Here is a 113,263-nt window from a genome sequence, read left to right as displayed (position 1 = left end):
GCCGCCCAGGGCGTCACCGTAACACCTGATAATCTGCGCATTGCCGACAATGCGACGCTGATCCTGTCGCTTCACCGCGAACTGGATGGCATGCGCGAAGACGCAGCGTCCAATAGTGGCACCAAGATCGGCACCACGCGGCGCGGTATCGGCCCGGCCTACGAAGACAAGGTCGGCCGTCGTGCCATCCGGGTGATGGATCTGGCCGATCCTGAAGGTCTGGCCGAGAAAGTTGCCCGCATCCTGCCCCATCACAATGCGCTTCGCCGTGGTTTTGGTGCGCCCGAGGTCGAACATTCGACGATCATGGAAGAGCTGCTGTCGGTGGCCGACAAAGTTCTCCCCTTCCGCGAAACCGTCTGGTTGATGCTGGACAAGGAGCGCCGTCGTGGCGCCCGTATCCTGTTTGAAGGCGCGCAAGGCTCGCTGCTCGATATCGATCACGGCACTTATCCCTTCGTCACCTCGTCCAACACGGTCGCCGGCCAGGCAGCGGCAGGTTCCGGCATGGGGCCAGGCTCGCTTGGCTATATCCTTGGCATCACCAAGGCCTATACGACCCGCGTCGGCGAAGGCCCGTTCCCGACCGAGCTGACGGACGAGGTCGGCCAGTTTCTTGGGGAAAAAGGTCATGAATTCGGCACGGTCACCGGCCGTAAACGCCGTTGTGGCTGGTTCGATGCGGCGTTGGTGCGCCAGTCGGTGGCCACCAACGGCATTACCGGCATCGCCCTGACCAAGCTCGACGTTCTCGACGGATTGGACGAGCTGAAGATCTGCGTCGGCTACAAGCTGGATGGTGTGGAAATCGACCATCTACCGGCGGCACAGGCAGCCCAGGCGCGGGTCGAGCCGATTTACGTGACGCTGGAAGGCTGGAAGGAATCCACCGTCGGCGCGCGCAAATGGGCCGATCTTCCCGCCCAGGCGATCAAATATGTCCGCCAGGTGGAAGAGCTGATCGGTGCGCCGGTCGCGCTGTTGTCCACCAGCCCGGAACGCGACGACACCATACTTGTGACCGATCCATTTGAGGATTAAGGTTAGAGTTGAATTAATTTGTCTTGTCGGCCTGGGCCGGTGATCACGAGAAAGTACGGATGGCAGATTTCGTAGCAGTTATTCGGCGCGCCGTTGATGGCCTGTCGAACAATACCCCGGAAATGCGCGTAAAGGTGTATGAGAAGGCTCGTGGCGCAGTGATGCGGCAGCTGGACAATATGACACCCAAGCCGTCGGAAGACATGCTGCGCCGCCAGCTGGACAAGCTTGACGCCGCGATTGCCGAGGTCGAGGCAGATTATGCCGAGGCTCTTCCTGCCGTGGAAGAGGAGGCCTATGAACCGGCCCCGGTTTATGAACCGGCCCCAGCGCCAGCCTATGAACCTGAGCCGGAACACGTTTACCATGAACCGGAGCCTGTTGGCGAACCGGCGCATGAGCCCGAATATGTGCACCAGCCTGAACCTGTTCATGAGCCGGCTTATGTTCCTGAGCCTGCCCCAGCACCTGTCTATGAGCCGGAACCAGCGCCAGAGCCAGTGTATGAACCGGAGCCGGAGCCTTATAAGCCAGAACCGGCGCGTATTCCGGCTGCTGCCATTCCACCTGCTATTTGGGAGAGTGAAGAGCCTGTCCAGCCCGCAGCTTCTTTTTCGCCCGCTGTTCCCGCCGCAACCGTAAAGCCTTCGGCGCCACAGAAGCATTCGATGGATGAATGGCTGGAAAGCCATCTGGAGCCGACGCCAGCTCCGCTTGCACCTGTCCATTCCTTTGAAGCACAGTCTCAGTCGCGTCAGGAAGAAGCAGAAAAGCCCCCAGTCTACCCCGCTATTCCACCGGCACGCCAGCCGGTGTTCGATGAAGCCGAGGCGCTGGGCGCGTTCGACGCTTTCGTGCGCGACAACAAGCAGCCTGCGGGGCAGGGTGGCTCCTTCTCGCAAGCTGGTCATGAAGATCCGAAGGATCTTCTGGACTGGAGCGACAAGCATCAGAATACCAGCTTCGGCACGCCTGCCGGTCAGGCATCCGGAAACGATGAAAAGGCCGTTCGCAACGGAGCTTCCGCGAGCAAGGCAGGCGAAGATCCTGCCTGGTTCGATGATTTTGTCGCGGCACAGCCTGTGCCACCGGCGGCAGCTAAAAAGCAACAGCGCGCCGCCGCGCCTGACCGAAGCAATTCCTCTGAAGAGATGGCAGCCGTGCTGGCAAAGGCCAACAGGAAGGCTGGACTGCGCACCAAGAAATCCCGCCGGACTGCGCCTTACATCATCACAGGCGTGCTGATCCTGTTGATCTGCGGCGGTGGCTACTACGCCTATGCCCATCGTGACAATCTGCCGGGCGCCATTGCCGGTTTGAAGCAGACCGTGACAGGATTGTTTGCTTCAAAGGGTTCTTCGCCAGCGTCCGCACCGTCTTCGCAGACGGGCAGCGCGGATGCCGGAAAACCGGCGACCGTTCCAGCGTCAACCGGCGATGCCGGGGCCGCGGGGCAGAAATTTACCCAGAAGCTGATGCCTGACGGTACGGAAGTGGATGAGGGGGCCTCGAACGCTGCCGCCAATAGCGGCGAGGGCCGTTCGGTGGCCCAGCAGAATGGTGGGGCCAATCCGGCAGCGCCAGTGTCCGGCGGTGCGGCCAGTGCGCCAGCCACCACCACGCCTGTGCAGGGTGCGCCCTTTACCGTGCCGGAAAATGGCCAGAAGGCCTATCTCTACGAAGAACGTCTCGGTCAGACGACGCCGACCACCGTGCAGGGCTATATTGTCTGGGAAGCCCGGCATGAGACTGGCGACAGCGGCAAGCCGGAACCGGAAATCCAGGGCAAGCTGACGATCCCTGAGCGGGGGCTGACAGCGCTGATTACCTTCAAGCGCAATACCGACAGCTCGCTTCCCGCCAGCCACCTGATGGAAATCGTCTTTTCGGTGCCGCAGAACTTTGAGGGCGGCGGCATAGACAGCGTTCAGCGCGTTGCCATGAAGACAAGCGAGCAGGATCGCGGCGATCCGATCGTGGCGGTGCCTGCCAAGATCACCGACGATACGTTCATGATTGCCTTCAACGATTTTGCCGAAGTGGTGGCCCGCAATGTCGATCTGTTGCGCAGCCGTGACTGGATCGACATTCCCGTTACCTATCGCAACGGTCGCCGTGCGCTGATTACCCTCGACAAGGGCGCCGCTGGCAAGCCGATCTTCGACAGCGTCATCAAGGAATGGGCAGCACTCGGAAACAATCGCAGCGGCGGGTGATCCCTGTCGCAACACCCTGCACTCGACCTTGCGCCGAGCCGCTTCTGATCTGAGATTTAACCAGGGCATGTCAGCGTTTCGTGCAAACACTGACATGCCCTATTTTGTTTTATGAACTTCAAGTGGTCCAGACGCCCTACAGCGCCGTGCGCCATATATGGCGCACAAAGGTTCGCTGTAGCTCTTTATATCTGCTGCATAATTTTCTCTTTAAACCGATTCCGGTTTAAAAAATTATGCAGGAGAGCATCGGACCGATGCTCTACGTTTTTGTTTACGCATCGGATTCATCCGAAAACCGGTTCCCATTTTTCGGTCTGATGCTTTACCGCCTATGCTCCGGCAGTTCCGGCGCGACCTGCTTATGGTTGACGATGAACAGCAGCAGCGCCAGGGCAGCAATGCCACCATGGACGAAATAGGCGAGCGAATAGCCGCCTTCCTGCGTGAGCCAGCCAGCGACGACATTGCTGGATGACGCGCCGATGCCCTGGACGGTCATGACGGCGGCAAGGCCAACGTTAAAACGGCCAGAGCCGGACAAAATACGTTCCGCGGCAATCGGTGTGGCTATGCCGATCAGGCCAGCCCCGATGCCATCGAGGATCTGTACCGGGTAGATGGCGGCAAAGCTGGAAAAACTACCGGCGATCATGCCCCGGATCGGCAGAGCCATCAAAGCGATAAAAAACACCGACCGCAGTCCAAACCGGGCAATCATCCATGGGGCGGCGCAGGCGACGACGATCATCGCCAGTTGCGAGACGCCTGTCGTGATGGCGGTAGTCTTGAAAGGACTGTCGAGCTGGATGGAGAAATTCTGAGCGATCAACCGGCTGATCGGCGCATTGCCGAAATGGAAGATCATCAGGATCAGGGCGAGCACGATCAACCCACGACTATGCACCAGCATGGAATAACCCGAGGGCTGGGCTGCAGTGTTGTCCTCAGCCTCAGCCGATCTGTCCTTATGACTCAGCCCGCGGGCGACATCCTGGTCGATTTCCTGGGGCCGGATCGTCAGGACCGCTGCGATGGTGGCAAGGGCCGAAGCGATCATCAGCCAGACAACGCCGTTCTGGCCGAAATAGCTGGTGAGGACGAAAATACAGACCAGTGAAAACACATTGCCGGTGTGGTTCCAGACTTCATTGCGGGAGACCTGGTTGGAGAAGGCTCTCTCGCCGACCAGTCCCAGCGTCATCCCCATCAGGGCAGGGCCGATCACCGCGCCCACCAGGGCCGTTGCCGATTGTCCGCCGAACACCGCCAGATTGTCGGGGTTTGCCAGCGTCCACAGTGCGGCGGCTGTGACGAGTGTGACTGGCAGGATGATCAGGGTCCGCTTATAGGGGCTTGCATCGACAACCGCGCCAAACAGGGGCGTGACCACCATGCCGAGCACGCCGCCCATCGTGGCGATGATACCCAGTGTCATCGGCGACCATCCATGGGTTGCCAGAAAGCCATCGAGGAACGGGCCAAGCCCGTCACGGGCATCAGCAAGGAAGAAGTTGAGGATGGCAAGGGCAATGAGCGAGCGGCGGCTCGCGGAGACAATCTTGGACTGTGCGATCACGGGCGCGCTTTCGGAAAGGTTGAAAAATCAGCGGTTTAGCATCAAATAGGCATGGGCAGGCGCCTCGTTAATTTGCCAAATGCAAAATTGTTCCATGCCGCTTGCTCTTTGCGTATCCTGGACTAAATGGGAGATCTGATCTGACGCCGGTTCTCGGCGTCTGCCTGCCAGTCCTTTCCTTGGCCTTCCTTCCGGCCGCGTCTTTTTCGGATGTTTCATGACCGCAACTTACCTGACCTGGGCTGTTTGCGCCCTCTCCGTTCTGGGCGTTATCAGCCGGCCCTTTGGCTGGCCGGAGGCGATCTGGGCTGTGCTAGGTGCCATCGTGCTCCTGGGCCTGGGAGCAGTCGGCTTGGGGTTGATCGGCATCAACGATGCCTGGGCAGGCATTGCCAAGGGCTATGATGTCTATCTGTTCCTGATCGGCATGATGCTTCTATCGGAACTGGCGCGGCGTGAAGGTCTGTTCGATTGGCTGGCGGCGCTGGCCACGCAAAGGGCCAAGGGCTCGCCGCTCAGGCTGTTCGTGCTGCTGTATGGTGTCGGCGTTCTCGTCACGGCCTTTCTCTCCAACGACGCGACGGCAGTGGTACTGACGCCTGCGGTCTTTGCCGCCACCAAGGCGGCCAAGCTCAAGAATCCGATGCCTTATCTGCTGATCTGCGCCTTCATCGCCAATGCGGCAAGCTTTGTGCTGCCGATCTCCAATCCGGCCAATCTGGTGATTTTCGGCGGTGGGGAAATGCCGCCGCTCTCGACATGGCTTGCCACATTCGCGCTCCCTTCGCTGGTGGCCATCGTCGTCACCTTCGCCATGCTCTATTGGAGCCAGAGACGCGCCATCCGCGCCGAGGTGATGGATCAGCAGGTTGAGACACCGCATCTCTCCCACAGCGCCAAGCTGGCCGGCTGGGGACTGATCCTGACGGCTGTCGTGCTGATGGCGGCGTCGGCGCTGGGTTTGGACCTTGGCCTGCCAACCTTTATTGCCGGTGTACTCACCACTGTGCTGGTGCTGGCCTTGAGCGGGCAGGGACCGGCTGAGACGCTGAAGGGCATGTCCTGGAGCGTGTTGCCGCTGGTGGCGGGCCTGTTCGTGCTGGTCGAGGCGCTGGACAAGACCGGGCTGACGGTGCTGCTTGCCCGTTATTTGTCCGATGCTGCCGCAGCGGATGCCAAGGCAGCGGCCATGGGAGCAGGCCTGCTGGTCGGCTTCCTCTCCAACCTCGTCAACAATCTTCCAGCCGGTCTGGTGGCCGGTGCCACCGTGCAGGGCGCCCATGTCGGCAGCACTGTTTCCGGTGCTATGCTGATCGGGGTCGATCTTGGCCCCAATCTGTCGGTGACCGGTTCGCTTGCCACCATTCTCTGGCTGTCAGCGCTCAGGCGCGAAGGCCTGCATATGGGCGCGCTGGAATTTTTGAAAATCGGCGCTGTCGTGATGATCCCGGCGCTGGTTCTCTCGCTGCTGGCGCTGGTGGTGGTGGCCGGGTAGCTTTCAGCCAAGAAACCGCTTCTCGCCCATTTTGAACCACGCCCTGGCGATCTTTCCGTGCTCAATCTCGTAAAGGCAGAGCACGTCGATCTTGCCCTTGCCCTCTGGGAAATTGCGGGTGACGCATTCAATATCAGTGACCATATTGCCGGTGATGTGGCGGGCAATCAGCTTGCCATGCAGGTCCGGCTCTCGGAAGCGCTCGATGTGGCGGCTGCGGATCTCTGCCGCTCCATCCGCCAATAGAGTATCGGGAAAGGCATAGATCCGGCAGTCCGGTGCCCAATGCTGCATGAAACCGTCGATATCCTTGGCGTTATAGGCATCGAGTTGTTTTGCAACCGGTTCCAGAATGGACTGTTGCTTTGTCACGGCACAATTCTCCCGCGATGTGGAATGGACGAAGCCTCGCAGGGTTATTGCGAGGCCTGTAAAACATTGCGATTGTCGTGGCTGAACGTCAGGACTCGACGACCCGCAACGCCTTGGCCTGTTCCAGTGCGTCCTTCTGGACAGCATCCTGAACCTTTTCAAAGGCGCGCACTTCGATCTGGCGCACACGTTCGCGGCTGATGTCGAACTCCGATGACAGTTCTTCCAGCGTCACCGGCTCTTCGGCCAGGCGGCGGGCGGCGAAGATCCGGCGTTCGCGGTCATTCAGAACGTCCATGGCGCGCGACAGCATGTTGCGCCGGGTTTCCAGCTCGTCCTGCTCGATCAGCGTGTCTTCCTGGCTGTCATGATCGTCCACCAGCCAATCCTGCCACTGGCCGGATTCGCCTTCGCTGGCGCGGATCGGCGCATTCAGCGAGGCATCGCCCGACAGGCGACGGTTCATGGAAATCACTTCCTCCTCGCTGACCTTCAGCTTGGTGGCGATTTCCGTGACCTGGTGCGGCTTCAGGTCGCCTTCTTCGATGGCCTGGATCTTGCCCTTCAGGCGGCGCAGGTTGAAGAACAGCCGCTTTTGATTGGCGGTCGTGCCCATCTTCACCAGCGACCAGGAGCGCAGGATATATTCCTGGATCGAGGCCTTGATCCACCACATCGCATAGGTCGCAAGCCGGAAGCCGCGTTCGGGATCGAATTTCTTCACGGCCTGCATCAGGCCGACATTGCCCTCAGACACGACTTCGCCAATCGGCAGGCCGTAGCCGCGATAGCCCATGGCAATCTTCGCCACGAGGCGCAAATGGCTGGTGACAAGCCGGTGCGCAGCATCGCGGTCGCCATGCTCTGCATAGCGCTTGGCCAGCATATATTCCACCTGGGGTTCCAGCATCGGGAACTTGCGGATCTCATCCAGGTAACGGTTCAGTCCGCCTTCACCGGCAGTAATCGAAGGCAAGCTATTGCGGGCCATAAAGCACCCCCTTTATCCATGAGCTTCCCAATGCCAAACGGGCAAGCTCCAACATGCGGATTTCCTCATCCCGCACGAAATCCTATGTCACATAAGTGTGGCATGGCCGCGATTCAAGCGCACCACGCCGGTCACGATTGATTTACGAGCGGAATCGGAACAAATCCTCATCGGCATCCTTGCGACCGGCAATCCGGGCCGAGACAATCTCCGACGCAATGGTCGAAAACGTGATGCCATTGCCGCCAAATCCCATCACCACATGCACATGGCTGGTGCCGGGGACGCGGTCGATGATCGGCAGCCCATCCCGCGTCGTGCCGAACGGGGCAGACCAGCCATAGGCGATGTGGTCCATCTCAATCCCGGCGAGATCCTTCAGCTTTTGCCGGATCGTCTCGAATTTGCGCCGCGCCTTGACCGGGTCCTGATGGGCGAGCGGATCGTCCTCATCTTCGCCACCGGCGATGATCCGGCCATCAGATGTGGAGCGGAAATAGAGATAGGGTTCGGACGCTTCCCAGACGAGATGGTTGTCCAGCCAGTCCGGCCTTTGGGCGTTCGGCTCGGAGGCAATGGCCCAGGTGGAAATCACCTGATGCAGGGGGCTTTCCATCATCTTCAGATATTCATAGCCCGTGCAGGCGATAAGGTCTGTGGCACAGAGCAATGTACCGTCCGCTGTTGCCACCATCACCCCGTCGCGGGTTTCCCGGATCGCGGTAATCGCCAGCGGTGAGACGACTTCCACGCCGCCTTGCTGGGCAGCCTTTAGCAGGCCCGCCGTCATCTGGGCCGGATTGGCGCTGGCCGAGCAGGGGGAGAGGATGGCTCCCGTGCGCTCGATTCCGAATCTCTCCTTCACTTGCGCGCCGCTCAGATACTCGGCGTCCAATTGCGCTTCACGGCGCAGCTCCGTTTCAGCGGCGAGGGCACGGTGGCCCATCTCATCGCCCGCCAGGAAAAGGCTGCTGCGCTGCTGGAACTGGCAGGAAAGGCCAAGTTTGGCGACGCGCTCCCCCAGGCTATTAACAGAGGCTGCCGAGCGCCTCCAGGCACGCATCGCCTTCTTGGCCCCGATCGCTTTGGACAATTGCGACAGAGGAATATCGATTTCGTGCTGGATCATCGCCGTGCTGGCCAGCGTGCTGCCCCGGACGGGTTCACGCCGGTCCACCACCAAAATATGGCGGCCATCTGCTGCCAGCGCCTGCGCCATCAAAGCGCCGCTGATCCCGGCACCGATGATGATAACATCGTAATCGGTGCGCGCCGGGGTATCGCGGCTCTCAACCACAATATTCGGTGTCGCAGCCCAGAAGGACTTGCCATCGTGCAGATCGCGCGATGTTCCGACTGCTTGCTTGGTATCCATAATCGCCCTTGCCCCGTTTGCCTGTCCGGCGCGCAACGGCTGCGCAGCCATGTCGGACCTGCGCTAACGTTTAACGGGGCAAAGGGTTCATGCGATATCGCGTAGCGCCCGGATAATTGTTTCCATGTCGTCAGGGATGGCCGCTTCGAAGTGCATGACTTCGCCAGTGGTCGGGTGTTCGAACGCCAAGAGGTAGGCATGCAGCGCCTGGCGGTGGAAGTTAGTGACGATGGCCTTGGCCGCGTCTGGTAGCAGGTTGGCCTTGGTTTTGAAGGCGGCGCCATATTCGGGATCGCCAATCAGCGGATGGCCGATATGGGCCATGTGCACCCGGATCTGGTGGGTGCGGCCGGTTTCCAGCCGGCATTCCACCAGCGAGGCGAGGCAGGTGGCATCCGGCTTTTCGCCATAACGCTCCATCACCTGATAATGGGTGATGGCTTCGCGGGCGTCATCGGTATCCTCGCGCTTCACGGTGCGCTTGGTGCGGTCGCCAGCCCGGCCAAGGGCGGCGTCAATCGTGCCGCGCAGCCCACGCGGGCGGCCCCAGACAAGCGCTTGATAGGCCCGCTCCAGCGGGCCGCTGCGGCCATGGTCGGCAAACTGGTCGGCCAGGTGCCGGTGGGCGATGTCATTCTTGGCAACGACCATGACGCCGGAAGTTTCCTTATCCAGCCGGTGGACAATGCCGGGACGTTTCACCCCGCCAATGCCGGAGAGACTGTCGCCGCAATGGTGGATCAGCGCATTGACCAGCGTGCCGGTCCAGTTGCCAGCACCCGGATGCACCACCAGACCGGCGGGCTTTGACAGAACGATCAGGTCCTTGTCCTCGTAGAGCACGGTGAGCGGAATATCCTCGCCCTTGGGTTCGGGGTCTTCCGGCTCCGGCATGGCGATCACCAGCTGGTCGCCGGGCTTGATCTTGCGCTTCGGCTCGGTAACGGCTGTGCCATTGACGAAGACCGCACCCTGTTCGATCAGAGCCTTGACGCGGTTGCGAGACAGGTCACCGCCAAGGCTTGCTGCCAGCCAGGCATCCAGACGGCCTTCGGCGTCCTCACCGGCAATCAGCTCTTTCCTTGGCTCGCCTGCTTGTTTAAAGGGGTCTGTCATAGCGCATCCTGTCTTTCGGCCCTTGTGGCCGAGGCCCAATGGGCGGCAGAGCAGCTCCATCAGGGAAAGGTTTAAGTTTCATGAGCCAAGTCGAGACCGACGAACAGAAAGACAAGCCGCTCGATCCGGTGCTCGAAAAAGTTCGCCGCAAGATGGTGCGTTTGCAACTCGTCTCGGCGGCCATCATGTTTGTCAGCCTTATGGCGGTGTTGGCCGCCGTTGTCTACAAGGTCAAGAACAGCCCAACCCCGGAAAAGACGCAGGCCGGTGGCATTACCATCCCCTCCGATCAGCCCTTGACACTGGCTGCCCGCCTGCCCGCCGGTTTCAAAGTGACCTCCACAGCGCTGTCAGGCACGCAGATCCTGTTTTATGGGACCACAGCCGAAGGCCAGTCCAAGGCCTATGTGTTTGACCTGTCAGTGGGCCGGATGATCGCGGATGTCGCGATCACGCAATAGGCCGAGCATGGTCCAGTTCGTCACCATCACCGATCCGCAGGACCCGCGCATCGCTGCCTTTAGCAATATCCGCGAGCGCGACCTGACCGGGCGTGAGGGCCGGTTCATTGCAGAAGGCACGGTTGTGCTGCGTATGTTGCTGGCATCGCATCAAGCTGGGCGCGGCATTCGCGCCGAGGCCCTGCTGCTGTTGGAAAACCGGGTGGCGGGTCTCCAGCCGCTTCTTGACCAATGGCCGGACGATCTGCCGGTCTACGTGGCAAGCGCTGCCGTGCTGGATGCAATCGCTGGCTTTCACCTGCATCGTGGCGTGCTGGCGCTGGGCAGCCGGCTCACCGCGCCCGATGCCACGCAGCTGATTGCCAGCTTGCCGCAACGCGCCCTGGTTCTGGTCGGCTGCGGCATTTCCAATCATGACAATGTCGGCTCTATGTTTCGCAATGCCACCGGCTTCTGTGCCGATGCGGTGCTGCTGGATGAGACCAGTTGCGACCCGCTGTATCGTAAGGCGCTGCGGGTTTCGGTCGGCTCGGTGCTGACCATGCCCTATGCGCGCGAACACAGCGCCCTTGCGCTGTTGTCGGCGCTGGATACGGCGGGCTTTCTGGTGGCGGCGCTGACGCCCTCGGGGACCACTGAAATCGGCGATATCGCCGCCGGGCTTGGTGGCCGGCAAAGGCTGGCGCTGGTGGTGGGCACCGAAGGCGAGGGCCTGCCCGCTGACGTGCTTGCCCGGTTCATGACCGTGCGGATCGCCCAATCACCGCAACTCGACAGCCTCAACCTCGGCACCGCCAGCGGCATCGCCCTGCACAGCGCGGCGCGGGCGCTGGGAAAATTGGGGTAGGTGGCCCCTCATCTGGCTGCGCCATCCTGTTCTGCGAGGCGATAGGCTCAATCGTTCAGAAGATCCGGCGCTACCGCCTTGATCCGGTCCAGCAGCGGTTGCGGCGCATCGGCGCTGAGGACAGGGTGTGCCAGCAGGGCCGGAATCGGCGATGCTTCGCCTTCCTTGCGGGCGGTGAACACGATCATCCCGGCGGCAATTTCGGCGATTTGCGCGCGCAGGGCCGCGTCTTCCTCGACACCATCGCCAGCAAGCAGCCGGGAATTGAGCGCTTCGCTGCGCTGACGTAAGTCGTCCGCGAGCGTGTCGAGTGCTTCGGGCGAGGGGTGCTGCATGTCCGGGCGGCTTTCGCTCATTTGGCGACCTGTTGCACAGGGGTTTCGGTCTTTTGCTGGCGTTCCAGCCGCTCTTCCAGCCGCAGCACCTTGTCTTCCTCCTGGAGAAGCCGTTGCTCTGCCTTCTGGGCGCGGCTGGCGGCGGCCTTGGCCTCGTCGCGCAACGTCTCGCGTTCGGTGCGCAAATCCTGGAGGCGCAGTTGCAGGTCTTCTGTCTGGTGCTTGTGGCTAGCGGTTTCCCGATTGCGGGCGGCCAGGTCCGCCTCCAGGCGGGTCAGTTTGACGGTTAGCGCCTCGATGTCGAGATCGCGGCTGGCGACCATCGCTTCGTGGCGCTGTAGCGTGGCTTTCAGCTGTTCCAGCTGAGCCTGGTTCTGGCGCAGTTCGACGCGGAGCGTTCCGGCCTCGTTGCTCATGGTGTGGATCTGCTCCTTCAGAGCATCTTCTGCTCCGAGCGCACGGACCGCTTCCGCCTGGGCCTGATCGGCGGCGGCCTTGACGGAGACGAAATACTCCCGCTCGCGCCGGAGGTCATAGGACAGTTTCGCATTTTCGGCGGCATAAACGGCGCGGACCATGTCCTTCTGGGCGCGGACTTCTTCCGGGCCGAGAGGGGCGGTGGCCCGCAGACGCCGTTCTGTATAGGCAACGATGCGGCCATGGATGGCAGGGCTGATCAACGCCGCCAGAAGCGCTGCGGCGGCAAATCCCAATGCAAAGAGCAGGGCGTATTCGATCACGGCGGTGCCATATCCGTTAGAGCGGTTCCCAAAGTGTCAGATGACGGTCCAGATGCACATTCTGTAAACCAAAACCCTGCGCCATTCCATCTTAGCCTGTTGATGTTCGACAACGGCAAGGCAAAGACAGCAGTTGCGGGCGATGGACCGACTTGACATCAACCAAGCCGGTGGAGGTCAGAAGGGGTTCCAGGTGGAGGATTGAGTCAGCTTCAGATAGCCGACATTGACGCCAAGCCTTGCTCCGACGCCGGTGCGGATCGGGACCAGAACCATATTGTTGTTTTTCAGCGCCGTCATGCCGACGCCGGCCACCACATAGGCCGAGCCGCTGACGCCGCCATAGCGGCTGTAGAGGCTGCCAACGGCGGGCAGGTTATAGACCAGCATCATCGTGCGGCTGCCATTGCCACCGTAATCGATGCCGAGCGACGGCCCCTGCCAGAAGACGGGGTGCTGACCAGCATTTTTGGTATAGAGCGTGCCTTCGCCATAGGTGAGGCCGGCAATAAACGCGCCGGAGCCTTCCTGGCCGAGAATGTAGCCATTGGGTAGGCCGTATTGCCCGAACGCCTTCTCGATCACCTTGGCCAGCGCGCCGCTGGTCGAGCCGAAGAAGGAGTGGCCCGCATCGACCACTTCCTGCATGGTATATTGATCGCCCTGCGCCATTGCAGTCGCGGGCTGCGAAACAACACTTGCCGCAACCACGCCAGCCGTTACAATCCAGGTCCTGAACAGGTCCCGAATGATGGAAAAGCGCATCGCTTCCTCCTCGGATATGAATAGAATCGGCTCTGATGAGACCGGACTTCCATCTTGATGACTTCGTATTAACAATGGGTTTACCAAATATGGTGTCATTATGGCGTCGACATCATGCGGCTTGATGGGGCAGCTATGCCTCTCAGCCGATAACAGACTTTGCCGTCGAGGAGAATTCGATGCTCAAGAACGTGAACCTAACGCTGGCCGGACCTGATCTGGCGGCACTGCTGTGCAGCCGTGTCTGCCATGATGTCATTTCGCCGGTTGGTGCCATCAATAACGGGCTGGAACTGCTGGATGAAGGCGGGGCGGATGCCGATGCCATGGACCTGATTCGCACCAGCGCGCTGAATGCTTCGGTTCGGTTGAAATTTGCCCGGCTGGCGTTTGGCGCCTCCGGCTCGGTCGGCGCGTCGATCGATACCGGCGAGGCCGAGAAAGCCGTCAAGGATTTCGCCGCCGCCGAAAAGAAAACTGAAATCACCTGGAATGGCCCGCGCGCCATTATCGCCAAGAACCGGGTCAAACTGCTGATGAACCTGATGCTGGTGGCTTACGGCGCCATTCCACGCGGCGGCTCGCTGGATGTGACGCTGGAAAATCCGGAATATGACGCGAAATTTACCATCGTCGCCAAGGGCCGTATGCTGCGTGTGCCGCCGAAATTCGCCGAAATCTGCAATGGCCAGATGGAAGAAGCCGTCGATGCCCATTCCATCCAGCCCTATTACACCGTGTTGCTGGCCGACGAATCATCGATGGAGCTGAAATACAGCATCGGTGAAGGCGAAATTATCTTCACCGCCGAATCAGTTGCGGCCGGCTGATCACGCATAAAGATGCTCGACGGCGCCCGGTGTCTCAGGCTTCGGGCGCCGCTTTCCGTTTCCACCAGATACGGGTAATGTTTCCTTAGTATTCTGGATTTACCATAAAGATAGTGCAGATATCTCAAATCCATTGGGGGTTTGAAATATGGGCAAAGTCAGACCGCGGGATGCGGCGACAATGGGTAAAGACGCGGTGCACGGGGCGCGCCGCTTGCTCTTTTGGAAAATTGCTTAATCTTTTTGATGTTTAAGCAAGGTCCATGGGCATCGAAAGGGGATCGGCATGAAGAACCTGATCATTGCTGACTCGTCAGATATCGTTCGTAAGGTTGGCCGTAAAATTCTGTCCGAACTGGGTTTTGGAGTGACGGAAGCATCCACGGCGCGCGAGGCGATGCTGGCTTGCGAAACACAATTACCGCATGTGATCATCGTTGACTCGGGTCTGGAAGGCGCGCTTGGACTGATCACCAATATCCGGGCCATGCCGGAGGGCAAAACGGTGCGGATCTTCTATTGCGTCATCGAAGCCGACCTGAAACACATGATGCAAGGCAAACGGGCCGGAGCCAGCGATTTCCTGCTGAAGCCCTTCGACCGTAAAACACTGACCGAAGTGTTCAGTGACCGCGAAGCCGCCTGATCCCGAATCATTCCAGACATGGCGGATTTATCCGAAAATCGGTTGTTAACGTTCGGTCCGATTCTCTCAATGCATGGTCTGTCCCCATTGTCGCGGGTCACAGCAATCCATTTTCTTCAACGCAAAAAAGTCCCGGCAATGCAGGGACTTTTTTGAGATCATACGATCTCGCGCGGGAGTGGCACAGGTGGGGATTTACGGCGAGGCGTTACGAATAACGCCCCGTTGTAACGACAAACCGGTGTCAGGCCGTTTCCATATATTCGGCACTGTCGGGTTCGCGCAGCACATAGCCACGGCCCCAGACGGTTTCGATATAGTTTGCACCACCGGCGGCATTGGCCAGCTTCTTGCGAAGCTTGCAGATGAACACGTCGATGATTTTCAGTTCCGGCTCGTCCATGCCACCATAGAGATGGTTAAGGAACATTTCCTTGGTCAGCGTGGTACCCTTGCGGAGCGAAAGCAGCTCCAGCATCTGGTATTCCTTGCCGGTCAGGTGAACGCGCTGGCCACCAACTTCGACGGTTTTGGCGTCGAGATTGACGATCAGTTCGCCGGTGATGATGATCGACTGGGCATGGCCCTTGGAACGACGAACGATCGCATGGATGCGGGCAACAAGCTCGTCCTTGTGGAACGGCTTTGTCATGTAATCGTCAGCGCCGAAGCCGAGACCGCGAACCTTGTCCTCGATGCCGGCCATGCCGGACAAGATGAGGATCGGTGTCTTGACCTTGGACAGGCGAAGCGTTCTCAAAACCTCGTAACCCGACATGTCGGGAAGATTGAGGTCCAGCAGGATGATGTCGTAGTCGTATAGTTTCCCGAGGTCGACGCCTTCCTCACCGAGATCGGTGGTGTAGACGTTAAAACTTTCGGACTTGAGCATCAGTTCGATGCTCTGCGCTGTGGCGCTGTCGTCTTCGATGAGTAGAACCCGCATAATTATCCCCTTTACCGCCGCCGAAAGGTCTGAATGGCCCACTACGCGATACGGATCCAGTCGTTGCCTGATTTGAAGGCTGCCACCAAATGGTTAACAAATTCTGATTCACTCTGGCAAGGTGTAACGAATTTATTAAGCATAATGCCTAGCCTCCTGATTCATATGTTATTTTCTCATCGCCACAGATGAATCGAAAAGGGAAGAAAACCCCTTAAGCGATTCAATTGACTCATCATTGTCATTGTCCTGCATTTTGGACCCGGGCATTTACCGACCTTTAAAAGATCTCCCTTATCATTAACGATGCCCGTAAACGAAAGGTTACCAAAGGTAGTTTTTTGTTAACGCCGTGAGATTTTTTCGCGGTGATTCGTTTAAATGTCAGCGGGCGATGTCAAAACAGAGTGACGGCGGGATGTCTCGCATCACGGGAGTATTGCGTATGAAGTCGCGTGACAGCCTAGTTCGCCTGAAGGCATTTCAGGTTACCGAGAAGCGTCGGCAGCTGCAACAATTGCAGTTAATGATGTCTGAATTTGAACGTATGGCCAAGGAACTGGAGAATCAGATTTCTCTGGAAGAAAAAAAAGCGGGCATCACGGATGCTTCGCATTTCGCCTATCCGACTTTTGCAAAGGCCGCCCGCCAGCGTGCCGATAACCTGCAGGATTCGATTCGCGAGCTGAAGGTTCAGCAAGATGCCGCGGAACTGTCACTGGAACTGGCCGAGGCTGAACATGCCAAGGCAGCTGCGTTGGAAGAGCGCGACAGCCAGCAGCGGGCTCGCGCTTAACGGCGAAGATCCTGATCGTAGATGACAAAGGCAGGCAGGGAATGGGACCTGCTCGATGATGGTTTCATTGCCTGGCCGTTCACATGGAATGGAACGGCCTTTTCATCCGCGACCATATGATATTTATTTTTTCAGTTATTTGCCCGATTAAGGATGCCCACGGCGGCATCATGCAAAAAACCTTCGCTCGCCCGCTGCGATAATCAGCGTTTTGCATCGGAGTTCCCCACACGGTCCACGGTTCGGTCCAATATCCGGACCGATCCCCTATGAAACCGACATCTGTGATAGGTGAGGGGACAGCAGTTTCCCGTGAAAACCATTCACATCCCAATGTCCTGTGGTGACGGGGAAGGCGTCTGGATTAACCGAAGGCTGAAGAAGCTTAAGGGAGTTGCCTGGGGCAAATTCGGCGGGCGTCGAATTCGAAAAATTAAATCTCTCACGAAAATCGACGGGACGTCGTGTCGGTCAGATGCTTGGCTTTGTCACGGAGGCGTAACACGTCCGATCGCAGAGGCACTTTGCCCAGGATATACGCCGTAGCCCCGCTGGCCTTATTCAATGCGATATTTAAAATCGGTATTGTCGTGCTTTTGCAAATATCTCAAATACCCTGAGGCATCTGAGATATTTGCAATTCCCTCAAGGCGGGATTGGCAAGGCGAGGGTGTGGTCGACCTCTTCGAGCCTTCGTCTTCAGGCCCGGCCCCAATCCCAGGCCCTGTCTGGTGTTAATGACGGTATTGCTGGATACGGGTCGTTCTCAAACCCTGCAAACCATGGTCATTGATGGAGGCCTGCCATGACAGGAATTCCTCCACGGTCAGCGTGTAGCGTTCGCACGCTTCTTCAAGGCTCAACAGGCCACCGCGCACGGCAGCCACAACCTCCGCCTTGCGGCGGATGACCCAGCGACGGGTGTTTGCTGGCGGCAGGTCGGCAATTGTCAACGGACTGCCGTCAGGGCCGATAACATATTTAACTCGCGGGCGTATCGTTTCGGTCATTGGACTCTCTAATACAAACTCAAGACCACAGACCAGAAATCTAACGCCGCACCTTTAAAAATTACCTAAGCACCGGGTAACAATTTGATAAGAATTTTAGGGACTTGGCCAAGACTGCTGATGTCACGTAGAAACGGCGTTTTCGGATGAAGACGACACTCTGACAAGCCGCTATCAAGTTTGAAATCACCAATTTTATGTATATATATCGTTTATCGCAAAATTTATTGCCGTTAAGCTGTCTATCCTAATTGGTTTCTACTCAAGAAAATTTGCGTAAAGTTTGATCCTGGTGAAATCCCAGGGTTTGAATTTAATAATTCGTGATCGTCCGAGCGTTCTGACTTGACAGCTTTTGGCTTTTGGCTCGATGCAGTGCGAATCAATGGCACCAAGAGGGCGCTTTAACGGACTTGGCCGCTGGGCGGCGCGTCGCGACCTTGCGTTTTTTCGAGACAAATTTGTCGAATATGGAAAGAATTTGCAGTTCCTCTCACTGCAGGCGGTGATTTTACCGAATAATTCCGGCCAGATCAGGTGAGGTCCTTCTCTTTAAAAGCCTTTGCCGCAGGTCAGTTCGGAATGGATCGTGCCGAGGATGATCTTGATATCGAGCCAGAACGAAAAATTATCCACATAAAACAGATCGGCGGCGATGCGGGCGCGGGCTTTGGCGGCGGAACCGGTTGGTCCACGCAGGCCGCGCATCTGGGCAAGGCCGGTGAGACCCGGCTTAACCTGATGACGGTGATGATAGTCCGCGACCAGATCCTCATAGGGCATGCCAGCGGCCAACATGCCGATCGCGTGGCAGCGCGGCCCGACCAGCGACATGTCGCCTTTCAACACATTCAGTAATTGCGGGAGTTCGTCGATATTGGTGCGCCGCAGGACCGCACCGACCACTGTAATCCGGGGATCGTTTTCGGTGGTTTGCCGCACGCCGCTATCGTCACATTCCGCAGTATACATGGTGCGGAATTTGTAGATGCGGATTTTTTGCTGGTCGCGGCCCCAGCGCATTTGCCGAAACAGGACCGGGCCAGGGGAGGTGAGCTTGATCAGCGCGGCGACCGACAGCAGAAACGGCAGCAAGATCGTCAATGCGCTGATCGAGATCAGGATGTCGAGGCTTCGTTTTGCAATCAGATGAATCCGATTTCTTGAAAACCGTGTCCGTCGTCGGTTGATGCGACGTGCCTGAAGGCCTTGCTGTGCATGCGGTACACCCATTCCAGCCTCGTCCCTCCTGGAGCAGCCGAGCCGATTATACCGGTGTCAACTAACTCCAGATTCTTGGTTGCGTGCAGATGCGAGCCGAGTGTATTTCCTCCGCTTTCGCACCGCCATTTGTTCCCGACTAAAGTTCTTGTGGCTTATGTAGTCCCAAATAGGGCGCTCGTCATGAACAAACTTAACGAATGGTTAACCTTCTGAAGTAAATGTTTCTTCTTGGGTCTATTTTCTCAAATCGGAACATTGTTGCCATTTTGCTACGCCGGTTTGACGACGATAGTGTCTTTTATATTAGGAATATCGAAAATTTAATGCCCGCACCGGTGGTGGCAAATGTGGCCGTGCCATTATGCAACAGGCTGATTTCGGCTCCGGCTTCCAGCATGATCAGGGCCGTCCTATGGGTTTCGGCAGCGGTTTCCGTCGTGCCGATGGTCATCTTTAAAAGGCTCGTCTGAGCGGTGTCCACCACGGTTGCAGTATAGGTGTCGGTAGCGGCGGTGGCGAGGGTAAGAGAGATCATGTATAGGCCAGCGACCGGCACTTTCAGGCTTTGCCCATTGCCGCTTGCCGTGGCGGTGGCAAGCAGCATATTGCCCTGACTGATGACCAGTCCGTTAAATCCGGTAACCATGCCGCTGGAAACCACAAGGGACGGGCTTGTCAGTTTTGCCCGGGCGACGGGTCTTGCCGGATGGGTGACGGTGCCGTCGCCGCTAATCAGCAGGGCGGTGGTCCAACTGCCACTGTCATTGCAGACTTTGATGCTGAACTGGTCCGAGCCGGCCAGCCCCATTTCGGCGCGGCCTTGCCAGTTGGACTGATAGAGAAGCGTTGCCGTATTGCTCTCGCCAGCCTTGTTGAGTTTAAGCCTGTTGTCGCCACCGGCGTGATTGAGAAGCACGGCATCGCTCGACACGGCCAGCCGGTTGGTGTCATCGGCTGTGGCATTGATCCCAAGCCGGGAAAAGGAGGCCGTGTCGGGCAGGGCGAGATCCTGCCAGGCCGTGCCGTCATAGGTCTGCAATCGGCCCGTTGCGCGGACATAAGCGCGCCAACCGGCGGCGGGTGCCAGGAAAGCCCAGCTGTCATCCTGCCAGGCGGCGATGTGCGCTTCCTTGCCAGCCCAGGCATCCGTCGCGGTGGCCGCAACCCAGTAACAGGTGCCGGCGGCAGGGGAGGTAGGTGGCGTGGTAAAAGTGCCCTCAATCACAAGCTGCGTTACTGCATCGAGAACCAGCAGTGCTTCGTTATGGGTGACATGTTTCTGGGCCTGGGAGGGCAGGATATAAGGCAAATCGAGGCGTGGACTATTGTCTGCCATTGTGTCGTCTCCATCAATGTGGAGCGATATCCGGTTGGCAAGCAAGACCTGGCCGGAGATCGCATCCTGTCAAAATCCGGAGCTGGCCAAGCCGATGGGATCGGCAAGCCAGCTCCAGCGCTCGCGCCATTATCGGCGCGACCGTTTGACGGTGGATAAGACCGGCAGGAGAGATATGATTTTTCAGGCAATTCCCGGTTTCGAGTTCACCGGGGAAGGCTGAAGGCTCAGGCCTTTTTGCCGCCCCAGGCGATGAAGGAGGGATTGGCGAAGTCGCTATCATTGAGCTGATCGCGTTTGCCGTAGAGCAGCGGTGCGCCGTCCGGCCCAACCGTTATGCCGCCAGCTGCCCGCAGCACGGCGTCGCCTGCGGCAGTATCCCATTCCATCGTTCGGCCGAAGCGTGGATAGACATCGGCCGCCCCTTCCGCCACCAGGCAGAATTTTAGCGAGGAACCGACGGAACGGGTATCGGTTATGGCGTGGTTTACCAGGAATTCTTCGGTTTCCGGGCCGCTATGCGCGCGGCTGGCCACTGCAATCAACGTGCCCGAAGGAGTGCGGACCGTGATGGACTGTCGCGAAACCGGTTGGAAATTGGCATCGATCTCGATCTTGAGCGCACCACTACGGTCGCCAATATAGGCTTGGCCGCGCGCCGGAGCATAGACGATGCCCATGACAGGTACACCGGCCTCGATCAGCGCGATATTGACCGTGAAGTCGGAACTCTTGCGAATGAATTCCTTGGTGCCGTCAAGCGGATCGACCAGAATGAAGGGTTGGCCTCTGGTCTGAGGAATATTGCCGGCGGCAACGGCTTCCTCGGCCACCACGGGAATAGCGGGAAACTGCGCAGCCAGGGCGGCAAGAATGATCGCTTCAGCCCGCTCATCGGCCTCGGTCACCGGTGAGGCGTCGCTTTTGGTGCGCACCGTTGGGCCATTGTGGAACACGTCCATAATATCGCGCCCAGCGGCTATTGCCGCCTTTTCAAACAAATCAATCACGTCATGTTCCTCAAAAAACGCAGGCTACACGATACGTGTTCAATTTTTCCACTCTATTTGTCCAGATCTTCTATCAGGCAGGTGCGATTTCCGTGAGATAACCAATCACCTGGTTGGCCATTTCCGTTGGAGTGGCCTGAGCGGTCTTCAAATGAATATCCGGATGTTGTGGCGCCTCGTAACTGGAACTGACCCCGGTAAACTGCTTGATCTCTCCCATCAGCGCGCGGCGATAAAGGCCCTTTGGATCGCGCCGCATGCATTCCTGCAAGGGTGTATCGATGAAAACTTCAATGAATTCGCCGTCTGCCATCAAGGCGCGGGCCATGTCGCGGTCGGCCTGAAAGGGGGAGATGAATGAGACGATCACGATCAGGCCTGCATCCGCCATCAGCTTGGCGACTTCTGCCACCCGGCGGATATTTTCCACCCTGTCGGCATCGGAAAACCCCAGATCCCGGTTCAGTCCGTGACGGACATTGTCGCCGTCGAGAATATAGGTGTGGTATCCCTGGTCGTGCAGTTCACTTTCCAAGGCGTTGGCGACAGTGGATTTTCCCGAGCCAGACAGGCCGGTAAGCCAGATCACCCGGGGGTGCTGGCGTTTGATAACGGCGCGCGCCTCCCGGCGGACCTGCAATTGCTGGACGACGATGTTTTGCTGTGACGTCACGATCGTCCTCGTGTCATGCGCTGCTATCATCTTTCGGCGTTTCCCCTCGAAACGATGGCTATCACGTGTCTGCCGTCTGCCTGCATATGTCTGTTTTATAACGATTGAATCGAGGAATGAAAACGCCTTTTTTTTGCCATTTTATACGAAGGCATGGAAGATGTGGACCGCATCCCCTGCTTTGACCAATGTCAAATATCTCAAATTTATCCGTATCTTGAGGTATTCAAAAGCCAAATACGAAAGGTCATTTTCAATAAACGCCTCGTATTTCTTTCCACAGAACCTGGTGATCCATACCACAAAAAGAGGGGGAAGCGCTATGTATGCGGGCAGCTCTTTAGCTTTCAATAAGATTGAATAAAGAAGAGCTGTCAAGGGCAAGCGCCAATGCTTGCCCTATCGTTTTACTGGATAATTCCTGAAAGCGGAATCGATTCAAATCGAGAATTATGCAGCAGATGTAGCGAGTTACCGCGCCGGTACTCGGGAGAATTCCCGATCTTCGTCAGGCTTTTTCGGGAACTGTTGTCTCTTGGCGGTCCTCGAAAAACACCTGCGTAACAAGTACAGCCAGGATACCGCAACCGGCCATGACGCTGACCAGAGGCAGGGCGGTGCCGTTTTCCAACAGCCCGAGGACAAAGCTGGACAGGGCGCCTGCGCCAAAGGAAAGGCCTCCCGCCAGGGCGGCGGCAGTCCCGGCAATGGTGCCATGGGCTTCCATTGCCAGCACGTTGCAACCCGGCATGATGCCGCCAATCGACATGACGAGAATAAACATCAGGATGCAGGTGACTGTCAGGCTATCGGTGCCGGTCAGCTGGGTGGCGACCAGTACCAGGGCGATGACCGTGTAGAGCAGCACGGAGCCGCGTACCGCGGCCTTTACACCGAACCGTGTGGCAAACCGGTTGCATATCTGTGTGCCGATTCCAAGGCCGATTGCGTTGGTGCTGAAGATAATCGAGTAACTGATGGCCGAAAGCCCGTAGACGGTCATCAGCATGAAAGACGACCCGGCGATATAGGCGAAGAACCCGCCCTGGACGAGCGCCATGGTGCCAGCATAGGGGATGAAATTGCGGCTGATCAGCAATCCGCCATAGGTAATGAGGGCACGGCTGGGTTTACTGGAAGCGCGGTCGGCCGGCAACCGGGTTTCGGGAAGCCAGATCGCGACGACCAGCAAGCACAGCGCCGCATAGCAGCCGAGCAATACGAAAATCATCTGCCAATTGGCTATTTTCAGAATGAGACTGCCGGCAAACGGTGCGAGGATCGGGGCGACGCCGATGACCAGCATCACCATGGACATCAGCTTTGTGGCTGCCGAGCCGGTATGCGTGTCGCGGATGATGGCTGTTCCGATGACCATGCCGATCGAGCCGCCCACGCCCTGTATGAAGCGCCATACCAGCAATTGCTCGCCGGTCGATGCGGTCAGACAGCCGAAGGAGGATAGGCAGAAGATAGCCAATGCCACATAAATTATCGGCTTGCGGCCGGTCCTGTCGGAAATCGGTCCGTAGAACATCTGCCCGATGGTGAAACCGGAAAAAAATGTCATGACGGACAACTGGATCGTTGCGGCTGTGGTCGATAAGCTCGTAGCCATCAGTGGCATGGCGCCCAGATACATATCCGTTGCAAGCGGCCCGATGGCGCAGATCATGCCGATGGAGATGGCTAGAACAAGGGTTTTTCGGTCCATTTTCATATTCCTGAATCTGACCATGCCAGCCATACATCTTTACCGCGCTGCACATGAAGCACTCTGCGTTTCCCTTGACGCATGTGCGCTGCTGCATGATTTCTACCCTGAACCGGATGCGGTTCAGAAAATCATGCAGCAGCTCGCCTTTGGTTCGTTGTGTGCGCAGTCGTCTAGATGTTTGAATGCCGCAGAATTGATCTTTTACCATTTCGGTCGGATAAATTATGCGGTAAGCATGGAAACGTTGTCGTTTCCTCCCGACGATCAGGAAACGCTTTCGTTTCCGTTTGTCAAGTCGAAAGTGTGAGAAGACCGATGTCCGAACAGCAGCGAGTGGTCATGCGTCTGCCAGTCATGCCGGATGAGGAACGGCGTGAGCGTATTCTCAAGGCTGCCGAAGTGGTGTTTGACGCTATGGGCTTTGGCGATGCGACCATGGAGGAGGTGGCGCGTCTGGCCGGTATGGCGAAAAAGACCGTCTACCGGTTTTTTCCTGATAAGCGCTGCTTGTTTACCGCGTTGATCCAGTCTCATGATCAATTGCAGATCGAAATCGGCGGTCAGCGCGGGCAAACGGCTGACCCGCGTGAGAGAGTGCGATTGGCGCTGGAGGCTCTGGCTCGGTTCGTCTTGTCGCCACGCCAGATTCTGGTGACCCGGCTGATCATTGCCGAAGCGGGCAAGCATCCCGGCCTGACCCGGCAATTTTACGAGGATTGTGTCGAGAATTTTCGAGCCTTCCTGGCGCAGGAACTGGATTTTCACGTCGCGGTCAGCCCATCCGAGGGGGTTGATCGCCGTGATATTGCAGACATCTTTGTCGGGGCGGTTCTGGGGCCGTTGCAGACGAAGGTTCTGATGTTCGGCAAGCAGGCAGAGGATCTGGATAGCGAGATCCGCATGCGTGTGGACTTGGCGCTGCGGCTGCTGATGCCTTCGTAAAAAACCACGAAACCATCCAGGTTTTTTTCATTTGGCAAGTTGTTCCAGAGTCACCTGCGCGCTTTTTGGGCGCAATTCCAGGTTTAATGCCGAATTTGTGCAAAAACTGCCGATATGTTGAGCAATTGACAGAAAAATACGCGCTGCAAAGCTTTTAGGCTTCACATTTTTGTCGAAACCGATATCAAATCCCTCCAACACGAAGAACCCGAATGGGACAACATATGGATGCTGCGTTTGATCGGCATCCGGGGGATAATGTATGGATTATTTCATCCAGCAGCTTATCAACGGGCTGACGCTTGGCTCGATTTATGGCTTGGTGGCGATCGGTTATACGATGGTCTACGGGATTGTCGGCATGATCAACTTCGCCCATGGCGATATTTTCATGCTCGGCGGTTTTGCCGCCTTGATTGTCTTTTTGCTTCTCACGACATTTTTTGCAGGCATTCCAGTGGCTTTGGCGCTGCTGATCATGTTGGTTGTATCGATGGTGATGACCGGTTTGTGGAACTGGACCATCGAGCGGGTCGCCTATCGGCCCTTGCGCGGGTCCTTCCGGCTGGCGCCGCTGATTACGGCAATCGGCATGTCGATTGCACTGTCCAACTTCATTCAGGTCGCGCAGGGCCCTCGTAACAAGCCAATTCCGGCGCTGGTCAATGACGTCTATCATTTCGGCGCCATCACGGTGTCGCTGAAGCAGATGATCATCGTTGCGGTAACGGCGGTGCTGCTGGCGGCCTTCTGGTATATCGTCAACAAGACGCCGCTTGGCCGTGCTCAACGCGCCACCGAGCAAGACCGCAAGATGGCGGCCCTTTTGGGTGTCGACGTCGACCGGACCATTTCCGTCACCTTCGTGATGGGGGCGGCGCTGGCTGCGGTGGCTGGTACAATGTATCTGATGTATTATGGGGTTGCCTCCTTTACCGATGGCTTCATTCCTGGCGTCAAGGCCTTTACCGCGGCGGTTCTGGGTGGCATCGGCTCGCTGCCGGGCGCCGTCCTCGGTGGTCTCTTGATCGGTCTGATCGAATCCCTGTGGTCGGCCTATTTCACCATCGCCTACAAGGATGTTGCGACGTTTGGCATCCTGGCTTTCGTGCTGATTTTCAAACCGACCGGCATCCTGGGCCGTCCCGAAGTCGAGAAGGTCTGAGATCATGGCAAATGTGGACGTTTCTGCCGTCAAGGCGCAGCCCGGCCTGATGGCGCGGGCATTGAAAGAAGCCGTGTTCGCAGGCTTGCTGGCGCTCGGCTTGTTCGTGCTGTTCATCGGCATCAAGACCGACCAGGACATCAACAATGCCCTGGTCTGGTATACGCGCTGGGGCCTTCTGTCGATTTTCGTGGCGATTGCCGCCATTGGCCGGTTCGCCGTGGTCGCTGTCTTGCGCCCCTGGTCGGCAGCGCGCAAGGCGCGGGCGGCTGCAAAGCCTGCCGCTGCCACGGATACCCGACCGTCTTTCTTCAAGACGCATTTCCTGAAGATCGCGCTGGTGGCGCTGATCCTCTATCCGCCGGTCATTCTCTTTCTGGTCGGCACGCAGGGATCGCTGAAATATGTCGATAATTTCGGCATCCAGATCCTGATCTACGTCATGCTGGCCTGGGGATTGAACATCGTCGTCGGTCTGGCCGGGCTGCTGGATCTCGGCTATGTCGCCTTCTATGCGGTCGGTGCCTATTCCTACGCGCTGCTGTCGCAGCATTTCGGCCTGTCCTTCTGGCTGCTCCTGCCGATATCAGGTATTCTGGCCGCCTTCTGGGGCATCATGCTCGGCTTTCCGGTGCTGCGCCTGCGGGGAGATTACCTCGCCATCGTCACGCTGGCCTTCGGGGAAATCATCCGGTTGGTGCTGATCAACTGGACGGATGTCACCCAGGGCACGTTCGGCGTATCGGGCATTCCCAAGGCTACGCTGTTCGGCATTCCTTTCGATGCCTCGGCGCATGGTTTCGCCAAGACCTTCGGCCTGCCGATGTCCTCGGCCTATTACAAGATCTTCCTGTTCTATCTGGCGCTGGGGCTGTGCATGCTCACCGCCTATGTGACCATCCGGCTGCGGCGCATGCCGATAGGCCGGGCCTGGGAAGCGCTGCGCGAAGACGAGATCGCCTGCCGCTCGCTTGGCATCGACACGGTGAAGACCAAGCTGACGGCCTTTGCCATCGGCGCGATGTTTGGCGGTTTTGCCGGGTCGTTCTTTGCCGCCCGCCAGGGTTTCGTGTCGCCGGAAAGCTTCGTCTTCCTGGAATCGGCGGTTATTCTCGCCATCGTGGTTCTGGGTGGCATGGGGTCTTTGACCGGTATCGCGGTCGCCGCCATCGTCATGGTCGGTGGCACGGAACTGCTGCGCGAGATGGAATTCCTGAAGCACGTGTTCGGACCTGATTTTACTCCTGAACTGTATCGCATGCTGCTATTCGGTCTTGCCATGATTGTGGTCATGCTGTTCAAGCCGCGCGGCTTTGTCGGCAGCAGAGAGCCGACGGCCTTCCTGAAGGAACGCAAGGCTGTCTCCGGCAGCTTTACCAAGGAGGGTCACGGCTGATGACATCCGGGACGCAAACCATGAGCAATGACCCAATCCTGACGGTCGAGCACCTGTCGATGAAATTCGGCGGCTTGATGGCCATCAACGACTTCTCTTTTGAGGCCCGGCGCGGTGAAATTACCGCGTTGATTGGCCCGAACGGAGCAGGCAAGACCACGGTGTTCAACTGCATTACCGGCTTCTACAAGCCGACAATGGGGATGGTCACCCTGCGCCAGAAAGCCGGCAAGGAATTCCTTTTGGAACGCCTGACGGATTTCGAGATTACCAAGAAAGCCAAGGTGGCCCGAACCTTCCAGAATATCCGGCTGTTCTCCGGCCTGACCGTGCTGGAAAACCTGCTGGTTGCCCAGCACAATGCGCTGATGAAGGCCTCTGGCTATACGGTGCTCGGTCTGCTCGGCCTGCCCGCCTACAAGAAGGCAGCGGCACTGTCGATCGACAAGGCGAGGTTCTGGCTGGAGCGCGCCGACCTGATCGAGCGGGCCGACGATCCGGCTGGCGATCTGCCCTATGGCGCACAGCGGCGTCTCGAAATCGCTCGCGCAATGTGTACGGAGCCGGAATTGCTTTGCCTGGATGAGCCGGCTGCTGGCCTCAACCCACGGGAATCGCTGGCGCTCAACACGTTGCTCAATGGCATCAGGGACGAAACCGGCACATCGATCATGCTGATCGAGCACGATATGTCGGTGGTCATGGAAATTTCCGACCATGTCGTGGTGCTGGAATATGGCCAGAAGATTTCCGATGGCACGCCTGACCACGTGAAGAACGACCCGAGGGTCATCGCGGCCTATCTTGGTGTCGAGGATGAAGAACTGGACGACGCGATTTCCGATGTGGAAGCCGTGGCCGGAGGCAAATTGTGATGACTGCTGAAGCTCTTTTGAAGGTTGAGGCCGTCGAGACCTATTACGGCAATATCCGCGCGCTTGGTGGTGTCAGCGTCGAGGTTAAAAAAGGCGAGATCGTCAGCCTGATCGGTGCCAATGGCGCGGGCAAATCAACGCTGATGATGACGATTTGCGGCAGCCCGCAGGCGCGCGCCGGCCGGGTGATTTTCGATGGTGTGGACATTACCAAAATGCCCACCCATCTGATTGCTCGCCAGCGCATTGCCCAATCACCGGAAGGGCGGCGGATTTTTCCGCGCATGACGGTGATGGAAAACCTGCAAATGGGTGCCGGTCTCGACAATCTTAAATATTTCCAGGAGGACGTCGAGAAGATCTTCACGCTGTTCCCGCGCCTGAAAGAGCGTCACGCCCAACGCGGCGGCACGCTTTCCGGTGGTGAGCAGCAGATGCTGTCCATCGGCCGGGCGCTGATGGCGCGGCCCAAGCTGCTGCTGCTGGACGAACCATCGCTGGGGCTGGCGCCCTTGATCGTCAAGGGGATTTTCGAGGCGATCAAGAAGCTCAATCAGGAAGAAGGGCTGACCGTGTTCCTGGTCGAGCAGAATGCGTTTGCAGCGCTGAAACTGTCCGACCGCGCCTATGTCATGGTCAACGGATTGGTGACGATGAGCGGTTCCGGTCGGGAATTGCTGGCCGACCCTCAGGTTCGTGCCGCCTATCTCGAAGGCGGTCGGCATTAATCGCCGTGCCATGCCGATAAACTGCGGATAAAAAGACCCCGGAGGGGAAAAGACATGCAGGGTTTGTTTTTCGATACGGATGACCAGGTGCGGATGGTGCTGCGTTTCCTCGTGGTGCTGCTCGGTTTCTGGACCGCATGGCGCACCGGCAAGGCCGTTGCCGAAAACTGGGAAGGCTATGGCCGGGTGGTGATCTACACGCTGCTGCTGGCGCTGGTCATGCGGTTTCTCCACCATGCGCTGTTCGCAGGGCCGATGCTGGATCTCGGTCTTTACGCGATGGATTTTGTCGTTCTGCTGGTGTTTTCGATGGTCGGTTTCCGCCAGCGACGCACTCGCCAGATGGCCGGTAACTATTACTGGCTCTATGAAAAAACTTCCCCACTTTCCTGGAAGAAGAAAGATTGACAGCACCGTCTTTCTCGCCTCTGATGGCCGGGGAAATTGCAATAATAAAGAGTGGAAGAGTTTTCCGGCGCAATCTAGGTGGGTGTTGCGCGGGGGATCGAATGAAGCCCGCCCTAAAAACTGGGAGTATCAGAATGAAGAAGTCGCTTCTTTCAGCCGTGGCGCTGACAGCCATGGTTGCCTTCAGCGGCACCGCCTGGGCTGACATCATCGTCGGTGTCGGCGGTCCCCTGACAGGCCCGAACGCTGCTTTCGGCGCACAGCTCCAGAAGGGTGCCGAACAGGCCGCTGCCGATATCAACGCAGCCGGCGGCATCAATGGCGAAAAGATCAAGATCGTGCTCGGCGACGACGTGTCGGATGCCAAGCAGGGCGTTTCCGTTGCCAACAAATTCGTCGCCGATGGCGTCAAATATGTGATCGGCCACTTCAACTCGGGCGTATCGATCCCGGCTTCGGACGTGTATGCCGAAAATGGCATTTTGCAGATCACGCCAGCCTCCACCAATCCGAAATTCACCGAACGCGGCATGTGGAACACGTTCCGCACCTGCGGTCGTGATGACCAGCAGGGCGCTGTTGCCGGCAAATACATTGCCGAAAAGTTCAAGGGCGTGAAGGTTGCTGTCGTGCATGACAAGACCCCTTACGGTCAGGGCCTTGCCGACGAAACCAAGAAGGCCATGAATGGTCTGGGCGTCAAGGAAGTCATCTACGAAGGCATCACCCCTGGTGAAAAGGACTATTCGGCCCTGATCGCCAAGATGAAGGAAGCTGGTGTCGGCATCGTTTATTACGGCGGTCTGCACACGGAAGCTGGCCTGATCCTGCGTCAGATGGCTGACCAGGGCGTCAAGGCGCCGATGATGTCCGGCGACGGCATCACCTCCAACGAACTGGCTTCGATTGCTGGCGACGCCGTCAATGGAACGCTGATGACCTTCCCGCCGGATCCACGTAACAACCCGAACGCCAAGGACGTCGTCAAGAAGTTCCGCGACGCTGGTTTTGAGCCAGAAGCTTACACGCTCTACTCCTATGCCGCCCTGCAGATCATTGCAGACGCTGCCAAGGCTGCCGGTTCCACCGATGCTGAAAAGGTTGCTGAAACCATGAAGGCCAAGGGGCCGTTCACGACCGTTATCGGTTCGATCGGCTTTGACGCCAAGGGCGACATCACCCGTCCCGACTACGTGATGTACACCTGGAAGAAAGGCCCTGACGGCAAGTATTCCTACTTCGAAAACTGATTTCGATCAGCTTTGTTGATAGCTTAGGAAAGCCCGGCCTTGCGCCGGGCTTTTTGCATTGCACGCGTGAGTGACATTTGCGTGCAACCGCAAGATTTATTTTCTAACGATTTGAATATTATAGCCAATTAGCATCATCCATATCGGTTGTCTTAACGGATTAAAGAGCTGCGTTAACCTTTTGTTAACCAAATCAGCCGTAAACCATCTCAACGATTTGTTCATAAAGATGACCGAAGTGCTAACAGAACCCCGCTCAATCCGCATCAAAGGCCGCTCGTTTCTGGCGGTGGTGCTTTCACCGGACCTGCCGGTCGATAACTGGCTGGAAAGGCTGGACGATCTGGCCTCGCGCTCAGCCGGGTTCTTCCTTGGCCGTCCGGTGGTTCTGGATGTGGCGGAACTGGCGATCAGCCGGGATGAGCTGAAGGCACTGATCGCCGAGCTGTCCAGCCGCAATGTCAGCATTATGGGTCTGGAAGGCGCGCGCCCCTCGATGGTGGAACGCGGCATGCCGCCGATCCTCAAGGGTGGCCGTCCGGTGTCCGATGTTGACGTGCCGAAGGCCGAGCCTGAATCATCACCGGCCGAAGACAAGAAAAAGACTGGTAAAGCCACGAAAGCCTCCGGCAAGACCGACGAGAGCAGCGAGACTGAAACACCCCAGGCGGTGATGACCGCGCCGCAGGCCCGTTCCGTGGTGCAATCCTTGCTGCTGCGTGAGCCGGTGCGCTCTGGCCAGTCGGTGATTTTCACCGAAGGCGATGTGACGGTGATCGGCTCGGTTGCCTCAGGCGCTGAAATCATTGCCGGTGGGTCGATCCATATCTACGGCGCCTTGCGGGGCCGGGCGATGGCGGGATCGGTTGGCAATGCATCGGCGCGGATTTTCTGCCGCAAGATGGAGGCCGAGCTGCTGGCCATCGACGGCATCTACAAGATGGCCGAGGACATGCCGCCGGAATTGCTGGGCAAGCCTGTCCAGCTCTGGCTGGAAGACGATGTCATCAAGGCTGAAAAAATGGCCTGATGCTGGTTTGAGCCGTGCGGACGTCAGCTTGACGCCGACTCCGCTGGTTAAAGTTGACGTTTAATACGCTGGAAATTTGGTCCAGCGCGACCCGAAGCTTGTGCCGCATGCGGCGAAAGACAGGAGAATGAAATGGGGAAGGTCATCGTTGTGACATCAGGCAAGGGCGGCGTCGGCAAGACGACCTCCACGGCTGCCCTTGGTGCGGCACTTGCCCAGCGCGGCGACAAGGTTGTCGTCATCGATTTTGATGTCGGTCTGCGCAATCTCGATCTGGTCATGGGTGCCGAGCGCCGGGTGGTCTACGATCTCGTCAATGTCATCCAGGGCGATGCTAAGCTGCCGCAGGCGCTGATCCGCGACAAGCGGGTCGATACGCTGTACCTGCTGCCGGCCTCGCAAACCCGCGACAAGGACAATCTGACGCCCGAAGGCGTGGAATGGGTAATTACCGAGCTGAAAAAGCATTTCGACTGGGTGATCTGCGATAGCCCGGCCGGGATTGAACGCGGTGCGACGCTGGCCATGCGCCACGCCGATGTCGCCGTGGTCGTCACCAATCCCGAAGTGTCTTCGGTGCGCGATTCGGACCGAATCATCGGCCTGCTGGATTCGAAGACCCTGAAGGCCGAGCGCGGCGAGCGGATGGAAAAGCACCTGCTGCTGACCCGTTACGATGCCGTCCGCGCCCAGCGCGGCGATATGCTGAAGGTCGAGGACGTCCTGGAAATCCTCTCCATCCCGCTGCTCGGCATTATCCCGGAAAGCATGGATGTGCTGAAAGCCTCCAATATTGGCGCGCCGGTGACGCTGGCCGATGCTAAAAGCCTTCCTGCCCAGGCCTATTTCGAAGCTGCCCGCCGTCTGGCCGGTGAGGAAATTCCGGTTTCCATGCCCGAGGAAAAGCGTGGCCTGTTCGGCAAGATTTTCGCACGGAGGGCCGCATGAGCATCTTCAACCTATTCCGCAGGCCAACCTCGGCGCCGATGGCGCGCGAACGGCTGCAAGTCCTTCTCGCCCACGAACGCGCCGCCCAAGGCTCCGACCTCGTCGCCATCCTGCGCGAGGAAATCCTGGCCGTGATTTCCAAGCACGTCCAAGTCGATGCCGACAAGGTCCGCATCAAGGTTGACCGTGACGAGCACGTGTCGATCCTGGAGATCGATGTGGAAATTCCACGGGATGCTCAAGCCTTGGCGGCTTGATGGGGTGAGGGCTGGCCGGTGTGGCTGGCCTGAAGCCGATATGAGATTTTTCAGCCGCAAAGTGGAAGCTTTGCGGCTGTTTTCATTCAATAGACATGCGCATCCTATGAATATAGATCGACGACCACCGTTATATCGCGCTGTTTGCTCGCCTTACAGCTGGCGATACAAGATCATGCCGGCATGGTGCAAGACGCCGTCAATAAAGTCGCCATCTGCGGTAAATCCGGTGTCGTCCCGGTAATCTATGTGATTGCCGGTCATGACGTAGCTGCCCTGATAAGCACTTTTGCGATCGCCTCGGGCCTCGTCATAGCGTCCATTTGGCAGAAGTTCGTGGCTGATATGGCCATCTGCGGTGATCCACAGGCCCGAAAATGCATGGTTTTGATGGGGCATGGCGCTCTCTATGCCGCACGGGTGGGGCGCACGACAATTTCATTCACATCAACATCATCAGGCTGTTCGATGGCATAGAGCACGGCGCGGGCAATGGCGTCTGGTTGCAGGGCGATGGCCCGGTAGGCTTTCATCGCGTCTGCGGCGATCGGGTCGGTGATGGTATCGGCCAGTTCGCTTTCCACCACGCCGGGGTGGATGCAGGTCACGCGGATGTTCTGGCACTCTTGCCGCAAACCGTCGGAAATCGCCCGCACTGCAAATTTGGTGGCGCAATAGACCGCGGCTGTTGGCGAAACCGCCAATGCGCCAATCGATGCGATGTTGATGATATGGCCAGAGCCGCGATCTGTCATGCCCGGCAGCACGGCGGCAATGCCGTGCAACACGCCCTTGATGTTCACGTCAATCATCCGGTCCCACTCATCCACTTTCATGGAGGCCATGAGCGATAGCGGCATAATGCCCGCATTGTTAACGATCACGTCAACGCGCCCCCAGGCAAGCCGCGCAGCTTCTGCAAAAGCGGCAACATCGACGCGGTCTGTAACATCCAGGCGGCGGGTGAGAACCTCTCCACCTGCGGCTTCGATCTCCTGTGCAAGTGCGCTCAGACGGTCGGTACGGCGTGCGCCGAGCATAACCTTTGCTCCGGCTGCGGCCAATTTGCGGGAAATGGCGGCACCAATGCCGCTGGATGCACCGGTGATCAGAACGACCTTGTTGAAAGACATGGCGATGTTTCCTTCTCTTGCGTCAAACAGCCGTTTTGCTGTTGGCAAAAAGATAGATCAGCATCATTGTTGTGATAAGCTGTCTATTGATTGACATTTTGGAAAGAAAAAATAACCAATGCTGCTGGATCTGAACGCGCTTTCTGTGTTTTTGCTGATTGCCGAAGAGAAGAATTTTCGCGCCGTTGCCGATCGCATGGGGGTCACGCGCTCTGCCGTTAGCCAGACTTTGAACCGCCTTGAAGAGCGTTTGGGCATTGCGCTTGTGCTACGCACGACCCGCAGCGTGAATCTGACGGAAGCGGGCGAGCGGCTTTATGAAGAGGTCGCACCAGCACTTGCCGAAATGCGGGCGGCGGTGGAGCGGGCGGCGGATCTGAGTGAGCGCCCGCGTGGTCAACTGCGGCTTGCTGTTTCCTCCATTGCCAACCGGTTTCTCTCCGGCCCATTGCTGGCAGGGTTTTTGGAAAAATATCCGGAGATTCAGCTTGATGTGACTGTCACGGATGAGGAATTCGATATTGTCACTGAGGGCTATGATGCCGGCGTGCGGCTTGGCGAAGTGATTTCGCAGGACATGATTGCGCTGCGGGTGTCTGGGGATCAGCGGCAGCTGGCCGTGTGCGCGCCCCACTATCTTGAGCGGTTTGCTGTGCCTTCGCATCCTCGTGAACTGGCGGATCATCGGTGTATCGGCTGGCGTCCGTCGCCGAGGATGGCACCTTATCGTTGGGAGTTTGCTGAAAATGGGCAGGAGTTCAGCGTTGATGTTGCCCCCAATATCACCAGTAATGACATGGCCTTGATGATTAACCTGGCGGTGGCCGGAGCCGGTATCACTTTTGGGATGGAGGAAAGTTTCCGTACCTTGATCGAGCAAAACCAGCTTGTGCCGCTGTTGGAGGATTATTCCCCGCGCTTTCAAGGTTTTTATCTCTACTATCCCAGTCGCCGCAACATGGCCCCCAAACTGGCCGCACTGGTTGATCATCTGCGCCGCAAGCCATGAGCAACGTGGATTTGCCGCCGCCGGAGCAGCCGGACAGGATGACGACACGGTTCATGGGGAATTCTTTTGGCTTGGGATGGTGGCCCTTGGTGCAAGATATCCCCTCTGCCCTATCATCCGATCTCCTCCCTTGAGGTGAGGTGAGGAAGGGTCGGCGCAGCCAAACAATCGATCCAGTGGATCGATTGTACTGACGAACGCCCGGAGCCATGCGAAGGGCCAAGTCCGGCAGGACACAGGGGGTAAACGCCACGCACAACGCCACCGATTTCCCCCGCTCAAAATCGCACCAACCCCTCTTTTCCTTCTCACTCGTTATGCGCTAAGACAAGGGTGAGATCGGTTGTAACGAGCCGGTCTTGGGGCGTCGTAACCCCGGTTAAAAACGGTCAGTGTCGATCGTTAAAATGACACCCCTCAGCCATAGGTTTGTGGCTGAGGTGGTGAACTGTGTCTATACGGTTCGCTCTCTACCATTCTCTATGGTCGGGGAGGCCTCGGCGTATGTCCAGAGCTTCGGCTTAAAGGTCGAGGCGGTCGTTTTTTTACCGGCTTACGAACTCCCCGATCACCAGAGACAGTTCTCTGGTGATCGCTCGTTTTCAAGCGTGGGAGGAATGGACAATGGCGGATTACAATTTCTGGGCTGATCTTTTCGATACGTGGCAATCGACATCCGATTGGGTGAAAGCTCTTGTTATCGTCGTGCCACCGGTTTTCGTGGCGACCGTGCTGGCGCTGGTGCTGCGCTACAGGCAGAAGACGGGGGAAGACGGTCCAGTCCCCTCCGGGGACCATCTTTCGCCACCGCAGCACTTCCGACTGAGACCGGAGGATATGCCGGAGCCGGGCGACGAGATGGACCATATGCTGCTCGACGCCGCCACCAATCTTCAACATCGGCTGGAGGACGCCCGCCGGTTGCTCAATCCGCAAGAGAGTTCCGTGGCCGACGGGGCAGACCTGGGCAGAAGCGAGGTGCGCCAACAGATTACCCAGATCATCCTTGAGGAATATCACCGTGGGTCCGATCCGGGGGTTGCCCTTCGGCGCGGGCGAGAGTTCCTCGCCAGCCAGCGAAACGCCCACAGCACCAATCCGGATGCGTAAGAATAAGCCCAGTCGGGCAAAAATATCCTGACCATCACCCAAAACCGGTTTTACCTTTCGGTTGGGTGCTGAAGCATTGCCAAGACAAACTCCACACGCTCCACAACACTCACTGTTGGCAACACAATCACCTCATATCCAAGCGCCGGATAGGCTTCGAGCAAGCGCTGATATTCTTCCTCTGCTGCGGTCAGATCATGCTGACGCTCGGCATCCTTACTGTAAATTTCCGGCCATGGCGGGGTGAGAAAAACGCGAGCGTGGTAGCGGTGCTGTTGCTTGAGCGCGTTCAATTGTGTCTCATCGCCGGTCGCAGCTTTCAGCGCGGTGGCGGCGTCGATCAGGCTGCGGTCGAAGAACACCCAGCCGGGTAGAGATGCCGCTCGTTCCCGGTCTTCCTGCGCCATGGCAATGGCGCGGTGGGCGAAGGCGGCCATGTCGATCCAGGGCAGGGCTTTGCCATCTCCGGCCTGTTCCTCCGCCACAATGCGTCGGCCGGGTTCTTCCATGGTGGCATAGCCTTTTGCAGCCAAGGCTGAGAGCAACGTGGATTTGCCGCCGCCGGAGCAGCCGGAGAGGATGACGAAACGGTTCATGGCGAGGCTCTTTTGCAAGAAGTGGCACAGGTCGTTCAGGGCCAAGTCTGTTTGATATGTGCGTTCAATTGGCCCAGGTCGGATATTCTTGTTACCGCCGTAGGAGAGGGTTTTGGGATATCTCGACTGTAGTGGAATACTCGCATCTGTGCGGCGATTGCCGCTTCTATCCCAACATCACTATCCTCAACGACGCCGCATTGATGTGGCGAGAAGCCCATTGCTTTTGCTGCATGGAGGAAAAGGCCGGGCTCTGGCTTCCATGTCCCTATATCGTAGGAACTGAAGATATTTTTTCCAAAATACTGCGCAAGTCCTGTAATTTCTAGGGCCTGTCTTATTTTTGCAGGTGGTCCACTCGAGGCTATACACTTTGCGTAGTTTGCCTGCTCGAGCATGGATATAGCGCCGGGTATCGGCTTTAAATCGGACTCGAAAAGTTCAGATACACGCTGGCGGTAGTGTTTTTCAAAATCGCTTGGAAGCCTAGCTCCAATTCGCTTTTCGATATCAATGAATATGCTTGCAAGTTTCTTGCCGCGATATCTTTCCACCAATATCTCCACTGGATCTCGAAGCGCTGGCAGAAGGTCAACAAAGGCCTGATTACAGAGGGTTTCACTGTCAACAAGTGTGCCGTCCAAATCAAATATGATGCAAATATCGGTCAAAGTTCATAGTCCGATCTGATTAAGTGCCTCACTCCACCCTCAACACAGCCGCCGCCTTCACCGCCGCTGACGCCCGGTTTTCCACGCCTAGCTTCACATAGATCTGTTCCAGATGCTTGTTCACCGTGCGCGCGGCGAGGCCGAGGATTTCGCCGATGTCGCGGTTGGGTTTGCCGCGGGCGATCCAGAGAAGGACTTCGGATTCGCGCTGGGTGAGGCCGAAGGCCTGGCGCAGGCGTTCGTCTTCGCGGTGCGGGTTGGTCGCGCTGAGGCGAAACAGATATTCGTCGGCGGCCATGGCGCCGAGATAGGCGATTTGCAGGGCAGGGTGGTTTTCGAGTGGCAAGGTCAGGGCGGCGTCGCGGGATGCGCCTGCGGGTTGGCTATTGGGGGCGGTCGCGGGATTGGCGGTGGAAATCGTGGCTGTGCGGGCCTGCATCCACTCGCCAATCGCCTTGATCACCGTGTCCAGCCCGTCCTCGCGGCCGGTGGCGGTGGTGATCAGGCGGCTGGCTTGCGGCGTGGACCACAGCAGGCTGCCATCAGCGCGCAAGGCCAGCAGGTGGCGACCTGCGGCGTCCAGCGCGACACGGGCGCTTTGGGCGGACCGGGCATTGGCGAGATGCACGCGGATGCGGGCGCGCAGCTCATCGATATTGATCGGTTTGGTTAGGTAATCGACGCCGCCGACGTCAAGCGCATGCACCACATGTTCGGTTTCGCTGAGGCCGGTCATGAAGATGACAGGCACCTGCGCCACCGCCGGATTGGCCTTGATCTGTCGGCAGGTCTCGAACCCATCCATGCCGGGCATCACAGCATCCAGCAGGATCAGGTCGGGGCTGATCCTCTCGACAATGCCCAGCGCCCCTTGGCCTGACGTGGCGATTAGCACGGAAAAGCCTGACTGTTCCAGCGCATCGGTTAAAAAGCCCAGCGCTTCCGGGCTGTCATCCACCAGGAGGATGATATCGCGGGGGGAGGTTGGTTCAGCCACGGCGGATTCTTTCCTTAAGGCGAGCGGAACGAACGGGGCGTCGGCACGCTTCTTCTCCCCATCGGGGAGAAGATCCCGGCAGGGAGATGAGGGGGGCGAAGCCAGGCCACGGAGTGAGGCGTTGCGTAAAACAAGCCTTTACACCAAGTCGCCCCCCTCTGGCCTGCCGGCCATCTCCCCCTCGGGTGGGGAGATCGGCTGGGGGATGCCTCGGCGCAAGACCGGCAATGGATTGGCGGTTGGGCGATGGCCTCTGCACGCTCATGCCTTGCCCTCCTGATAGCGATCAAGACAGGCAATCAGCCCGGCCATGTCGAAAGCCTGTACGAAGGGGCGGAGTTCCTCGGTGAAGGGCAGCATATCCGGTGTCTTGGCCAGTTCCTGCAATTTGTTTTCCAAGCCCCTGATATAGCCGATTTCGGCCAGCTTGCGCAGGTCCTCGCGGTGGGCAAGGCCGGGGTCGCGCGGCGTACCAGCGGGCAAGGCGGAGGCGGGCGGGGGCATGTCTTCGGCATAGAGCCAGCGTAGTTTCAGGTGGCGGGCCAGCTTGTCACGCAGCATTTTCACGTCGACGGGCTTGGGGATGGCGTCGTTATGGCCACCGGAGCCTGGTTCGCGCACCGCGCCGTCGCCGATATTGGCCGACAGCATCAGGATCGGCGCGCTCTGCCCAGCATCGCGCAGCCGCTCGACCAATTGCCAGCCATTCATACCCGGCATGGAAATATCGACCAGGAAAAGATCGGGTTTGACACCTTCGATCAGCGCCAGACAATCCGGCCCACCAGTGGCAGTCAGCACGATGAAATCCAGGGGCGCCAGCGCCTCGCGCATCAACTCTCGGTGGTCCTCATTGTCATCGACCACGACGATGGTGCGGCGCGGGCCGTCATAGGAGAGGATCTTGCGTTCCGCCTTGGGCGCGGTGCTGGGCCGGTCGACGGAAGACAGCATCAGCCGCACCCGGAAGGTCGTGCCTTTATCCTTCTCGCTCTCCACGGCAATTTCGCCGCCCAGCGTATTGGTGAGCAGCTTGGTGATGGTTAGCCCCAGCCCCAGCCCCGGCATGGGGCGGATATTGTCGGCCTCGCCGCGCTGGAAGGGTTCGTAGATCCGGCTCAGGTCTTTCTGCGCAATGCCGCGCCCGGTATCGGTCACCGTGAAGCTGGCGACCTGGCTGCGATAGGCGATGTCGAAACTGACCGTACCCGCATCGGTGAATTTGATGGCGTTGGACAATAGATTGACGAGAATCTGGCGCAGCCTTTTCTCGTCGGCGCGCACATATTGCGGCAGGTTCTTGGCGCGGGTGTGGGTAAAGGTCAGGCCCTTGGCCTCGGCCTGCGGGCGCAGCATATCAAGGATCTGATCGAGGAAATCATGGATGTTCAGCTCGGCGGAAAACACCTGTAAGCGTCCAGCCTCGATCTTGGAAATATCCAGCAGCCCATCGATCAGCCCGGAAAGATGGTCGGCAGACCGGCGGATCACCTTGATTGCCGATTGGCGTGGCGCGGGAATGGTCTCATCCTGCTCCAGCAACTGCGCATAGCCCATCACGGCGTTGAGCGGGGTGCGCAATTCATGGCTGAGGCCAACCACGTAGCGGCTCTTGGCGCGGTTGGCGGCCTCGGCCGTTTCCTTGGCGGTCTGAAGCGCGGCGTCGGTTTTGCGGTGGGCGGCGATTTCCTTCAACAACAGGCTGTTCTGGCGATAGGATTCCTCTTCTGCCACCAGTCGGCTGTCATGGGCCAGCACGTAGAACCACGTGGCGATGCCGGCAATCACCGAAAACACGAAGAACACGATCAGGATCGTCGCATTGACCACCACTTCGGTTTCTGGCGAGGCGGCGGAGACCTGATGGGCAATCAGCGCCAAGATCGCCCCGACCAGCGAAATCGCCCCGACACTGGTCATCGCATAGCGACCAAGCCGGGTCGTCAGCTTCTCGATCACCGTGCTGGGCAGCACAGTGCGGGCGACGGTGCCGACCTGGGTGTTTAGCCGCGCCTTCGGCTTGCACATGTCATGACAGCGGCTATCCAGCGAGCAGCACAGCGAACAGATCGGCGCGGCATAGGCCGGGCACCAGGCCATATCTTCTGGCTCGAACGGATGTTCGCAGATCGAACAGGTGATATGGCCAAGGTTTTTCCAGGCATGGCGCGGCTTGCGGGCCAGATAGAATTTGCCCTTGGTTCCCCAGGCGATCAGCGGCGAAATCAGGAAAGCGGCCAGCGTCACGAAGGTGGAGAGCGAGGCCATCAACGGCCCGAACAGGCCGAAATGGGCGGTGAGCGCCAGACCTGCCGAAATCAACAGCGTGCCGCAGCCGACCGGGTTGATGTCATAGAGATGGGCGCGCTTGAACTCGATGCCCGGTGGTGCAAGGCCCAACCGCTTATTGATGAACAGATCGGCGGAAATGGTGCAGAGCCAGGCCATGGCAATGATCGAGAAGATCCCGAGGGTGGCTTCCAACAGCCGGTAGATGCCAAGCTCCATCAACAGCAGCGCGATGCCGACATTGAACACCAGCCAGACCACTCGGCCTGGATGGCTATGGGTGAGGCGGGAGAAGAAATTCGACCAGGCGAGCGAGCCTGCATAGGCGTTCATCACATTAATCTTCAGCTGCGACACCACCACGAAGGCGACCATTAGCAGCATGGCCAGCGTCTCATTGGGCAGGATATAGCCGAAGGCGGCCAGATACATATGGGCGGGATCGGCGGCCTCGCTCAGACTGACACCGGTCGAGAGTGTCAGCACGGCGAGGAAGGAACCGGCCAGCAGCTTTGGCACGCCCAGCACCACCCAACCTGCACCGGCCAGAAATACCATGAAACGATGGTGCAGCTTGCGCCCGCCCTCCGGCGGCAGGAAGCGCAGAAAATCCACCTGCTCACCAATCTGTGGCATCAATGCCAGGATGACGGCGGAGGCGGCGCCAAAATCGGCGAGCCGAAAGGGTGCGATACTTTGCGTTCCGGCATTGGATTGGTGAATGCCGGCAAAGGCCCGCCAGAGATCGAATTTCTCCCAGTCCTGAAAGGCGATGAACACGAAGGGCGCGATATTCAGCACGATCCAGATCGGCTGGGTCAGAAGCTGGAATTTCGAAATTAGCTGAATGCCGTAGGTGACCAGCGGAATGACGACAACAGCCGAAATAATATAGCCGATCGAGGGGGGAATGCCGAAGGCCAGCGCCAAGGCCCCGGTCATGATCGAGGCTTCGATGGCAAACAGCATGAAGGTGAAGCTGGCATAGATCAGCGAGGTCAGCGTCGAGCCGATATAGCCGAAGCCAGCGCCTCTTGTCAGAAGATCGATATCGACGCCTTCGCGGATCGCATAACGGCTGATTGGCAGGCCAACCAGCAGCATCAGGACGGCGGCGACCAGAATGGCGAAAAACGCATTGGTGGTGCCGTAGGACAGCGTGATCGTGCCGCCGATCGCTTCCAATGCCAGAAAGGAAATCGCCCCGATCGCGGTTTGGGAAATCCGGCTGGAGGAAAATCGGCGCGCACTTTTGGCGGTAAAGCGCAGCGCATAATCTTCCAACGTCTGGTCGGCCACCCAGCGGTTATATTGGCGTCGGACGGGAATGATGCGTTGGCGTGCGGCCATGCCGGAAATCGGGTGCTTTCTGATGGGAAACAGGATGGATGGATACTGTCACGGCAAGCCGGGGGTTTTGCAAGGGTGCTTGGCGATGTTCGCGCCGCTTCCTGCTGTTTTTCCATTGCGCTGGACACTGGAATTGTCACAGTGATTTCACCCGATCCGGGGTGACAGGGCTTTGGCGGCTGGACGAAATCCGGTTTGCCTCTATTTTTCCATTTTTCAGGCGTTTGGGTTTTTCAACGCCTGCGCCGGTGTAATCGGCGCCGCTGTACGGAATTGTTGCATCAGAAAGTGAACCGATGGATATGCCAGCCTCTCAGACTTCGACCGGTGCGGACAATGAACAAGCCTTCGGCACATCGGGCATTCAGCCGATGGATCGGCCAAGCCGCATTACCCGGTTTTTCATGGGCATCGTCGCCTGGGCGGAAAAGCTGAATTATAAATATGCCAAGCTTGGCAATCCGCCGGTCTATGACAATGCCACTTTCCCCTGGGTGGCAGAGGTGGAAAAGGCCTATCCGGCCATTCGCGCCGAGCTGGACCAGATCCTGCTGCGCCAGAGCGAGCTGCCAAGCTTTCAGGATATTTCCACCGATGTGAAGACGATTTCCACGGACAATCGCTGGAAGACCTTCTTCCTGCTTGGTTTCGGGGTGAAGTCCGAGGCCAATATCAAGGCCTGCCCGGAAACCTGGAAGGCCATGCAGTCCATTCCCGGCCTGACCACTGTCATGTTCTCGATTTTTGAACCCGGCAAGCATCTGCCCGCCCATCGCGGCCCCTATAACGGCGTGCTGCGCCTGCATCTGGGGATGATCGTGCCGGAGCCGCGCGACCAGATTGCCATTCGCGTCAAGGATCAGATCTGCCACTGGGAAGAGGGCAAAGTGCTGATCTTCGACGATGCCTACGAGCACGAAGCCTGGAACCATACGGATAAAACCCGCGTCGTGCTGTTCGTCGATTTCGCCAAACCGCTGAAATTCCCGGCTCGTCTGGTCAATTGGGCGCTGATGAACATGGCGATCTTCACGCCCTTCATCCGCGAAGGGCTCGACAACCACAATGAGTGGGAAAAGAAGTTCTACGCCGAAGCGGAAAAGCTGCGCAACAGCACAACAGGCTGATAAGCGTCGTTTCGATACGCACCATATTTCGGTGTATCAGCGAAAGCCTGTCGGGTTCTGGTCAACCAGACAGGCCATCGTTTATCTGTGTTTTTAGCCCGTGGTGGCATCCGGCTGGCGCAACAGGCTCATCACCGCATCGGCCAGCGCCTCGCCGTCATAGGGCTTGTTGATGATCGTGACGTCGCCGAAGGCTTCCGGAATGATCGACCGCTCGGCATAGCCGGTGGCAAATAGAAAGGGAATGCCCCGCTGGTGCAGCTCCTGGGCCACCGGCACCGAGGTATGATTGCCAAGGTTGATGTCGAGCACGGCCACGGCAGGGGCTGTGACCTTGATTTGCGCCAGGGCTTCCGGCACGGAGCCTGCTGTCATGACCGTGGTGAAACCGGCATCGCCCAGCATCATTTCGGCATCCATCGCAATCAGCATCTGGTCTTCAACCAGCAGGATCGGCAGGGTTTTGTCGATATTGGCCATGGATCTGGTCTCTGTCTCGGAGGGCGGGGCATGTGTGGTTTCCGGCTCGTGTCCGAAACCGGACAGGAAACGGGCAGGAAGCAAAAGATACGCATTCAGGCCGTGTGGATTATAATTCACGGTGCTCTTACCACCGAGATCATAGGGAATGCTACGGTCTATCAAGGCGGAGCCAAAGCCCCGGCGTGTCGGCGCGGTCACCGTTGGCCCGCCGCTTTCCGTCCAGAGAATTTCACAATCTCCCTCCCCCGTCCAGCGCCAAGTCAAGTCAAGCGTGCCACCGACGCGCGAAAGTGCTCCGTATTTCGCCGCATTGGTGGCGAGCTCGTGGATAACCAGGGCCGTTACGGCATAGGCGCGGCTATCGAGCACGACCATCGGGCCACCAAGCGAGAGTGTGGTGCCCTCGGTGCGGTAAGGACCAAGCTCGGCCTGTAGCAACTCGCTCAGATTGCCGCTGCCGCTGCCGCGGATCACCTGGTCATGGGCATGGGACAGGGCGTGGACGCGGCCCTTCAGCGAGGTGACATAATCCCTCAACTGATGTTCGGGCCGGGTCGGAACACCGATCAGCGACTTGATCACCGCCAGGATATTCTTGACCCGGTGGTTCAATTCTTCATTCAGCACGCGCTGACGGATGTCGGCCTTGTTGCGCTCTTCCTGCATCAACTCATTGTGCCGGAGCACCACCTTGACGGTGACGGCGCGAATGGCTTCCGCAATTTCCCTGTCGTTTTCGCTCCAATGGTCCGATTGCTTTGTGACGGCTTCCTTCCAGATGGCGAAGCTCTTGCGTGGCGTCAGCCGGTCGCCCAGCGGTCCGATCTCATAGGATTTATCGGGATTGCCCGCCCAATTGAGCGTTTGCAACCTTTCCTTGCGGAAAAACACCAGGTAATCGCGGGGTATTTCCGAGAGCGGCACGACCATGACGCCGGAGACTGTCTTATAATAACTTTCAGCTCTGGGTAGAAATTGGGACAAGGCATGGCTGGCCCAGGTCTGTCCGTCTGCAACGCTGCTGACGAAGCGTATCAGCGGTTCGATTTCGGTAGGCGGCGGACAGGTGCCAAGCGCCGTCCAGGTCCCGTTCATCCAAAGGCCAGCGCCATCGCAGGGCACGAGGCTGCTGAATTCCGGCAGGCATTCGCCAAACAGCGCCTCAAGATTTTCGTGGTGGGAAGCAAGGTGCAGGAAGCGGTCCAGCGATTGGCGTGTGCCCGTGGCCAGGTCAAGCTTATGTTTCTGTTTAAGGGCAAGCAATGTCAGGGAGAAAAACTCGCCGAACAATTCAGCGGCGACCCGTTGCGCCATCGACAGGGTCTTTTCGCGGTAATGATGACAGGCGATCAGGCCCCAAAGCTCGCCATTCAACAGGATCGAGATCGACATGGACGCGCCGACCCCCATATTGCGCAGATATTCCAGATGAATAGGCGAAACACTGCGCAAATGCGCAAAGGACAGGTCGAGCGGCTCACCGGATGCATCCAGTTCCGGCTCGATCGCCACCTTGTGGCCGCTTGCACCGGAAATCACCCGGATGGAATTTTGCACGTAGAGCTTGCGGGCCTGCTGGGGAATGTCGGATGCCGGGAAATATTGGCCAAGGAAGCTTTCCAGCTCCATCGACTTGGCCTCGCTTACCACCTTGCCGGAGCCGTCATTGTCGAAGCGGTAGATCATCACCCTGTCATAGCCGAGCACCGCCCGCACCAGCCGTGCGGAGGTGCGGATCAGCTTGTCTATGTCGTCGACATCCTTGATCCGCCCGATCATTTCACGCGCCAGCTGCAAGGGGTCGCGCCCGTCATGGGCCGGTTCGAACTCGATGATGACAGTGGCGCGCTGGCGATGCACGCTGACGTCGAAAAGCTGTTCTTTTCCAAAGCCATGAGTGGGGCGAAGACGCAAATTGGGAATGAGCGCTGGCCGCGAGGCCGAAGGCGCCGTCGCCAGCGCGTTGCGCAGGTCGTGGGTGGCAGCATCGCCCAGAAGTGTGTGGACCTCCAGGCCGTTCAGCGGCCCCTCCAGCCCCAACATGTCAGCGACATTGGCGGAATGGCGCAAAACCTTGGCCATTTCCGCATCGCAGGCCAGCAGACAGCCATGCGGCTGGATACTGCCTGGAATATGGATGGGCTCGCGGTCGCAATTGGTGAGATCAACGGTCTGCGTGGGAGGCATGCATGGGGCTTTCGAAGGCAGCGTAGGCATAAGCAAAGGTTGCATTGGCAAAGGCCACGAGCTTCCCTTCATCGAGATCCCGCAGTTCCTCCATAAGATGTAAAAACGTAGGCCAGCTCGAAAAGTTCCCGGCCTGGGCAAAAAGATGCGCCCCGCCATGGGTGGGGCCGTACCCAAGCAGGGCGGCTCGTTTTGCCAGAAGCTTTGCGCCAAGCGCCGAGCCTTCCAGCACATAGAACAGGCCAAGCCAGTCTTCAGCCTCTTCCGGCTGGGGAACCGTTGCCTGCCAGCGGTCGTCTTCCAACTCAAGTGTTTGCAGGTCGGCGCGCAGCCCGTTGCCGATCATGACAGGCTTCCAGGTGCCCGGCCAGTTGACAAAGGGTGCCCGTGGGGCCTGTTGGACAATCATCTCTTCTAATGGCAGCCGAAAACGGGCCATTCCGAGCAAATAGGCGCGGTAGGCGGCAGGAGAGGAAAAGTCGCCGATCACTGCATCGAGTTCGGCATGAGCATCGGCGGTCGCTTCCTTCAGAAGCCGTCGCCGGGGTGAAAAAGGCATGGATGACTTTCGAAACAGATTTCCGCCGCTCTATTCTACATCTGCTATATGAGCGGTTTATGAGAATGCTCTCCATGAGAGCCTTATCAGGTAATAAGGTTCGAATTCAGCGGAAATCAAGCACAATAAACCTATGACCGCAGTTTAAGACAATAAATCCCCTATTTTTGTGGGGAGCAACGTTGCCTTACCCGGCACCTACGTCAATTGACGTATACGATTTTGCAGCGCAGCAGCCGATAGTCCCCTCACTCCAGAATTCAAAAAGAGGGGAACCTGAAATGAACTTCAAGTCCAAACTGGCGAGCGCACTTGTCGGCGCCATGCTGTCCACCACCGCCTTCCACGGTGCGTTTGCCGCTGATGATACGATCAAGGTCGGCATTCTGCACTCACTCTCCGGCACGATGGCGATTTCGGAAACGACGTTGAAGGACGCCATGCTGATGCTCATCGACGAGCAGAACAAGAAGGGCGGCGTTCTCGGCAAGAAGCTTGAGCCTGTCGTGGTCGATCCGGCCTCCAACTGGCCGCTGTTTGCCGAAAAGGCCCGCGAACTGATTTCCAAGGACAAGGTTTCGGCTGTCTTCGGTTGCTGGACCTCGGTGTCGCGCAAGTCGGTTCTGCCCGTGTTCAAGGAGCTGGATTCGGTGCTGTTCTACCCCGTGCAGTTCGAGGGTGAGGAAAGCGAGCGCAACGTCTTCTACACCGGTGCCGCTCCCAACCAGCAGGCCATTCCCGCCGTCGATTACCTGATGGAGAACGAAGGCGTGCAGCGCTGGGTGCTTGAGGGCACCGACTATGTCTATCCGCGCACGACCAACAAGATTCTCGAAGCCTATCTTCTGTCCAAGGGCGTGAAGAAGGAAGACATCCTGGTCAACTACACGCCGTTCGGCTTCTCCGACTGGCAGACCGAAGTCGCCGCCATCAAGAAATTCGGCTCGGCTGGCAAGAAGGCCGCTGTTATCTCCACCGTCAATGGCGATGCCAACGTGCCGTTCTACAAGGAACTCGGCAACCAGGGCGTCAAGGCTGAAGACATTCCGGTCATGGCCTTCTCGGTTGGCGAAGAAGAACTGGCCGGTATCGACACCAAGCCGCTGGTTGGCCATCTCGCCGCCTGGAACTACTTCGAATCCGTCGATACGCCCATCAATGCCGAATTCATCAAGACCTGGCATGCCTTTACCAAGAACGACAAGCGTGTGACCAACGACCCGATGGAAGCCGCCTATATCGGCTTCAACATGTGGGTGAAGGCCGTCGAAAAGGCAGGCTCTGCCGAACCCGACAAGGTCATCGACGCGCTGGTCGGCGTTTCCGTGCCGAACCTCACCGGCGGCTATGCCACGATGATGCCGAGCCATTACATCACCAAGCCGGTGCTGATTGGCGAAGTCCAGGAAAATGGCCAGTTCGACATCGTCTCCCAGACACCGGAAGTGGTGGGCGACGAATGGTCGGATTTCCTCCCCGACAGCAAGGACCTGATCGCCGATTGGCGCCTGCCGATGAACTGCGGCAATTTCAACGTCAAGTCCGGCAAGTGCGGCGGCAAGGGCTCGTAAAACTTCCCAGCCTGAAACTTGCTGCGGGTGCGTGACGCATCCGCAGCTTTTTCTCCCTTGTCGGGAGCAATCGCAAGAGGGGCCGGTATGATACGATCCTGTTTGAACCATCTGTCGCATGTGCTGGCTGCCGGGCTGTTGCTGATGGTGGCCTTGACCCTTTCGGCGCGCGCCGAGGAAGACCCCGCTAGCCTGATCAAGGCGCTGGGCACGGCCAATTTCACCGATGCCGAAAAGATCGTCGGCGATCTCGGACGCACTGGCGATCTCAAAGTGGTTCCGGCCCTGGAAGCCCTGAGCGGTGGCGATCTCTATCTGCGCAAGGCCGATGGCAATGTGTTCATCGCCAAGCCCGCGGGTAGCCAACTGACGTTGGTCGATCCCTTGAGCGGTGCCGAGGTTGGCAAGGAAGCCAAGGGCGGACTGGTCAAGATCAAGATCAACAATGGGTTGCGCCGTGCCATCCGCGCTGCGCAAGGCGGGCTGACCCTGCTCAGCCCAGATCGCACGGTGCGGCTTGCCGCTGCCGATGCGCTGTTGAAGGCACCCTCGGAAGACAATCTCGAATTGCTCGACACCGCCCTTGCCAAGGAGCAGGATGGCGCGGTGAAAACGCTGCTGGCCCAGGCCCGTGCTGTCTCGGTCATCACCTCCAACCATTCGCTGGAGGAAAAACGTGCCGCCATTGCGCTTATTCGCGCGGTGGGCGGCCAGGATGCGATTTCCATTCTCGGTAATGCTGCTGCGACCGTCGATCCGGCCCTGAAGGGTGATATCGATGCGGCCATCGCCAAGATCCAGAGCGATGTGGCGCTGTGGAATACCGCGCAGAACATCACCTATGGCATCTCGCTCGGCTCGGTGCTGCTGCTGGCCGCCATTGGCCTTGCCATCACCTTCGGCGTCATGGGCATTATCAACATGGCGCATGGCGAAATGGTCATGCTCGGCGCCTATTCCACCTTCATCGTCCAGCAGGCAATCCGGGCGAACGCGCCTGAGCTGTTTGACTGGTCGCTGGCAATTGCCCTGCCGGTCGCCTTTGCCGTCACTGGCATCTTCGGGTTGGTGATCGAGCGCTGCGTCATCCGCTTTCTCTATGGTCGTCCGCTGGAAACGCTGCTGGCCACCTGGGGCATTTCGCTGATGTTGCAGCAGTTGGTGCGCACACTGTTTGGCCCGACCAATCAGGAGGTTGCCAATCCGTCGTGGATGTCCGGCTCGTTTGGGCTTGGCGGCTTGACCATTACCTGGAACCGGCTGTGGATTCTGGTGTTTTCGCTCTCGGTGTTCTTCGCGCTGCTGATGCTGTTGAAGCGCTCCGCCTTTGGCTTGCAGATGCGCGCCGTCACCCAAAACCGGCGCATGGCGTCTTCGATGGGCATTCGCACGCCGTGGGTGGATGCCTTCACGTTTGCTTTGGGGTCGGGCATTGCCGGGATGGCGGGCGTGGCGCTGTCCCAGATCGACAATGTCTCGCCCAATCTCGGCCAGACCTATATTATCGACAGTTTCATGGTCGTGGTGTTCGGCGGGGTCGGTAATCTCTGGGGCACGCTGGTCGGGGCGTTTTCGCTCGGGATCGTTAACAAGTTCCTTGAGCCCTATGCCGGTGCGGTGCTGGGCAAGATCCTGGTTCTGGTTCTCATCATCCTGTTCATCCAGAAGCGGCCGCGCGGTCTCTTCGCACTCAAGGGAAGGGCGGTGGAAGCATGATCACGGCATTTCTTCTGCGCTCGCTGGACGCCAAGATCCTCGTCGCCATCGCTATACTCATCGCGCTTGCCATTCTGGTGCCGATCCTCAGCCTTGCCACGTCGCCTGAAAGCGCGTTGCATATGCCGACCTATCTGGTGGCGCTGTTCGGCAAATACCTGACCTATGCCATGCTGGCCTTGGCGCTCGATCTGGTCTGGGGCTTTTGCGGCATTCTTTCGCTTGGCCACGGGGCGTTCTTCGCGCTCGGCGGCTATGCGATGGGCATGTATCTGATGCGCCAGATCGGCCCACGCGGCACCTATGGCGATCCTATCCTGCCGGACTTCATGGTGTTCTTGAACTGGAAGGAACTGCCCTGGTTCTGGCACGGCTTCGACATGTTCTGGTTTGCAGCCCTGATGGTGCTGGTGGCGCCCGGTCTGCTGGCCTTCGTATTCGGCTGGTTTGCGTTTCGCTCGCGGGTCAACGGCGTCTACCTGTCGATCATCACCCAGGCGATGACCTATGCGCTGCTGCTGGCCTTCTTCCGCAACGATATGGGTTTTGGCGGCAATAATGGCCTGACTGATTTCAAGGATATTCTCGGCTTCAACATCCAGGCCGATGGCACCCGTGCCGCGCTGTTTTCGCTCTCGGCGCTGTTTCTGGCGGGCTCACTGCTGCTGGTCTCGGCCATCGTACGCTCCAAATACGGCAAGGTGCTGGTCGGTATCCGCGATGCCGAAAGCCGCACCCGCTTTCTCGGCTACCGCGTGGAAAACATGAAGCTGTTTGCCTTTGTCGTCTCAGCAATGATGGCGGGTGTGGCGGGCGCGCTCTACGTGCCGCAAGTCGGCATCATCAATCCCGGCGAGTTTTCACCGGCCAATTCCATCGAGGTGGTGATTTGGACCGCCGTCGGCGGGCGCGCCACGCTGATCGGCCCGATCATTGGCGCGGTGCTGGTCAATGGCGGCAAGACGGTGTTTACCGGCCTGTTTCCCAATGCCTGGCTGTTTGCGCTGGGCGGGCTGTTCGTGGCTGTCACGCTGTTTCTGCCCAAGGGCATTGTTGGCACTGTTACCCAAAGCCTTCTCCGGCGCAGGCAGGACAAGGCAGTGACGGAGGCCGAGGCATTGAACCGCAAACCTCAGGCGGCGGAGTGAGACCATGGCTGATAAAACCACCAATTCGCTTCTTTATCTCAACGGGGTCAGCGTCTCCTTCGACGGGTTCCGGGCCTTGAACTCCCTGTCCTTCGTGGTCGAGCCGGGGGAACTGCGCGCCATTATCGGCCCGAATGGTGCTGGCAAGACGACGATGATGGATATCATCACCGGCAAGACACGGCCTGACAGCGGTGAGGTGTTTTTCGACGGCGGCAAGGTGGATCTTACCAAGCGCGACGAGGCCGAAATCGCCCAGCTCGGCATTGGCCGCAAATTCCAGAAGCCGACGGTGTTTGAAAGCCATACGGTCTGGGACAATCTGGAACTGGCGCTGAACAAGCCGCGCGGCGTGTTTTCAACGCTGTTTTACCGGCTGACACTCACGGACCGCGAGCGGATCGGTTCCATTCTCGAAACCGTGCGGCTCACCGCCCGCAAAAATGACCTCGCCGCCAACCTGTCCCACGGCCAGAAGCAATGGCTGGAAATCGGCATGCTGCTGGCGCAGGAGCCGAAACTGCTGCTGGTCGATGAGCCGGTGGCGGGCATGACCGATGCCGAAACGGCGGAAACCGCCATCCTGCTGCGCGAAATTTCCAAGACTCGTTCGGTCGTGGTGGTGGAGCACGATATGGGCTTCATCCGTGATCTCGGCGTCAAGGTGACATGCCTTGCCGAAGGCTCGGTGCTGGCCGAAGGCTCGATCGATTTCGTCTCGAATGATCCGCGGGTGATCGAGAATTATCTGGGGCGGTGAGAACGGTACCCTTGGAATGCGCAGTACCCCCCTCTGCCTTGCCAGGCATCTCCCCCTCAAGGGGGGAGATCAACGATGGAGCGGACGGGTTCCTCCTATCTCCCCCCTTGAGGGGGAGATGTCACGAAGTGACAGAGGGGGGTGAACGGCTTGCTCCCAATTTTTCAGAAGGTGCATCGATGCTGACTGTTGAAAATCTCAATCTTCACTATGGTGCCGCCCAGGCGCTGCGCGGCGTGAACATTACTGCACCGATGGGCAAGATCACCTGTGTGCTGGGTCGAAACGGGGTGGGCAAAAGCTCGCTTTTGCGCGCCGTGACCGGCCAGCATCCGGTGTCCGGCGGCACGATTGCGTTTGAAGGCACGGTGCTGAACGGCATGGCGCCGTTCAACCGGGCGCGGCACGGTGTCGGCTATGTGCCGCAGGGGCGTGAGATCTTTCCGCTTCTGTCGGTCAAGGAAAATCTGGAAACCGGGTTTGCGCCGCTAAAGCGCAAGGACCGGACGATTCCGGACGATATTTTCGCGCTGTTTCCGATTTTGCAAACCATGCTGTCGCGGCGCGGCGGTGATCTGTCCGGTGGCCAGCAGCAGCAATTGGCGATAGGCCGGGCTATGGTGACGCGCCCGAAAATCCTGGTGCTGGACGAGCCGACCGAGGGCATCCAGCCGTCGATTATCAAGGATATCGGCCGGGCGATCCGCTATTTGCGGGATTCAACCGGCATGGCAATCCTGCTGGTTGAGCAATATCTCGATTTCTGCCGGGAGCTGGCCGACCATGTCTACATCATGGATCGCGGTGAAATTGTCCATGAAGGGGGGGCTGAAACCCTGGATACGGTTGAGGCGCGCCGTCACCTTACGGTATAATGTCGCATTCAGGCATGGGATTCGATGTTCGGATCTGGAGTGTAAGCTTTTGTTTTTGCTGTAAAATACCCATGTGTATTCATAGTATATTCACGCTTTGTGTTTGACGCATGTCAGCCTTGATCATTTGTTATCAGGTTTCAGTTGAAGCCTGCGGAACATGTGGTATTTTCCGCCGAGTGCTAATAACAAGGCGACCTCATGACATTCGATGAACTGACTGGCCTGCGGCGGCCGGGTTTTTTCGCGCGCACATCTGCCCAGACTTTGTTGTGCCTGTTCACACTCGGCGTTTCCATGGTGGTGCCGGGTGGCCTTGCCTATGCGGCGGGCGGCTGCGGCGTGACCGTGCGGGCCGGTTTGCAGGATCTGTCATTCACGTCAGGTGGCATTGAGCGCACGGCGGTGGCCTACATTCCCCAAGGCTATACCGGCAAGGCCAAGGTGCCTGTGGTGTTTGATCTGCACGGGTCCAACAGCTTTCCCCGCGATCAGCTGGGTCGTAGCCAATGGTCCGACGTGGCGCGTGAAAACGGCTTCATCGTCATTGCTCCGCAGGGCGGGCTGAATGGCAAGGCGGAAGGCACCCATGCCTGGAACGTGCCGGGCGTAACCCCCGTGCCTGGCGTGACCGTACCGAATGCCACAGTTTCGAATGGCACCGTAACCAACGCAAGCCTGACAAGCTCGACCGCGCCCAATACGGCTGATTCGCCCAATACGGCTGCCTCGCAAAATGCATCTGTTTCGCCAGGCGCATCTGTTTCTACAGTAACCGAAGCCAAAGGGCCGGATGATGCCGCTTATCTCAGCGACACCGTGGCGCTGGTCAAGGCCAAGTTCTGCGTCGATCCCGACCGGATCTACGCGTCCGGCTATTCGGGTGGCGGGCGGATGCTGTCGCAATATATCTGCAACGGCAATACCGATTTTTCCGCTGCCGGTTTCGTCATGAGCCTGCGGGCTGGCACGCCGCGCCAGGGCGTTGGCCCCGATCAGGGAAAATGGTTGCCCGATCCGCAAAGCTGCCGTCCGGGCCGTCCGGTGTCGATCATCGCGTTCTGGGGACTGAAGGACAATACCAATCCCTATGCAGGCGGCGGAAGACCCTATTGGCAATATGGCGGCGAAGCGGCACTTAACCGCTGGGCCGAGCTGGATGGCTGTCAGGGCGAACGCAAGATCGTCAAGGGGACGAAAATTTCCTCGGCGGAATTCGAACGCTGCAAGGGCGGCGCCCGCATCCTGTCCTATACGATTGCCGACCAGACCCATGATTGGCCCGCTCAGACCATCGGGTTCTCGCTGGCTGCCGCTAACTCCAAGGCAAAGGTATCTGATGGCAAGAACCAGGAAGATATGTATGCGGCCAAGCGGATGTGGGCCTTCTTCGACAGCGGCGATGGCCGCCTGATCGCCGACAATATCGCCAAAAACGCCTGTGCAGATGGCGCAAAACCGGCTGCTGGCGCAACGGCCTCTGCAAACCCTGCTTGCTCGGTGACGATGAAGGCCAAGGTCAAGCCGCAGGCGGTGGAAAGCCCGATGTCGGCGGACGCGCTGTAGAGGTTGCCGGGTTCGGATTGAACCAGGCAGTAAACAATGCTTCGCTTGTGTTTTTGACGCATCTCCAGACACCGAACCGCGACATGGTTTGACAGGAAATGCTCTTAAGTATCAGCAAGCGATTGTCCTAATATTATGGATGGGGTGCTGCGCTTTGGTGCGCGGCACCTCTTTTTTGTTTTGCATCGTATTGGTCTTTTGCTACCGTGGCCCCGCTGCGGAGGACTATATGCAAAATATTGAAAATCAATGCGAAAAGCCTGTTCTGCCAAGAGTTGGCACTCTGTCCGGTGTGGCGATTGCGGCAGTCGTTTCCCTTCTGGCGCTTTCGACCGGCTCCGCATCGGCAGCCGGTTGCGGTCAGCCCAGGGATGTGGGCCGTTATGATATGACGCTGACCTCTGGCGGGCATGAGCGGGTGTTTTCCTATTTCATTCCCTCCAGCTATAGCGGCCAGGACAAGGTGCCGGTCGTGTTTGATTTTCACGGGTCCGACAGCAATGCCAATGAGCAACTGGACCGTAGCGAATGGGAGCGGGTGGCCGAGCGCGAAGGCTTTATCGCTGTCGCGCCGCAAGGGTCGATGCCCACCAAGCGAGCGGGCTATTTCGCCTGGAACGTGCCGGGCGTCGCCAAAGGCGAGGCCGATGAAGAGGCCTATATCCGCGATGTGATCAAGGCGGTCGAAGACAATTTCTGCGTCGATCCGGCGTCTTTCTATGCCACCGGCTATTCCGGCGGCGGGCGGATGGTGTCGCAATATCTTTGCGATGGACATACCGATTTTGCCGCTGCCGGTCTGGTGGTCGGCCTGCGGGCCGGAACGCCAAAGCGTGAGGGCGAGACATGGGTGCCTGACGCTGCGACCTGTAAACCGGCAAAACCGATGTCGCTGATCGCCTTTGCTGGGCTGGACGATAAGATCAACCCGATTGCCGGGCCGGGTCTGCCCTATTGGGGCTACGGCGCCGATGCCGCGCTGCATCGTTGGGCGGAGCTGGATGGGTGCAAATCTCCCACCGTCAAAACCGAGGGCCGGGTCGAGACCACCGATTATGCCCAATGTGCGGACGGCGTGCGCATCGCTTCCTACCGTTTGGCGGGGGCGGGCCATACATGGCCGGGCAGCACCGCATCGCTGAAGATCCAGAAGGTGATCGGCAAGGTTTCCTTTGACCTGAATGCCACTGATATGATGTGGGATTTCTTCTCGAAATCGAAGCGTTGAAGGCATGACCATACAGCCCGCCATACTGATCAAGCCGCAAAGAGCGAATGGTCGCGGACGGCTGGACACCAAGCTGTTTCAAGGGCGCAGCCGGTTGGAAACCTTCTTCCAGGAGGGCTGCGCCAAGATCCGTATTCCCGAAAGTTTCGATGGCCGGATGGAGGCTGTGCTGATCAATTCCTCCGGCGGGCTGACCGGCGGCGACCAGCTCGATTGGGAGTTTACTGCCGGAGAGGGTACCCATCTGACGCTGACCACACAGGCCTGTGAGAAAATCTACAAGGCTGCCGCCGATACGGCGTCGATCCGCAGCCGCATCACGGTCGGCGAGGGGGCGGCGGTCCATTGGCTGCCGCAGGAATCCATTCTGTTCGATCAGGCATCCCTGACCCGCAGGCTGGAGGTCGATCTGCATGAGACAGCGGAGTTTCTCAGTGTCGAGGCCATTCTGCTGGGCCGCAAGGCGATGGGCGAAGCAATGCGTCAGGGCCTGGTGCGCGACCGCTGGCGCATCCGCCGCTCAGGGCGGCTCATTCATGCCGAAGATCTGGCACTATCAGGCGATATTGCCGATCTCACCGCTGAAAAAGCGGTGCTGGGCGGCAGGGTTGCCTTTGCCACATTGCTGTATACGGGACGCCATGCGGAGGCGCATATGGCAGCTCTTCGCCGGTTGACGGACCGCCCGTCTGATCTCGGCGATATCGGCATAAGCCTGTGGAATGACAAGCTGGTTGCCCGTTTTATCAGCAGCGATGGATTTTCCCTCAGAAAATTATTGGTTCCGGTGATTTCGGCCTTGCGCGACGGCGCGTCTGTGCCGAAAGTCTGGACCTTGTAACCGGCATCATTTTCGGAGCACCCATGAATCTCAGCCCAAGAGAAAAAGACAAGCTTCTGATTTCCATGGCGGCCATGGTCGCCCGGCGCAGGCTGGAGCGCGGCGTCAAGCTGAACTATCCCGAGGCGATTGCGCTGATTTCTGATTTCGTCGTCGAAGGCGCCCGCGATGGCCGTGCCGTGTCCGAGCTGATGGAGGCGGGTGCCCATGTGATCACCCGCGACCAGGTGATGGAGGGCATTGCCGAAATGATCCATGACGTGCAGGTCGAAGCGACATTTCCCGATGGCACCAAGCTGGTGACCGTCCACGAACCGATCCGCTGACGCCATGCTGGAGCTTCGCCCCAATTGTGAATGCTGCGACCGCGATCTGCCGCCTGACAGCCGCGAGGCGCTGATCTGTAGCTTTGAATGCACCTATTGCGCCGCCTGTGCTGAGAGCGTGCTGGCCGGCATCTGCCCCAATTGCGGTGGCGAACTGGTGCGCAGACCGATCCGCCCGGCGAGCAAGCTCGTCAACAATCCGCCATCCACCACGCGGGTTCTGAAGGCGGAAGGCTGCAAGCCCTCGCACGCCGCCTGATCGGTGATCCATCCGGTCGTTCCGGATGTATTATTCATGCATGAACAATGTGGTTTTCCGGCCTGCCGGGAACCGATGACGGGAGAGACAGTGATGAAACCGGGTGAAATCATTGCCGCAAGTGGCGAGATCGAGCTGAATGCCGGTCAGCCGACCGTGACGATTGAAGTGTCCAACACCGGGGATCGTCCGGTTCAGGTGGGCAGTCATTATCATTTCTTCGAGACCAATGCGGGCCTATCCTTCGACCGCGACAAGGTGCGCGGCATGCGGCTGGACATTCCGGCGGGGACTGCGGTGCGCTTTGAACCGGGCCAGACCCGGGAAGTGACGTTGATTCCGCTGGCCGGTAAACGCGAGGTTTATGGCTTTCGTCAGAAGGTGATGGGCAAGCTGTGACCTGTTTTGCAAGGCTGACGGTGCTGGCCGGTTTGACGCTGCTGTCTCTGAGTGGTGGCGTTTTGGCGCAGGCGCGCGATTGCCGGGACCCGAAAACCCAGAGCGATATGACCGCCTGCGCTGTGCAGGATTTCGACGCGGCGGACAAGGCCATGAATGCCCAATGGAAAATCACCCGCAAGGTCTTCGTTGAGCAGGATACAATGCTGGACGATGATCTCAAGGGGGCTGAAAAGGCCTTGCTGAAAGCCCAGCGCGCCTGGATCGATTACCGCGACGGTCAATGTGAGGCGCAGGGATTTTATGTCCGGGGTGGCACGATGGAGCCCATGGAGGTTGCCGCCTGCAAGGCGGAAATGACGAAGACGCGGACCAAGGAATTGAAATCCTTGTCCGAAACTCGATAAGCAGATCGGACAGGCATGGATCGCAAGATCATGATCATTGGCAATGGTGAAGTTCCCCAGGAGGTTGCGGACGCCATTGATGCTGCCGATATGGTCATTCGCTTCAATGGCGCGCGCAATTTCGGCCTGGCCGGACACCGAACCGACGTGATGGCGGTGTGCAATACCGGCCGTCCCGCCAAGGCTATGCTGGCCGATTGCGCCTGGCGCAACAGCCCGCCGGTCGACACCAGCGGCGCGATCTGGTCGGTGCGCGATCCCGCCAAGTTCGAGGCGATGAAGCCGGAGATTCTGGTGAATTTTCCCGAACTTGACGATCTGTTTGAGGATCAAACCGACAATTTTGCCGAATTTGCCCGCAGCAATGGCAAGGATCACGTTGTTCTGCCTGCCTTGGCCCATGAGGCCGCAGTGGCGGCATTGGACCCCTATGATCCCGGTCTCTATGTCACGCCGAGCAGCGGCCTGGTAGTGATGAGCCATGTTCTTCGCGATCCGGCTTTTGCCGGAGATCGGATTTTCGTTGCAGGCTTTTCGCACCAGGGTTGGGATGGCCATCCTTTCGCTGCGGAACGGCAAGTGATCGACGCACATATCGAGGCCGGGCGGCTGACGCGCCTTGGGCCTTCACCCCAATCTGTCCTGTCCCAAGGAGCCTGACCATGCCTTTCAAAATGTCCCGCGCCGCCTATGCCAGCATGTTCGGCCCCACGACCGGGGATAAAGTGCGGTTGGCCGATACCGAACTGTTCATCGAGGTGGAAAAGGATTTCACCCATTATGGCGATGAAGTGAAATTCGGCGGCGGCAAGGTGATCCGCGATGGCATGGGGCAAAGCCAGGCAACGCGCGTCGACGGCGCGGTTGATACCGTCATCACCAATGCGCTGATCGTCGATCACTGGGGCATCGTCAAGGCCGATATCGGACTTAGGGACGGCCGGATCGTGGCAATCGGCAAGGCGGGCAATCCCGATACCCAGCCAGGCGTCAATATCATTGTCGGCCCCGGCACGGAGGCGATTGCCGGGGAAGGCAAGATCGTCACGGCGGGCGGCATGGACAGCCATCTCCATTTCATCTGCCCGCAGCAGATCGAGGAAGCGCTGATGAGCGGGCTGACCTGCATGTTGGGCGGCGGCACTGGCCCTGCGCATGGCACGCTGGCCACCACCTGTACGCCGGGTCCCTGGCATATTGCCCGGATGATCGAGGCGGCGGATGCCTTTCCGATGAACCTGGCTTTTGCGGGCAAGGGCAATGCCTCATTGCCCGGCGCGCTGGAGGAAATGGTGCTGGGCGGCGCATGCGCCCTGAAATTGCACGAAGACTGGGGGACGACGCCCGGTGCCGTCGATTGCTGCCTGTCGGTGGCCGACGACTACGACGTGCAGGTGATGATCCATACCGATACGCTGAACGAAAGCGGTTTCGTTGAGGATTCCATCAGTGCCATCAAGGGCCGTACCATTCATGCCTTCCATACCGAAGGGGCAGGTGGCGGCCATGCGCCAGATATCATCAAGATCTGCGGCCAGCCGAATGTCATCCCGTCTTCTACCAATCCGACGCGGCCCTATACGATCAATACACTGGCCGAGCATTTGGACATGCTGATGGTCTGCCACCATCTCAGCCCGTCGATCCCGGAAGACATTGCCTTTGCCGAAAGCCGGATCCGCAAGGAAACCATCGCGGCGGAAGACATTCTGCACGATATCGGCGCGTTTTCGATCATTTCGTCGGACAGCCAGGCCATGGGCCGGGTCGGCGAAGTGGCGATCCGCACCTGGCAGACGGCGGACAAGATGAAGCGTCAGCGCGGGCGGCTGCCATCGGAAACCGGCGAGAACGACAATATGCGCGTCAAGCGCTACATCGCCAAATACACCATCAACCCGGCCATTGCCCATGGTCTCTCCCATGAAATCGGCTCGATTGAAATCGGCAAGCGCGCCGATCTGGTGATCTGGAACCCGGCCTTTTTCGGCGTCAAGCCGGATATGGTGCTGCTTGGAGGGTCGATTGCCGCAGCCCCGATGGGCGACCCCAACGCTTCGATCCCGACGCCGCAGCCGGTTCATTATCGGCACATGTTCGGCGCCTATGGCAAGGCCCGCACCAATTCCTCCGTCACCTTCGTGTCTCAGGCCTCGCTGGATGTGGGGCTGGCCCAGCGGCTCGGCGTTTCCAAGCAATTGCTGGCGGTAAAAAACACCCGCGGCGGTATTTCCAAGGCATCGATGATCCACAACAGCCTGACGCCACATATCGAGGTCGATCCTGAAACCTATGAAGTGCGTGCCGATGGCGAATTGCTGACCTGCGAACCGGCCACGGTCTTGCCGATGGCACAGCGGTATTTCTTGTTTTGATGGGCCTTGCTGTGAGTTTTTCAGGGGCAAAGATCGAAGAGAAGGGCGGCCCCGTCTATACGGGGTCCTCTTTAGTTACGAAAAGTGCAAGGGCGCATCGCGATAGGGGTTGCGATTGGAGCAAGCGTCTTTACGTTCGATCCATCTCCAGGCCTAAAGCCTTTGCAATGCGCTTTATGAGTGGGGTGCAAAGTTGGCCCGCTGGAGGCAGTGACTGATGTTCCGAAACCGCTTGTCGAAATATGGCCTCTGCTTTGCCGGGATGGCCCATTTTATAATGAGCAAGTGCTTCATAGGCCAGCACGCAGCACTTGTTGAACGGGTCAAGGGAGCTGAGCGTTGAGAACAGATCAAGGCCTTCCCCCACTTTGTTGAGTTCGATCAAGACGGAGCCACGAGAGGCTTTTAAGGTGTCTTCTGTTGGCCGTATCGATAGTGCTTCTGCTGTCCAGCGATCCAAATTTTCGATATTGTTTACAGTGTCTCGCAAAAGAGACCCTGTGACCAATGCGTCTATAAGAAGTATTCTTTCGGTGGAAGAGAGATCGCTGTCGAGTTCCTGTTCGAGAGCCTGGAGATAGTCGTCAAAATTGCCATGCAGACTATTTTCATTCCAGTAGATTAAAAATGCGACGCGCTCTGATGCTTCGTTAAATATCGGCGTCGTTCCATTTTTTTCGGAATAATCGAGGACGCGCATTAAATACTGCTTTCTGTAGACCTCGGTTTCATTTTTCCTGCTAATAAGAATTTGAAATATTTGAAGGCCGTCGTTTGGAATTTTTCGTCCAAAAATGTAAATATGTCCGGGGACTGCGTTGATGAAAATTATCGATATTTGAACGACTACTCCAGTTGAAAGCAATATATTGGGACATTGATGATCCCTAAATGCCACAAGGAAATAAAATAATATTGATAAAAATATAAAATTGAAAAACAGGCCGCCGGATAAATAAATTAATTTTTCTAGCCGACGCTCAGAGTTCAGCGGAGGGAAAATCGAGACCAAGCCTGCTATTGGATATTTATGAAGAACGATGTCGATATTTTTAATTTGAAATTGCCAGATAATCCGGCCTATGCCGATGCGAATTTCTCTCAACTGCAACCTGCCGAGGCGTGCTGCAAAAGCGTGGCCAACCTCGTGTAAAATTGTTCCGAGGATGAGAGAGGCGATGAAGGAAAGCGTTATGGCGATTAGGTAGGTCAAGCACGTCCTGTCGTTGATGAAGACTGGCAGGCCAGGGACGAGCTTCTAACCTAATTGTTTCCCAGGAAAACGCAAATCGATTTCCTGGGTGGCTTGGACGGATTTGACGCTTCCATCACCCCGAAAACGGCTTTTGCATCAGCCCTGAGGAATTGTGGCCAGTCCGGTACTCATTCAGGGCCTCAACGTAAAAATCGTCCCAGAATTCATTGGCATCCTTTGCCGAAAACATCGTCTTTGCGGTGCGATAGGCGGCTTGGCGCATGGCTTTGTAGGCATTCTGGTCGGCCATGGCGGCGACGACTTCGTTCAGGCTTTCTTCGGCCAATCGTTCGATTTCACGGGCGTGGATCTCGGCAAATTCCGGCGTGCTGCGGTCGTCGGCAATGTGTTTCCACTCACCAATGTCAGTGGTCTCCATGTCGAGCAGGATGCCGTTCTGCCGGTGCTTGATGAATTCCGGCAGGGCGCCCTGTTTCGTGGCGATCACCGGCACATAATTGGCCTCAGATTCAATCGCGCTGAAGCCGAATGTGTCGCAAAATGTGGTCAGCAGCGAGAAATGTGCGTTGCGCAGGATTTTCAGCACTTCGCTATTGGGAATGTTCTGGACATGGCGAACATTCGGCAGGCTCAACAATTTGCGGTAACGATCGAAGTAGCCGGGCACCAACGGGTCCGTCCAGGACATCGGTCCGACTTCCACGGTGGAGACGATATCGACTTCCAGCGGAATGCCGCGCTCCATGGCGAGTTCGGCCATGCGCACGCCAACGCAGCCGCCCTTGCGAGCAAAGTGATTTCCGACGAAGACGACGCGGATCGGCCCCTGGTTTTCCTCGTTGAACGTATCTGGCCGCTCTTCGATTTCCATATTTGGATAGCGCACAAACAGTTTGCGGTTCAGGGTCTCATAGGCAGGGTTGTTCCTATGGGTTTTTTGAAAGATCCGGCGCGCATGTTCGGAAATCGCGCCAATGCCCAGACAGCGGTCGGAAATCAGACGCCGGGTCATGAAGGCATAAAGGGCGGATGTCTCAATGCCAAAGCCGCGCGGCATATGGGATTCAAAAGAGATCATGAAGGGCGTCGCGCTCATCGGTATCCGGTTGAACGCATGAATGAGGTCGAACCGGCGCGGCGGAAATGGCGACAGGACCGTGATGCCTTCCAGCTTTGGCGATACGTAGTTCATCGGCACAAAATTGCGATTTTCGATCATGTGCCGGCTGTGGCGCGGTGAATTGAAGCGCCAGGGGTAACGGGTCGGTGCTAGCACCGACAAACGGGTATTTCTGACGGAGGGGTCCCGGTCAATGGCTCTGCCCACCGGACCATTGGTGCCTTCTACGACAGGCAATACATGCCGGGTCATAGGCTGCTTTTTCGCATTCAACATCGTTTCCGTCTCCAACCCTACCCAATACCAAAAAAGATCTTCTGTCGGCGATTGGCATTCGAAAGCCTGTTTCGATGCCGAATTTTGTGCAAATTCTTAACAAATCGTTAAGGTCGAATATTTCCGGATTAAAATACGCAACAAAGTTTTTTGCAATGCTTCAAGATCTGTTTTGTCTGTTTTTTTATGTGATAATCGCCCTCTGCATCGACCATTAAAGGTATAGATCTTAAATTAGGGCAATAATGTGCTATTATGAAGCTTTGTTAAAGTTGTGATCGATTGCATACGTTGCTGTCGAGGCAGCAGTGGCCAAGGCATCGCGGTTGGTCTTCTATACAGCGCGCGCAATAGGCCGGTTTGCCCGGTTTGAGCTTTTGCCGCGTTAAAAGCGAAACTGGCCATCATTATGCAATGCCGAATGGGTCCGCCATGCACTATGCGCATGTCAGGCATGCTGCGGCGTCCAGCATGCTGTTTTATGCTGCGCCGCACATGGTTATGCGGTAATCGAAAGGCTGATCCCGGTGGCCCGGTAAAAGGCCGCTTTTCATCATTTTTACGCTTCATCATGTCTATCAAAGGAGATCAGCGATGCTTATTGGCAGAAAAGTGCCCAGCGTCACGTTTCGTACCCGCGTTCGCGATGAAGAGGTCGGTGGCCCAAACCCCTTCCGTTGGCAAGATATGACCTCGGATGATTACTTCAAGGGCAAGAAAGTCGTGCTCTTTTCGCTTCCGGGTGCTTTCACTCCCACCTGCTCGACCTTCCAACTGCCGGATTTCGAAAAGCTTTATAGCGAGTTCCAGTCTGCCGGCATTGACGACATCTACTGCATTTCGGTCAATGATGCTTTCGTTATGAATGCCTGGGGCAAGCAGCAGGGCCTGGCCAATGTCAAGCTCATTCCCGATGGCTCCGGCGAGTTCACCCGCAAGATGGGCATGCTGGTGTCCAAGGACAATCTCGGCTTCGGCATGCGTTCCTGGCGCTATGCGGCTATCATCAACGATGGCGTGGTGGAGCAGTGGTTCGAAGAAGAGGGCTATTCCGACAATTGCGATAGCGACCCTTATGGTGTGTCTTCGCCGCAGAATATCCTGGAAAAGCTGAAGGACAAGCAGGCGGCGTAAGACGAAGGCTCATTTTCAAAGAGCCTCCTTACGCGTGGTTAAACACGTCTGCGAGACCAGAAAAAGCCCGGCTGCGTGCCGGGTTTTTTCGTTTCGGTCATGCATGGGCCGCTGGTATTTCCATTAAAGCGCCGTCCACCCAACATGATGCACTAACGTTTGCTGTATCGCTTTATGCAGGCGCGCCCCTGTCTTTGCCCGGATGATCTGTTTTGGCTGTTCGTGTATTGAAATGATGCGATGGCCCATACAATCAATCGTTAAAATTCTAGGTATTGATTTAGGAAACGACACACAAAACAGGCCTATCCCAGAGAAAAGCAGAGAAGGGGGCGGCAATTGATTCGAATATTGAACTGGCTTTCGCTGCGCCGAGGATTTGAAGATCTCTCGCAAAGGGGAAACATTTTCAGCTTTGTCATGCATCTGATGTTTTCGTCTGTTTCGCTTGCGCTTGGCTTTCAGATCGTTGCCCTGCCTTTCTGTTGGGTGCTGGGTCTGATGCCGATGCCGCTCATCGATGCGGTCAAGCTCAGCGTGGCGATGAGCTGGTTGTTGGGCAGTTTCGTGGCGACGATCACCGGTGTCTTCGTGGCGCGTGAAATCCGCAGTCTCGCCATCGCCAAGGCCAAATACGAGCATTTGAGCCGGATTGACGGTCTGTCTGGTCTGCTGAACCGGCGCGCCTTCTCGGAAGCGCTGGACCAGACGGAGGGGAACGCTTCGCTGGCCATCGCCGATCTCGATTGGTTCAAGTCGATCAATGATGCTTACGGCCATAGCGCCGGCGATTTCGTCATTCGGGCCGTGGCAGACATTCTGTGCCATTTCGCCAGTAATCCGCATGTCACGGCCAGGCTTGGCGGCGAGGAATTCGGTTTGATCATCCAGGGCGACACGATCCAGCAGCGGTTTGAGCGGATCGACATGATCCGCCGCAGCATTTCCGACCTTCGGCTGCATTTCGACGGTCGGTTGATCTCGACCTCGATCTCGATCGGCGTTGCGGAAATTTCGCCGGAAAGGCGCCCGGAAGTGGTCTATGCTGCGGCCGACCGCGCGCTTTACCGCGCCAAGGCCAATGGCCGCAACTGTATCGTGCACGAAATGACTCATGGCCCGCAGCCTTTGAAACAGGCTATCTAGGCTGCATCCTGAGCGGCTCGCTCATTCCTTTGATATTTACGATAACAGCCGCACAAGTCCTTTTGCCTGTTGCGTCCGGCCTTTATTTTGCGCAAACTTGGCGCTTGCCAAGGCCGGAGCTTTATCGAAGGCTGTCGACCAAATCCGGTTTCGTCAATTGATATCTGCGTTGCGGAGCCACTGGCGATCCGCAAGGCCATGGAGTACCGATGCTGCGTGTGATCTCTTATCTTCCGGCCAAAGATGTCCTTGATCCGCCGGTATCGACAGTTGTTCTGGCCCATGACATGCGCCATTTGCGTCGTAAGCTGCTGCATCTAGCCGATGGCGAGATGGTGATGCTGGACCTTAAGGAAGCGGTGCTGTTTGCCGATGGCGACCGCCTGGTGCTCGAAAACGGCGACCAGATCGCGGTGAAGGCCGCCGATGAGCGGCTCTACGCGATTGAACCGCGCGATGGGCAGCATCTGCTGGAACTGGCCTGGCATCTTGGCAACCGCCATCTGCCTGCCCAGATCGAGCCGGATCGCATCCTGATCGGTCGTGATCCGGTGATCCGCGCCATGCTGGAGGGGCTGGGCGCGACGGTCAGCGAGGTGGTGGAGCCGTTTCAGCCGGTGCGCGGCGCTTATCACAGCCATGGGTCGCATGCCCACCACGCCCATTCCTGATCAAACATGACCATTGCTCTCGACACGCTCGGCCTGATCCGGTTGATGACATGGCTCTCGCCGGCCTTTCCCATTGGCGGTTTTGCCTATTCCGGTGGACTGGAAAAGGCGGTTGAGGATGGGTTGATCGAGGGTGACGGCACCGCCACCGGGCGCCAAGAGGCGTTGCTGGCCTGGCTGACATCGCTGCTGGATCACGGCGCAGTTTGGAACGATGCGGTGCTTCTGGCCGAGGCCTGGCGGGTTTGGAATGTGCCGCAGTCCCTAACCGAGGTGTCGGATCTGGCGCTGGCGCTGGCCGGCTCTCGGGAGCGCTATCAGGAAACCACGGCGCTCGGCGCGGCGTTTCGCGATGCGGCCCGCTCCTGGGCGAACCCGTTTTCGGTCCTATTGTCCGGTCCGGTTGCCTATCCGGTGGCGGTTGGGGCAGTCGGCGCCTTTCAGGGAATAGGTTGCGAGGCAGTGCTTGCCGCCTATCTGCATGCGGCCCTGTCGCAGCAGGTCTCGGCTGGCATTCGCCTCAGCCTGATCGGCCAGACTGGAGGCCTCGCCATTCTGTCGCGGCTCGAAGCGCCTGTGGCAAGACTGGCTGCCCGGGCCGTCCAGTCGGGGTTGGACGATCTTGGAAGCGCCACGATTGCCGCGGACATCGTTTCGGCGCGCCATGAAGGTCAAGCTGTGCGACTGTTCCGGTCGTGATATCGCCAGCTTTAGAAGCTTGGATAAGAACAAGAGAATAACAAGGGGAAAAGCATGAAATCGGCAAATGGTCCGTTGCGGGTTGGAATTGGTGGCCCGGTCGGCTCAGGCAAGACGGCACTGACGGAAAAGCTGTGCAAGGCGATGCGCGACCGCTATTCGGTGGCCGTCGTCACCAATGATATCTACACCCGTGAGGATGCCGACGCTTTGATCCGTATGCAAGCGCTGTCTTCTGACCGGGTGGTGGGCGTGGAGACCGGCGGCTGTCCGCATACGGCGATCCGGGAGGATGCGTCGATCAATCTCCAGGCGATTGCCGGACTGAACGAGCGTATACCCGATCTTGACGTGATTTTCATCGAATCCGGTGGCGACAATCTGGCCGCGACCTTTTCGCCCGATCTGGCCGATGTGACGATCTACGTGATCTCGGTCTGTCAGGGCGAGGAAATTCCCCGCAAGGGCGGGCCGGGCATTACCCGCTCGGATTTGCTGGTCATCAACAAGAAAGACCTGGCGCCCTATGTCGAGGTCGACCTTGATGTGATGGATCGCGATGCGGCGCGTATGCGCGAGAGCAAGCCCGTCGTCTTCACAGATATGAAACGTGGTGAAGGTGTTGGTGACATTGTCCGCTTCCTTGAAAGCCATGGAGGCCTTTGACATGACGGATATTCGTCGTTTTGGGCACTATGATGTGACGATCATGGTCGATGGTGTCTTTAGGGCGCCGATTGAACATCTGGATCACGCCAGCAGTGAAGCAGTGCGAAATGCGGCGGTCGCGGCGTGGCCGGCACGCACCATTGACATGGACGTCAATTTTTTCCTGCTGTCGGGCGCTGACGGAATTACCTTGGTCGATGCAGGAACAGGACCCTATTGGGGACCTGAATTGGGGCTCGGCAGGGCAGCGCTGGAGCGGGCAGGAATAAGCAGCGCTGATGTGCGCCGGGTTCTCCTCACCCATTTGCATGGCGACCATGCACTGGGCCTTTTTGACGACGTCGGGCAATATTTTGCCGACGCGGAAATCGTTGTCCCGGAAGCGGATCTGGCTTTCTTTACGAAAGCCGAGCTGAAGGAGACCATCCCCATCTATCGGCGCGGTGGATTCGACATTGCTGCCCGCCTGCTGGAAATCTACGGCGATCGGGTGCGACCTGTCCTGGAAGGACCGGTACTTCCTGGCATAGAGATGGTTTCCATGCCCGGCCACACGCCTGGTCATTCCGGCTATCTGATTGGCGAGGGAGCGGAAAAGCTCATGCTTTGGGGCGATCTGGTACACGCGTCCAAGCTTCAATTTGATGATCCCGATTTCTACTTCATCTACGATGCGGATGCACGACAGGGCGCCAACAGCCGCCGGACCATCTTCACCCATGCAAGCGAAAAGGGCTGGACTGCCACAGGCGGCCATGTCTCCGGTTTCGTGCGTGTGGAAAAAGCAGACAAGGGCTGGCGTTTCATCACGGTCTGATTTTTGAGGAAACCGTGAAAAGTAAAAGGGATGAAGCGGTTAAGTACCCCGTTTACCGCTTGTCCCTTTCACCATTTTTGATCTTTGAGCCTTGGTATTATATAGCATAGGCGACAGGAACAGATTTTTTGGCCTTTGACTGATGCGATGCCTGTCAAATCTGTCGGAGTGTGTTGACATCGTTGATCTGGACCATCCGACCGCGCACGGTAACGCCGCTGTGCCGCAGGGTGGAAAAGGCGCGTGACAGGGCTTCGGGCGCAAGGCCCAGCTTTCCGGCCAGCAGGCTTTTCTGGAAGGGCAGGCGGATCGACACAGCACCGCCACCATTGGGGCAATTGTCGATCAGATATTGGGCCACACGTTGCGGAGCGGTTTGCAGCCGGTCATTGGCGATGCAATCCATGGTGCTGCGCAGGTAATTGGACAGGCAGCGGATCACCGAACGGGCGATGTCGTTTTCCTGCTCTGCAAGCTGGCGTACTTTGGCGAGATCAAATCGCGCCACGGTCACATGCTCCGCCGCCTGGGCGTTATAGTGATAGGTATCGCCCATGGCCAACAGGCTTTCGGCAAAGGTATCACCACCGCCGCTGATGCGGATGTCGGCTTCGCGTCCGTCCTTGTTCAGGCGATAGAGGCGGACATAGCCGGTCAGCACGCAATAGAAATAATCGGCAGGGTCGCCCTCGCGAAACAGAATATCGCGCGCCTCGAAGCTCAACACTGTCGCCAGTTCCAGCATCCGGTTTAAAGAGCCCGGGCCGAGCGTGGCCATCAGGGGTGATTTTACCAGAATATTGCGATCGCGACTGTTCAAATTCAAAACCTTGTTCACGGCCAGACCGTCCTTTTCCTTCAGCCCTTGCGCAGCAGCGCCCGCCTGATAGCGGTATGGTTCATAAGGGGAATGGGTGGTCGCAACGGCTCGGTCTTGCGTGGGACATCATAGCTGTTCCCATTGGTGCAAGACGGCGCCCTCTTTCCCACCATCGGCCCCCGCCACTGGTCGATGGGGGTAATCTAATGGGAAAATCGGGCCAATGGTTTGATTTCGATCAATAGCCAATTACAATCACAGGTTTGCGTGATTGCAGCTCCGTTCAACGGATTAAGCAGGGGCTTCGGGTGGAAAACCGAACCCGGCACAAGGCGATACGCTATGGCTGCCGTATCGCCTTGTGGGATCTGTCATTTTCAATGGTTTTCGTATCAATCCCGTCCGAACGGTCCCGCTGAGAGGCGTCTTGGCGGATGGGCAGCACCGGCTTCCAGGCCATCCATGCGGGCTTCGAGCGTGGAGATCTGGGCCGCGGTCTGGTCGTGTAAATCGGTGAGTGTTGCGGTGTCGAGCGGCTCTCGTTCCTGTTCCTTGGCGCCGACCAGCCTGCCGAAGACGACGCCCAGCAGGCGTGACAGATCGTCCATGACAAGGAAGAAGGAGGGGACGACGACAAGGCTCATCACCGTCGAGACGATGATGCCGCCGATCACGGCGATGGCCATGGGGGAGCGGAACGAGCCGCCTTCGCCGACGCCCAGCGCCGAGGGCAGCATGCCCGCCGACATGGCAATCGAGGTCATGATGATCGGTCTGGCGCGTTTGCGGCCCGCCTCGACCATCGCTTCGACACGTTCCATGCCGTGGCGGCGCATTTCGATGGCAAAATCGATCAGCAGGATGGCGTTCTTGGTGACAATCCCCATCAGCATCAGGATACCGATCAGCACGGGCATTGACAGTGCATTATGGGTGATGATCAACGCCACGGCCACGCCGCCGACGGCCAGCGGCAGCGACAAAAGGATGGTGAAGGGCTGGATGATGTCCTTGAACAGCAGGATCAGCACGATCAGCACCAGCAGCAGGCCAAGGATCATCGCATTGACGAAGCTCGCCAGCATTTCCTTCTGGACCTTGGTGTCGCCGGTTTCCTTCAGATAGACGCTGGCGGGAATCTTGGCGGAGGCAACGGCCTGCTTGAAGGCTGCCGTCGCCGTATCGAGCGCCACGCCTTGCGGCAGGTCGGCGCCGATCGAGACCACACGGTCACGGTGATTGCGTTTGATCGAACTGATGCCTTGCGTGTAGTCAATATCGACCACGGTGGAGAGCGGCACCATGGAACCGGCGGCAGACTTGATTTTCAACGCCCTTATGGCGCCAAGGTCGCGACGCTGGCCAAGCGCCGCCTGAACCCGGATCGGGATCAACCGACCGTCCAGCGAGATTTTCGGCAATTGCGCATCGATATCGCCGATGGTTGCGACTCGAAGAGTTTCGGAAACCTGCTGGGCGGTAATGCCCAATCTTGCCATTTCATCGGTTTTCGGACGGATCTGCAATTCCGGGCGCGGCAGCGAGCCATCGGCGCTGACATTGGCCAGCACTGGCACGGTGCGCAGCTTTGCTTCCAGAATGCTGACCGCCTCGGTCAGATCCTCTTCGTTCTTGGAGAGGAAGTAGAATGCCATGTCGCGGGCACCGCGATCGTTCATCTTCTGGACGCGCATATCGGGAATGTCGTGCAGTTTGGCAAAGACCTGTTTTTCGATCTGCCATTGCGGGATCGTGCGACCGTCGACGGTCATTTTCGGCAGGTGAGGGCCGATCAGCGGCAGGCCACCGATCAGTTTGTTGACCACGGTTTTGACCAGCGAATGCTCGATGCGGAAGAGTTGCAGGGTTACGGACGCCCGCCGCAGCTCCAGATCACCACTGGGCGAGGTGCCGCCCTGGACAAAGACCGATTGCACGCCGGCGAGCGGCTTCAAGGTCTCGGTGATCTGCCTGGCCCGACTTTCGGTCTCGTCCAGCGTGGCATTGGGCGGCAGCTCTATTGAAAGCGTGATCCGCCCGGCATCTTCTGGCGGCAGGAAGCTGGTGGGAACCTGCATCAGCAGGCCGACCGACACCACCAGAAACACCAGCGCTGCCGCCAGTGTCAGATAGCGGCGATACCATGTGCTGGTGGTCGTCAGGACAAGCCGCGTATAGAGCCGCATGAAGCGGCCTTCCTGCCCTTCGTCCTCGTCATGGCCGTCTTCCGGCCGCATCAGATAGGCGGCCATCATCGGGGTGATCAGCCGGGCGACCAGCAGCGAAAACAGCACGGAAAAGGCGACCGTCAGGCCGAACTGGATGAAATATTGACCGGGAATGCCGCCCATGAAGGACACGGGCACGAAGACGGCCACAATGGTGAAGGTGGTGGCGATGACGGCAAGGCCGATTTCGTCGGCAGCCTCGATGGCGGCCCGATAGGGCGTCTTGCCCATCTTGATATGGCGGGCGATGTTTTCGATTTCGACGATGGCGTCGTCCACCAGAATGCCGGTGGCCAGTGTCAGGGCGAGGAAGCTGACGAGATTGAGCGAAAAGCCCATCATCTCGAGGATCCAGAAGGTCGGTATGGCGGAAAGCGGCAGGGCAATGGCCGAAATAAGCGTTGCCCGCCAGTTTTTCAGGAACAGGAACACCACGATGACGGCGAGGATTGCCCCTTCCAGCAGGGTATCGATAGCGGCGGTGTAATTGCCATAGGTGAAATAGACGAAATCGCTGATCAGGTTGATGCCGACATCAGGGTTTTTGGCCCGCACCTCATCAAGGCTCTTGGCCACCAGTTCGGCGACGGCCACGTCGGAGGCGCCCTTGGAGCGAAACACCGAGAAGGAGACCACCGGCTGGTTGTCGTACAGCGCGAAACTTTTCGGCTCCGTATAGGTATCGATGATCCGACCAAGATCGGCAAGCTTGACGAAGCGGTCCGAGGAAATGGCAATGGTGGTGGTGGCCAGTGCCTGGACATTACGGGTATCGCCCAGCACGCGGATCGCCTGTTCGGCGCCAGCCACCTGGCCCCGTCCCGAGCCGATATCGACATTGGTACCGCGCAATTGCTTGTTGACGTCGGCGGCGGTAATGCCCAGCGCGTTCAGCCGATCCGGGTCCAGTTCGATCCGGATCTCGCGGTCGGCACCGCCGATCCGGTCGATGCGGCCAATGCCCTTCTGGCCCTGGAGCGCGCGTTTGATCGTGTCATCGACGAACCACGACAATTCTTCAAGCGTCATGTTCGGGGCGGAGACGGCAAAGGTCTGGATTGCCTGGCCTTCGACATCGACCTTGTTGACGATCGGCTCATCGACGCCGGCGGGCAGATCGTTGCGGATCCGATCCACCGCGTCCTTGACATCCTGAACGGCCTGCTGGGTGGGAATTTCGATGCGGAACACCACCGAAGTGACGGACACGCCATCATTGACCTTGGAGGAAATCTCGTCGACGCCGTTGATCGAGGCAACGGCATCCTCGATTTCCTTGGTCACCTGCATTTCCAGTTCCGACGGCGACGCCCCACTCTGGGTGACGCTGATCGACACGACAGCCACATCGATATTCGGAAAGCGGGTAATGGGCAGGCTGTTGAAGGACTGGATGCCCAGCACCATCAGCAGGAAGAAGCCCAACAGGGGTGCTATCGGATTGCGGATTGACCAGGCGGAGAAATTCATCGTCTTGCCTCGTCAGTTGGATATTGCGCCGGTCTGGCTCACGGTTTCAAGCACCGGCCTGACCTTGTCGCCATCGCGCACGAAAGCGCCTGCTTTCAGCACCACCAGATCGCCCGGCTTGACGCCTGATGCCACCAGGATAAAGCCGTTTTCGATAATGCCGGTCTCGATTTTCACCTGCCGGACCACGCCATTATCAACGACGCGGGTAAAGCTGCCGGCCTTGCCGCTGTCGATTGCCGATAAGGGCAGGGCAATGCCCGAGGCGGAGGTGATGGTGATCAAGGCGCTGGCATACATGCCTTGGCGGGCCGCATCGCTATCATCAAGCAGAACATGCACCTCACCGAGCCTCGTCGTGGGGCTGACGGCGGGAGAGATCAGCCGCACATGGCCGCTGATCGGCGTTGCCTGTCCGGCAATGGCGATTTCGGCCGGTTGGCCGACCCGCATTTTTTGCATATCGCTTTCGGACACTTCGGCCACCAGCTCGATCTTGCTGTCGCGGATAATGGTGAACAGCGGCTGGCCGGAACCGGCAGCTATGGCGCCGATGCGGGCATTGCGCGCAGTGATCAACCCACCGAACGGCGCCTTGATATCGGTGCGGGCCAGTTTCAGATTAAGATCGGCGACCTGGCTGATCACCACTTTCAATTCGGCCTCGGCAATGGCGATGGACTGGCGGGCGCTGTCCACCTTGTTGCGGGCATTGATGGCAGAGGTCTCATATTGCTGGACCTGAGCGGTAGAAATCGTGCCGCCCGAGACCAGTGACTGGCCGCGCGCCAATTGGCGTTCCGCTTCTGCTGCACTGGCCTGCGCATCGATCAACTGGATCTTGTACTGGGCAAGCGAGGCCTCGGCCTTGGCCTGGTTGGCGGCATACTGCGCCTTTTGCAGGATCAGGCTATCGCCGTCCAGCGTTGCCAGAACCTGACCGGCCTTCACCTTGTCGCCGACATCGGCCAGGAGATTGCGAATGGCTATTCCATCCACTTCAGGCTGGACGTAAATTTCCTCCACCGCCTTGATGCTGCCGGTGCCGATCACCTTGTCGGTCAGGCTCTGGGTGCTGGCTTCGGCAACGACGATGGCCGGGAGCTGGGCATCGGTGCTGACTGCGGGTGCGGGAGATTGCGCGTTCGCGGCAGGTATAAAACCGCCCTGGCTAACCGATAGCAGCAGCGCCAGAACGAGCATGACTGGCCTGACGCGCAAAGTTTCAACCCGACTGTCCGTCACCCCTGGTCTCCTCCGAATGCCTGATTTATCACGCCGGATCGCGGCCTTGCGGACGAAGGCAGGGTGGGCGCGAGCCTTTTTCCCGGGGCGCGCTGTGACCAGGGACGATACGATTTCAAACATGTCTATTCAAATCCCTGGGGATCTATGGAAAACCCACAATACGCTAATATTATCGAAATGGCTTTAAATACAATGTCAGGTTTGTCGATCAACGGAAAACCCGGGTTTTTAATAGGGTTACGTTACGACAGGGCCGGTTGCAGCGCAATCCCGCCGCAGATAGAGCCGGTGCAGCGAAGAGGTTGCATTGCAATAATAGTTAAAGGAAAGCGCGCGGCTTCGACCTGATCGCGGATCGGCTTGTGTGGTAAACCCGGTTTTGCCCGCACGCGGTAGTCGGGCCTGTGCCAATATGAAAATCCCATGAAATAAGAGGGTTAGAACAAGCTCAGCGGGGCCGCTCAGTCAGCCTCTGGGAACCCCGCCGCCAGGGAACGGGATGAGGACCCTGGCGGCGAATACACGATAAAATTGAAAGTTTGATCTGACTATTTCAGCGCGGCATCGGTGATTTCATGGGTATAAGCACCCACGGGTTCCTTGGATATGACAGGATCAGAGCCGCCGCCAAGCAGGGTGGCCACGGTGCGCTTATAATCGGCCTCATCCAATGCGCCCTTGGAGCCTTCGGTCAGCTTGGCCACTTCGCTCATCATCCGCTTCTGATGCTTTTCGGTCTGGGCGCCGGAGGCGTCGTTGTCGAGAACGATACCAGCTGCCTCGTCCGGGTTCTTTTCAGCCCATTTCCAGCCCTTCATGGAGGCGCGGACGAACTTGATCATTTTTTCCTTGAAGGCTGGGTCTTTCAGCTTTGGCTCCAGCACGTAGAGGCCGTCTTCCAAGGTTGCGACGCCTTCCTTTTCATAGGGGAAGGTGATCAGCTGATCCGGCTTGATACCAGCATCAATCACCTGCCAATATTCGTTATAGGTCATGGTGGAAATGCAGGCGGCCTGCTTTTGCAACAGCGGATCAACGTTGAAGCCCTGTTTCAGCACTTTCACGCCATCAGCGCTGCCATCGGTCTTGATGCCCAGATGTGCCATCCAGGACAGGAACGGATATTCATTGCCGAAGAACCACACGCCCAGGGTCTTGCCCTTGAAATCAGCAGGTGTCTTGACACCGCTTTCCTTCAGACAGGTCAGCATCATGCCTGAATGCTTGAACGGCTGGGCGATATTGACTAGCGGCACGCCTTTTTCGCGGGTGGCCAAGGCAGATGGCAGCCAATCGACGATCACATCGGCACCGCCACCAGCCAGCACTTGCGCGGGCGCAATGTCCGGGCCGCCGGGCTTGATGTCCACATCAAGGCCTTCTTCTTTGTAATAGCCCTTGTCTTTGGCCACGTAATAGCCAGCAAATTGTGCTTGTGTGACCCATTTCAATTGCAGGGTCAGCTTATCGGCGGCATGGGCCTGCACGGCCAGCAATGACACGGTGCCAGCCATCAACAGTGAAGCAATTTTGCTTTTCATTATCGTTCCCTCTCTTGTGTTATCGAGTCTGGCCACCACGGACAGACGGATGCCAGAAGGTGACGGCTTTTTCAGCCAGTGCCACCAAACCATAGAAAACAGAACCAGCCAGCGCCGCCACCGCAATTTCGGCCCAGACCATATCCACATTGCTGCGGCCAACCTCGGTGGAAATGCGAAAGCCCATGCCGACGATGGGGGTGCCGAAAAACTCGGCCACAATCGCCCCAATCAGCGCCAGTGTCGAATTGATTTTCAAGGCGTTGAAGATAAACGGCCATGCGGCGGGAAGCCGGAGCTTGATCAACGTCTGCCACCAACTGGCGGCATAGGTGCGCATCAAATCGCGCTCCATGGGGCTTGCCGCAGACAGGCCCTGCACGGTGTTTACCAGCATGGGGAAGAAGGTCATGATCACCACGACCGCGACTTTTGACGGCCAATCAAACCCGAACCACATCACCATGATTGGGGCCACGCCCACCACCGGAAGGGCCGAGACGAAATTGCCAATCGGCAACAGGCCTTGTTTCAAAAAGGGTGAGCGATCAATTAGCACCGCGACGATAAAGCCAAGGCCGCAGCCTGCGACATAGCCGGTCAGCACCGATTTCAAAAACGTCTGCTGAAAATCGGCCCAGAGGATGGGCAGGGAATGGATCAGCCGGGTCCAGATCATGCTGGGGGCGGGCAGCAGAATGGAGGGGATGTCAAAGCCGCGCACCACGCATTCCCAGATGACCAGCAGCGTCACGCCAAACAGCAACGGCACGGCAATATTGGCGGCGCGTTGGGCGGGCAGGGCAGCAAAGCGTTGCCGCACCAGCCATTCGTTCACGCCCCATGCGACAAGCCAGAAGATCAGCGCAAACAGCAGATAACCACTCATGCCCGCTCTCCCATGCGTTTCAACACCGCCGTGTGGGCAAGCCCGACGATGGCCACCAACAGCGCCGCCAACCCCGCCGCCATAAACAGCGCTGCCCAGATTTGCACCGTCTGACCATAGTAAGAGCCAGACAGCAGCCGTGCGCCGAGGCCCGCGACCGCACCCGTCGGCAATTCCCCCACAATGGCTCCCACCAGTGAAATGGCAATGGCCACTTTCAGCGAGGTAAACAGATAGGGCATGGCAGCAGGCATGCGGAGTTTCCAAAATGTCTGGGTGTTGCTGGCATAATATGTGCGCATCAGATCAATCAAAATAGCATCCGGGCTACGCAGACCTTTGACCATGCCCACCACCACCGGAAAGAAGGAAAGATAGGTGGAAATCAGCGCTTTCGGCATCAGGCCGGAAATTCCAACGGCGTTCAGCACCACTATAATCATCGGGGCCACGGCAATGATCGGAATGGTCTGGCTGGCAATCACCCACGGCATCAGCGATTTATCGACGGCGCGATTATGCACAATGGCAATGGCCAGCAAAATGCCAAGGGCTGTGCCCATGCCAAAGCCCATGAGCGTGGCGGAAAGGGTGATCCATGCGTGATACACAAGGCTGCGCTTGGAGGTAATTGGCTTATCAATCACCGTATCCCACAGCTCGGCAATAATCTGGTGCGGGGCGGGAAGGACAGGGCGTTCCTGATTGAAGGTCTGCTCAATCACTTGCGCGGTGGTGATTGTCTCACCCGCCCGCGCTGCCTGATCGCGCACAAAGGGCGCGTTGAGAATAACCACAAACACATGCCAGATGATCAGGATGGCAAGGATGACGGTGAGGATGGGGAGCAGTCTATTCCTCATAACTATGCCCCGCCCGCAAACCCTCGCGCACCCGATGGGCAATGGCCAGAAACTCCGGGCTTTCTCGAATATCCAGTGGTCGCTCCCGTGGCAGGGTGGATTCAATCACATCGGTCACGCGACCGGGCCGGGGGCTCATGACGACGATTTTGGTGGAGAGATAAACGGCCTCTGGGATCGAGTGCGTGACAAAACAGATGGTTTTGTTGGTACGATCCCAGAGCTTTAGCAATTGCTCGTTCAAGTGATCGCGGACAATTTCATCCAGCGCCCCAAATGGCTCATCCATCAACAACAGATCAGCATCAAAGGCCAGCGCGCGGGCAATCGAAGCGCGCTGCTGCATGCCGCCAGAAAGCTGCCAGGGGAATTTTTTGCCAAAGCCTGCGAGATTGACCAGTTCCAGCGTCTGCTCAATCCGCTTTTTCTTCTCATCCGGGCTATAGGCCATGATCTCCAGCGGCAGAGCAATGTTTTGCTCAATGGTGCGCCACGGATAAAGCGCTGCTGCCTGAAACACATAGCCATAGGAGCGTTCCTTGCGCGCATTCTCCGGCGTCATGCCATTCACGGTGATGGTGCCGCTGGTGTGCTTTTCAAGGTCCGCGATTACCCGCAAAAACGTGGTTTTGCCACAGCCGGATGGGCCGATGAAGGAAACAAAATCGCCCTTTTTCACCTCCAGATCCACGTTGGACAGCGCATGCACCGGCCCATCATTGGTCTGGAAGGTCAGACAGAGATCTTTGGCGGAGACGACGGAATAGGGGGATGTTGTCATGACGATATTCCATGTCTCATGATGTAACCTGAAGAACGGGTTGGGATGGAGAGGTCTTCGGTCTCAGTCCCAGACGCCAGAAAACCGATCCGGCGACGGCACCGCTTGGGATCAATGCGGCACCTACGACCAGAGCCGGTAAAATATAGTCGTTAAATCGGTTGCTTTCAGGATCAGGTGGTGACGTCGTCGGCATGATAAACAGTATGGTGAAAAATGCTGTCGATACGAGTGGGCATAGCGCACCTAGAATAATGGAATTCCTATGCGTTGCGTTCCATGCAATTCCGATAAGGGAAATGCATATTAAAGTAAAAGGTGCGGCTGTGATGAAGGATATTGGAAGTCCATATCCAAGAAACATAAGAATTAATATAAATGAGCCAACTGATCCGTTTAAAACCGCATCGGTTGAGAATTTTGTTTCACTTGAAGTCATCAAAGGTAAGAGAAATATTGGCAACATGATGAGAGCGAAAACCATTAGCCCTGTGATTACAGCGCCCAGATAAGCCCTCATCATCTTGAGTTTGCTCACCCTCATACCCCGCTCGCCGGAATGCCCGTCCGTTCCACTTTACGCGGTGAGACGAGCTCCTTCCACGTAGACAGCGCCTTGCTCACCGCCGGATAAGGCTCGCGCTTCACAAACTTGCCGTGGCCTTCCTGCGTTTTCACCGTGCTTTCCTCAATCGCCACTACACCACGGGTCAGGGTGAAGCGCGGCAGGCCGGTGACGGTTTTGCCCTCGAACACATTGTAATCAATGGCCGATTGCTGGTTGCTGGCCGAGATGGTCTTGGAGCGTTTTGGGTCCCACACCACAATATCGGCATCGGCCCCCACAAGGATCGCGCCCTTTTTCGGATAGATATTGAGGATTTTGGCGATGTTGGTGGAGGTGACGGCCACGAATTCGTTCATGGTCAGACGGCCCGTGGCCACGCCATAGGTCCACAGCATCGGCAGGCGATCTTCCAGGCCGCCGGTGCCGTTGGGGATTTTGGTGAAATTGCCGACGCCAAACCGCTTCTGCTCGGTGGTAAAAGCGCAATGGTCGGTGGCAACGCACGACAGCGAGCCGGATTGCAGGCCAGCCCAGAGGCTATCCTGATGCTGCTTGTTGCGGAACGGCGGCGACATCACCCGGCGGGCGGCGTGGTCCCAATCCTTGTCGAAATATTCGCTTTCATCCAGTGTCAGATGCTGAATCAGTGGCTCGCCATAGACCCGCATGCCCTTTTGCCGGGCGCGGCGTATGGCTTCATGGGCTTGTTCGCAAGAGGTATGCACCACATAGAGCGGAACGCCCGCCATATCGGCCAGCATGATGGCGCGGTTGGTGGCTTCGCCTTCCACTTCAGCCGGGCGGGAATAGGCGTGCGCCTCCGGCCCGTCATTGCCTTCTGCAAGTAACTTGGCCGACATGGCCGCGACCACATCGCCATTTTCAGCATGCACCAGCGGCAGCGCGCCCAGTTCGGCACAGCGGGAGAAGGAGGCGAACATCTCATCATCATTCACCATCAAGGCCCCCTTATAGGCCATGAAGTGTTTGAAGGTGTTGATGCCCTTGTCTTGCACAATGGTCTGCATTTCGTTGAAAATGCGCTCATCCCATGAGGTGATGGCCATGTGGAAGGAGTAATCGCAATTGGCGCGGGTGGATTTATTGTCCCAGCGGGTCAGCGCTTCCAGCAGTGATTGGCCGGGATCGGGCAGACAGAAATCCACCACCATGGTGGTGCCGCCAGCCAAGCCTGCGCGGGTGCCGCTTTCAAAATCATCGGCGGAATAGGTGCCCATAAACGGCATTTCCAGATGCACATGCGGATCGATGCCACCCGGCATGATGTAACAGCCGGAGGCATCCAGCGCGGTATCGGCGGAAAGGTCGAGGCCGATTTCGGTGATGATCCCGCCCGCGATTTTGACATCGGCCTTGTAGGTGAGATCGGCTGTTACAATAGTGCCGCCTTTGATGACTGTGCTCATGTGTATTCACCCGTGTTTGTTTTTGGTTGCCAATCAAGCTTTCAATTTGCCGTTCACCCCCTCTGGCTTGCCAGCCATCTCCCCCTCAAGGGGGAGATTGGATAGAGGAAACGCCTTGTTTTTCTTCAAGCGTCGGGATCTCCGATGCGCGACAAAAAAGAGGTGTAAGGGGCAAACCCAGAATCGATCTCCCCCCTTGAGGGGGAGATGCCCGGCAGGGCAGAGGGGGGTAGGCGGCAGATCAAAACGATCATGCTGTCCATCACCCCACAACCTCCGCCGTCTCCAGCACCGCGTGCAACAACACATCACACCCAGCACCAGCCCACTCCTTGGAAATCTCTTCCGCCTCATTATGCGAAAGCCCGCCCACGCAAGGACACATGATCATCGTCGATGGCGCAACCCGTGCTGCCCAGCAGGCATCGTGGCCAGCGCCGGAAATGATGTTCATGTGGCTATAGCCCAACCGCTCGGCGGCATCGCGCACGCGGCCCACCAGTGTGGGATCAAAGGTGACGGGGTCGAAATGGCCGACGGCTTCCACCGAGCAGCCAACACCCAGCGCTTCGCAGATTGTTGCCGCTTCCGCTTCGATTTTCTCCCGCATCCGGTCGAGCTTGTCTTGGCTTGGCGTGCGAATATCCACCGTGAACACCACTTTGCCCGGCAGCACATTGCGCGAGTTGGGTGAGAAGAACACTTGGCCGACGCCGCCAACTGCACCCGGCTGTTCGCTCATCGCCACATCCTGCACCATCTCGATGATCCGGCTCATGGCAAGTCCAGCGTTGACGCGAAGGTTCATCGGGGTAGAGCCGGTATGCGCCTCGCGGCCTGTGAGGGTAAATTCCAGCCACCACAGGCCCTGACAGTGGGTAACAACGCCGATTTGCTTGTTCTCAGCTTCAAGAATCGGCCCTTGTTCGATGTGATATTCGAAATAGGCGTGCATTTTGCGCGCCCCCACTTCTTCGTCGCCCAGCCAGCCAATGCGCTTCAGCTCATCGCCGTAAGATTTTCCGTCGGGGTCTTTGCGCGAATAGGCGTAATCCAGCGTATGCATGCCAGCAAACACGCCAGAGGCCAGCATGGCGGGGGCAAAGCGCGCACCCTCTTCATTGGCCCAGTTGGTGACAACAATCGGGTGCTTGGTTTTAACGCCAAGGTCGTTCATCGAGCGCACCACTTCCAGCGCTGCCAGCACGCCCAACACGCCATCATATTTGCCGCCGGTGGGTTGGGTGTCGAGGTGGGAACCAACATAAACGGGCAGGGCATCCGGGTCGGTGCCGGGGCGGGTGGCAAACATCGTGCCCATCTGGTCCAAGCCCATGGTCATGCCTGCGGCTTCGCACCATGTTTGAAACAGGGCGCGGCCTTCGGCATCCTCATCCGTCAAGGTTTGGCGGTTGTTGCCGCCAGCAATGCCGGGGCCAATCTTGGCCATGTCCATCAGGCTGTCCCACAGCCGGTCAGCATTTACGCGCAGGTTCGCACCGGGGTGAGCCGTCATCTTATCAATCCTAATTTGTGCAGGGATTTCGATGCCCATCGAAAACCGCTGTTCCCATCATTGTTAGCTCTTGTTATTTTTGAGCCTTTGTTTCGGTCTCAACCATTGCCTTTCTGAGGGCAGTGATTGATATTTGACCGATTGGTAAACATTACAACTTCCGGCGTAGCACTCAAGCCGAAAAACGCGAAAAATTCGGCCAAAGCTTTCGCCTATTTTTTTGAGGCGCGTCTGGTTGCTTCCGGGGCAGGGTTGGAAGCAGCAAGGCGCAGGCAGGCATGGGGAAGACAGGGAGAGAGCATGGCGATTGCCAGGGCATCAAGGACGCAGAGGCGGACGCGGATTCAGGAAGAAAAGGAGGAGGTCATCCTGCAAGCGGCACTGGACGTGTTTTCCATGCGCGGCTTTCGCGGCTCGACCATCGACCAGATCGCCGAGGTGGCGGGCATGTCGAAACCCAATCTGCTCTATTATTTCCGCACCAAGGAGGCGATGCACCGGCTTTTAATGGACCGGCTGCTGGAGACGTGGCTGAAGCCGCTGCGCGCTTTCGATGCCGAGGGCGATCCGCAGGAGGAAATCCGCAGCTATATCCGCCGCAAGCTGGAAATGGCCCGAGATTTTCCGCGCGAAAGCCGGTTGTTTGCCAATGAAGTGCTCCAGGGTGCACCCATTATCGAGGATGTGCTGAAAGGGCCGTTGAAAGATCTGGTCGATGAGAAGGCCGGGGTCATTCGCAGCTGGATCATGGCGGGCAAGCTTGTCGCCTGCGACCCCTATCACCTGATTTTTTCAATCTGGTCCACCACCCAGCATTACGCTGATTTCGACGTGCAGGTGCGTGCCGTGCTGGGCGCGGGGACGGCGGAAGACGAGCGGTTCGAGAATGCCGCACGGTTTCTGGAAGGCCTGTTCCTGCGAGGTCTCCAGCCAGGAATGTGAACGCAAGGCCGGATCAATCCGGCAGCAGGGCCATGGCGAGAAGTCCGGCGGCTGTGATCAGCGCCCCGGCAAATACGGCCATCGGCGCCCAGCCATGGCCCATGGCGCCTTCCAGCAGAATGATGAAGCTTGGCGTCAGGTAGCTATAGGCCAGCACTTTGGGCGCGGGCAGGCGCTGCGAGGCATATTGCAGCAGCAGGAAGGTGATCAGCGTTGTCACGACCGCCAGATAGAGAACCAGACCCCAGCCAAGCCAGGAGATCGAGGCGTAGTCGAGGGCGATCAGTCGGGGCACGCCCGGCACCATAATGAAGGCGAGTGTGCCCACCGCCGACCAGAGCAGGAAGATCAGCGCCGGTTCGTTCTCGTTGAATTTGCGCAGCAGCGGCACGTAAATCGCATGCGCGGTCACGCCGACGAGATAGATCAACTCGCCCTTGCCGATGTCGAAATGGATCAGCGCCTGCACATCGCCGCGAAAGATCACCCAGATCGCCCCGATGGCGGCAATCACCAGGCTGACCATCACCCGGCCTCGGGTTTTTTGGCGCATCAACAGCCAGGCGAAGCCTGCGCTCATCAGCGGCATCATCGTGAAAATCGCCCCGGTCGCCACAGGGGCGGTAAATTGCAGGGCGATGAACATGCTGATCATATAGGTGGCCATCAGCGCGCCGATAATCACGAAGCGGACCGGGCGACGCGGCGCTTTGAGCGGATAGCGCTTAATGCGGAAGCACAGGAAAGCTGTGATGGCGATGGTGACGATATAGCGTAGCGCCTGGACCGCAATCGGATCGATCATGTGGGTCGCCATGCCACCGAAGGAAAAGGAGGTGGCGAGCAACACGGCAAACAGCAAAACGGCCAGATGGGCCTTCAGTTTCTCGCGGCCACGGGCATGGCTGTTATGCCTGTCTCTTATATCGTCTTTTTCAGGCGAGGGGGAAATCGTCGATGCTGTCACGGATTGGGTCTTTGTGAATGATAGGCAAAATGGCGGCCACGCTTGTTGCGCCAAAGCTCTCTATACGATGCAGGGCAAAGCGAGGCGACCCCTTTTCCGTTCAAAAATGAGGCATTTCAAAAAGCATCAGAGCGCGATGGCATCCTGTTTACGGTCGAGAGATCGGCGCTTCAAAAGCGCGAACAGGTCGTCGCCGTTCATGGGGCGGGCCAGGCCATAGCCCTGCAAGGTATGACAGCCGAGATCCCGCAGAATGTCGGCGTGCTGCATGGTTTCCACACCTTCGGCAATGATTTCGATGCCAAGCGATCGGCCGATTTCAACAATCGAGCCGATCAGCCGTCGCTGTTGCTTGCTCTCGATGATCGGCAGGGTCAATTGCCTGTCGATTTTCAGCCGTCGGGGCGAGAGCTTCAACAGGCTGAGGATCGAGGAATAGCCGGTGCCGAAATCATCGATCTCGATATCGATGCCGAGGATTTTGATCTGGCTGATGGCGGTTGCCGCGGCTTCCGCCTTGTCATCGAAGGAGATCGATTCCAGCAATTCGAAGGCAAGGCCGCCGGCGGGAAGCGGTGTATCGCGTAGATGGGCGACAAGCCCATCGTCGAACAATCTTTGGGCAGAGATATTAACGGAGACATGCGGCGTATCCAGTCCGTGCTCCTGCCAGCGCCGGGCCTCGGCAAGCGATTGTTCGAGAATGCTGTTGTCGATGGCGGCCACGACATTCAGGCTTTCGGCCACCGACAGGAAGGCAATCGGCGGCAACAGGCCAAGCTGCGGATGTTGCCAGCGCGCGAGCGCCTCGACGCCAGTAATCTGCATGGTGTGCGCGTCAAATTGCGGCTGGAAATAGGGAATGAAATCGTGATCGGCCAGCGAGCGCAGAATGGCGTCGGCGGTGCGCTTGGTGGAAAGGGTGGCTTCCTTCAACGTGTCGGAAAAGAATTCCAGCCGGTTCTTTCCGCGCCGTTTTGCCTCGTAAAGCGCGATATCGGCATTGATCAAGGCCTGTTCCAGATGCGGGTGGCTGTTGCAGGATTGGGCGATGCCGATGCTGGCGCTAACACGGCATTCTTGGCCCTCCCAATGGATTGGCTGGTTGATGGCATCGATCAGGGTTTCGCCAAGGCTGCGGGCTGCGGCCTGGCTGCTCTCGTTGTGCTTGACCACCACGAATTCGTCGCCGCCGATGCGCGCGGCAAAATCGCCGGGGGAAATATGGGTATTGATCTGGCTGGCGGCATGGCGCAGCATGGCGTCACCTGCCGCGTGGCCCAGCGTGTCGTTGATCTCCTTGAACCTGTCGAGATCGATATGCAGCAAAGCGACAGATTTGCCGCTACCCCTTAGGTCTTCGATGTCGGCTAGATGCCGGTCGAGGAAGCGTCGGTTTGCAAGTCCGGTCAGGGGATCGTGCAGGGACGTATGTTCCATGATCTGCCGGGCGTTTTCCAGTTCCTGGTTCTGGGCCTCGAGCGCGGTTTTGGCATCGTGCAGGGCTTCATGCAGTTTGACATCCGCGGTGATGTTCCAGTTCACGCCGACGATCTTCTTGCGAAAATCGGCATCGCGATAGATCGATCCGAAGGAGCGGATATGGCGTATCTGGCCGCTGCGATCCAGAATACGGAACTCGGTCGAGTAATTGGAGCCGGTGCGGATGGCCGAGGCCAGAGCGTGAGTGGCGCTTTCCCGGTCCTCCGGATGAAGACAGTTGCTCCAGTCCTCGCGGATTTCAATCGGACGGGACGGATCACAATCGTAGAGCTGGCGCATGCGATTGTCCCAGGTCAGGGCGAGGCTGCCGATATCCATTTCCCACACGCCGATTTGCGAGGCGTCGAGCGCGATTTGCAATCGTTGTGACAGAGTGCGCAATTCGCGTTCCTGATCGTTGAGCTCGGCAATATTGGCCTGCCGTTCCATCAGAAGATGCGCGACCCACAGGAAAGGCGTGATGATTGCCAGCGCCAGGATGAACATTACCAATTGACGGAACCAGATTTCGTTGGCGGGTTGTTGCCACCCGCCCTTGGGCGCTGCCGCCAGCACCCAGGTCTGGGCGCCAATGCTGACCTCCATGCGCACCGCGCTGGCGCCGATTAGTGCGGGATCGCCGAAAAACGCCGTGCTGACTGCGTTTTGCGTATCGGAACCGGCGTAAAGCGCGACATTCAGATCGAGGTCATAGAGGCCACTTTCGCGAAACAGCCGCTCCACATCGACGGTGCCGCGCAGCAGGCCATGGCTGAAGGGCTTATTCTGAGGGGACGTCTGGTCCGGCAAGTCCGGTGACGTGCTGGCCGGTTCGCTCAGGCTCGATGACGCAATGGGGTAAAAGATAACGAGACTCTTGCCTGTTGTCGGCAGGTTCATCGGCTCTGTGATGACATAGATATTGCTGTTCTCGGCCTGGACGGCGGCTTTTTGCTCTTGCGGGTTGGCTGTGAAGTCATGCCCAACCTGGTTGAGAATGAACGGATAGGTCAGTCTTGTCCGCATGTCGAAGGAAAGACTGATAGAGCGCAGCCGGACAGGCCTGGAGAAAAATCGCCTGCCAATGGCGGAAAACCGGGCCTGGCTCATGTCTGGCTCGGTTTCAAGCACGGCAAGCAGGCCTTGGAGCATCTTGATGTCGGCCTTGATATTGCCTTCCAGCCGGGCGCGCACGGGGCTGAGCTTGTCGGAGATCGCGGCCTTCCTGTCTTCCAGATAGGCTTTGCGATTTTGGCTTTCGATTGCAAAAATAGTGACGAAAACCGCAGCGCAAACAATCAAAGCGGGCCAGTAGAAGCTGGCAAGCTTCCTGACACTTCCCGCAATGTTATCGGCCCAGGCAGAAATGATCATCATCAAACTCTTCAACGTGCAGATATATTGATATTTCGGTCCTGCTCTTTAGAGTCTGCCAGGCGCCTATGTCACCTGACGGACTTTCGATCTTGTTGTTTTCGCCTCGGATTTGTCCGAGAATCGATCCTAGTTCCCGGTCCGATCCTGTCGCGCTCGGTAGAGCGTAAGATGCAGTATTCATTTCGAAGATTGACCCTAATCGTTTTGCCCATTTTGGATGATCTCGATAGATCTCTCTTCTTATTAAAATATACTTATGCAGGCTTGGTCAGTTCATTGCAAAGTAATTCTCTAAAATTTCCTTTTTGGTGTAGAAAAAATCATTACAAAAAATATCCAATTTTCAATTGAAGCTATTGATATTTCTTATGTAAAAGAAAAATCTCAGAAAATTTAAGATTATGATTTTATTGAATATCTTCTCAAATATTCTGGAGTTTTTGATAGAAATTCTCCAATGATCCATGGATAAAAATAGGGTTGCATGCAGTATAGTCGACGCATTGTGTTGTCATGTTATCTGGATGAAACGCGCTCCACGATAGAGGTGCAAGGCGCTGTGCGGATATTGTCGTCAAGCACGCGATGAAATAACGACTGCATCAGTTCATGAAAAAATTGAGAATTCCTGAATTTTCACACCAACTTTCGCCAGCTTGTTTTTATTTAGATATGATTAATATTAAAAATACCGATGCAATTCACGTCGTTCCCTATCATTTTTGCTCGGAAACGTACGGAAACCCAAAAAGACAAATGAAAAAAGCGAGTGACAATCTGGCTGGTTCAATCTGAACCCGGCCGACCGTCACTCGCTGCCAGTTTAAGGCTTTGAGATATTCACAAAGGGAAGTCCAGCGCCACCGCGATGGCGGTTGGACTTATTCCGCTGCCTGCACCGCCATCGGATTATTGGGATGGGTCGTCCAGTTGGCGTAGTTCGGATCGACTGGCTTGCCGGTGCGCTGGTCTAGCGTGCCGGGTTCCAGGCCGACCATGGTGATGCAGTTTTCGACCGGACAGACATTAACGCAGAGGTTGCAGCCGACGCATTCGTCTTCCATCACCTCGAACTTGCGTGCGCCATCGACAATGCTGGTAATCGCCTGATGGGACGTGTCCTCGCAGGCGATGTGACAGCGGCCGCATTTGATGCAGGCATCCTGATCGATCTGCGCCTTGGCGATATAGTTGAGGTTGAGATATTGCCAGTCGGTGACATTGGGCACGGCGCGACCACAGATGTCATCCAGCGATGCGTGACCCTTGGCATCCATCCAGTCGGACAGGCCCGTGATCATTTCCTCAACGATCTTGAACCCATAGGTCATGGCGGCGGTGCAGACCTGCACATTGCCAGCGCCGAGCGCCAAAAACTCTGCCGCATCCCGCCAGGTGGTAATGCCGCCGATGCCTGAGATCGGTAGGCCATAGGTTTCCGGATCGCGGGCGATTTCCGCCACCATGTTCAGCGCAATCGGCTTGACCGCCGGGCCGCAATAGCCGCCATGGCTGCCTTTGCCGCCAACACTGGGATTGGGGGCAAAACTGTCGAGATCGACCGAGACGATGGAATTGATGGTGTTGATCAGCGACACCGCATCTGTGCCGCCCGCCTTGGCAGCGCGGGCCGGTTTGCGGATATCGGTAATATTAGGCGTCAGCTTGGTGATCACAGGCATGCGGCTATATTGCTTGCACCAGCGCACCACCATTTCGATATATTCCGGCACCTGGCCGACGGCGGCTCCCATGCCGCGTTCCGACATGCCGTGCGGACAGCCGAAATTCAGCTCGATGCCGTCAGCCCCGGTTTCTTCCACCAGCGGCAGGATCGCCTTCCATTCCTCTTCCTCACAAGGCACCATGATCGAGGCGATCAGGGCGCGGTCTGGCCAGTTCATCTTGACCATCTTCATTTCCTGAAGATTGACCTGCAAGGGGCGGTCGGTGATCAGCTCGATATTGTTGAGACCCAGCAGGCGGCGGTCCGCCCCCCAGATGGCCCCGTAGCGGGGACCATTGACATTGACGACCGGTGGGCCTTCCGAGCCGAGGGTTTTCCACACCACGCCGCCCCAGCCGGCTTTGAAGGCGCGCTCGACATTATAGGCCTTGTCGGTCGGTGGCGCAGAGGCCAGCCAGAAGGGGTTGGGCGATTTGATGCCGACGAAATTATTTCTAATATCAGCCATGGTTCAATCCCTCCGGCTCAGGCGACGGCGCTGACGCCGGAGGCGTCCGCAGCAAGCGTCAGGTTGATGCTTTCAGCCGCGTCGCGGCCCATGGCAACGGCGGAGACCGTCAGGTCCTGGCCGCCGAAGGCGCAGTCACCGCCCGCCCAGACGCCAGGAAGCGATGTACGACCCTCTGCATCCACGGTAATCTTGCCGCCTTGCATCGCAAGGCTGTCCTGGCCTTCCGGGTCGAGCTTCTGGCCGATAGCGACGAGGATCTGGTCGGCCTTGATCTCGGTGGTGTGGCCGCTGCCCTTCATCAGCCCGTTTTCCAGATGGGTATATTCAAAGCTGATCGAGGCGATATGGCCGCCGTGATGCGCAACCTCCTTCGGCTGGAGCCAATGGCGGATCTGCACGCCCTTGGAGGCGGCAAGGTCCTGCTCATAATCCGAGGCGTTCATATGCTCCTTGCCACGGCGATAGCAGATGGTGACGTTTTCCGCACCGAGCAGCTTGGCCTGCACGCCCGCATCAATGGCGGTCATGCCGCCGCCGATGACGACGACGTCGCGTCCGACAGGCACATTGCCCTTGGCGTCTGCCTGGCGCAGATGGGCGATGAACTCCACCGCATCCATCACACCATTGGTATCGGCGCCGGGAATGGTCAACATATTGACATTGCCAAGGCCGGTGCCGAGAAACACCGCATCGAACTTTGCCTTGAGGTCGGCGAGGGTGAAGTCGCGGCCCAGCATCTGGCCGTGCAGCACATCGATATTGCCAATCGACAGGATGTAATCCACTTCCGCCTGGGCATAGTCATCTGTGGTTTTGTAGGCGGCAATGCCATATTCGTTCAAACCGCCTGCCTTGGGGCGGGTGTCGTAGATGGTGACGGAATGGCCGTGCATGGCCAGCCGATGCGCGCAAGCAAGACCGGCCGGACCGGCACCCACCACGGCAATGGTCTTTCCGGTCGAGGCCGCGGCTGTGTAGAACTGGTGGCCATGTTCAATGGCTAGATCTGTCGCATAACGCTGCAAGCGGCCGATTTCCACCGGGCGTTCTTCGGCGGTGTTGCGTACACAGGCCTCTTCGCAGAGCTGTTCGGTGGGACAGACGCGGGCACACATGCCGCCGAGGATGTTCTGATCGAAAATCGTCTTGGCCGAGCCGGTCGGGTTGCCCGTCGAGATCTGGCGGATGAACAACGGAATGTCGATTGAGGTCGGACAGGCCGTCATGCAGGGCGCGTCATAACAGAAATAGCAGCGGTCAGACGCGACAAGCGCTTCATGGTCGCCCAGGCGCGGATGCAGGTCGGAGAAGTTTTTTACATAATCGACAGCGTCAAGCCGCCCGGCCTTCAGGCCCGGTTCCAGTTTTCGCATCGCAGTTCCCTCTTTTTTGTTCGAAGCGATTGGGAAAAGCGTAACGCAGGATAAAAAATTTATCAAACGGTAAAAATTACAATATGCCGCATTGCGGAAAATTTTTTAAGATATTGATTTAAAATAGTATTATCGGGTTTTTTGCCAAAAAAGCCTGTTTGAAATCTCGTCCGCATTCGCTGCGGAAAACATGATGAAAATCCTCCACTATATACTTTACTCTTTTACTCATGTTTTGTAGGGTGATTGCACACACAAGGATGGCAAGACGCCGCCGCCATACACAGGAGACGGTCCATGGCAAAACACAATGCGCCGAAAAAGAAGAAGCAGACAGACAAGCGCGCGGTCACCGCTGCCCCGGTTGATGAGAAGGGCGCTCAGGCGGATATCAAGAGCTTTCTCTATGTCGGCGGGCGCGATTGCCAGGTAGCGCATTTGCGCCAGATCGCCACCAATTTTGGCGCCGAGCTGATCCATCACGATGGCGGATTGCGGGAAGCCGTTTCGCGGATCGATACGGTTCTGCCTTCGGTCGACTGCGTGTTCTGCCCGATCGACTGTATCAGCCATGATGCGTGTCTGCGGGTGAAGAGCGGCTGCAAGAAATTCGGCAAGACCTTCATTCCGCTGCGCAACGGCTCGAAATCCAGCCTGGAACGGGCGCTTCAGACGTTGAACGACCGCTCTGACAGCAATTGAGGGACATATTTCATGCATGACGGGAGTGACGGCAGCCTGATGATCGAGCTGCACAAGCTTGGTGACCAGGCGGGGGAGGGACTGATCGGCGCCCTGTACGAACGCGAGCAGGATGGCCGGGAGCGGCAGGCGGCGATGGCAGAGATCATCCGGCTGCCGGGCCTGCATGAACGGCCCGTGTCGCGCACCCAGCATTTGGCGCAGGGGTTGCGGCGCGACGCGATTTCAGCCGAGGTCATCGATTTTCCGCCGCCGCAATGGCACCGCAACGCGGCACGGCGCAACAGCTGATCAGGTGCGCGGCAAAAACGCGCCGAGCGCCAGCAGCGTCCAACCCACCATCATCGCGATACCGCCCGTTGGGGCGGCCATGGGAAACAGGCTCTGGCCGCTCCATTGCTTGACCGCGAGATCACCAGCAAATAGCAGCACGCCAAGGCCGATTACCAGGCCGGAGAGCGTGGCGGTACGAATCCTGTCACCGGCCAGATAAAGCCCCAGCAAGGCGGGAGCATGGGTGAGCGCAATCGAGGAGGCGGGGCCGAGCAGATTGCCAGCCCCCGTCACATGCGCCGCCGCAGCCGCCAGCCCGACGCCGCAGGCGCCGAACAGGCCGGACAAGATCAGCAGGAGAGGTCTCAATGCGCGCAGGCTCATGCCGCTATTCCTTGTTCTGCATGTGATGGGCAAGCTTTTCAATCGGCGCCCAGATGATCTCGCGCAGCTTCTCATGGGCAATGGTCTCGTCCATGGCGCGGCGAAAACACAATAGCCACTCATCCCGCTCCAACGGTCCGATCTCCGCGACAAAGTGCCGACGCCGCAGCATGGGATGGCCGCGCTTTTGCATATAGACAGGCGGCCCGCCGAGATAGCCGGTGATATAATCATAAAACTTCTCTTCGCTTTCGGTGAGATCAGCCGGATGAATGGCCCGGCAGCGCGCCGCTTCCGGCAGCGTGTCCATCAACTGGTAAAAGCGATGCACCAACGCCTTCACCGTCGCATCCCCGCCGATGGCTTCATAGAGTGTGATGGTATTCTCGTCGCTCACGTCCTGCCCTCGACTGCCCTACAGCGCCGCGCGTTTTATAGAACGCGCGGCGCTGTAACACTTTTGGTAGCCCCTTTTGCCGGGTTTGGTGAAGGGAGGCAACGGGCGAAGGGAGGATGTGGCGATGAGGCGCAGGGGTGGTTTGCAGATGCTTTCAGGGCTAATACAATTTTAAGGTGTGTCGTGCATTTTATACCACATTTCCCTGCGCCTATCGATATGGGCGAGGCTTTTGCTTTGCGCTAATTAAATGATAAAAGGGGCTCACCTGATGAAATATTCCCTATCTCTCACATTCGACACGGATGTGCTGGCCAATATCAAGGCCGCTGGCCAGACTGTGGCTATTGCAAAAACAGTCGGAACTGGCACGCCAAACGTAATTTGGCTGACAGTTGATCCATTTCAATCAAACACCATCGAATGGGAAGAGGATTACTGGATTTATGCCTCGACGGTTGATGTCAGCAATGGCGCTTCTATTAACAAGCTGACAGAGGTTACTCCAGGTCCCGCACTGGATGGCGGGTATTACGATTTGAACGAGAACTCCATTTTTGGTCCGTTCCGCAAGAACAACAGTGTGTTTCCGGTTGCAACCGGCGCCTATACTGCAATCAATAATATGAGCCACGAACAATACCCGTCGCTGACATTCGGCCTGTCGCAGACCGCCTTGGTCAATCAGACGCTGCACGAGCGCAAGCCGATTTCGGCTCAGACATTATTCGCCACCCAGCCCGTTCGCATGACCCCGTCCACCGCCGTGCATGTGTGGCTTCAGTCTGAGCACGAAAGCCAAACATTTATTACCGACATTAACGGAACGCCAAGCCTGGTTGGATTTGGTGAGGGTGTCACCGACATCGCACTGAAATACGATCCTGTCCAAGGTCTTTTCGGACCACCCCAAGCCTAATTATTTCCAAGCTGATATATTCAGACGTTGTCTCAACTAGATAATCTTGAAGATCTCTAATTTATAAAGATATTTAGCATTCGAAAATGGAATACAAAGGGTCATCTGCAATGGCTCGTTGTATAGCGTGACGGTGTCTTTAAACAAGTCTGGCGGCCAGCATCTACGGTGGGGATGCTGACCGCCGACGCTCAGCCGCAAAGGGTAGCCGTCTTGGTGGGGGAGGCCACCTCTTTGCGGCTCAGCGTGTCTGGGATCAGGCGTGGCCAAAGAGGCCGTGGATCGGATCGTATTTCAGGGCGATGTCGGTGATACTGCCGCCGAATTGTGCCACGCTCGTGGTTCCGCTGATTTCAGTGATGATAGTCTGGCTTTTATATTCGGACTGTAGCCAGAGGTAGACTTCTGTGAACGGCGTCATGCGAACAGACTGCGTGGCGAGGACTGTCTGGGCCGAAATGGGCTTGCGTTCCTGGAGCGTCTGATTGACCAAGGCGGTCTGAGACAGGCCGAATGTCAGCGACGGGTATTGCTCGTAGCTCATATTGTTGATTGCAGCATAGCTGCCGGTTGCAACCGGAAACACACTGTTGTTCTTGCGGAACGGACCAAAAATGGAGTTCTCGTTCAAATCGTAATACCCGCCATCCAGTGCGGGACCTGGAGTAACCTCTGTCAGCTTGTTAATAGAAGCGCCATTGCTGACATTAACCGTCGATGCATAAATCCAGTAATCCTCTTCCCATTCGATAGTGTTTGATTGAAATGGATCGATTGTCAGCCAAAGTACGTTTGGCGCGCCAGTTCCGACTGTTTTTGCAATAGCCACAGTCTGGCCAGCGGCCTTGATATTGGCCAGCACATCCGTGTCGAATGTGAGAGATAGGGAATATTTCATTTTTTCAGATCCTTAGCTTGGGGTCATGTGATGCTCTCGGACGTTCTCTCCGTCTCGAAAGCGTTCCCATTTGCAATCCGATACGTAAAAAATACAACCTATGGACATTTTATTATTATATACAACTAAAAGAAGATTTTCTTATGTTCTACTTGTAATGGTCAATTCGCTTCTGTTGCTTTCCAGAATAAAAACACCAAAAATGAGCACTTTAAGGTCGTTTTTTGTGTTGAACGCGCTCATTAGTTGTGATTAAAAGGGAACCATTATGATACACTTATTGTTGATCTGACCTTTGAGACTTTAAATTTCATCTATTATGAGTGTTTTTGCCTGATGCGTATTGGTTATGCTCGCGTTTCCACAAGTGATCAGAATCTTGATCTTCAACTCTCGGCGTTGGCGCAGGTCGGATGTGAGAGAGTTTTTTCAGACCAAGGGCTCTCTGGGGCCATGCGGCACAGGCCGGGTTTGATGGAGGCGCTTGCTGCGCTTAAATCAGGTGATACGCTGGTGATCTGGCGCCTTGACCGACTGGGGCGCTCTTTGTCGCATCTGATCGAGATGGTCACGGAACTTGGAGAGCGGAAAATCGGCCTCTATTCCGTCAACGAATGTATCGATACGGCTTCGGCTGGCGGCATTCTGATTTTCCACATCATGGGGGCATTGGCGGAGTTTGAGCGTAGCCTGATTTCCGAGCGCACAAGGGCGGGCATGTCGGCAGCGCGGCAGCGCGGCAGCGCCATAGGACGGCCCGTCAAGCTGTCTAAGCAGGATGTCGAGGTGGCGCGTGGTGCCATTCACGGTGGATCTGTCACCGTCCAGGGAGCGGCACGCGACATGGGCATCAGCCGCGCCACGCTCTATCGCGCACTTAGACGCAAGAACGCCTTTCAGTGAAGGCTGTGTCGCGGTTTGAAGCCGCTGCGCATTTCCTATTAGATCGCTTCCGATCTATGGACTTGCGCAACAGGCGTCACGCCGCGACCTGATGGAAAAACCGCATGCTGGCTTCCACCGCATGGGGGATTTCGCTGGTGTGATTGCCTTCCACCTCTTCAGACGAGATGATCGCGTTGGCGGCTCGGGCGCGCTTTATCAGCAGGGCGGCATTGTCCTCGAAGCTGGTTTCGGTTTCAGCATGCAGCAGCTTTATCGGGCATTTGAAGCTATGAGCGTAGCAGACTGCGCTGCGCACCTCGAATTCATGCGGGTGGCTGTCGTCGAAGCGAATATCCTCGGGGTAGCGCTTGAAAAAGCGGAAAGCGTTGGGATTGCCGGAAATTGGCACGGCGGCGCGGAAGCGGTGGGTGCTCATCGAGGCCAGCATGGCCAGCGTGCCACCAATGCTGTGACCGGCCAGAAACACCCGCTCGCGGTCGATGCCGGGCAGGTGGGAGAGCCGGTCGGCTGCCGCCAGCACGTCATCGACTTCATCGTAGAAACCGGAGAAAATCCCCATCTGGCCGTTTTCACCACGCATGGAGGGCATCATCACCACATAGCCGGCGTCTGCATAGGCTTTCAGCGGCTCCCACTGGCCAGCGCCCATGGCATTGCCGCCATGCAGGAACAATACGGCAGGCTTCAGCTTGCGCTCGCGTTTATAGGTGGAGACCCAGGCGGCCAAGGTCAGTTCACCACCCCGACCGGAGCGGTAGAAGATCCGGTTGGCGCCCGCAGGTGCGGTCAAGGGCTCATATTTGTCGGGGGCGGGGCCTTTTTGCAGCAGCCGGGTGCGAAAGCGCTCGCGCATTTTCATATAGTCATGGTGCAACAGGCGCGGCTCAGCGGGAACGTCAAAAGCATGTGCGAAAGACGGTGCGGCCAGTGTGGCCGCCATGCCGCCAAGCAGTCCGCGCCGCGTCAGTATTGCTTGTTTGCCTGACGCGTCGTCATATCCCATGCCGAATTCCTTCATACCATTTATGCCCCTGCCGTTTTCATCCATGCAATGCGCACCTGTCTTTTATGTGCCGGATCCGTTATGCAAACTCTTCAAATTCCGCAGCGGTTATGACCTTCACGACCGTTTCTGAATGCATCCTGTCTGCGACATGCGCGGCATAGCTTATCGATGTTTCCAGAACACGATTGGTCGTGATTCGAATATTCCTGACGCTAGCGCATAAACCGTCAAACCGGAATCGGTTCAACACGACAATTATGTGCATCTACAATGGCAAATCGGCAGTTTGGCTCTCTGATATGGCGGCGATGGTTTATCGTGTCTGTATACAGCTTTTTCGCCAAGACAACTTTTGTTGACCTGAATATAGAGCAGCCGTTAGCCCGGAAAAGGGGCGGCATCACGGCTTTCATCAGGCCTGATTTGAGGCGAGGGTGCCGCGCCAATCCCTCTATGGTTTTCTCTGTTGCTGATGATTTCAACATTCAGACATGGTGTTGGGGAAACCTGAAGGAGCTGCTTATAAATCTCGCAGTTGCATCGAATTTATGCGCGCTGTCGCCAGCGCCTGAAGCGAGGTTGGTCACAGCTCTGGCGAACGCCCAGTTTTTTGGCTGTTTTCGCAGGATTTTGGCGGATCGAAATATTTCATTCAAATTGAGCACGCTTCTTGCATTGTAAAAGGCACTGTATTCATATGGCTAAACAAACGGGGATAGCGCCATTGGCATTTGATGAAATGATTACGGCGGACGGCAGCCCGCGCGGACCGTACCAGAAATATTTCGACTGGTATTCGAGCCAGGACCCCAAGCATCTGATCGCAAAATCGCGCGATGCGGAAACCATCTTCAGAAAGACCGGCATTACATTCGCCGTTTATGGTCACGAGGATTCCTCGGAAAAATTGATTCCCTTTGATCTCATTCCCCGGATCATTTCCGGCCAGGAATGGCGAAAGCTTGCCCAGGGTATCGAGCAGCGCGTTCTGGCGCTGAATGCCTTTCTCGATGACATCTACCATAAGCAGGAAATCATCAAGGCTGGCCGCATCCCCCGCGAGCTGATCGAAAACAATGTCGCCTTCCTGCCGGAAATGATCGGCTTTCGTCCGCCGGGCGGTGTCTATACCCATATCGTCGGCACCGATATCGTGCGCACCGGCGAGGGCGAGTTCTATGTGTTGGAGGATAATGCCCGCACGCCATCCGGTGTCAGCTATATGCTGGAAAATCGCGAAACCATGATGCAGATGTTTCCCGAACTGTTCCAGCTGAACAAGGTGCAGCGGGTCGAGGACTATCCCTATCTTCTGCGCCAATCTTTGGCTTCGCTGGCACCTCCGGGCTGCAAAGGTAAGCCGCGCGTGGCCGTGCTGACGCCGGGCATCTACAATTCCGCCTATTACGAACATTCCTTCCTGGCCGACATGATGGGCGTCGAACTGGTGGAAGGCTCTGACCTGCGTGTCATCGACGGCAAGGTGAAGATGCGCACCACCCGAGGCTATGAGGCCATCGACGTGCTTTATCGCCGCGTCGATGACGATTTCCTTGATCCGCTGACCTTCCGCCCGGATTCGGCGCTGGGCGTGCCTGGCATCATGGACGTTTACCGCGCCGGTAATATCACCATCGCCAATGCGCCGGGCACCGGCATTTCCGACGACAAGGCGATCTATTCCTACATGCCTGAAATCGTCGAGTTCTATACGGGCCGCAAGGCGATCCTGGAAAACGTGCCGACCTGGCGCTGTTCGGAGGCCGATAGCCTGGCCTATGTGCTGGAGCATCTGGAAGAACTGGTGGTCAAGGAAGTGCATGGTTCCGGTGGCTACGGCATGCTGGTCGGGCCGACCGCCAGCAAGAAGGAGCGGGCGCTGTTTGCCGAAAAGCTGAAGACCCGCCCCAGCAATTACATTGCCCAGCCGACCCTGTCGCTCTCGACCGTGCCGATCCTGGTCAACAAGGGCATTGCTCCCCGGCATGTCGATCTTCGTCCCTATGTGCTTGTTTCCGACAAGGTGCAGATCATTCCTGGCGGCTTGACCCGCGTGGCTCTGAAGCAGGGTTCACTGGTGGTCAATTCCAGCCAGGGCGGCGGCACCAAGGATACATGGGTATTGGAGGACTGATGGTCATGCTGGGAAGAACTGCAAACGGCCTCTTCTGGATGTTCCGGTATATTGAACGGGCTGAAAACATTGCGCGTCTGGTGGATGCCGGGCTGCGCGTGTCGCTGACCCGGTCGGGTGCCACTGACGATGATTGGACTGGTGTGCTGCAAAGCGCCGACGTGCTGGATATTTTCCTAAAAGCCCATCCGAAAGTGACGGCGGCTGATGCTATCGACTTTCTGCTGCGTGATACGGCCAATCCCTCCAGCGTGATGTCCTGCATCGACAGCGCCCGCAACAATGCCCGTATGGTGCGCACCGCGCTGACCCGGGAAACCTGGGAGGCGACCAACGAATGCTGGATCGAGCTGAAGCAGCTTCTGTCGCGTAAGCTGAAATCCGCCGACCTGCCGGAAACCATCGATACGGTGAAGCGGCGGGCCGGGCTGATCCGCGGCGCCTTCCACGGCTCGATGTTGCGTAACGAGATCTATAATTTTGCCCGGATCGGCACATTTATCGAGCGGGCCGATAATACCAGCCGCATTCTCGATGTGAAATATTACGTGCTGCTGCCCTCGATAAACCAAGTCGGCTCATCGCTGGATAATATCCAGTGGGAATCGATCCTGCGTTCGGTGTCGGCGCATCGGTCTTATCGCTGGGTCTATGACGGCGATTATCTCGCCGCCAATATTGCCGATTTTCTGATCATCAACGGTCAGATGCCGCGGTCTCTGGCCTATTGCTATGAGAAGATCGTCAGCAATCTCGGCTATATCGGCAAGGAATATGGCGAGCGGCTGCCTGCCCATGAAACAGCCGATAGCATTCGCGCGTCGCTGCGCTCCAGTAACATCACCCGGATCATGGATCAGGGCCTGCACGAGTTTCTCGATAATTTCATTTCCCGCAACAACCGGCTGGGGCATGAGATTAACGAGGGCTACCGATTCTACAGTTGAGCGGGGCACAAGCGATGCGTCTGAAAATCAATCATGTGACGGAATACAGCTATGACGAGCCGGTGCAGTTCTCGCTCCAGAGGCTCAGGCTGACCCCGATCGAAAATCCCGGCCTGCACGTCGTATCCTGGACGATCGTGGTGGACGGCGCCAATGTCGAGGCCGGGTTCAACGACCAGTTCGGCAATCACACCCATCTGGTGTCCTTTGAAGGGGATGCCAGGTCTGTGCGGATCGTTGCCTCGGGAGAAGTGAAGACCGAGGATCGCGCCGGCGTCTTTGGCCCCCATACCGGCTATGTGCCGCTTTGGCTCTATCTGCGCGATACGCCGCGCACCAAGGCGGGAAAGCTGGTGCGCGATCTGGTGAAAAGCCTGGCAGGCGATAATGAACTGGCCAGGATGCACGACCTGATGGCGCGCGTGAATAGCCAGGTTCGCTATGAGACGGGCGCGACCACGACGGAAACCACCGCCGAGCAAGCATTGGAGGCGGGGACGGGCGTTTGCCAGGACCACGCCCATGTGATGATCTCCGCAGCACGGCTGATGAACCTGCCCGCCCGCTATATTTCCGGCTATCTGATGATGGATGGTGTCGAGCAGCAGACGGCAACCCATGCCTGGGCCGAAATCCACCTGCCGTCGCTCGGCTGGGTCGGCTTCGATGCCGCTAATGATGTCTGCCCGGATGCCCGCTATGTGCGACTTGCCTCTGGCCTGTCCTACGCCGATGCAGCACCGGTTTCCGGCATGCGCATCGGTTTGGCGGGGGAGGACATGTCCGTAACGGTCAGCGTCGCGGAAACCGGTCAAAGCCAGTCGCAGAGCCAGGGGTGAAGTCAGAAATTGCCGTCGTTTGCGGTAGAAGACTTTTACGTTTGCTGGATAATTACCATTCTGTTTTTGGATATCTCAAGCCTCTGATGCGTTTGGCAATTCGAAATCGGGCGTGACGGCGAGTATGCCGATCAGGAAATCCAGCACGACCCGCACCCGTGGTGCGTGGCGAATATCGTCATGTACCACCATCCATAATTCGCGCCGTGGCGGCGTGAGCCGGCTGGGGCATTTCCTGAGACGGGTATCATTATATCCGAGATAGTCCGGCAACAGTGCCACGCCGAGGCCGGAGGCGGTGGCCTGAACCTGGCTCGCGGCATCACTGCATCGCAGCGCAATGGTTCTCGACCCGATATGCTGCATCAACCAGCTCTGTTGCGGCAAAATATCATCCGCCTGAAGATAGGTGATAAATTCCCAGTCATCCTCCGCGATGTCATAGGTGTGGCTTGCGAAAAAGAAGAATGGGATATCGCGGAGTTTGCGGGCGACAAGTCCGTTCGAGAGTGGGCGCGACAATCGTAGTGCAATATCCGCTTCGCGCCGATTGAGATTTGCAAAATCCTTGTCACTCGACATCGTGATTTTGATGTCGGGATACTGGCGATGCAGGGAAACCAGTTTCGGTGCCAGCAAGAGCGATGCCAGACCGGGTGGCGCGGAAATATGCACAGGTCCCGCCAATGCTGCACCGCCGCCTGCCGCCGCCCGTTCGACGCTGGCCATTGCTTCTTCGACGGGTAGTCCCAGGGTCGCCAGCTCATGACCCTCTGCCGTCAGCCTGACTTCTCTCGCCAGCCGCTCCACCAGCTTTATACCGAGATCCACCTCCAATGCCGCAACCCTCCGGCCAACAGTTGTGTGATCGACGTGAAGCAGGCGTGCTGCCCGTGAGAAGCTACCGGTCTTGGCGAGGGTCAGGAAGCATCGATAATCATCCCAGTTCACTTGTGCGTTTCTCCACATGTACTGTGCGTAAGTATGCACTATCGCACATGAGCCTACCAGAGATACCAATGCACAAAGATGCAAATGCACCTCGCCTTGAGATGTCTGAAAATGGAATACCAAAATCCTTGGCAAGAAGCCTTGGTATGACAGCGAGGGTGCGACACACAGGGAGTGAGCCGATGACTTTGGTCATGGAATTTAAATATCCTGGCGCAGCGGATGTTTTGCAGCCAGTTTCTCGTGACATAGTTGCTCTCAAGCCAGGTGAAATTCGCCTGCGGCAGACGGTGGTCGGCGTCAATTATATCGACATCTATCACCGCAGCGGCGCCTATCCTTTGCCCTTGCCGGCGGTGCCGGGCGTGGAAGCCTTGGGCGTGGTTGAAGAGGTGGCCGATGACGTTGCCGATTTCCAGGTTGGCGACCGGGTGGTCTATGCGGGATTGCCAGCTGGCAGCTATGCGGCCAGCAGGATCATTCCGGCCTCCATCGCCGTAAAGCCGCCTGCGGAGCTTGATGACGAGCTTCTCGGTGGATCCTTTCTGCGTGGATTGACTGCGTATATGCTGCTTGAAACCGTTGGACACGTGTCGCCGGGGCAGGTGGTTCTGGTTCACGCCGCAGCAGGCGGGCTTGGCCTGATCCTGACGCAATGGGCGAAGAAGAAGGGCGCAAAAGTCATCGGCACCGTTGGATCGCAGGCAAAGGCCGATCTCGCGACACAGCACGGCCTCGACCATGCCGTCCTTTACAAACAAAGCGATTTTGTCGACGTGACGTTGGGACTGACGAAAGGCCGGGGCGTTGATCTGGTCATCGATGGTGTGGGTGGCGACACCCTTGCCGGAAGCCTGCGCGCCGTGCGTGTTTTCGGACTGGTGGCATCAATCGGACAGACAGCAGGCACCTTGCCACTCATCGATCCCATGAGCCTTGTCAATCGATCGCTCATTCGGGCGAGCATCATTTCTCTCCTCGCCGATCGGGATGCATACCGCCGAGCAGCCGAAGCGTGGTTCGAGATGCTGAAAACCGGCTTCAGCCTGCCGGAAGGCGCGCGCTATTCCTTGGCGCAAGCGGCGCAGGCCCATGCCGACCTGGAGGAAGGACGAACCTCCGGCTCCGTCAGGCTGATCGTTTAGCTCTTAACCCTGTTGCCGTGCCGGCTCTTGGAAACTAATTCCGGTTTTGTCCGTTGTGCTGTAGAGTTCTTGGCAAATCAGGACAGGCGCGATGTTGTTTGGACAATCGATCTTTCAATCCGTCGTCGAACGGCTTTCGAATGAAGAGGCGGAAAAGGCTGAACTTGAGGGTGAGGCCAATCATTACCGCGTCTCTGGATTGAATACCGGCTTCGTTCAAGAAAACAGCCACGTGCCACAAGCCGCTGCGGCGTGGGCGCAAGAGCAATATCTCGAGCTGATGCCGGATGAGGACGCTGTTTCCGAGGCAGAATTGGCCAAGGAAGAGGTGGCTCCCCCTGAAATGCCCCCTTACCTCGCGCGTCTTGCGCCGGAAGAGGTTGCAGAGGATCTGGGTATTGCTGATAATGACGAGGCTTCAAGCTTGAAAGCCAAGCGGAGAGCATTTGCGCAGCTCAATCACCCGGACCTGGTTCATCCGTTATTTGCGGATGCGGCTCATACCCGGATGACCATTGCCAATCAACTGATAGATCAGGCACTGAAGACAAGATCTTGAAAACCCGGGTGTCAGGAAAAAGCTCTTGTTTGTCTGGCCGTGCAGGGGATAGCCGGAATTTTCATGGGAAAATGAAACCGGATTTCCGAAGTGGTATTTTCTTGCCGGATTTCAATGCGATAACTCAGGTTCGGATATGACTCCGAACCTGAGTATGTTTGATCATTACTCGGAAATCGACTTCAGTAGCTCAATCAGCTGATCGCGTTTTTCCGATCCGCCGAGGCGACCCACGAATTTTTCCTCATGCTCGCGCCACTTCGGCAAAAGCTCTTCGAGAAATGCCGACCCCTTGGACGTCAGGTGAAGAAAATAGACGCGGCGATCCGTATCCGAGCGACGGCGCTCGATAAGGCCCTTGTCTTCCAATCCATCGACGATTGCAACGAAATTGGCTCGCTGGATTGCTAGCGTCGAGGCAACGTCGCTTTGCTTCATTCCGGAATTACCGGCTATGATAGACAGAACGGAAAAATCAGCTGGCCGGATATCATGACCGCCGAGAACATCCTGAAAGTCCTGCAAAATGGCCAGCTGTGCGCGCCTGACGCGAAAGCCGAGTGAATAGGCTAGCCCGGAATAATCGACAACCCCTTGTCGAACACCGGCGCCCTCACCAATAAAATGTTGATTGCTCATGCCCCTAGACTACAAACCTCCCGTGACCAATGCCCGATCCCACAATCCGGCATGTTCTGACTCTCAATAACAGTTCATCTTTACCCTTCTTAACATATGGGTACAAGATAATTCTTTAATTGAATGATTTCCCCCTGAAACAATATAGGGGTAAAACAGCTGTATCGACAATCTCTTATTTTAGAGGTACCTTTTTCGGCGGGCAGGCTTCTGTGGATCGAACACAAATTCACCATTGATGCGGCCGCCAGACTAGGCTATGTACCGCTTCGCACCACAAGTGCTCATCTGAACGCACCCGTAGCTCAGCTGGATAGAGTGTTGGATTCCGATTCCAAAGGTCACAGGTTCGAATCCTGTCGGGTGCGCCATTTCAGTACAGAACTATGAACGCCGAATGCCGCCGATTTTACGCTTGAAGCGGCCACGAGCGTTCGAAGCAGTTCCGATTTCGATCCCATGATCCGAATTTCAGTATCAGCGACCTCGACGCGCTGCGCCAGCGCGCGCAGGTGATCCCGCCGATAGCCGCCACCTTCAAGCCGCAATCCGTTGCGGGCCTCAGCGGCCAAGGCGTCGATCATGTCCACCGTGATCGCCTGATTTCCGGCGCTGTCGAGCGTGGCCTGGGTACGGTCGGCGTCGGCTAGCGCCTGATCTCGTATCGCCTTGAGACCCGCCATGCGCTCTTTCAGCACCGAATCGCTCAGATCGGCGAGACCAGCTTCGATCGCGTCGTAGAGTCTGTTGAGCCGCTGGTCGGTCTCCGTGATTCGCCGGTTGAGTTCGGCGAGATGCTCACGACGGCGTTCGGCACGTTCCTCGCGGCGGCCGAGCAGGCTGATGAGGATGGTTACCAGCCGCTTGGGCTGGAGCAAGCGTTCTTCCAGATGGCTCGCGACCAGATCGTCGAGCTTGTCCATCGGGAAGGAGCGACCTTCACAGCCGGTTTTGCCCTGCCGCGCCTTGGTCGAGCAGGTATAGTAGCGATATGTGCCGCCCGCGCTCCCCCTCCCGGTGCGGAGCGTCATCGCCCCTCCGCACTTGGAGCAAAAGCAGATGCCAGTCAGAAGGGTCGGCCCGCTGGTGACGCGAGCCGGCACCAGCATGGGATTGCGGGATTTCAGCTTCGCTTGCACCGATTCGAAGGTTTCGCGGTCAAGCAGCGGTGGGACCGCCATGATCGCGACTTCGCTTTCAGGCTTCTTCTCGCGGTTCTTGTGCAAGCGCGTATTGAACCTGTGCTCGCCGATATAGGTCGTGCGGGTCAGGATCGCATGGATTTGCGCGAGGCCCCAGCGCCCGCCATCACGGGTGAAGATACGACGTTCGTTAAGATAGCAGGTGATCGCCTTGACGCCGAGCGGGCCGGTCTTGCCATCGCCTTCGAGGAACAGCCGGTAGATCAGCCGGACTGTTTCGGCGTGCAGCGGATCGATCTCCAGCTTCTTCTTGGTCTTCGAGCCGCGCTGCTCGGCCGCGACGATGCGATAGCCGATCGGCGGTAGCGCGCCGTTCCAGAAGCCCTGTCGGGCATTCTCGTTCATGGCGCGCAGGACGTGCTTGGCGTTCTCCTTGGACTGATACTCGTCGAACAGCGCCATAATCTGCCGCATCATGACGTGCATGGGATCGTCGCCCATCTCCTGCGTGATGGAGACGAGCTTGACGCCGTTCTTTGCCAGCTTGCGGACGTAGAACTCCAACTCGAAGTGATCGCGGAAGAAGCGCGAGAAGCTGTGAACCACGACGACATCGAACGGCGCGGGCTTTGACGTGCCCGCTTCGATCATGCGCTGGAACTCGGGGCGACGGTCATTGGTGGCTGAAGCACCAGCTTCCACGAAGGTTTCGACGAGCTGATAGCCGCGCGAAGTGCAATAGGTTTCGCCCTGCTTACGCTGGTCGGGGATCGATACGTCATGCTCGGCCTGTCGCGTCGTCGAGACGCGCAGATAGAGCGCCGCGCGCTGCACGACATGCGGACTTTGAATGTTCATGGGCGGCCTCCCTTCGCTTCGCGCCGTTCGAGCAAGGGCAGTTCCAAGGCTACCCGGTCATGCAGCACCTTCGGCACGACCTTTTGACCTTCGCCGGGGTCCATACGGACAAGGCCGTAGCTCGCCATTTTCTTCAGGGTTCGGGACAGGTTAGACTTGGCCCGTCCGGTGATCTGCGACAGCTCCTCCAGCGAACCGGGCGCTTGCTCGTCGATGACACGCAGTAGCTCGCGATTTCCGCTGGAGAGGATTTGCGCGAAAGATTCGGTGGAGGTGAACCACACCTTTGGATCATCCGCCACCGGCTTTTCCTCGCCGCGCGCGATCCGCATGGTGCGGGCCTTCATTTCATCGTAGTCGGCAATCCCGACTTTCAGGGTGGTCATAGCACGCCTCGCTCCTTTAACACCGCGTCCACCACCTGCCAGAAGTCGGCCAGCAACGTGGCCGCATCCTCGTAGGCGTAAGGCTTCGCGGTCTGGAGGCGGTGACGATGGTCCATCGGCTCGCCGCGTTTGCCCCGGCCGACAGGATGGGCGTTGTCAAAGCCGACCAACCGTTCGCCCGAAGGCCCGTGAAGCGTGAGCGAGTAATCGAGGCCATGCGGCTTTTCCGATGACACCGGAATACGAGTGATGACGAACTTCACCCAATGACCGCCCTCGGGGTCGACAACGAGCACCTGACCGTCGAGGTCGAGAAGCGTGTCGAGGCTCGGGTCACGATCCTCGCTCATGGCTTACTGTTATCATCAGAAGATAATTGATGCAAGTCCCCGGAATCAGGAGGAACATCAAGGGGGCCGAACAATCGGTCGAGAACATCGCCGAAATAACGCTCGAAAATATCCACCTCGGCTTCGGTAACAGGAACGCGCTCCGGCCAGTCGTCGATGACCGGCAGCTTCTCGACATCGAAGGTGTCAGGCGACAGATTGCGGCGTCGCGGAGCCGGCGGCGGTGTCGTATCGTCGCCGTAGTCGTAGAGATCATCAGGAAGCGCTTGCGGGACTGGCCGCCGTGGTCGTCCCCTTCGGGCGCGGGAGTGTTGCGCGCACATGGAATCCTCCGTGGTTCGCTGGTGGAGTCCGGGTGTCGGGAAACCCCGGAATTAGGCGAAGCATGGAGGGGGATGGGCGGCGCGTAGCGTGCCGCATTCGCCCTCGCGCGTTGGCGGCACCCCAGAAGGCCGTGATCCGAACGTGACGATGTCGTGGATTGGGAGTAGCTCGATGAAGCTCAGTCCGATGGCCAAGACTGAGGCCATAGCGCTGCAAAAGCCGTTGCGTGGTGAGGATACCGCCTCTCCCATTGCAAGGGCGACGGTCGTGGCCAAAGTCGCGTTTGCAATGCGTAATCTAAAACGCGCGGACATCTGCTAGCAGATGGCAGCCGTCACCCCGTTACAATCCTACGCAAACATGAACGATGGTAAGCGCAGAGCTGTCCTTCCGACAAGTATCGGGCGGGCGGCTTGCCGACAACCTTACGGAACATCGTGATAAAGCCGCTCGCGTTTTCATAGCCGAGATCGAGTGCCACATTCTGCACCAGTTCGCCAGAAATCAGACGCCTCAAGGCGTGAATGACGTGAAGTTGTCGGCGCCAGTGGCTGAAATTCATGCCGGTTTCAGCAAGGAGCAGACGGCTAAGATTCCGTTCGCTCATGCCAATTCGCAACGCCCATTCGCTCAATGTCGTCTTGTCGGAAGGATGCTCGAGCAGCCTTCTCGCCATCCTTTTGATCCGAGCGTCTTGTGGCAGGGGAAGGCAAAAATCTTCGACTGGCGCTACCGAGAGTTGGTCGAGAAGGGTTGCGATCAGCCGTCCTTCACTGCCCTCTTCATCATAGGCTTCCGGCAGCTTGGCTGCTTCGATGATGAGTTCCCTGAGAAGGAGAGTAACCGAGAGCGTGTGGCACTGGGACAGGCCCATGGGGTCTCGACTCGGATCGATAAACAGTGAGTAGCACTCAGCCGCTCCCCAGCCGCGCAGCGAGTGCTCCGCGCCACCCGGAATCCAGATCGCGCAATTGGGTGGTATGACCCACACCGCATTGTCGACTTCGCAGTTCACGATGCCTCGCATCACATAAACAAGCTGCGAGCGCTTGTGGCGATGACGGCGATATTCCCAGTATCTCGCCTCGACGGGAACGCCCATTGCCGTGACTTTTCGGATGCCGGCGTCGACATCGAGATCGATGGGAATGTTGTCGTCTAAAGCAAGCATGAACGCATAGGACCGATATTTCGAAATTGGCAGCTACACGAAACTTATGATCGAAGTTTCTCCTATCGGCAATGCCACACAATTCGAAAAGTGTCCCAGCGTGGAGCAAACGGTCTGATAGCTCGCAATGCTGCCTCTGAACAACAGAACGAACTGATGCCGAAGCGGCGGCCTGGAGGCAGTCAGCAGAGGGCCGACGAATTGGAAGCGTTCTGATCAGGCTAATGAATGGGTCGTGCACGCTGGCGACGCAGACCATCACAGCCTGTCTTACGCCGAAGGGGAGCTTCGCCGTTTCAGACGCGAATCATTGGTCCGAGCGACGATGTGCGCTGCATGTCCGATTCAAACAACATCTTGGCCAAGCTTCGCTATCGGCCAGCACTGATGATCCGATACGCGGTGAGACCGTGTGACTTCTTCTTGGAAGTTCACTCAGCACCGAGTCGGATTTTCAGGGGGCAAGTTTGAATACTCAAATCATTCTAAAGAACGCATCGTCTACAAAGTCAACTGCCGTTGCTTCTCAGAGTACGGGCTCTTGCTCCAGAACGAACGCCCCTTCCAAAAGCGGCCGCCGTACCCGTCATGCATGGCGCTTCGCTCGCCTCCTGGGTCTGGGCACTGCGCTGTCAGGATCGCTGCATGCGTTCGCTGCATTTGCGCAGGAGCCACAGCTCTCCGACTCCAACGTGACAGTGCTTGACCCCATCGTAGTAACTGGCAACGGAGATAGTTCTGACTACACGGTGCAATCGTCATCCACGGCCACCAAGCTCAATCTCGAGCTGAAGGAAACGCCTCAGTCCGTCACGGTCATCACCCAGGAACGCATAAAGGATCAGAATCTCCAGACGATCGGAGACGTCCTGAACAACAGCACTGGGATTTCGCAGAGCACCTACGACAGCGAGCGCACCACGTACTGGTCGCGCGGTTTCCGCGTCGGCAATTTCATGTTCGATGGGATTCCGACGACGATCGACGCCACCGGAACCTACATCGATACAAACCTTGATTCCTCGATATATGAACGGGTGGAAGTCATTCGCGGGGCCAACGGGCTGCTGACCGGCGCTGGCGATCCGTCGGCAGCAGTGAATTTTGTTCGAAAGCACGCGACTAGCGATGTCTTCACCGCAACGATCACCGGCGGCGGCGGAACGTGGAACAATTGGCGAGGCACGGCCGATATCAGTACGCCGCTGACGAAGGACGGCTCTGTCAGGGGGCGGATCGTGACCACCCTACAGGACACGGAGTCGCAGCTAGACAGGTATAGCAACGAGAAAAAGCTGTTTTACGGTGTAATCGATGCGGACCTTGGTCCAAACACACTGTTGAGCTTTGGCTACGATTATCAGGAAGCGCGTCCCAACGGCGTAACCTGGGGTGGCTTCCCTCTCTGGAATTCCGCCGGCCAGCGGCTCGATTGGTCACGCTCCTTCAATCCTGCTCCGGCCTGGTCCTATTGGGACACGACGAACCATCGCGCATTCGCCAGCCTTGAGCACAAGTTCGATAGCGGTTGGACAGCACGAGTGGTCGGCGCTCACGCCGAAACAGAATCGAATGCGAAGCTCGGCGGCATTCAAGGCTGGCCAAACCCGGCCACCGGGGCAGGCACTTTTGGCCTTGCCAACTGGTACATCATGAATCGCAAGGTCGATTCCGTTGACGCCTACGTTAGCGGACCATTCGAGCTATTTGGCCGCCAGCACGAGCTTGTCTTCGGCGCGAGCGCAAGTCGCCAGCAAGAGCACACGAAGGGCACGAATTTCGCAATGTTCGCGATCGATAATGCCTTCACCTTCAACGGTTCCGTGCCAGAGCCGAACTGGGGGCCTTTAAATGACCAGGGTACGAATACGGTCTATCAGAAGGGCCTCTACGCCACCGCCAAGCTGAACATAACGGATCAGTTCAAGGTACTACTCGGCGGCCGTTTCGCAGATTGGCGGACGACGGGCGCGAACAGCGCGGAAGAGCACAAGTTCATCCCCTATCTCGGCGCCGTCTATGACCTGACAGACACTTACTCCATCTACGCCAGCTACACCGGCGTGTTTAATCCACAGACCTACAAGGACAGTAGCGGCGCTTACCTCGCGCCACTGGAAGGGGTAAACTACGAGGCGGGCATCAAAGCTTCCTACCTTGACGGTCGGCTGAACGCCTCTCTGGCGGTGTTCCGGACAGAGCAGGATAATGTTGCTGTGGTGGACGGCTCAAACATGGTGCCCGGAACCACTCAGCAGGCCTATCTCGCCGCTTCGGGGACGGTGAGCACTGGTTTCGAAGTCGAGGTGAACGGCGCCGTCACCGACCGCTGGAACGTCGGCGCAGGATTCGCGCACTATTCTCTGGAAGGCCCAGATGGGACGTCGATCAACACTGATGTTCCACGCTCCACGCTAAAGCTGTTCACCGCCTACACCCCGCCAATCCTCGACGACAAATTGGTAGTCGGTGGCGGCGTGAGATGGCAGAGCAAGACCTATCAGGACGCCACGGGGCCGTTGGGCGTGGAGCGTGTTGGCCAGGATGCTTATGCGCTGGTCGACTTGTTCGCTCGCTACAACATCACGTCCAATCTGCAAGCCCAGGTGAATGTCAGCAATCTCTTCGACGAGAAATACTACAGCCAGATCGGCTTCTACAATCAGGGCTCTTATGGGGCGGGCAGATCCGTATTTGCGTCTCTGAGTTACAAATACTGATCGATGGGAACGAGGTTCGGTGCACACCTTCTAACCCTGTTCGTCTTGCTGAGCGTGGCGTCGCTGTTCATCGGTGCCAAGCAATTGTCCTGGGAACAAATTGCGGGGCGATCAGACGATGCCTTGCTGATGCTCACGGCAAGCCGTCTTCCGCGCTTTGCTGCCCTCGTGACGACAGGGGTCGGCCTGTCGATCTGCGGCGTGATTTTGCAGCATATCGTTCAGAACAAATTCGTCGAACCCGCGACATCCGGCGGGTTGGATGCGGCCAGGCTCGGAATCCTGACTGCGCTGATATTTGCGCCCGGCGCGGGGCCGACAGGCAAGATGCTTTTTGCCCTGGCGTTTTGCTGTGCGGCAAACCTCATCTTTGTCGCGATCATTCGGCGGATCGGCATGAACAATACCGTTCTCGTCCCTGTCGTTGGCCTGATGTACGGCAGCGTGCTGAGCGGCATCGCGGAACTCTATGCCTACAGCAAGAACCTCGTTCAAAGCATGCAGGGGTGGCTGATCGGAGATTTCTCTAAGGTCATCGAGGGAAACTACGAGATTCTCTATCTCATCGTCCCGGTCGTTGCCGTCGCATATCTGCTTGCGCATCGGTTCACGGTTCTGGGGATGGGGGATAGCATCGCCACCAGTCTCGGCCTCGGCTATGCCGCGACGGCAGCCATCGGCCTGATACTGGTCGCCGTCACCGTCTCCGCATCTGTTATTGCTGTGGGCGCCATACCCTTCGTGGGTCTGGTCATCCCCAATCTGGTAGCGCTGCGCTGTGGCGAGAACCTGCGGAACACGCTGCCGCTGATAGCGCTGTCCGGGGCCTGTCTGCTGCTCGCCTGCGATATTGTGGGGCGCCTCCTGATCTACCCGTTTGAGATCCCGATCGGAGTAACAGCCGGTGGCTTTGGCGGCATGCTGTTCCTCGCGCTGATCATCTGGAAGAACCGATGATTATGCGCGCCAGATCTCGGCTTTGGCTGCCGCTCCTTCTCATCGTTTTGGTGGCTGCCTTCCTGCTCTTCAGGTCGGAACTCGATTTCGAATACATCATTCCCAAACGGCTCGACCGTTTGGCGGCGATGATGATCGGCGGCGTCTGCGTGGCCTTCTCCGCGGTGGTATTCCAGATCATCGCGGGCAACCGTATTCTGACGCCAGCGATCATGGGCTACGAGGCAGTTTACCTGCTGTTTCAATCGCTGTTGACGTTGCTGTTGGGCGGGCATCGCTTTGTCGCGCTCAACAGCACGGGATACTTCTTCCTCTCCGTGCTGTTGATGCTGGCCTATTCCTGGGTGCTCCATCAGTGGCTGTTCCGGGATGGCAAGCGCAACGTCTACTTCCTGCTGCTGACGGGTTTGATTCTGACGATGCTGTTCGGGACCTTCGCGCAGTTCATCGCGATCAAATTGAGTCCCAGCGATTTTGCCGTTCTCCAGGGCGCGAGCATCGTTTCGTTCAACAGGGCGCAATCCGTACAGATCGCCTATTCCGTCGTCCTGGTCGTGGCCAGTGTGGCGGTCGTACTCAGGACGCTCTCCTATCTCGACGTGCTATCGCTCGGCCGCGATCAGGCGATTTCTCTCGGGATCAATCACCGACAATACGTGCGCCTCTATCTCGCGCTGATCGCCGCCCTGGTGGCCGTTTCAACCAGCCTGATCGGGCCAACGGCCTTCATGGGTGTCTTCGTGGCTAACATTACCTACTCCATCACGCGTGCGACCCGCCCACACATAACCTTGTCGGCCGCCTGCGCTACGGCGATCTGCGTGTTCATCGTCGCGCAATTCCTCGTCGAGCATGTCTTCAACTACAAGACGACCGTGAGCATCCTCGTCAATCTGGTCTGCGGCATCTACTTCCTGATGCTCATGATCCGGACGCGAGGTGCTGCATGATCAGCGTCCGCAATCTCGACAAAGCCTATAGCTCGAGCCTGGTGCTCTCCGACATAAGCGCGACCTTTCCGTCACGGCGTCTGACATCACTTATCGGACCGAACGGCGCGGGCAAGAGCACGTTGCTGATGCTCATCGCCAGACTGCACCTGCCAACGCGCGGCGAGATCCTGATTGAAGACAAGCCGATTACAGACTTTCGCCTGAGCGATTACGCGCAGAAGATCGCGACGCTGCGACAGTCGCCGATCTTCAATCTTCGACTGACTGTTGAGGAACTCGTCGCTTTCGGGCGCTTCCCCTACAGCAAGGGTGCGCTTAACGACAAGGATCGCGCTCAGATCGAGCAGGCGCTGGAATTCCTCTCGCTCGACCGGCTGCGCAAGTCCTACATCGATGAACTCAGCGGCGGCCAGCGACAGTTGGCGTTCCTCGCCATGACCATCGCGCAGGAAACCGACTACCTGCTTCTCGACGAGCCTCTCAACAATCTCGATATGAAGCACGCCGTCCAGATCATGAGGGCCTTGCGTCGTTTGTGCGATGAACAGGGGCGAACCGCGATCATGGTGGTCCACGACATCAATTTTGCCGCCAACTACTCCGACCACATCGTAGCCATGAAGCACGGTTCGGTGCGGTTCTCTGGGCCGCCGTCAGAGGTTATCACCGAGAAAAATCTACGTGATCTCTACGATCTCGAATTCGAGATCCTGAAAGGCGAGCAGTCCATGCTTTGCAATTATTTCAAGCCATCAGGAGCGATATCATGAGATGGAAGAACAAAATCGGTTTGTGCATGACCGCAGCAGTCTTGACGCTGGCGGCGACATTGTACGGTGTGACGGCTGGCGAACAGGACTCACCGGCAACGGCAATAGCGGAGCCGGTCATCGTACAGCATGAGCTGGGAACCGCCACGCTGGCAAGCCGCCCGAAGCGCGTGGTGTCGTTCGATATGAGCGTGGTCGACTCGCTCGACCAAATGGGGATTTCGGTCATCGGAATGCCGAAGGACTATGTTCCCCGGTTCCTGTCGCAATATGCGGACAACCCGGATATCGCGGATCTTGGCTCGACCATTCAGCCCAATCTGGAGCGTGTTCATCGAGCCAAACCCGATCTGATACTGATTTCGCCGCTGACCGCGCGAAGCTATCAGGAACTGTCGCAGATCGCTCCGACGATCTATTTCGACTTCGATTTCATGAACAAGAGTGGTAACTATATCGAGGTCGTGAAAAAGCAGCTTGGGACATTGGGACGTGTCTTCGGCGTTGAAGCGCGGGCAGAGCAACTGTCAGCGGAAATCGACAGGAAGGTCGAAGAGGCCCGGCAGGTCACAAACGGTCGTCCTGAGAAGGCTCTCGTTATCATGCACAGCAACGGCTCGTTCACGACTTTCGGTGTGAAGTCGCGCTATGGCTTCATCTTCGACACGTTGGGGGTTAAGCCGGCAAGCCTGCATGTCGATCCAGGCCCCTATGGGCAGCCGATCTCCAACGAATTTATCCATGATGCGGACCCCGACATTATCTACGTGGTAGACCGCATGGCTGCGATCGAGCATCGGTCCGCTGATCCTGCTGTCCTGGAGAACCCTTTGCTGCGTGAAACCAAAGCATGGAAAAACGGACGCGTGCTCTTCGTTGATCCGGACTCTTGGTTTCTCACCAGCGCCGGGGCTCAATCGCTGCAGAATTTGATCGGCGACGTGATCAAAAGCTACGAGAAGTGAGCTGCGGAGCCGAGGCGTTTCATGTAGTTAGGGCCAATCGTCGAGCGGCCTAACCCCTTTCGGCTCCGTTAGTTGTGCGACGAGCTTTCGCAAAAGCGCGATCCGTGGCGATAAACCGCTCCAGCATGGGCACGATGAGTTTGACGGGATCGGCGGCGGGCTGACTGCTCTCGCGAGCCAGCACCTCTGCATAGGCGACCAGATTGCGGTGGAGCGGCCCCGGCAGTTCCACCGTTACTTTGACGGGCTTGTCCTCGACGATAGGACCGAGTTTCAGCTTTGCCATGGTCAGTTCCTGTAGGGTTCGAGTACGAGATCGCGCGTGACGATGACCCTGACCGGGAAACCTGGCCGGATGGTCAGCGTCGGCGCGACTTGCAACTGGCGCTGGACTATCTGCTGACCGGCCTGATTGACGGTGTCCTGGGCGCCGTCGCGAACGGCGCGGATCAGACGGTCATTGTCGTCGGTGGCGAGTTCTGCACCAACGCCGAGCAGGGTCGAGAGAGCTGCGGCCTTGGCGAGATCCCACCAGTGGTAATCGACGCCATCCTCCAGACCGGCATAGCCCTGCGTGTCCGCGCCCGGCTGGCGCTCCAGCACCATGGAGCGGCCGTTGGGCAGAATGAGACGGTTCCAGACGAGCAGCACGCGACGCTGTCCGAACTGGACGCTGTTGTCATACTGGCCGACGAGCCGCGTGCCCTGCGGCACCAGCAGAATGCGGCCTGTAGGGCTGTCATAGATATTCTCTGTAACCTGCGCGGTGATCTGGCCGGGCAGATCGGAACGGATGCCGGTGATGAGCGCGGCCGGGATGACTGCTCCGGCTTGCAGCACGAAAGGCGATGGCGGCGGCGTGACGCGATCGGGCGTCACGGTACGCCGGTCTGCCGCTGCATTGAGGAACGCAAGCTGCCGATCCTGCGCGGTCGGCTGACCAGTCTGACCGCCGAGATCGAAACTGGGGAAACCGGGTGTCGTTCCCGTCCCGGTCGTGTTTGCCGATCCCTGCCGCGACTGAA

112 protein-coding genes, 1 tRNA gene and 1 pseudogene (2 of these 114 running past the window's edge) are annotated in these 113,263 nt (G+C 57.7%); 62 read left to right on the top strand and 52 right to left on the bottom strand.

Going from position 1 to position 113,263, the window contains the following annotated elements; all coding sequences use genetic code 11:
• Together FS819_RS11805 and FS819_RS11800 are read left to right on the top strand one after the other, a co-directional pair.
• Window positions 1-1,041, top strand: the 3' portion of a protein-coding gene (locus FS819_RS11805) for an adenylosuccinate synthase (RefSeq protein WP_156546931.1). Its footprint begins 258 nt before the window's first position; the window shows 1,041 of its 1,299 coding nt (coding positions 259-1,299); its start codon lies beyond the left edge, outside the window; its stop codon occupies window positions 1,039-1,041.
• 59 nt (window positions 1,042-1,100) lie between these two features.
• Window positions 1,101-3,257 (top strand): hypothetical protein, encoded by a 2,157-nt coding sequence (locus FS819_RS11800; RefSeq protein WP_156546929.1) that lies wholly within the window; start codon window positions 1,101-1,103, stop codon window positions 3,255-3,257.
• Between the two features lie 325 nt (window positions 3,258-3,582).
• Here FS819_RS11800 and FS819_RS11795 read toward each other — a convergent pair whose 3' ends face one another.
• Window positions 3,583-4,836 carry an MFS transporter gene (locus FS819_RS11795; RefSeq protein WP_234624518.1) on the bottom strand — a complete coding sequence of 418 codons (1,254 nt, stop codon included), beginning with the start codon at window positions 4,834-4,836 and terminating at the stop codon, window positions 3,583-3,585.
• A 217-nt stretch (window positions 4,837-5,053) separates the two neighbouring features.
• Here FS819_RS11795 and FS819_RS11790 point away from each other — a divergent pair, with 217 nt between their 5' ends.
• Window positions 5,054-6,331, top strand: a complete 1,278-nt coding sequence (locus tag FS819_RS11790) for an arsenic transporter (protein WP_156546927.1) — start codon at window positions 5,054-5,056, stop codon at window positions 6,329-6,331.
• A gap of 3 nt (window positions 6,332-6,334) precedes the next feature.
• Here FS819_RS11790 and FS819_RS11785 read toward each other — a convergent pair whose 3' ends face one another.
• The 4 genes from FS819_RS11785 to FS819_RS11770 all read right to left on the bottom strand — a co-directional run bounded on the left by FS819_RS11785 (window position 6,335) and on the right by FS819_RS11770 (window position 10,185).
• Window positions 6,335-6,703 (bottom strand): nuclear transport factor 2 family protein, encoded by a 369-nt coding sequence (locus FS819_RS11785; RefSeq protein WP_234624519.1) that lies wholly within the window; start codon window positions 6,701-6,703, stop codon window positions 6,335-6,337.
• An 88-nt stretch (window positions 6,704-6,791) separates the two neighbouring features.
• On the bottom strand, window positions 6,792-7,694 hold the full coding sequence (gene rpoH / locus FS819_RS11780) for an RNA polymerase sigma factor RpoH (RefSeq protein WP_156546924.1): 903 nt from the start codon (window positions 7,692-7,694) through the stop codon (window positions 6,792-6,794).
• Window positions 7,695-7,836: 142 nt separating this feature from the next.
• Window positions 7,837-9,120 carry an NAD(P)/FAD-dependent oxidoreductase gene (locus tag FS819_RS11775; RefSeq protein WP_156546922.1) on the bottom strand — a complete coding sequence of 428 codons (1,284 nt, stop codon included), beginning with the start codon at window positions 9,118-9,120 and terminating at the stop codon, window positions 7,837-7,839.
• 36 nt (window positions 9,121-9,156) lie between these two features.
• Window positions 9,157-10,185: an RluA family pseudouridine synthase gene (locus tag FS819_RS11770; RefSeq protein WP_156546919.1), complete on the bottom strand. Its 1,029-nt coding sequence runs from the start codon at window positions 10,183-10,185 to the stop codon at window positions 9,157-9,159.
• Window positions 10,186-10,265: 80 nt separating this feature from the next.
• On the opposite strand from FS819_RS11770, the gene FS819_RS11765 reads away from it, so the two are divergent.
• The gene (locus FS819_RS11765; RefSeq protein ID WP_156546917.1) at window positions 10,266-10,646 is read left to right on the top strand and encodes a hypothetical protein; all 381 of its coding nucleotides are present in this window, start codon (window positions 10,266-10,268) and stop codon (window positions 10,644-10,646) included.
• A gap of 7 nt (window positions 10,647-10,653) precedes the next feature.
• Window positions 10,654-11,493: a TrmH family RNA methyltransferase gene (locus tag FS819_RS11760; protein ID WP_156546915.1), complete on the top strand. Its 840-nt coding sequence runs from the start codon at window positions 10,654-10,656 to the stop codon at window positions 11,491-11,493.
• A gap of 47 nt (window positions 11,494-11,540) precedes the next feature.
• On the opposite strand, the gene FS819_RS11755 is transcribed toward FS819_RS11760, so the two are convergent.
• The 3 genes from FS819_RS11755 to FS819_RS11745 all read right to left on the bottom strand — a co-directional run bounded on the left by FS819_RS11755 (window position 11,541) and on the right by FS819_RS11745 (window position 13,333).
• Window positions 11,541-11,849 carry a hypothetical protein gene (locus FS819_RS11755; RefSeq protein WP_156546914.1) on the bottom strand — a complete coding sequence of 103 codons (309 nt, stop codon included), beginning with the start codon at window positions 11,847-11,849 and terminating at the stop codon, window positions 11,541-11,543.
• Window positions 11,846-12,568 carry a hypothetical protein gene (locus FS819_RS11750; RefSeq protein WP_156546912.1) on the bottom strand — a complete coding sequence of 241 codons (723 nt, stop codon included), beginning with the start codon at window positions 12,566-12,568 and terminating at the stop codon, window positions 11,846-11,848. The genes FS819_RS11755 and FS819_RS11750 overlap by 4 nt, the downstream gene beginning before the upstream one ends.
• Before the next feature lie 177 nt (window positions 12,569-12,745).
• On the bottom strand, window positions 12,746-13,333 hold the full coding sequence (locus FS819_RS11745; protein WP_060718157.1) for a DUF1134 domain-containing protein: 588 nt from the start codon (window positions 13,331-13,333) through the stop codon (window positions 12,746-12,748).
• A 179-nt stretch (window positions 13,334-13,512) separates the two neighbouring features.
• On the opposite strand from FS819_RS11745, the gene chpT reads away from it, so the two are divergent.
• Complete coding sequence (chpT, locus tag FS819_RS11740) at window positions 13,513-14,163, top strand: histidine phosphotransferase ChpT (protein WP_070166585.1); 651 nt, start codon at window positions 13,513-13,515, stop codon at window positions 14,161-14,163.
• 286 nt (window positions 14,164-14,449) lie between these two features.
• Window positions 14,450-14,809, top strand: coding sequence for a response regulator (locus FS819_RS11735; RefSeq protein WP_156546911.1), 360 nt, complete (start codon window positions 14,450-14,452; stop codon window positions 14,807-14,809).
• A gap of 244 nt (window positions 14,810-15,053) precedes the next feature.
• On the opposite strand, the gene ctrA is transcribed toward FS819_RS11735, so the two are convergent.
• Window positions 15,054-15,755 carry a response regulator transcription factor CtrA gene (gene ctrA, locus FS819_RS11730; RefSeq protein ID WP_015916946.1) on the bottom strand — a complete coding sequence of 234 codons (702 nt, stop codon included), beginning with the start codon at window positions 15,753-15,755 and terminating at the stop codon, window positions 15,054-15,056.
• A gap of 445 nt (window positions 15,756-16,200) precedes the next feature.
• Here ctrA and FS819_RS11725 point away from each other — a divergent pair, with 445 nt between their 5' ends.
• Window positions 16,201-16,551 carry a hypothetical protein gene (locus FS819_RS11725; protein ID WP_015916945.1) on the top strand — a complete coding sequence of 117 codons (351 nt, stop codon included), beginning with the start codon at window positions 16,201-16,203 and terminating at the stop codon, window positions 16,549-16,551.
• Between the two features lie 734 nt (window positions 16,552-17,285).
• Here the strand turns inward: FS819_RS11725 and sciP are convergent.
• The 3 genes from sciP to FS819_RS11710 form a co-directional block, all read right to left on the bottom strand.
• On the bottom strand, window positions 17,286-17,561 hold the full coding sequence (gene sciP, locus FS819_RS11720) for a CtrA inhibitor SciP (protein ID WP_015916944.1): 276 nt from the start codon (window positions 17,559-17,561) through the stop codon (window positions 17,286-17,288).
• A 552-nt stretch (window positions 17,562-18,113) separates the two neighbouring features.
• On the bottom strand, window positions 18,114-18,794 hold the full coding sequence (locus tag FS819_RS11715; protein ID WP_156546909.1) for a sugar transferase: 681 nt from the start codon (window positions 18,792-18,794) through the stop codon (window positions 18,114-18,116).
• A gap of 289 nt (window positions 18,795-19,083) precedes the next feature.
• Window positions 19,084-20,121, bottom strand: coding sequence for a DUF2793 domain-containing protein (locus FS819_RS11710; RefSeq protein WP_156546907.1), 1,038 nt, complete (start codon window positions 20,119-20,121; stop codon window positions 19,084-19,086).
• 34 nt (window positions 20,122-20,155) lie between these two features.
• Here FS819_RS11710 and FS819_RS11705 point away from each other — a divergent pair, with 34 nt between their 5' ends.
• Complete coding sequence (locus FS819_RS11705) at window positions 20,156-20,344, top strand: hypothetical protein (RefSeq protein WP_156546905.1); 189 nt, start codon at window positions 20,156-20,158, stop codon at window positions 20,342-20,344.
• Between the two features lie 4 nt (window positions 20,345-20,348).
• On the opposite strand, the gene cysQ is transcribed toward FS819_RS11705, so the two are convergent.
• From cysQ to FS819_RS11690, 3 genes and pseudogenes are all read right to left on the bottom strand, one after another.
• The gene (gene cysQ, locus FS819_RS11700) at window positions 20,349-21,131 is read right to left on the bottom strand and encodes a 3'(2'),5'-bisphosphate nucleotidase CysQ (RefSeq protein WP_234624520.1); all 783 of its coding nucleotides are present in this window, start codon (window positions 21,129-21,131) and stop codon (window positions 20,349-20,351) included.
• A gap of 73 nt (window positions 21,132-21,204) precedes the next feature.
• A pseudogene (gene cysC / locus FS819_RS11695) lies at window positions 21,205-21,792 on the bottom strand (adenylyl-sulfate kinase); the annotation flags it as partial.
• 520 nt (window positions 21,793-22,312) lie between these two features.
• Window positions 22,313-23,479 carry a multidrug effflux MFS transporter gene (locus FS819_RS11690; protein WP_234624534.1) on the bottom strand — a complete coding sequence of 389 codons (1,167 nt, stop codon included), beginning with the start codon at window positions 23,477-23,479 and terminating at the stop codon, window positions 22,313-22,315.
• On the opposite strand from FS819_RS11690, the gene FS819_RS11685 reads away from it, so the two are divergent.
• Window positions 23,373-23,828, top strand: coding sequence for a hypothetical protein (locus FS819_RS11685; RefSeq protein ID WP_234624536.1), 456 nt, complete (start codon window positions 23,373-23,375; stop codon window positions 23,826-23,828). The two genes, FS819_RS11690 and FS819_RS11685, sit on opposite strands and share 107 nt — an antisense overlap.
• An 8-nt stretch (window positions 23,829-23,836) precedes the next feature.
• Window positions 23,837-24,463 carry a TetR/AcrR family transcriptional regulator gene (locus tag FS819_RS11680; RefSeq protein WP_197433992.1) on the top strand — a complete coding sequence of 209 codons (627 nt, stop codon included), beginning with the start codon at window positions 23,837-23,839 and terminating at the stop codon, window positions 24,461-24,463.
• Between the two features lie 27 nt (window positions 24,464-24,490).
• On the opposite strand, the gene FS819_RS11675 is transcribed toward FS819_RS11680, so the two are convergent.
• Complete coding sequence (locus FS819_RS11675; protein WP_156546898.1) at window positions 24,491-24,661, bottom strand: hypothetical protein; 171 nt, start codon at window positions 24,659-24,661, stop codon at window positions 24,491-24,493.
• A gap of 64 nt (window positions 24,662-24,725) precedes the next feature.
• On the opposite strand from FS819_RS11675, the gene FS819_RS11670 reads away from it, so the two are divergent.
• The 9 genes from FS819_RS11670 (at window position 24,726) to minE (ending at window position 32,520) form a co-directional block, all read left to right on the top strand.
• Window positions 24,726-25,628: a branched-chain amino acid ABC transporter permease gene (locus FS819_RS11670; protein ID WP_156546896.1), complete on the top strand. Its 903-nt coding sequence runs from the start codon at window positions 24,726-24,728 to the stop codon at window positions 25,626-25,628.
• Between the two features lie 4 nt (window positions 25,629-25,632).
• Window positions 25,633-27,024 (top strand): high-affinity branched-chain amino acid ABC transporter permease LivM, encoded by a 1,392-nt coding sequence (gene livM / locus FS819_RS11665; RefSeq protein WP_156546894.1) that lies wholly within the window; start codon window positions 25,633-25,635, stop codon window positions 27,022-27,024.
• Window positions 27,024-27,899 (top strand): ABC transporter ATP-binding protein, encoded by an 876-nt coding sequence (locus FS819_RS11660; RefSeq protein WP_070166575.1) that lies wholly within the window; start codon window positions 27,024-27,026, stop codon window positions 27,897-27,899. The genes livM and FS819_RS11660 overlap by 1 nt, the downstream gene beginning before the upstream one ends.
• Window positions 27,899-28,627 carry an ABC transporter ATP-binding protein gene (locus FS819_RS11655; protein ID WP_070166574.1) on the top strand — a complete coding sequence of 243 codons (729 nt, stop codon included), beginning with the start codon at window positions 27,899-27,901 and terminating at the stop codon, window positions 28,625-28,627. The genes FS819_RS11660 and FS819_RS11655 overlap by 1 nt, the downstream gene beginning before the upstream one ends.
• A gap of 54 nt (window positions 28,628-28,681) precedes the next feature.
• On the top strand, window positions 28,682-29,035 hold the full coding sequence (locus tag FS819_RS11650) for a DUF6867 family protein (protein WP_015916933.1): 354 nt from the start codon (window positions 28,682-28,684) through the stop codon (window positions 29,033-29,035).
• Window positions 29,036-29,169: 134 nt separating this feature from the next.
• Window positions 29,170-30,285, top strand: a complete 1,116-nt coding sequence (locus FS819_RS11645) for a branched-chain amino acid ABC transporter substrate-binding protein (protein ID WP_156535364.1) — start codon at window positions 29,170-29,172, stop codon at window positions 30,283-30,285.
• A gap of 229 nt (window positions 30,286-30,514) precedes the next feature.
• Window positions 30,515-31,315 carry a septum site-determining protein MinC gene (minC, locus tag FS819_RS11640; protein WP_156546892.1) on the top strand — a complete coding sequence of 267 codons (801 nt, stop codon included), beginning with the start codon at window positions 30,515-30,517 and terminating at the stop codon, window positions 31,313-31,315.
• Window positions 31,316-31,447: 132 nt separating this feature from the next.
• Window positions 31,448-32,263 (top strand): septum site-determining protein MinD, encoded by an 816-nt coding sequence (minD, locus tag FS819_RS11635; RefSeq protein WP_015916930.1) that lies wholly within the window; start codon window positions 31,448-31,450, stop codon window positions 32,261-32,263.
• Window positions 32,260-32,520, top strand: a complete 261-nt coding sequence (gene minE / locus FS819_RS11630; RefSeq protein WP_015916929.1) for a cell division topological specificity factor MinE — start codon at window positions 32,260-32,262, stop codon at window positions 32,518-32,520. The genes minD and minE overlap by 4 nt, the downstream gene beginning before the upstream one ends.
• A gap of 153 nt (window positions 32,521-32,673) precedes the next feature.
• Here the strand turns inward: minE and FS819_RS11625 are convergent, their stop codons facing one another.
• Both FS819_RS11625 and FS819_RS11620 read right to left on the bottom strand, forming a co-directional pair.
• Window positions 32,674-32,931, bottom strand: a complete 258-nt coding sequence (locus FS819_RS11625; RefSeq protein WP_234624535.1) for an Atu4866 domain-containing protein — start codon at window positions 32,929-32,931, stop codon at window positions 32,674-32,676.
• Complete coding sequence (locus FS819_RS11620; protein ID WP_156535368.1) at window positions 32,928-33,653, bottom strand: SDR family oxidoreductase; 726 nt, start codon at window positions 33,651-33,653, stop codon at window positions 32,928-32,930. Before FS819_RS11620 ends, FS819_RS11625 begins: the two co-directional genes overlap by 4 nt.
• A gap of 118 nt (window positions 33,654-33,771) precedes the next feature.
• Here FS819_RS11620 and FS819_RS11615 point away from each other — a divergent pair, with 118 nt between their 5' ends.
• Together FS819_RS11615 and FS819_RS11610 are read left to right on the top strand one after the other, a co-directional pair.
• Window positions 33,772-34,662 (top strand): LysR family transcriptional regulator, encoded by an 891-nt coding sequence (locus tag FS819_RS11615; protein WP_156546888.1) that lies wholly within the window; start codon window positions 33,772-33,774, stop codon window positions 34,660-34,662.
• 624 nt (window positions 34,663-35,286) lie between these two features.
• Window positions 35,287-35,772, top strand: a complete 486-nt coding sequence (locus FS819_RS11610; RefSeq protein WP_156546887.1) for a protein kinase — start codon at window positions 35,287-35,289, stop codon at window positions 35,770-35,772.
• Between the two features lie 50 nt (window positions 35,773-35,822).
• On the opposite strand, the gene FS819_RS11605 is transcribed toward FS819_RS11610, so the two are convergent.
• From FS819_RS11605 to FS819_RS11590, 4 genes are all read right to left on the bottom strand, one after another.
• Window positions 35,823-36,368 (bottom strand): AAA family ATPase, encoded by a 546-nt coding sequence (locus FS819_RS11605; RefSeq protein ID WP_156546885.1) that lies wholly within the window; start codon window positions 36,366-36,368, stop codon window positions 35,823-35,825.
• A 35-nt stretch (window positions 36,369-36,403) separates the two neighbouring features.
• The gene (locus tag FS819_RS11600) at window positions 36,404-37,039 is read right to left on the bottom strand and encodes an HAD-IA family hydrolase (protein WP_156546884.1); all 636 of its coding nucleotides are present in this window, start codon (window positions 37,037-37,039) and stop codon (window positions 36,404-36,406) included.
• A gap of 28 nt (window positions 37,040-37,067) precedes the next feature.
• A complete protein-coding gene (locus FS819_RS11595; protein ID WP_234624521.1) occupies window positions 37,068-38,036 on the bottom strand; it encodes a response regulator in 969 nt (322 codons plus the stop codon).
• Window positions 38,037-38,297: 261 nt separating this feature from the next.
• Window positions 38,298-41,675: a hybrid sensor histidine kinase/response regulator gene (locus FS819_RS11590; RefSeq protein WP_156546882.1), complete on the bottom strand. Its 3,378-nt coding sequence runs from the start codon at window positions 41,673-41,675 to the stop codon at window positions 38,298-38,300.
• 296 nt (window positions 41,676-41,971) lie between these two features.
• Here FS819_RS11590 and olsC point away from each other — a divergent pair, with 296 nt between their 5' ends.
• Window positions 41,972-42,802 carry an ornithine lipid ester-linked acyl 2-hydroxylase OlsC gene (olsC, locus tag FS819_RS11585; RefSeq protein ID WP_156546880.1) on the top strand — a complete coding sequence of 277 codons (831 nt, stop codon included), beginning with the start codon at window positions 41,972-41,974 and terminating at the stop codon, window positions 42,800-42,802.
• Window positions 42,803-42,895: 93 nt separating this feature from the next.
• On the opposite strand, the gene FS819_RS11580 is transcribed toward olsC, so the two are convergent.
• Both FS819_RS11580 and FS819_RS11575 read right to left on the bottom strand, forming a co-directional pair.
• Window positions 42,896-45,472 (bottom strand): HWE histidine kinase domain-containing protein, encoded by a 2,577-nt coding sequence (locus FS819_RS11580; protein ID WP_156546878.1) that lies wholly within the window; start codon window positions 45,470-45,472, stop codon window positions 42,896-42,898.
• The gene (locus tag FS819_RS11575; RefSeq protein WP_156546876.1) at window positions 45,450-46,031 is read right to left on the bottom strand and encodes a biliverdin-producing heme oxygenase; all 582 of its coding nucleotides are present in this window, start codon (window positions 46,029-46,031) and stop codon (window positions 45,450-45,452) included. The genes FS819_RS11580 and FS819_RS11575 overlap by 23 nt, the downstream gene beginning before the upstream one ends.
• 281 nt (window positions 46,032-46,312) lie before the next feature.
• Here FS819_RS11575 and urtA point away from each other — a divergent pair, with 281 nt between their 5' ends.
• The 14 genes from urtA (at window position 46,313) to ureC (ending at window position 59,502) form a co-directional block, all read left to right on the top strand.
• The gene (gene urtA, locus FS819_RS11570) at window positions 46,313-47,602 is read left to right on the top strand and encodes an urea ABC transporter substrate-binding protein (RefSeq protein ID WP_156546875.1); all 1,290 of its coding nucleotides are present in this window, start codon (window positions 46,313-46,315) and stop codon (window positions 47,600-47,602) included.
• 87 nt (window positions 47,603-47,689) lie between these two features.
• A complete protein-coding gene (gene urtB / locus FS819_RS11565) occupies window positions 47,690-49,318 on the top strand; it encodes an urea ABC transporter permease subunit UrtB (protein ID WP_156546873.1) in 1,629 nt (542 codons plus the stop codon).
• Entirely contained in the window at window positions 49,315-50,466 is a 1,152-nt protein-coding gene (urtC, locus tag FS819_RS11560; RefSeq protein ID WP_156546871.1) for an urea ABC transporter permease subunit UrtC, read from the top strand. Before urtB ends, urtC begins: the two co-directional genes overlap by 4 nt.
• A 4-nt stretch (window positions 50,467-50,470) precedes the next feature.
• Window positions 50,471-51,226 (top strand): urea ABC transporter ATP-binding protein UrtD, encoded by a 756-nt coding sequence (urtD, locus tag FS819_RS11555; protein WP_156546869.1) that lies wholly within the window; start codon window positions 50,471-50,473, stop codon window positions 51,224-51,226.
• A 179-nt stretch (window positions 51,227-51,405) separates the two neighbouring features.
• On the top strand, window positions 51,406-52,101 hold the full coding sequence (gene urtE, locus FS819_RS11550; RefSeq protein WP_015916914.1) for an urea ABC transporter ATP-binding subunit UrtE: 696 nt from the start codon (window positions 51,406-51,408) through the stop codon (window positions 52,099-52,101).
• A 201-nt stretch (window positions 52,102-52,302) separates the two neighbouring features.
• Complete coding sequence (locus FS819_RS11545; protein ID WP_156546867.1) at window positions 52,303-53,667, top strand: CE1 family esterase; 1,365 nt, start codon at window positions 52,303-52,305, stop codon at window positions 53,665-53,667.
• 229 nt (window positions 53,668-53,896) lie between these two features.
• Window positions 53,897-54,895 carry a CE1 family esterase gene (locus FS819_RS11540; protein ID WP_197433993.1) on the top strand — a complete coding sequence of 333 codons (999 nt, stop codon included), beginning with the start codon at window positions 53,897-53,899 and terminating at the stop codon, window positions 54,893-54,895.
• A 4-nt stretch (window positions 54,896-54,899) separates the two neighbouring features.
• Entirely contained in the window at window positions 54,900-55,736 is an 837-nt protein-coding gene (locus FS819_RS11535) for an urease accessory protein UreD (protein WP_156546863.1), read from the top strand.
• A 23-nt stretch (window positions 55,737-55,759) separates the two neighbouring features.
• Window positions 55,760-56,062 (top strand): urease subunit gamma, encoded by a 303-nt coding sequence (locus FS819_RS11530; RefSeq protein ID WP_070149744.1) that lies wholly within the window; start codon window positions 55,760-55,762, stop codon window positions 56,060-56,062.
• 4 nt (window positions 56,063-56,066) lie between these two features.
• Entirely contained in the window at window positions 56,067-56,321 is a 255-nt protein-coding gene (locus tag FS819_RS11525) for a DUF1272 domain-containing protein (RefSeq protein WP_156546861.1), read from the top strand.
• A 93-nt stretch (window positions 56,322-56,414) separates the two neighbouring features.
• Complete coding sequence (locus tag FS819_RS11520; RefSeq protein WP_156542459.1) at window positions 56,415-56,720, top strand: urease subunit beta; 306 nt, start codon at window positions 56,415-56,417, stop codon at window positions 56,718-56,720.
• Window positions 56,717-57,127 carry a lysozyme inhibitor LprI family protein gene (locus FS819_RS11515; RefSeq protein WP_234624522.1) on the top strand — a complete coding sequence of 137 codons (411 nt, stop codon included), beginning with the start codon at window positions 56,717-56,719 and terminating at the stop codon, window positions 57,125-57,127. The genes FS819_RS11520 and FS819_RS11515 overlap by 4 nt, the downstream gene beginning before the upstream one ends.
• Window positions 57,128-57,142: 15 nt before the next feature.
• The gene (locus tag FS819_RS11510; protein ID WP_156546859.1) at window positions 57,143-57,787 is read left to right on the top strand and encodes a Urease operon accessory protein; all 645 of its coding nucleotides are present in this window, start codon (window positions 57,143-57,145) and stop codon (window positions 57,785-57,787) included.
• 2 nt (window positions 57,788-57,789) lie between these two features.
• Entirely contained in the window at window positions 57,790-59,502 is a 1,713-nt protein-coding gene (gene ureC / locus FS819_RS11505; protein ID WP_234624523.1) for an urease subunit alpha, read from the top strand.
• A gap of 130 nt (window positions 59,503-59,632) precedes the next feature.
• Here the strand turns inward: ureC and FS819_RS11500 are convergent, their stop codons facing one another.
• On the bottom strand, window positions 59,633-60,715 hold the full coding sequence (locus tag FS819_RS11500; protein ID WP_197433994.1) for a site-2 protease family protein: 1,083 nt from the start codon (window positions 60,713-60,715) through the stop codon (window positions 59,633-59,635).
• 115 nt (window positions 60,716-60,830) lie between these two features.
• Complete coding sequence (locus FS819_RS11495) at window positions 60,831-62,114, bottom strand: glycosyltransferase family 4 protein (protein ID WP_156546853.1); 1,284 nt, start codon at window positions 62,112-62,114, stop codon at window positions 60,831-60,833.
• Window positions 62,115-62,708: 594 nt separating this feature from the next.
• On the opposite strand from FS819_RS11495, the gene FS819_RS11490 reads away from it, so the two are divergent.
• The 6 genes from FS819_RS11490 to aidB all read left to right on the top strand — a co-directional run bounded on the left by FS819_RS11490 (window position 62,709) and on the right by aidB (window position 67,250).
• Window positions 62,709-63,248, top strand: a complete 540-nt coding sequence (locus FS819_RS11490) for a peroxiredoxin (protein WP_156546851.1) — start codon at window positions 62,709-62,711, stop codon at window positions 63,246-63,248.
• A gap of 339 nt (window positions 63,249-63,587) precedes the next feature.
• Window positions 63,588-64,394 carry a GGDEF domain-containing protein gene (locus FS819_RS11485; protein WP_156546849.1) on the top strand — a complete coding sequence of 269 codons (807 nt, stop codon included), beginning with the start codon at window positions 63,588-63,590 and terminating at the stop codon, window positions 64,392-64,394.
• A gap of 209 nt (window positions 64,395-64,603) precedes the next feature.
• Window positions 64,604-65,065 carry an urease accessory protein UreE gene (gene ureE / locus FS819_RS11480; protein ID WP_156546847.1) on the top strand — a complete coding sequence of 154 codons (462 nt, stop codon included), beginning with the start codon at window positions 64,604-64,606 and terminating at the stop codon, window positions 65,063-65,065.
• A gap of 6 nt (window positions 65,066-65,071) precedes the next feature.
• Window positions 65,072-65,764: an urease accessory protein UreF gene (locus tag FS819_RS11475; RefSeq protein WP_156546844.1), complete on the top strand. Its 693-nt coding sequence runs from the start codon at window positions 65,072-65,074 to the stop codon at window positions 65,762-65,764.
• A 54-nt stretch (window positions 65,765-65,818) separates the two neighbouring features.
• Window positions 65,819-66,430: an urease accessory protein UreG gene (ureG, locus tag FS819_RS11470; protein WP_070166548.1), complete on the top strand. Its 612-nt coding sequence runs from the start codon at window positions 65,819-65,821 to the stop codon at window positions 66,428-66,430.
• A 1-nt stretch (window position 66,431) separates the two neighbouring features.
• A complete protein-coding gene (gene aidB / locus FS819_RS11465) occupies window positions 66,432-67,250 on the top strand; it encodes an AidB family quorum-quenching N-acyl homoserine lactonase (protein WP_156546842.1) in 819 nt (272 codons plus the stop codon).
• Between the two features lie 154 nt (window positions 67,251-67,404).
• Here the strand turns inward: aidB and FS819_RS11460 are convergent, their stop codons facing one another.
• From FS819_RS11460 to FS819_RS11430, 7 genes are all read right to left on the bottom strand, one after another.
• Window positions 67,405-68,094, bottom strand: coding sequence for a Crp/Fnr family transcriptional regulator (locus FS819_RS11460; protein WP_070166970.1), 690 nt, complete (start codon window positions 68,092-68,094; stop codon window positions 67,405-67,407).
• Between the two features lie 368 nt (window positions 68,095-68,462).
• Window positions 68,463-71,768 (bottom strand): efflux RND transporter permease subunit, encoded by a 3,306-nt coding sequence (locus FS819_RS11455; RefSeq protein ID WP_156546840.1) that lies wholly within the window; start codon window positions 71,766-71,768, stop codon window positions 68,463-68,465.
• 12 nt (window positions 71,769-71,780) lie between these two features.
• Entirely contained in the window at window positions 71,781-72,971 is a 1,191-nt protein-coding gene (locus tag FS819_RS11450; RefSeq protein WP_156547087.1) for an efflux RND transporter periplasmic adaptor subunit, read from the bottom strand.
• A gap of 593 nt (window positions 72,972-73,564) precedes the next feature.
• A complete protein-coding gene (locus tag FS819_RS11445; protein ID WP_156546838.1) occupies window positions 73,565-74,557 on the bottom strand; it encodes an ABC transporter substrate-binding protein in 993 nt (330 codons plus the stop codon).
• Between the two features lie 19 nt (window positions 74,558-74,576).
• Window positions 74,577-75,446: an ABC transporter permease gene (locus tag FS819_RS11440; protein ID WP_156546836.1), complete on the bottom strand. Its 870-nt coding sequence runs from the start codon at window positions 75,444-75,446 to the stop codon at window positions 74,577-74,579.
• Entirely contained in the window at window positions 75,443-76,309 is an 867-nt protein-coding gene (locus FS819_RS11435) for an ABC transporter permease (RefSeq protein ID WP_156546834.1), read from the bottom strand. The genes FS819_RS11440 and FS819_RS11435 overlap by 4 nt, the downstream gene beginning before the upstream one ends.
• Window positions 76,299-77,090 carry an ABC transporter ATP-binding protein gene (locus FS819_RS11430; RefSeq protein ID WP_156546832.1) on the bottom strand — a complete coding sequence of 264 codons (792 nt, stop codon included), beginning with the start codon at window positions 77,088-77,090 and terminating at the stop codon, window positions 76,299-76,301. Before FS819_RS11430 ends, FS819_RS11435 begins: the two co-directional genes overlap by 11 nt.
• A 206-nt stretch (window positions 77,091-77,296) precedes the next feature.
• Here FS819_RS11430 and FS819_RS11425 point away from each other — a divergent pair, with 206 nt between their 5' ends.
• Entirely contained in the window at window positions 77,297-77,602 is a 306-nt protein-coding gene (locus FS819_RS11425; RefSeq protein ID WP_498723961.1) for a hypothetical protein, read from the top strand.
• 28 nt (window positions 77,603-77,630) lie between these two features.
• Here the strand turns inward: FS819_RS11425 and hydA are convergent, their stop codons facing one another.
• Together hydA and FS819_RS11415 are read right to left on the bottom strand one after the other, a co-directional pair.
• Complete coding sequence (hydA, locus tag FS819_RS11420; RefSeq protein WP_156546828.1) at window positions 77,631-79,085, bottom strand: dihydropyrimidinase; 1,455 nt, start codon at window positions 79,083-79,085, stop codon at window positions 77,631-77,633.
• A gap of 262 nt (window positions 79,086-79,347) precedes the next feature.
• The gene (locus FS819_RS11415) at window positions 79,348-80,601 is read right to left on the bottom strand and encodes a Zn-dependent hydrolase (RefSeq protein ID WP_156546824.1); all 1,254 of its coding nucleotides are present in this window, start codon (window positions 80,599-80,601) and stop codon (window positions 79,348-79,350) included.
• A 300-nt stretch (window positions 80,602-80,901) separates the two neighbouring features.
• Here FS819_RS11415 and FS819_RS11410 point away from each other — a divergent pair, with 300 nt between their 5' ends.
• A complete protein-coding gene (locus FS819_RS11410; RefSeq protein ID WP_156546822.1) occupies window positions 80,902-81,543 on the top strand; it encodes a TetR family transcriptional regulator C-terminal domain-containing protein in 642 nt (213 codons plus the stop codon).
• A gap of 13 nt (window positions 81,544-81,556) precedes the next feature.
• Here the strand turns inward: FS819_RS11410 and FS819_RS11405 are convergent, their stop codons facing one another.
• From FS819_RS11405 to FS819_RS11390, 4 genes are all read right to left on the bottom strand, one after another.
• Window positions 81,557-82,510: a DMT family transporter gene (locus tag FS819_RS11405; protein ID WP_234624525.1), complete on the bottom strand. Its 954-nt coding sequence runs from the start codon at window positions 82,508-82,510 to the stop codon at window positions 81,557-81,559.
• 126 nt (window positions 82,511-82,636) lie between these two features.
• Complete coding sequence (locus FS819_RS11400) at window positions 82,637-85,369, bottom strand: putative bifunctional diguanylate cyclase/phosphodiesterase (protein WP_156546818.1); 2,733 nt, start codon at window positions 85,367-85,369, stop codon at window positions 82,637-82,639.
• A gap of 881 nt (window positions 85,370-86,250) precedes the next feature.
• On the bottom strand, window positions 86,251-87,564 hold the full coding sequence (gene preA, locus FS819_RS11395) for an NAD-dependent dihydropyrimidine dehydrogenase subunit PreA (protein ID WP_156546816.1): 1,314 nt from the start codon (window positions 87,562-87,564) through the stop codon (window positions 86,251-86,253).
• Window positions 87,565-87,581: 17 nt separating this feature from the next.
• A complete protein-coding gene (locus FS819_RS11390) occupies window positions 87,582-88,943 on the bottom strand; it encodes an NAD(P)-dependent oxidoreductase (RefSeq protein ID WP_156546814.1) in 1,362 nt (453 codons plus the stop codon).
• A 297-nt stretch (window positions 88,944-89,240) separates the two neighbouring features.
• On the opposite strand from FS819_RS11390, the gene FS819_RS11385 reads away from it, so the two are divergent.
• Together FS819_RS11385 and FS819_RS11380 are read left to right on the top strand one after the other, a co-directional pair.
• On the top strand, window positions 89,241-89,645 hold the full coding sequence (locus tag FS819_RS11385) for a DUF2325 domain-containing protein (protein ID WP_156546812.1): 405 nt from the start codon (window positions 89,241-89,243) through the stop codon (window positions 89,643-89,645).
• Window positions 89,646-89,657: 12 nt separating this feature from the next.
• Complete coding sequence (locus tag FS819_RS11380) at window positions 89,658-89,936, top strand: hypothetical protein (RefSeq protein WP_156546811.1); 279 nt, start codon at window positions 89,658-89,660, stop codon at window positions 89,934-89,936.
• Here the strand turns inward: FS819_RS11380 and FS819_RS11375 are convergent, their stop codons facing one another.
• Both FS819_RS11375 and FS819_RS11370 read right to left on the bottom strand, forming a co-directional pair.
• Complete coding sequence (locus FS819_RS11375) at window positions 89,937-90,302, bottom strand: DUF423 domain-containing protein (RefSeq protein ID WP_156546809.1); 366 nt, start codon at window positions 90,300-90,302, stop codon at window positions 89,937-89,939. It abuts the gene before it with no gap.
• A gap of 4 nt (window positions 90,303-90,306) precedes the next feature.
• Window positions 90,307-90,699, bottom strand: coding sequence for a group II truncated hemoglobin (locus tag FS819_RS11370; RefSeq protein ID WP_234624526.1), 393 nt, complete (start codon window positions 90,697-90,699; stop codon window positions 90,307-90,309).
• A 271-nt stretch (window positions 90,700-90,970) separates the two neighbouring features.
• Here FS819_RS11370 and FS819_RS11365 point away from each other — a divergent pair, with 271 nt between their 5' ends.
• Window positions 90,971-91,618, top strand: a complete 648-nt coding sequence (locus FS819_RS11365; protein WP_156546807.1) for a hypothetical protein — start codon at window positions 90,971-90,973, stop codon at window positions 91,616-91,618.
• Window positions 91,619-91,874: 256 nt separating this feature from the next.
• On the opposite strand, the gene FS819_RS11360 is transcribed toward FS819_RS11365, so the two are convergent.
• Entirely contained in the window at window positions 91,875-92,480 is a 606-nt protein-coding gene (locus tag FS819_RS11360; RefSeq protein WP_197433995.1) for a hypothetical protein, read from the bottom strand.
• Window positions 92,481-92,852: 372 nt separating this feature from the next.
• Between FS819_RS11360 and FS819_RS11355 the strand changes: the two genes are divergently transcribed.
• Window positions 92,853-93,419, top strand: coding sequence for a recombinase family protein (locus FS819_RS11355; RefSeq protein WP_156546804.1), 567 nt, complete (start codon window positions 92,853-92,855; stop codon window positions 93,417-93,419).
• A gap of 76 nt (window positions 93,420-93,495) precedes the next feature.
• On the opposite strand, the gene FS819_RS11350 is transcribed toward FS819_RS11355, so the two are convergent.
• Complete coding sequence (locus tag FS819_RS11350) at window positions 93,496-94,425, bottom strand: alpha/beta hydrolase family protein (protein ID WP_156546802.1); 930 nt, start codon at window positions 94,423-94,425, stop codon at window positions 93,496-93,498.
• 321 nt (window positions 94,426-94,746) lie between these two features.
• On the opposite strand from FS819_RS11350, the gene FS819_RS11345 reads away from it, so the two are divergent.
• Genes FS819_RS11345 through FS819_RS11330 form a run of 4 tightly spaced genes read left to right on the top strand, consistent with a single transcriptional unit; the run spans window position 94,747 to window position 98,348 of the window.
• Window positions 94,747-95,109: a hypothetical protein gene (locus FS819_RS11345; protein ID WP_156546800.1), complete on the top strand. Its 363-nt coding sequence runs from the start codon at window positions 94,747-94,749 to the stop codon at window positions 95,107-95,109.
• Between the two features lie 43 nt (window positions 95,110-95,152).
• Window positions 95,153-96,562 (top strand): circularly permuted type 2 ATP-grasp protein, encoded by a 1,410-nt coding sequence (locus FS819_RS11340; protein ID WP_060718098.1) that lies wholly within the window; start codon window positions 95,153-95,155, stop codon window positions 96,560-96,562.
• A 5-nt stretch (window positions 96,563-96,567) separates the two neighbouring features.
• A complete protein-coding gene (locus tag FS819_RS11335; RefSeq protein ID WP_156546797.1) occupies window positions 96,568-97,509 on the top strand; it encodes an alpha-E domain-containing protein in 942 nt (313 codons plus the stop codon).
• A gap of 14 nt (window positions 97,510-97,523) precedes the next feature.
• Window positions 97,524-98,348 carry a transglutaminase family protein gene (locus tag FS819_RS11330; RefSeq protein WP_156546795.1) on the top strand — a complete coding sequence of 275 codons (825 nt, stop codon included), beginning with the start codon at window positions 97,524-97,526 and terminating at the stop codon, window positions 98,346-98,348.
• Between the two features lie 75 nt (window positions 98,349-98,423).
• On the opposite strand, the gene FS819_RS11325 is transcribed toward FS819_RS11330, so the two are convergent.
• Window positions 98,424-99,299: a LysR family transcriptional regulator gene (locus FS819_RS11325; RefSeq protein ID WP_197433996.1), complete on the bottom strand. Its 876-nt coding sequence runs from the start codon at window positions 99,297-99,299 to the stop codon at window positions 98,424-98,426.
• A gap of 182 nt (window positions 99,300-99,481) precedes the next feature.
• Between FS819_RS11325 and FS819_RS11320 the strand changes: the two genes are divergently transcribed.
• Together FS819_RS11320 and FS819_RS11315 are read left to right on the top strand one after the other, a co-directional pair.
• A complete protein-coding gene (locus FS819_RS11320; protein ID WP_156546792.1) occupies window positions 99,482-100,444 on the top strand; it encodes a quinone oxidoreductase family protein in 963 nt (320 codons plus the stop codon).
• Window positions 100,445-100,535: 91 nt separating this feature from the next.
• Window positions 100,536-101,003: a hypothetical protein gene (locus FS819_RS11315; RefSeq protein WP_156546790.1), complete on the top strand. Its 468-nt coding sequence runs from the start codon at window positions 100,536-100,538 to the stop codon at window positions 101,001-101,003.
• Between the two features lie 165 nt (window positions 101,004-101,168).
• Here the strand turns inward: FS819_RS11315 and FS819_RS11310 are convergent, their stop codons facing one another.
• Entirely contained in the window at window positions 101,169-101,642 is a 474-nt protein-coding gene (locus FS819_RS11310; RefSeq protein ID WP_060718093.1) for a MarR family winged helix-turn-helix transcriptional regulator, read from the bottom strand.
• Window positions 101,643-101,936: 294 nt separating this feature from the next.
• Between FS819_RS11310 and FS819_RS11305 the strand changes: the two genes are divergently transcribed.
• Window positions 101,937-102,013 (top strand) — tRNA-Arg (locus FS819_RS11305).
• Here FS819_RS11305 and FS819_RS11300 read toward each other — a convergent pair.
• Genes FS819_RS11300 through FS819_RS11285 form a run of 4 tightly spaced genes read right to left on the bottom strand, consistent with a single transcriptional unit; the run spans window position 101,984 to window position 104,701 of the window.
• On the bottom strand, window positions 101,984-103,642 hold the full coding sequence (locus tag FS819_RS11300; protein ID WP_250955109.1) for a recombinase family protein: 1,659 nt from the start codon (window positions 103,640-103,642) through the stop codon (window positions 101,984-101,986). The two genes, FS819_RS11305 and FS819_RS11300, sit on opposite strands and share 30 nt — an antisense overlap.
• Window positions 103,639-104,028 (bottom strand): HVO_A0114 family putative DNA-binding protein, encoded by a 390-nt coding sequence (locus FS819_RS11295; protein ID WP_234625072.1) that lies wholly within the window; start codon window positions 104,026-104,028, stop codon window positions 103,639-103,641. Before FS819_RS11295 ends, FS819_RS11300 begins: the two co-directional genes overlap by 4 nt.
• Entirely contained in the window at window positions 104,025-104,378 is a 354-nt protein-coding gene (locus tag FS819_RS11290; protein ID WP_234625073.1) for a toxin-antitoxin system TumE family protein, read from the bottom strand. Before FS819_RS11290 ends, FS819_RS11295 begins: the two co-directional genes overlap by 4 nt.
• Complete coding sequence (locus tag FS819_RS11285; RefSeq protein WP_234625074.1) at window positions 104,375-104,701, bottom strand: hypothetical protein; 327 nt, start codon at window positions 104,699-104,701, stop codon at window positions 104,375-104,377. The genes FS819_RS11290 and FS819_RS11285 overlap by 4 nt, the downstream gene beginning before the upstream one ends.
• Before the next feature lie 172 nt (window positions 104,702-104,873).
• Here FS819_RS11285 and FS819_RS11280 point away from each other — a divergent pair, with 172 nt between their 5' ends.
• Window positions 104,874-105,023 carry a hypothetical protein gene (locus tag FS819_RS11280; protein ID WP_234625075.1) on the top strand — a complete coding sequence of 50 codons (150 nt, stop codon included), beginning with the start codon at window positions 104,874-104,876 and terminating at the stop codon, window positions 105,021-105,023.
• 13 nt (window positions 105,024-105,036) lie between these two features.
• Here FS819_RS11280 and FS819_RS11275 read toward each other — a convergent pair whose 3' ends face one another.
• A complete protein-coding gene (locus tag FS819_RS11275) occupies window positions 105,037-105,873 on the bottom strand; it encodes an AraC family transcriptional regulator (RefSeq protein ID WP_234625076.1) in 837 nt (278 codons plus the stop codon).
• 467 nt (window positions 105,874-106,340) lie between these two features.
• Here FS819_RS11275 and fhuE point away from each other — a divergent pair, with 467 nt between their 5' ends.
• The 5 genes from fhuE to FS819_RS11250 are packed head-to-tail and all read left to right on the top strand — an operon-like array spanning window position 106,341 to window position 112,238.
• Window positions 106,341-108,593 carry a ferric-rhodotorulic acid/ferric-coprogen receptor FhuE gene (gene fhuE / locus FS819_RS11270; protein WP_234625077.1) on the top strand — a complete coding sequence of 751 codons (2,253 nt, stop codon included), beginning with the start codon at window positions 106,341-106,343 and terminating at the stop codon, window positions 108,591-108,593.
• A gap of 3 nt (window positions 108,594-108,596) precedes the next feature.
• A complete protein-coding gene (locus tag FS819_RS11265; protein WP_234625078.1) occupies window positions 108,597-109,550 on the top strand; it encodes an ABC transporter permease in 954 nt (317 codons plus the stop codon).
• The gene (locus FS819_RS11260) at window positions 109,547-110,500 is read left to right on the top strand and encodes an iron chelate uptake ABC transporter family permease subunit (RefSeq protein ID WP_272492754.1); all 954 of its coding nucleotides are present in this window, start codon (window positions 109,547-109,549) and stop codon (window positions 110,498-110,500) included. Before FS819_RS11265 ends, FS819_RS11260 begins: the two co-directional genes overlap by 4 nt.
• Window positions 110,497-111,273: an iron ABC transporter ATP-binding protein gene (locus tag FS819_RS11255; RefSeq protein ID WP_234625079.1), complete on the top strand. Its 777-nt coding sequence runs from the start codon at window positions 110,497-110,499 to the stop codon at window positions 111,271-111,273. Before FS819_RS11260 ends, FS819_RS11255 begins: the two co-directional genes overlap by 4 nt.
• Before the next feature lie 41 nt (window positions 111,274-111,314).
• Window positions 111,315-112,238, top strand: a complete 924-nt coding sequence (locus FS819_RS11250; protein WP_498723957.1) for a siderophore ABC transporter substrate-binding protein — start codon at window positions 111,315-111,317, stop codon at window positions 112,236-112,238.
• A 49-nt stretch (window positions 112,239-112,287) separates the two neighbouring features.
• On the opposite strand, the gene FS819_RS11245 is transcribed toward FS819_RS11250, so the two are convergent.
• Both FS819_RS11245 and FS819_RS11240 read right to left on the bottom strand, forming a co-directional pair.
• Window positions 112,288-112,524, bottom strand: coding sequence for a DUF2274 domain-containing protein (locus tag FS819_RS11245; RefSeq protein ID WP_234625081.1), 237 nt, complete (start codon window positions 112,522-112,524; stop codon window positions 112,288-112,290).
• 2 nt (window positions 112,525-112,526) lie between these two features.
• Window positions 112,527-113,263 carry the 3' portion of a TraB/TrbI/VirB10 family type IV secretion system protein gene (locus FS819_RS11240; RefSeq protein ID WP_234625082.1) on the bottom strand. 406 nt of this gene lie beyond the right edge of the window, so 737 of the gene's 1,143 nt are visible here — the last part of the coding sequence; its start codon lies beyond the right edge, outside the window; the stop codon is at window positions 112,527-112,529.

It is taken from the genome of Allorhizobium sp. Av2, from assembly GCF_021462805.2.
GTDB lineage: Bacteria > Pseudomonadota > Alphaproteobacteria > Rhizobiales > Rhizobiaceae > Allorhizobium > Allorhizobium vitis_G.
The sequence above is the reverse complement of the archived record's forward strand: the minus strand, read 5'-3'. Positions and strand labels throughout refer to the sequence as shown.

Coding starts and splice junctions, on each gene's coding strand:
- FS819_RS11525 (WP_156546861.1), top strand. CDS start 56,067: ATGCTGGAGCTTCGCCCCAATTGTGAATGCTGCGACCGCGATCTGCCG.
- FS819_RS11535 (WP_156546863.1), top strand. CDS start 54,900: ATGACCATACAGCCCGCCATACTGATCAAGCCGCAAAGAGCGAATGGT.
- minE (WP_015916929.1), top strand. CDS start 32,260: ATGAGCATCTTCAACCTATTCCGCAGGCCAACCTCGGCGCCGATGGCG.
- FS819_RS11510 (WP_156546859.1), top strand. CDS start 57,143: ATGGATCGCAAGATCATGATCATTGGCAATGGTGAAGTTCCCCAGGAG.
- FS819_RS11680 (WP_197433992.1), top strand. CDS start 23,837: ATGTCCGAACAGCAGCGAGTGGTCATGCGTCTGCCAGTCATGCCGGAT.
- FS819_RS11615 (WP_156546888.1), top strand. CDS start 33,772: ATGCTGCTGGATCTGAACGCGCTTTCTGTGTTTTTGCTGATTGCCGAA.
- FS819_RS11375 (WP_156546809.1), bottom strand. CDS start 90,302: ATGAGCCTGCGCGCATTGAGACCTCTCCTGCTGATCTTGTCCGGCCTG.
- olsC (WP_156546880.1), top strand. CDS start 41,972: ATGGATATGCCAGCCTCTCAGACTTCGACCGGTGCGGACAATGAACAA.
- ureC (WP_234624523.1), top strand. CDS start 57,790: ATGCCTTTCAAAATGTCCCGCGCCGCCTATGCCAGCATGTTCGGCCCC.
- FS819_RS11255 (WP_234625079.1), top strand. CDS start 110,497: ATGATCAGCGTCCGCAATCTCGACAAAGCCTATAGCTCGAGCCTGGTG.
- minD (WP_015916930.1), top strand. CDS start 31,448: ATGGGGAAGGTCATCGTTGTGACATCAGGCAAGGGCGGCGTCGGCAAG.
- FS819_RS11580 (WP_156546878.1), bottom strand. CDS start 45,472: ATGCCTCCCACGCAGACCGTTGATCTCACCAATTGCGACCGCGAGCCC.
- FS819_RS11280 (WP_234625075.1), top strand. CDS start 104,874: ATGAAGCTCAGTCCGATGGCCAAGACTGAGGCCATAGCGCTGCAAAAG.
- FS819_RS11260 (WP_272492754.1), top strand. CDS start 109,547: ATGATTATGCGCGCCAGATCTCGGCTTTGGCTGCCGCTCCTTCTCATC.
- FS819_RS11495 (WP_156546853.1), bottom strand. CDS start 62,114: ATGTTGAATGCGAAAAAGCAGCCTATGACCCGGCATGTATTGCCTGTC.
- FS819_RS11790 (WP_156546927.1), top strand. CDS start 5,054: ATGACCGCAACTTACCTGACCTGGGCTGTTTGCGCCCTCTCCGTTCTG.
- FS819_RS11775 (WP_156546922.1), bottom strand. CDS start 9,120: ATGGCTGCGCAGCCGTTGCGCGCCGGACAGGCAAACGGGGCAAGGGCG.
- urtA (WP_156546875.1), top strand. CDS start 46,313: ATGAACTTCAAGTCCAAACTGGCGAGCGCACTTGTCGGCGCCATGCTG.
- FS819_RS11400 (WP_156546818.1), bottom strand. CDS start 85,369: ATGATGATCATTTCTGCCTGGGCCGATAACATTGCGGGAAGTGTCAGG.
- rpoH (WP_156546924.1), bottom strand. CDS start 7,694: ATGGCCCGCAATAGCTTGCCTTCGATTACTGCCGGTGAAGGCGGACTG.
- FS819_RS11715 (WP_156546909.1), bottom strand. CDS start 18,794: ATGGGTGTACCGCATGCACAGCAAGGCCTTCAGGCACGTCGCATCAAC.
- FS819_RS11765 (WP_156546917.1), top strand. CDS start 10,266: ATGAGCCAAGTCGAGACCGACGAACAGAAAGACAAGCCGCTCGATCCG.
- FS819_RS11645 (WP_156535364.1), top strand. CDS start 29,170: ATGAAGAAGTCGCTTCTTTCAGCCGTGGCGCTGACAGCCATGGTTGCC.
- ureG (WP_070166548.1), top strand. CDS start 65,819: ATGAAATCGGCAAATGGTCCGTTGCGGGTTGGAATTGGTGGCCCGGTC.
- FS819_RS11330 (WP_156546795.1), top strand. CDS start 97,524: ATGCGTCTGAAAATCAATCATGTGACGGAATACAGCTATGACGAGCCG.
- FS819_RS11275 (WP_234625076.1), bottom strand. CDS start 105,873: ATGCTTGCTTTAGACGACAACATTCCCATCGATCTCGATGTCGACGCC.
- sciP (WP_015916944.1), bottom strand. CDS start 17,561: ATGACCGAAACGATACGCCCGCGAGTTAAATATGTTATCGGCCCTGAC.
- FS819_RS11315 (WP_156546790.1), top strand. CDS start 100,536: ATGTTGTTTGGACAATCGATCTTTCAATCCGTCGTCGAACGGCTTTCG.
- ctrA (WP_015916946.1), bottom strand. CDS start 15,755: ATGCGGGTTCTACTCATCGAAGACGACAGCGCCACAGCGCAGAGCATC.
- urtD (WP_156546869.1), top strand. CDS start 50,471: ATGGCTGATAAAACCACCAATTCGCTTCTTTATCTCAACGGGGTCAGC.
- FS819_RS11430 (WP_156546832.1), bottom strand. CDS start 77,090: ATGACAACATCCCCCTATTCCGTCGTCTCCGCCAAAGATCTCTGTCTG.
- FS819_RS11355 (WP_156546804.1), top strand. CDS start 92,853: ATGCGTATTGGTTATGCTCGCGTTTCCACAAGTGATCAGAATCTTGAT.
- FS819_RS11415 (WP_156546824.1), bottom strand. CDS start 80,601: ATGACGGCTCACCCCGGTGCGAACCTGCGCGTAAATGCTGACCGGCTG.
- FS819_RS11365 (WP_156546807.1), top strand. CDS start 90,971: ATGAAATATTCCCTATCTCTCACATTCGACACGGATGTGCTGGCCAAT.
- FS819_RS11725 (WP_015916945.1), top strand. CDS start 16,201: ATGAAGTCGCGTGACAGCCTAGTTCGCCTGAAGGCATTTCAGGTTACC.
- FS819_RS11650 (WP_015916933.1), top strand. CDS start 28,682: ATGCAGGGTTTGTTTTTCGATACGGATGACCAGGTGCGGATGGTGCTG.
- urtE (WP_015916914.1), top strand. CDS start 51,406: ATGCTGACTGTTGAAAATCTCAATCTTCACTATGGTGCCGCCCAGGCG.
- FS819_RS11435 (WP_156546834.1), bottom strand. CDS start 76,309: ATGAGGAATAGACTGCTCCCCATCCTCACCGTCATCCTTGCCATCCTG.
- ureE (WP_156546847.1), top strand. CDS start 64,604: ATGCTGCGTGTGATCTCTTATCTTCCGGCCAAAGATGTCCTTGATCCG.
- FS819_RS11425 (WP_498723961.1), top strand. CDS start 77,297: ATGGTGAAAAATGCTGTCGATACGAGTGGGCATAGCGCACCTAGAATA.
- FS819_RS11770 (WP_156546919.1), bottom strand. CDS start 10,185: ATGACAGACCCCTTTAAACAAGCAGGCGAGCCAAGGAAAGAGCTGATT.
- FS819_RS11545 (WP_156546867.1), top strand. CDS start 52,303: ATGACATTCGATGAACTGACTGGCCTGCGGCGGCCGGGTTTTTTCGCG.
- FS819_RS11390 (WP_156546814.1), bottom strand. CDS start 88,943: ATGCGAAAACTGGAACCGGGCCTGAAGGCCGGGCGGCTTGACGCTGTC.
- FS819_RS11245 (WP_234625081.1), bottom strand. CDS start 112,524: ATGGCAAAGCTGAAACTCGGTCCTATCGTCGAGGACAAGCCCGTCAAA.
- FS819_RS11490 (WP_156546851.1), top strand. CDS start 62,709: ATGCTTATTGGCAGAAAAGTGCCCAGCGTCACGTTTCGTACCCGCGTT.
- FS819_RS11320 (WP_156546792.1), top strand. CDS start 99,482: ATGACTTTGGTCATGGAATTTAAATATCCTGGCGCAGCGGATGTTTTG.
- urtB (WP_156546873.1), top strand. CDS start 47,690: ATGATACGATCCTGTTTGAACCATCTGTCGCATGTGCTGGCTGCCGGG.
- FS819_RS11690 (WP_234624534.1), bottom strand. CDS start 23,479: ATGATCTGCGCCATCGGGCCGCTTGCAACGGATATGTATCTGGGCGCC.
- minC (WP_156546892.1), top strand. CDS start 30,515: ATGACCGAAGTGCTAACAGAACCCCGCTCAATCCGCATCAAAGGCCGC.
- FS819_RS11590 (WP_156546882.1), bottom strand. CDS start 41,675: ATGGCCGCACGCCAACGCATCATTCCCGTCCGACGCCAATATAACCGC.
- aidB (WP_156546842.1), top strand. CDS start 66,432: ATGACGGATATTCGTCGTTTTGGGCACTATGATGTGACGATCATGGTC.
- FS819_RS11800 (WP_156546929.1), top strand. CDS start 1,101: ATGGCAGATTTCGTAGCAGTTATTCGGCGCGCCGTTGATGGCCTGTCG.
- FS819_RS11735 (WP_156546911.1), top strand. CDS start 14,450: ATGAAGAACCTGATCATTGCTGACTCGTCAGATATCGTTCGTAAGGTT.
- FS819_RS11295 (WP_234625072.1), bottom strand. CDS start 104,028: ATGACCACCCTGAAAGTCGGGATTGCCGACTACGATGAAATGAAGGCC.
- FS819_RS11350 (WP_156546802.1), bottom strand. CDS start 94,425: ATGGGATATGACGACGCGTCAGGCAAACAAGCAATACTGACGCGGCGC.
- FS819_RS11455 (WP_156546840.1), bottom strand. CDS start 71,768: ATGAATTTCTCCGCCTGGTCAATCCGCAATCCGATAGCACCCCTGTTG.
- FS819_RS11410 (WP_156546822.1), top strand. CDS start 80,902: ATGGCGATTGCCAGGGCATCAAGGACGCAGAGGCGGACGCGGATTCAG.
- FS819_RS11380 (WP_156546811.1), top strand. CDS start 89,658: ATGCATGACGGGAGTGACGGCAGCCTGATGATCGAGCTGCACAAGCTT.
- FS819_RS11760 (WP_156546915.1), top strand. CDS start 10,654: ATGGTCCAGTTCGTCACCATCACCGATCCGCAGGACCCGCGCATCGCT.
- FS819_RS11475 (WP_156546844.1), top strand. CDS start 65,072: ATGACCATTGCTCTCGACACGCTCGGCCTGATCCGGTTGATGACATGG.
- FS819_RS11520 (WP_156542459.1), top strand. CDS start 56,415: ATGAAACCGGGTGAAATCATTGCCGCAAGTGGCGAGATCGAGCTGAAT.
- FS819_RS11610 (WP_156546887.1), top strand. CDS start 35,287: ATGGCGGATTACAATTTCTGGGCTGATCTTTTCGATACGTGGCAATCG.
- FS819_RS11445 (WP_156546838.1), bottom strand. CDS start 74,557: ATGAAAAGCAAAATTGCTTCACTGTTGATGGCTGGCACCGTGTCATTG.
- FS819_RS11745 (WP_060718157.1), bottom strand. CDS start 13,333: ATGCGCTTTTCCATCATTCGGGACCTGTTCAGGACCTGGATTGTAACG.
- FS819_RS11660 (WP_070166575.1), top strand. CDS start 27,024: ATGACATCCGGGACGCAAACCATGAGCAATGACCCAATCCTGACGGTC.
- urtC (WP_156546871.1), top strand. CDS start 49,315: ATGATCACGGCATTTCTTCTGCGCTCGCTGGACGCCAAGATCCTCGTC.
- FS819_RS11300 (WP_250955109.1), bottom strand. CDS start 103,642: ATGAACATTCAAAGTCCGCATGTCGTGCAGCGCGCGGCGCTCTATCTG.
- FS819_RS11310 (WP_060718093.1), bottom strand. CDS start 101,642: ATGAGCAATCAACATTTTATTGGTGAGGGCGCCGGTGTTCGACAAGGG.
- FS819_RS11605 (WP_156546885.1), bottom strand. CDS start 36,368: ATGAACCGTTTCGTCATCCTCTCCGGCTGCTCCGGCGGCGGCAAATCC.
- FS819_RS11540 (WP_197433993.1), top strand. CDS start 53,897: ATGCAAAATATTGAAAATCAATGCGAAAAGCCTGTTCTGCCAAGAGTT.
- FS819_RS11530 (WP_070149744.1), top strand. CDS start 55,760: ATGAATCTCAGCCCAAGAGAAAAAGACAAGCTTCTGATTTCCATGGCG.
- FS819_RS11285 (WP_234625074.1), bottom strand. CDS start 104,701: ATGTGCGCGCAACACTCCCGCGCCCGAAGGGGACGACCACGGCGGCCA.
- livM (WP_156546894.1), top strand. CDS start 25,633: ATGGCAAATGTGGACGTTTCTGCCGTCAAGGCGCAGCCCGGCCTGATG.
- FS819_RS11620 (WP_156535368.1), bottom strand. CDS start 33,653: ATGTCTTTCAACAAGGTCGTTCTGATCACCGGTGCATCCAGCGGCATT.
- FS819_RS11290 (WP_234625073.1), bottom strand. CDS start 104,378: ATGAGCGAGGATCGTGACCCGAGCCTCGACACGCTTCTCGACCTCGAC.
- FS819_RS11385 (WP_156546812.1), top strand. CDS start 89,241: ATGGCAAAACACAATGCGCCGAAAAAGAAGAAGCAGACAGACAAGCGC.
- FS819_RS11450 (WP_156547087.1), bottom strand. CDS start 72,971: ATGCTCGTTCTGGCGCTGCTGCTATCGGTTAGCCAGGGCGGTTTTATA.
- chpT (WP_070166585.1), top strand. CDS start 13,513: ATGCTCAAGAACGTGAACCTAACGCTGGCCGGACCTGATCTGGCGGCA.
- FS819_RS11685 (WP_234624536.1), top strand. CDS start 23,373: ATGACGGACAACTGGATCGTTGCGGCTGTGGTCGATAAGCTCGTAGCC.
- FS819_RS11655 (WP_070166574.1), top strand. CDS start 27,899: ATGACTGCTGAAGCTCTTTTGAAGGTTGAGGCCGTCGAGACCTATTAC.
- FS819_RS11335 (WP_156546797.1), top strand. CDS start 96,568: ATGCTGGGAAGAACTGCAAACGGCCTCTTCTGGATGTTCCGGTATATT.
- hydA (WP_156546828.1), bottom strand. CDS start 79,085: ATGAGCACAGTCATCAAAGGCGGCACTATTGTAACAGCCGATCTCACC.
- FS819_RS11710 (WP_156546907.1), bottom strand. CDS start 20,121: ATGGCAGACAATAGTCCACGCCTCGATTTGCCTTATATCCTGCCCTCC.
- FS819_RS11265 (WP_234625078.1), top strand. CDS start 108,597: ATGGGAACGAGGTTCGGTGCACACCTTCTAACCCTGTTCGTCTTGCTG.
- FS819_RS11440 (WP_156546836.1), bottom strand. CDS start 75,446: ATGAGTGGTTATCTGCTGTTTGCGCTGATCTTCTGGCTTGTCGCATGG.
- FS819_RS11755 (WP_156546914.1), bottom strand. CDS start 11,849: ATGAGCGAAAGCCGCCCGGACATGCAGCACCCCTCGCCCGAAGCACTC.
- FS819_RS11575 (WP_156546876.1), bottom strand. CDS start 46,031: ATGCCTTTTTCACCCCGGCGACGGCTTCTGAAGGAAGCGACCGCCGAT.
- FS819_RS11670 (WP_156546896.1), top strand. CDS start 24,726: ATGGATTATTTCATCCAGCAGCTTATCAACGGGCTGACGCTTGGCTCG.
- preA (WP_156546816.1), bottom strand. CDS start 87,564: ATGGCTGATATTAGAAATAATTTCGTCGGCATCAAATCGCCCAACCCC.